At 46.0% G+C, this 115,343-nt stretch carries 97 protein-coding genes and 8 pseudogenes (1 of these 105 running past the window's edge); 48 read left to right on the forward strand and 57 right to left on the reverse strand.

Annotation, left to right across the window (positions count from 1 at the left end; all coding sequences use genetic code 11):
* Positions 1–230 precede the first annotated feature (230 nt).
* Together JCM23214_RS14585 and JCM23214_RS14590 are read left to right on the forward strand one after the other, a co-directional pair.
* The gene (locus tag JCM23214_RS14585; RefSeq protein WP_025899585.1) at positions 231–677 is read left to right on the forward strand and encodes a MarR family winged helix-turn-helix transcriptional regulator; all 447 of its coding nucleotides are present in this window, start codon (positions 231–233) and stop codon (positions 675–677) included.
* A complete protein-coding gene (locus tag JCM23214_RS14590; protein WP_025899586.1) occupies positions 674–1,294 on the forward strand; it encodes a cysteine hydrolase family protein in 621 nt (206 codons plus the stop codon). The genes JCM23214_RS14585 and JCM23214_RS14590 overlap by 4 nt, the downstream gene beginning before the upstream one ends.
* A 307-nt stretch (positions 1,295–1,601) precedes the next feature.
* On the opposite strand, the gene JCM23214_RS22740 is transcribed toward JCM23214_RS14590, so the two are convergent.
* Positions 1,602–2,267 carry a winged helix-turn-helix transcriptional regulator gene (locus JCM23214_RS22740; RefSeq protein ID WP_025899587.1) on the reverse strand — a complete coding sequence of 222 codons (666 nt, stop codon included), beginning with the start codon at positions 2,265–2,267 and terminating at the stop codon, positions 1,602–1,604.
* An 81-nt stretch (positions 2,268–2,348) separates the two neighbouring features.
* Here JCM23214_RS22740 and JCM23214_RS14600 point away from each other — a divergent pair, with 81 nt between their 5' ends.
* Together JCM23214_RS14600 and JCM23214_RS22745 are read left to right on the forward strand one after the other, a co-directional pair.
* Positions 2,349–3,455: an NmrA family NAD(P)-binding protein gene (locus JCM23214_RS14600; RefSeq protein WP_025899588.1), complete on the forward strand. Its 1,107-nt coding sequence runs from the start codon at positions 2,349–2,351 to the stop codon at positions 3,453–3,455.
* A 42-nt stretch (positions 3,456–3,497) separates the two neighbouring features.
* On the forward strand, positions 3,498–4,052 hold the full coding sequence (locus tag JCM23214_RS22745; RefSeq protein WP_025899589.1) for a carbonic anhydrase: 555 nt from the start codon (positions 3,498–3,500) through the stop codon (positions 4,050–4,052).
* A 263-nt stretch (positions 4,053–4,315) separates the two neighbouring features.
* Here the strand turns inward: JCM23214_RS22745 and JCM23214_RS22750 are convergent, their stop codons facing one another.
* Entirely contained in the window at positions 4,316–4,945 is a 630-nt protein-coding gene (locus tag JCM23214_RS22750; RefSeq protein WP_025899590.1) for a DJ-1/PfpI family protein, read from the reverse strand.
* 441 nt (positions 4,946–5,386) lie between these two features.
* Between JCM23214_RS22750 and JCM23214_RS14615 the strand changes: the two genes are divergently transcribed.
* Entirely contained in the window at positions 5,387–5,725 is a 339-nt protein-coding gene (locus JCM23214_RS14615; RefSeq protein ID WP_025899591.1) for a hypothetical protein, read from the forward strand.
* A gap of 75 nt (positions 5,726–5,800) precedes the next feature.
* On the opposite strand, the gene JCM23214_RS14620 is transcribed toward JCM23214_RS14615, so the two are convergent.
* Complete coding sequence (locus JCM23214_RS14620) at positions 5,801–6,967, reverse strand: winged helix-turn-helix domain-containing protein (RefSeq protein WP_025899592.1); 1,167 nt, start codon at positions 6,965–6,967, stop codon at positions 5,801–5,803.
* Between the two features lie 15 nt (positions 6,968–6,982).
* A complete protein-coding gene (locus tag JCM23214_RS21125) occupies positions 6,983–7,354 on the reverse strand; it encodes a winged helix-turn-helix transcriptional regulator (protein ID WP_037493710.1) in 372 nt (123 codons plus the stop codon).
* 141 nt (positions 7,355–7,495) lie between these two features.
* On the opposite strand from JCM23214_RS21125, the gene JCM23214_RS14630 reads away from it, so the two are divergent.
* Positions 7,496–8,407, forward strand: coding sequence for a PLP-dependent cysteine synthase family protein (locus JCM23214_RS14630; RefSeq protein ID WP_025899594.1), 912 nt, complete (start codon positions 7,496–7,498; stop codon positions 8,405–8,407).
* Between the two features lie 34 nt (positions 8,408–8,441).
* Here JCM23214_RS14630 and JCM23214_RS14635 read toward each other — a convergent pair whose 3' ends face one another.
* A complete protein-coding gene (locus JCM23214_RS14635) occupies positions 8,442–9,557 on the reverse strand; it encodes a THUMP domain-containing class I SAM-dependent RNA methyltransferase (RefSeq protein ID WP_025899595.1) in 1,116 nt (371 codons plus the stop codon).
* A 123-nt stretch (positions 9,558–9,680) separates the two neighbouring features.
* Between JCM23214_RS14635 and JCM23214_RS14640 the strand changes: the two genes are divergently transcribed.
* Together JCM23214_RS14640 and JCM23214_RS14645 are read left to right on the forward strand one after the other, a co-directional pair.
* On the forward strand, positions 9,681–9,890 hold the full coding sequence (locus JCM23214_RS14640) for a thioredoxin domain-containing protein (RefSeq protein ID WP_025899596.1): 210 nt from the start codon (positions 9,681–9,683) through the stop codon (positions 9,888–9,890).
* Between the two features lie 17 nt (positions 9,891–9,907).
* Entirely contained in the window at positions 9,908–10,225 is a 318-nt protein-coding gene (locus JCM23214_RS14645; RefSeq protein WP_148301912.1) for a CARDB domain-containing protein, read from the forward strand.
* 58 nt (positions 10,226–10,283) lie between these two features.
* On the opposite strand, the gene JCM23214_RS22755 is transcribed toward JCM23214_RS14645, so the two are convergent.
* From JCM23214_RS22755 to ectA, 5 genes are all read right to left on the reverse strand, one after another.
* On the reverse strand, positions 10,284–13,187 hold the full coding sequence (locus tag JCM23214_RS22755) for an ATP-binding protein (protein WP_025899598.1): 2,904 nt from the start codon (positions 13,185–13,187) through the stop codon (positions 10,284–10,286).
* A 92-nt stretch (positions 13,188–13,279) separates the two neighbouring features.
* Positions 13,280–14,764 carry an aspartate kinase gene (locus tag JCM23214_RS14655; protein ID WP_025899599.1) on the reverse strand — a complete coding sequence of 495 codons (1,485 nt, stop codon included), beginning with the start codon at positions 14,762–14,764 and terminating at the stop codon, positions 13,280–13,282.
* A 49-nt stretch (positions 14,765–14,813) separates the two neighbouring features.
* Complete coding sequence (locus tag JCM23214_RS14660) at positions 14,814–15,215, reverse strand: ectoine synthase (protein WP_025899600.1); 402 nt, start codon at positions 15,213–15,215, stop codon at positions 14,814–14,816.
* Positions 15,216–15,264: 49 nt separating this feature from the next.
* Positions 15,265–16,539, reverse strand: a complete 1,275-nt coding sequence (ectB, locus tag JCM23214_RS14665) for a diaminobutyrate--2-oxoglutarate transaminase (protein WP_025899601.1) — start codon at positions 16,537–16,539, stop codon at positions 15,265–15,267.
* A gap of 37 nt (positions 16,540–16,576) precedes the next feature.
* Positions 16,577–17,131, reverse strand: coding sequence for a diaminobutyrate acetyltransferase (gene ectA / locus JCM23214_RS14670; protein WP_025899602.1), 555 nt, complete (start codon positions 17,129–17,131; stop codon positions 16,577–16,579).
* Positions 17,132–17,448: 317 nt separating this feature from the next.
* On the opposite strand from ectA, the gene JCM23214_RS14675 reads away from it, so the two are divergent.
* Positions 17,449–17,931 carry a MarR family winged helix-turn-helix transcriptional regulator gene (locus tag JCM23214_RS14675; RefSeq protein ID WP_025899603.1) on the forward strand — a complete coding sequence of 161 codons (483 nt, stop codon included), beginning with the start codon at positions 17,449–17,451 and terminating at the stop codon, positions 17,929–17,931.
* 140 nt (positions 17,932–18,071) lie between these two features.
* On the forward strand, positions 18,072–18,869 hold the full coding sequence (locus tag JCM23214_RS14685; RefSeq protein WP_025899604.1) for a sulfotransferase domain-containing protein: 798 nt from the start codon (positions 18,072–18,074) through the stop codon (positions 18,867–18,869).
* A 12-nt stretch (positions 18,870–18,881) separates the two neighbouring features.
* Here the strand turns inward: JCM23214_RS14685 and JCM23214_RS14690 are convergent, their stop codons facing one another.
* Positions 18,882–19,226: an antibiotic biosynthesis monooxygenase family protein gene (locus JCM23214_RS14690; RefSeq protein ID WP_025899605.1), complete on the reverse strand. Its 345-nt coding sequence runs from the start codon at positions 19,224–19,226 to the stop codon at positions 18,882–18,884.
* A gap of 13 nt (positions 19,227–19,239) precedes the next feature.
* The gene (locus tag JCM23214_RS21135; RefSeq protein ID WP_037493711.1) at positions 19,240–19,545 is read right to left on the reverse strand and encodes an NIPSNAP family protein; all 306 of its coding nucleotides are present in this window, start codon (positions 19,543–19,545) and stop codon (positions 19,240–19,242) included.
* 71 nt (positions 19,546–19,616) lie between these two features.
* Here JCM23214_RS21135 and JCM23214_RS21140 point away from each other — a divergent pair.
* A pseudogene (locus JCM23214_RS21140) lies at positions 19,617–20,296 on the forward strand (ArsR/SmtB family transcription factor).
* Positions 20,297–20,350: 54 nt separating this feature from the next.
* On the opposite strand, the gene JCM23214_RS22760 reads toward JCM23214_RS21140, so the two are convergent.
* Both JCM23214_RS22760 and JCM23214_RS14710 read right to left on the reverse strand, forming a co-directional pair.
* On the reverse strand, positions 20,351–22,678 hold the full coding sequence (locus JCM23214_RS22760; RefSeq protein ID WP_025899606.1) for a methyl-accepting chemotaxis protein: 2,328 nt from the start codon (positions 22,676–22,678) through the stop codon (positions 20,351–20,353).
* Between the two features lie 165 nt (positions 22,679–22,843).
* A complete protein-coding gene (locus tag JCM23214_RS14710) occupies positions 22,844–23,704 on the reverse strand; it encodes an urea carboxylase-associated family protein (RefSeq protein WP_025899607.1) in 861 nt (286 codons plus the stop codon).
* Positions 23,705–23,791: 87 nt separating this feature from the next.
* Between JCM23214_RS14710 and JCM23214_RS14715 the strand changes: the two genes are divergently transcribed.
* Positions 23,792–24,079 (forward strand): DUF1330 domain-containing protein, encoded by a 288-nt coding sequence (locus JCM23214_RS14715; protein WP_025899608.1) that lies wholly within the window; start codon positions 23,792–23,794, stop codon positions 24,077–24,079.
* Between the two features lie 34 nt (positions 24,080–24,113).
* On the opposite strand, the gene JCM23214_RS14720 is transcribed toward JCM23214_RS14715, so the two are convergent.
* Complete coding sequence (locus JCM23214_RS14720; RefSeq protein WP_025899609.1) at positions 24,114–24,461, reverse strand: RidA family protein; 348 nt, start codon at positions 24,459–24,461, stop codon at positions 24,114–24,116.
* Positions 24,462–24,811: 350 nt separating this feature from the next.
* Between JCM23214_RS14720 and JCM23214_RS22765 the strand changes: the two genes are divergently transcribed.
* Positions 24,812–26,866 (forward strand): PAS domain S-box protein, encoded by a 2,055-nt coding sequence (locus tag JCM23214_RS22765; protein WP_025899610.1) that lies wholly within the window; start codon positions 24,812–24,814, stop codon positions 26,864–26,866.
* Between the two features lie 3 nt (positions 26,867–26,869).
* Positions 26,870–28,435 (forward strand): DUF3369 domain-containing protein, encoded by a 1,566-nt coding sequence (locus tag JCM23214_RS14730; protein ID WP_025899611.1) that lies wholly within the window; start codon positions 26,870–26,872, stop codon positions 28,433–28,435.
* 17 nt (positions 28,436–28,452) lie between these two features.
* Here the strand turns inward: JCM23214_RS14730 and JCM23214_RS14735 are convergent, their stop codons facing one another.
* Genes JCM23214_RS14735 through JCM23214_RS14745 form a run of 3 tightly spaced genes read right to left on the reverse strand, consistent with a single transcriptional unit; the run spans position 28,453 to position 33,732 of the window.
* A complete protein-coding gene (locus JCM23214_RS14735; protein WP_025899612.1) occupies positions 28,453–29,832 on the reverse strand; it encodes an HlyD family type I secretion periplasmic adaptor subunit in 1,380 nt (459 codons plus the stop codon).
* The gene (locus JCM23214_RS14740; protein WP_025899613.1) at positions 29,832–31,961 is read right to left on the reverse strand and encodes a peptidase domain-containing ABC transporter; all 2,130 of its coding nucleotides are present in this window, start codon (positions 31,959–31,961) and stop codon (positions 29,832–29,834) included. The genes JCM23214_RS14735 and JCM23214_RS14740 overlap by 1 nt, the downstream gene beginning before the upstream one ends.
* Position 31,962: 1 nt before the next feature.
* Positions 31,963–33,732, reverse strand: coding sequence for a peptidase domain-containing ABC transporter (locus JCM23214_RS14745; protein ID WP_148301913.1), 1,770 nt, complete (start codon positions 33,730–33,732; stop codon positions 31,963–31,965).
* A 306-nt stretch (positions 33,733–34,038) separates the two neighbouring features.
* On the opposite strand from JCM23214_RS14745, the gene JCM23214_RS14750 reads away from it, so the two are divergent.
* Together JCM23214_RS14750 and JCM23214_RS22770 are read left to right on the forward strand one after the other, a co-directional pair.
* Positions 34,039–38,196 carry a cadherin domain-containing protein gene (locus JCM23214_RS14750; protein WP_025899615.1) on the forward strand — a complete coding sequence of 1,386 codons (4,158 nt, stop codon included), beginning with the start codon at positions 34,039–34,041 and terminating at the stop codon, positions 38,194–38,196.
* Between the two features lie 165 nt (positions 38,197–38,361).
* The gene (locus JCM23214_RS22770; protein WP_025899616.1) at positions 38,362–40,299 is read left to right on the forward strand and encodes a hybrid sensor histidine kinase/response regulator; all 1,938 of its coding nucleotides are present in this window, start codon (positions 38,362–38,364) and stop codon (positions 40,297–40,299) included.
* Here the strand turns inward: JCM23214_RS22770 and JCM23214_RS14760 are convergent.
* Positions 40,278–41,129: a sulfotransferase family protein gene (locus JCM23214_RS14760; protein WP_025899617.1), complete on the reverse strand. Its 852-nt coding sequence runs from the start codon at positions 41,127–41,129 to the stop codon at positions 40,278–40,280. The two genes, JCM23214_RS22770 and JCM23214_RS14760, sit on opposite strands and share 22 nt — an antisense overlap.
* Positions 41,130–41,291: 162 nt before the next feature.
* Between JCM23214_RS14760 and JCM23214_RS14765 the strand changes: the two genes are divergently transcribed.
* Together JCM23214_RS14765 and JCM23214_RS26815 are read left to right on the forward strand one after the other, a co-directional pair.
* Entirely contained in the window at positions 41,292–41,720 is a 429-nt protein-coding gene (locus JCM23214_RS14765) for a SufE family protein (protein ID WP_025899618.1), read from the forward strand.
* Between the two features lie 92 nt (positions 41,721–41,812).
* Positions 41,813–45,074, forward strand: a pseudogene (locus tag JCM23214_RS26815) (acetyl-CoA carboxylase family protein).
* A gap of 2 nt (positions 45,075–45,076) precedes the next feature.
* Here the strand turns inward: JCM23214_RS26815 and JCM23214_RS21165 are convergent.
* Positions 45,077–45,904, reverse strand: a complete 828-nt coding sequence (locus tag JCM23214_RS21165; RefSeq protein ID WP_267879425.1) for a LysR substrate-binding domain-containing protein — start codon at positions 45,902–45,904, stop codon at positions 45,077–45,079.
* A gap of 325 nt (positions 45,905–46,229) precedes the next feature.
* Here JCM23214_RS21165 and ugpB point away from each other — a divergent pair, with 325 nt between their 5' ends.
* The 4 genes from ugpB to JCM23214_RS14795 all read left to right on the forward strand — a co-directional run bounded on the left by ugpB (position 46,230) and on the right by JCM23214_RS14795 (position 50,446).
* Positions 46,230–47,543, forward strand: a complete 1,314-nt coding sequence (gene ugpB, locus JCM23214_RS14780) for a sn-glycerol-3-phosphate ABC transporter substrate-binding protein UgpB (protein ID WP_025899619.1) — start codon at positions 46,230–46,232, stop codon at positions 47,541–47,543.
* A gap of 68 nt (positions 47,544–47,611) precedes the next feature.
* Entirely contained in the window at positions 47,612–48,496 is an 885-nt protein-coding gene (ugpA, locus tag JCM23214_RS14785; protein WP_025899620.1) for a sn-glycerol-3-phosphate ABC transporter permease UgpA, read from the forward strand.
* Complete coding sequence (ugpE, locus tag JCM23214_RS14790; RefSeq protein ID WP_025899621.1) at positions 48,493–49,341, forward strand: sn-glycerol-3-phosphate ABC transporter permease UgpE; 849 nt, start codon at positions 48,493–48,495, stop codon at positions 49,339–49,341. Before ugpA ends, ugpE begins: the two co-directional genes overlap by 4 nt.
* A gap of 16 nt (positions 49,342–49,357) precedes the next feature.
* Complete coding sequence (locus JCM23214_RS14795) at positions 49,358–50,446, forward strand: sn-glycerol-3-phosphate import ATP-binding protein UgpC (RefSeq protein ID WP_025899622.1); 1,089 nt, start codon at positions 49,358–49,360, stop codon at positions 50,444–50,446.
* 30 nt (positions 50,447–50,476) lie between these two features.
* Here the strand turns inward: JCM23214_RS14795 and JCM23214_RS21170 are convergent, their stop codons facing one another.
* The 4 genes from JCM23214_RS21170 to JCM23214_RS14810 all read right to left on the reverse strand — a co-directional run bounded on the left by JCM23214_RS21170 (position 50,477) and on the right by JCM23214_RS14810 (position 53,481).
* The gene (locus JCM23214_RS21170) at positions 50,477–50,902 is read right to left on the reverse strand and encodes a 2-hydroxychromene-2-carboxylate isomerase (RefSeq protein ID WP_051548205.1); all 426 of its coding nucleotides are present in this window, start codon (positions 50,900–50,902) and stop codon (positions 50,477–50,479) included.
* Positions 50,899–51,099: a thioredoxin domain-containing protein gene (locus JCM23214_RS22775; protein WP_051548206.1), complete on the reverse strand. Its 201-nt coding sequence runs from the start codon at positions 51,097–51,099 to the stop codon at positions 50,899–50,901. The genes JCM23214_RS21170 and JCM23214_RS22775 overlap by 4 nt, the downstream gene beginning before the upstream one ends.
* Before the next feature lie 2 nt (positions 51,100–51,101).
* Positions 51,102–52,598, reverse strand: coding sequence for a glycerol kinase GlpK (glpK, locus tag JCM23214_RS14805; protein ID WP_025899623.1), 1,497 nt, complete (start codon positions 52,596–52,598; stop codon positions 51,102–51,104).
* A gap of 91 nt (positions 52,599–52,689) precedes the next feature.
* Positions 52,690–53,481: a DeoR/GlpR family DNA-binding transcription regulator gene (locus tag JCM23214_RS14810; RefSeq protein ID WP_025899624.1), complete on the reverse strand. Its 792-nt coding sequence runs from the start codon at positions 53,479–53,481 to the stop codon at positions 52,690–52,692.
* Positions 53,482–53,686: 205 nt separating this feature from the next.
* Between JCM23214_RS14810 and JCM23214_RS14815 the strand changes: the two genes are divergently transcribed.
* Positions 53,687–54,679 carry an aldo/keto reductase gene (locus JCM23214_RS14815; protein WP_025899625.1) on the forward strand — a complete coding sequence of 331 codons (993 nt, stop codon included), beginning with the start codon at positions 53,687–53,689 and terminating at the stop codon, positions 54,677–54,679.
* A gap of 47 nt (positions 54,680–54,726) precedes the next feature.
* Here the strand turns inward: JCM23214_RS14815 and JCM23214_RS14820 are convergent, their stop codons facing one another.
* Positions 54,727–55,737 (reverse strand): LLM class flavin-dependent oxidoreductase, encoded by a 1,011-nt coding sequence (locus tag JCM23214_RS14820; RefSeq protein ID WP_025899626.1) that lies wholly within the window; start codon positions 55,735–55,737, stop codon positions 54,727–54,729.
* 167 nt (positions 55,738–55,904) lie between these two features.
* Between JCM23214_RS14820 and JCM23214_RS14825 the strand changes: the two genes are divergently transcribed.
* Both JCM23214_RS14825 and JCM23214_RS14830 read left to right on the forward strand, forming a co-directional pair.
* Entirely contained in the window at positions 55,905–56,705 is an 801-nt protein-coding gene (locus JCM23214_RS14825) for a GNAT family N-acetyltransferase (protein WP_025899627.1), read from the forward strand.
* 80 nt (positions 56,706–56,785) lie between these two features.
* Entirely contained in the window at positions 56,786–57,331 is a 546-nt protein-coding gene (locus JCM23214_RS14830; protein ID WP_025899628.1) for a hypothetical protein, read from the forward strand.
* 6 nt (positions 57,332–57,337) lie between these two features.
* Here the strand turns inward: JCM23214_RS14830 and JCM23214_RS14835 are convergent, their stop codons facing one another.
* Positions 57,338–58,945 (reverse strand): short-chain fatty acyl-CoA regulator family protein, encoded by a 1,608-nt coding sequence (locus JCM23214_RS14835; RefSeq protein ID WP_025899629.1) that lies wholly within the window; start codon positions 58,943–58,945, stop codon positions 57,338–57,340.
* A 192-nt stretch (positions 58,946–59,137) separates the two neighbouring features.
* On the opposite strand from JCM23214_RS14835, the pseudogene JCM23214_RS21175 reads away from it, so the two are divergent.
* From JCM23214_RS21175 to JCM23214_RS21180, 10 genes and pseudogenes are all read left to right on the forward strand, one after another.
* A pseudogene (locus JCM23214_RS21175) lies at positions 59,138–60,483 on the forward strand (substrate-binding protein).
* A gap of 102 nt (positions 60,484–60,585) precedes the next feature.
* On the forward strand, positions 60,586–61,602 hold the full coding sequence (locus tag JCM23214_RS14845) for a branched-chain amino acid ABC transporter permease (protein ID WP_025899630.1): 1,017 nt from the start codon (positions 60,586–60,588) through the stop codon (positions 61,600–61,602).
* Position 61,603: 1 nt separating this feature from the next.
* Positions 61,604–62,755 (forward strand): branched-chain amino acid ABC transporter permease, encoded by a 1,152-nt coding sequence (locus JCM23214_RS14850; RefSeq protein WP_037493741.1) that lies wholly within the window; start codon positions 61,604–61,606, stop codon positions 62,753–62,755.
* Between the two features lie 12 nt (positions 62,756–62,767).
* Positions 62,768–63,526: an ABC transporter ATP-binding protein gene (locus tag JCM23214_RS14855; RefSeq protein WP_025899632.1), complete on the forward strand. Its 759-nt coding sequence runs from the start codon at positions 62,768–62,770 to the stop codon at positions 63,524–63,526.
* Positions 63,526–64,242, forward strand: a complete 717-nt coding sequence (locus tag JCM23214_RS14860) for an ABC transporter ATP-binding protein (protein ID WP_025899633.1) — start codon at positions 63,526–63,528, stop codon at positions 64,240–64,242. The genes JCM23214_RS14855 and JCM23214_RS14860 overlap by 1 nt, the downstream gene beginning before the upstream one ends.
* 159 nt (positions 64,243–64,401) lie before the next feature.
* Positions 64,402–66,345 (forward strand): acetate--CoA ligase, encoded by a 1,944-nt coding sequence (acs, locus tag JCM23214_RS14865; protein ID WP_025899634.1) that lies wholly within the window; start codon positions 64,402–64,404, stop codon positions 66,343–66,345.
* A 175-nt stretch (positions 66,346–66,520) separates the two neighbouring features.
* Complete coding sequence (locus JCM23214_RS14870; RefSeq protein ID WP_025899635.1) at positions 66,521–66,898, forward strand: response regulator transcription factor; 378 nt, start codon at positions 66,521–66,523, stop codon at positions 66,896–66,898.
* A gap of 30 nt (positions 66,899–66,928) precedes the next feature.
* Positions 66,929–67,210 carry a hypothetical protein gene (locus JCM23214_RS14875; protein ID WP_025899636.1) on the forward strand — a complete coding sequence of 94 codons (282 nt, stop codon included), beginning with the start codon at positions 66,929–66,931 and terminating at the stop codon, positions 67,208–67,210.
* Positions 67,200–67,553, forward strand: coding sequence for a hypothetical protein (locus tag JCM23214_RS24855; RefSeq protein WP_199899643.1), 354 nt, complete (start codon positions 67,200–67,202; stop codon positions 67,551–67,553). The genes JCM23214_RS14875 and JCM23214_RS24855 overlap by 11 nt, the downstream gene beginning before the upstream one ends.
* Before the next feature lie 23 nt (positions 67,554–67,576).
* Entirely contained in the window at positions 67,577–69,958 is a 2,382-nt protein-coding gene (locus JCM23214_RS21180; protein WP_199899644.1) for an ATP-binding protein, read from the forward strand.
* Here the strand turns inward: JCM23214_RS21180 and JCM23214_RS14885 are convergent.
* Positions 69,955–70,734, reverse strand: a complete 780-nt coding sequence (locus JCM23214_RS14885; protein ID WP_084264862.1) for a sulfite exporter TauE/SafE family protein — start codon at positions 70,732–70,734, stop codon at positions 69,955–69,957. The genes JCM23214_RS21180 and JCM23214_RS14885 overlap by 4 nt on opposite strands.
* A gap of 199 nt (positions 70,735–70,933) precedes the next feature.
* On the opposite strand from JCM23214_RS14885, the gene JCM23214_RS14895 reads away from it, so the two are divergent.
* Both JCM23214_RS14895 and JCM23214_RS14900 read left to right on the forward strand, forming a co-directional pair.
* Positions 70,934–71,785, forward strand: coding sequence for a fumarylacetoacetate hydrolase family protein (locus JCM23214_RS14895; protein ID WP_025899639.1), 852 nt, complete (start codon positions 70,934–70,936; stop codon positions 71,783–71,785).
* Positions 71,786–71,807: 22 nt separating this feature from the next.
* A complete protein-coding gene (locus JCM23214_RS14900) occupies positions 71,808–73,025 on the forward strand; it encodes a serine hydrolase domain-containing protein (protein ID WP_025899640.1) in 1,218 nt (405 codons plus the stop codon).
* 5 nt (positions 73,026–73,030) lie between these two features.
* Here JCM23214_RS14900 and JCM23214_RS22780 read toward each other — a convergent pair whose 3' ends face one another.
* From JCM23214_RS22780 to JCM23214_RS14925, 6 genes and pseudogenes are all read right to left on the reverse strand, one after another.
* A complete protein-coding gene (locus tag JCM23214_RS22780; protein WP_267879426.1) occupies positions 73,031–74,929 on the reverse strand; it encodes a hybrid sensor histidine kinase/response regulator in 1,899 nt (632 codons plus the stop codon).
* Positions 74,930–75,073: 144 nt separating this feature from the next.
* Positions 75,074–75,346 (reverse strand): annotated as a pseudogene (locus JCM23214_RS26115) (PAS domain-containing protein); the annotation flags it as partial.
* Between the two features lie 13 nt (positions 75,347–75,359).
* Positions 75,360–76,175 (reverse strand): PAS domain-containing protein, encoded by an 816-nt coding sequence (locus JCM23214_RS14910; protein ID WP_025899642.1) that lies wholly within the window; start codon positions 76,173–76,175, stop codon positions 75,360–75,362.
* 19 nt (positions 76,176–76,194) lie between these two features.
* Positions 76,195–77,652 (reverse strand): ATP-binding protein, encoded by a 1,458-nt coding sequence (locus JCM23214_RS22785; RefSeq protein ID WP_159104374.1) that lies wholly within the window; start codon positions 77,650–77,652, stop codon positions 76,195–76,197.
* Positions 77,653–78,447: 795 nt separating this feature from the next.
* Positions 78,448–79,275, reverse strand: coding sequence for a glycosyltransferase (locus tag JCM23214_RS21195; RefSeq protein ID WP_051548207.1), 828 nt, complete (start codon positions 79,273–79,275; stop codon positions 78,448–78,450).
* A gap of 56 nt (positions 79,276–79,331) precedes the next feature.
* On the reverse strand, positions 79,332–80,534 hold the full coding sequence (locus JCM23214_RS14925) for a urate hydroxylase PuuD (RefSeq protein ID WP_037493713.1): 1,203 nt from the start codon (positions 80,532–80,534) through the stop codon (positions 79,332–79,334).
* Between the two features lie 149 nt (positions 80,535–80,683).
* Between JCM23214_RS14925 and JCM23214_RS14930 the strand changes: the two genes are divergently transcribed.
* Positions 80,684–81,565, forward strand: coding sequence for a LysR family transcriptional regulator (locus JCM23214_RS14930; RefSeq protein ID WP_159104375.1), 882 nt, complete (start codon positions 80,684–80,686; stop codon positions 81,563–81,565).
* Here JCM23214_RS14930 and JCM23214_RS14935 read toward each other — a convergent pair.
* The 13 genes and pseudogenes from JCM23214_RS14935 to uraH all read right to left on the reverse strand — a co-directional run bounded on the left by JCM23214_RS14935 (position 81,562) and on the right by uraH (position 94,707).
* A complete protein-coding gene (locus tag JCM23214_RS14935) occupies positions 81,562–81,999 on the reverse strand; it encodes a group III truncated hemoglobin (protein ID WP_025899646.1) in 438 nt (145 codons plus the stop codon). The two genes, JCM23214_RS14930 and JCM23214_RS14935, sit on opposite strands and share 4 nt — an antisense overlap.
* Before the next feature lie 81 nt (positions 82,000–82,080).
* Positions 82,081–83,097, reverse strand: a complete 1,017-nt coding sequence (locus tag JCM23214_RS14940; RefSeq protein ID WP_025899647.1) for an adenosine deaminase — start codon at positions 83,095–83,097, stop codon at positions 82,081–82,083.
* Between the two features lie 86 nt (positions 83,098–83,183).
* Positions 83,184–84,263 (reverse strand): BMP family ABC transporter substrate-binding protein, encoded by a 1,080-nt coding sequence (locus JCM23214_RS14945; protein ID WP_025899648.1) that lies wholly within the window; start codon positions 84,261–84,263, stop codon positions 83,184–83,186.
* 37 nt (positions 84,264–84,300) lie between these two features.
* Positions 84,301–85,230 (reverse strand): ABC transporter permease, encoded by a 930-nt coding sequence (locus JCM23214_RS14950; RefSeq protein WP_037493714.1) that lies wholly within the window; start codon positions 85,228–85,230, stop codon positions 84,301–84,303.
* Complete coding sequence (locus JCM23214_RS14955) at positions 85,227–86,261, reverse strand: ABC transporter permease (protein WP_051548213.1); 1,035 nt, start codon at positions 86,259–86,261, stop codon at positions 85,227–85,229. The genes JCM23214_RS14950 and JCM23214_RS14955 overlap by 4 nt, the downstream gene beginning before the upstream one ends.
* A gap of 31 nt (positions 86,262–86,292) precedes the next feature.
* Positions 86,293–87,204, reverse strand: coding sequence for an ATP-binding cassette domain-containing protein (locus tag JCM23214_RS24860; protein ID WP_199899646.1), 912 nt, complete (start codon positions 87,202–87,204; stop codon positions 86,293–86,295).
* Entirely contained in the window at positions 87,135–87,845 is a 711-nt protein-coding gene (locus JCM23214_RS24865; RefSeq protein ID WP_199899647.1) for an ATP-binding cassette domain-containing protein, read from the reverse strand. Before JCM23214_RS24865 ends, JCM23214_RS24860 begins: the two co-directional genes overlap by 70 nt.
* Positions 87,846–87,942: 97 nt before the next feature.
* The gene (xdhC, locus tag JCM23214_RS14965) at positions 87,943–89,013 is read right to left on the reverse strand and encodes a xanthine dehydrogenase accessory protein XdhC (protein WP_025899651.1); all 1,071 of its coding nucleotides are present in this window, start codon (positions 89,011–89,013) and stop codon (positions 87,943–87,945) included.
* A pseudogene (gene xdhB, locus JCM23214_RS21205) lies at positions 89,010–91,336 on the reverse strand (xanthine dehydrogenase molybdopterin binding subunit). Before xdhB ends, xdhC begins: the two are co-directional and overlap by 4 nt.
* Positions 91,329–91,577, reverse strand: a complete 249-nt coding sequence (locus JCM23214_RS24875; protein WP_199899650.1) for a hypothetical protein — start codon at positions 91,575–91,577, stop codon at positions 91,329–91,331. Before JCM23214_RS24875 ends, xdhB begins: the two are co-directional and overlap by 8 nt.
* Entirely contained in the window at positions 91,559–92,794 is a 1,236-nt protein-coding gene (gene xdhA / locus JCM23214_RS21210) for a xanthine dehydrogenase small subunit (protein WP_199899651.1), read from the reverse strand. Before xdhA ends, JCM23214_RS24875 begins: the two co-directional genes overlap by 19 nt.
* A 108-nt stretch (positions 92,795–92,902) precedes the next feature.
* Positions 92,903–94,287: pseudogene (locus tag JCM23214_RS21215) on the reverse strand (uracil-xanthine permease family protein).
* 66 nt (positions 94,288–94,353) lie between these two features.
* Complete coding sequence (gene uraH, locus JCM23214_RS14985) at positions 94,354–94,707, reverse strand: hydroxyisourate hydrolase (RefSeq protein WP_025899652.1); 354 nt, start codon at positions 94,705–94,707, stop codon at positions 94,354–94,356.
* Between the two features lie 354 nt (positions 94,708–95,061).
* Between uraH and JCM23214_RS14995 the strand changes: the two genes are divergently transcribed.
* The 5 genes and pseudogenes from JCM23214_RS14995 (at position 95,062) to JCM23214_RS21220 (ending at position 98,773) form a co-directional block, all read left to right on the forward strand.
* Entirely contained in the window at positions 95,062–95,793 is a 732-nt protein-coding gene (locus JCM23214_RS14995; protein WP_025899653.1) for a GntR family transcriptional regulator, read from the forward strand.
* Between the two features lie 17 nt (positions 95,794–95,810).
* Positions 95,811–96,728, forward strand: a complete 918-nt coding sequence (gene puuE, locus JCM23214_RS15000) for an allantoinase PuuE (protein ID WP_025899654.1) — start codon at positions 95,811–95,813, stop codon at positions 96,726–96,728.
* Positions 96,725–97,236 (forward strand): annotated as a pseudogene (gene uraD, locus JCM23214_RS15005) (2-oxo-4-hydroxy-4-carboxy-5-ureidoimidazoline decarboxylase). The gene puuE and the pseudogene uraD overlap by 4 nt, the downstream one beginning before the upstream one ends.
* Positions 97,237–97,265: 29 nt before the next feature.
* Positions 97,266–98,270 carry an allantoicase gene (alc, locus tag JCM23214_RS15010; RefSeq protein WP_025899656.1) on the forward strand — a complete coding sequence of 335 codons (1,005 nt, stop codon included), beginning with the start codon at positions 97,266–97,268 and terminating at the stop codon, positions 98,268–98,270.
* A 9-nt stretch (positions 98,271–98,279) separates the two neighbouring features.
* A pseudogene (locus JCM23214_RS21220) lies at positions 98,280–98,773 on the forward strand (ureidoglycolate lyase).
* A gap of 1 nt (position 98,774) precedes the next feature.
* Here the strand turns inward: JCM23214_RS21220 and JCM23214_RS15020 are convergent.
* Positions 98,775–99,533: a GNAT family N-acetyltransferase gene (locus JCM23214_RS15020; RefSeq protein WP_025899657.1), complete on the reverse strand. Its 759-nt coding sequence runs from the start codon at positions 99,531–99,533 to the stop codon at positions 98,775–98,777.
* A gap of 60 nt (positions 99,534–99,593) precedes the next feature.
* Here JCM23214_RS15020 and JCM23214_RS15025 point away from each other — a divergent pair, with 60 nt between their 5' ends.
* From JCM23214_RS15025 to JCM23214_RS24885, 3 genes are read left to right on the forward strand one after another with little or no spacing between them, the layout of a single operon-like run.
* Entirely contained in the window at positions 99,594–101,711 is a 2,118-nt protein-coding gene (locus JCM23214_RS15025; RefSeq protein ID WP_025899658.1) for an efflux RND transporter permease subunit, read from the forward strand.
* Positions 101,712–101,751: 40 nt separating this feature from the next.
* The gene (hrpB, locus tag JCM23214_RS21225) at positions 101,752–103,497 is read left to right on the forward strand and encodes an ATP-dependent helicase HrpB (protein ID WP_051548208.1); all 1,746 of its coding nucleotides are present in this window, start codon (positions 101,752–101,754) and stop codon (positions 103,495–103,497) included.
* Positions 103,494–104,312 carry an ATP-dependent helicase C-terminal domain-containing protein gene (locus JCM23214_RS24885; RefSeq protein ID WP_051548209.1) on the forward strand — a complete coding sequence of 273 codons (819 nt, stop codon included), beginning with the start codon at positions 103,494–103,496 and terminating at the stop codon, positions 104,310–104,312. The genes hrpB and JCM23214_RS24885 overlap by 4 nt, the downstream gene beginning before the upstream one ends.
* A 1-nt stretch (position 104,313) precedes the next feature.
* Here JCM23214_RS24885 and JCM23214_RS15035 read toward each other — a convergent pair whose 3' ends face one another.
* The 4 genes from JCM23214_RS15035 to cobA are packed head-to-tail and all read right to left on the reverse strand — an operon-like array spanning position 104,314 to position 107,738.
* Entirely contained in the window at positions 104,314–105,099 is a 786-nt protein-coding gene (locus JCM23214_RS15035) for an adenosylcobinamide-GDP ribazoletransferase (protein ID WP_025899659.1), read from the reverse strand.
* A 2-nt stretch (positions 105,100–105,101) separates the two neighbouring features.
* Positions 105,102–105,617 (reverse strand): bifunctional adenosylcobinamide kinase/adenosylcobinamide-phosphate guanylyltransferase, encoded by a 516-nt coding sequence (gene cobU, locus JCM23214_RS15040; protein ID WP_025899660.1) that lies wholly within the window; start codon positions 105,615–105,617, stop codon positions 105,102–105,104.
* 4 nt (positions 105,618–105,621) lie between these two features.
* Positions 105,622–106,944 carry a cobyrinic acid a,c-diamide synthase CobB gene (locus JCM23214_RS15045; protein WP_025899661.1) on the reverse strand — a complete coding sequence of 441 codons (1,323 nt, stop codon included), beginning with the start codon at positions 106,942–106,944 and terminating at the stop codon, positions 105,622–105,624.
* On the reverse strand, positions 106,941–107,738 hold the full coding sequence (cobA, locus tag JCM23214_RS15050; RefSeq protein WP_025899662.1) for a uroporphyrinogen-III C-methyltransferase: 798 nt from the start codon (positions 107,736–107,738) through the stop codon (positions 106,941–106,943). The genes JCM23214_RS15045 and cobA overlap by 4 nt, the downstream gene beginning before the upstream one ends.
* A gap of 68 nt (positions 107,739–107,806) precedes the next feature.
* Here cobA and JCM23214_RS15055 point away from each other — a divergent pair, with 68 nt between their 5' ends.
* Together JCM23214_RS15055 and JCM23214_RS15060 are read left to right on the forward strand one after the other, a co-directional pair.
* Positions 107,807–108,898, forward strand: coding sequence for a cobalt-precorrin-5B (C(1))-methyltransferase (locus tag JCM23214_RS15055; RefSeq protein ID WP_025899663.1), 1,092 nt, complete (start codon positions 107,807–107,809; stop codon positions 108,896–108,898).
* On the forward strand, positions 108,888–109,634 hold the full coding sequence (locus JCM23214_RS15060) for a cobalt-precorrin-6A reductase (protein ID WP_025899664.1): 747 nt from the start codon (positions 108,888–108,890) through the stop codon (positions 109,632–109,634). The genes JCM23214_RS15055 and JCM23214_RS15060 overlap by 11 nt, the downstream gene beginning before the upstream one ends.
* Here JCM23214_RS15060 and cobM read toward each other — a convergent pair.
* The 6 genes in view from cobM to JCM23214_RS15090 are tightly spaced (at most 52 nt apart) and all read right to left on the reverse strand, a layout consistent with a single transcriptional unit that may run on beyond the window.
* The gene (gene cobM, locus JCM23214_RS15065) at positions 109,618–110,382 is read right to left on the reverse strand and encodes a precorrin-4 C(11)-methyltransferase (protein WP_025899665.1); all 765 of its coding nucleotides are present in this window, start codon (positions 110,380–110,382) and stop codon (positions 109,618–109,620) included. The two genes, JCM23214_RS15060 and cobM, sit on opposite strands and share 17 nt — an antisense overlap.
* Before the next feature lies 1 nt (position 110,383).
* The gene (gene cobJ, locus JCM23214_RS15070) at positions 110,384–112,207 is read right to left on the reverse strand and encodes a precorrin-3B C(17)-methyltransferase (RefSeq protein WP_037493715.1); all 1,824 of its coding nucleotides are present in this window, start codon (positions 112,205–112,207) and stop codon (positions 110,384–110,386) included.
* Positions 112,198–112,845, reverse strand: coding sequence for a precorrin-2 C(20)-methyltransferase (gene cobI / locus JCM23214_RS21230; protein ID WP_199899654.1), 648 nt, complete (start codon positions 112,843–112,845; stop codon positions 112,198–112,200). Before cobI ends, cobJ begins: the two co-directional genes overlap by 10 nt.
* Positions 112,846–112,897: 52 nt before the next feature.
* On the reverse strand, positions 112,898–114,106 hold the full coding sequence (gene cbiE / locus JCM23214_RS15080; protein WP_025899667.1) for a precorrin-6y C5,15-methyltransferase (decarboxylating) subunit CbiE: 1,209 nt from the start codon (positions 114,104–114,106) through the stop codon (positions 112,898–112,900).
* A 1-nt stretch (position 114,107) separates the two neighbouring features.
* A complete protein-coding gene (locus JCM23214_RS15085; RefSeq protein WP_148301914.1) occupies positions 114,108–114,734 on the reverse strand; it encodes a precorrin-8X methylmutase in 627 nt (208 codons plus the stop codon).
* Positions 114,735–114,739: 5 nt separating this feature from the next.
* A protein-coding gene (locus tag JCM23214_RS15090; protein ID WP_025899669.1) for a sirohydrochlorin chelatase crosses the window boundary here: on the reverse strand, positions 114,740–115,343 show its 3' portion. Its footprint extends 416 nt past the window's final position; 604 of the gene's 1,020 nt are visible here — the last part of the coding sequence; the start codon falls outside the window, past its right edge; the stop codon is at positions 114,740–114,742.

A 115,343-nucleotide genomic window follows, 5' to 3' on the forward strand; every position in this document is an offset into this window, starting at 1 on the left:
TTTATCGCAACAATATCAATTGTTTACACGAAAAGCCCTGAACTCATCGTTCGGGGCTTGCGTCGTTCTGGAAGCAGTATGGAAGCATTTGTGAGCCGTTATCCGATGGTATGCACTTCCGGAAAACCGCTGCAGGCATCCTCATATGGCGTTCGATACGTCGATGGGGTGAAATAAGTACTTCAAAAAAAAGACATTGTACATGTCAAAATGACAAGTATAATGTCAAAATGAAAACTGAAAAACTTCACCGACTGATATGGATGTCCCGGCCTTTAATGCAAGCCGCTGAAGCCTGTGTTGAAGCTGGTCTGAAAGGAACAGGGCTTACGGTGCGAATGCGGGCCGTTCTGGAAATACTGCACAGATATGGAGAGCAGACCGTTCCAGACATTGCTGCTCGGCTCGAGATCAAAAGGCAATACGTCCAAATTATGTGCAATGAAACTTTGGCTTCTGGCTTTGTTGAACAACGTGCAAACCCCCGCCATAAACGTTCGCCTATACTCGCGTTGACGGGTCGAGGCCTCGACCTGATTGAGAAGATCATTTCGAGAGAATTGAAACTTATGGAGGAAGTAGGAGAAAATTTAAGTAACGAAGACATTTCAAAGGCACTGGATGTCGTTCTTGCAGTTACGGATAGCCTGAAGAAACGGGCGGGAGAGAAAATATGACATTTGCCTATATATCGGGGGGTGCTTGCCTTTTGCTTGTACTTTGGATCGGTTACGGTGTTAAGCGTATTGGATCTATAAGCCAAGGCGAAGTGATAGGTAACCGGACTAAATCCGCACTTCTGCTTATCGATCTTCAATCTGTCTTCTGGGATAATGGGGGCTACTCTGACGAAGCAAGACAATCGACTGAGAAAGTCATTCTCAAGGAGGTTGAAACTGCGCGGGCTCAGAGCCATCAAGTTATTGCCGTTCGCCAAGAATGGTCGATCCCATCAACAAAGGCGGTCGCACGGCTCACAATGAAAGGGCAGGCGATAGAAGGTAGTGCCGGGACCGAACTTGCAGAGGCTTTCTCGTCACTCCCTGACCATGTTATTGTCAAACGTGTGCAGGATGCGTTTGAAACTGGCGAACTTGACGCACTTCTAGGACAGCTCGACGTCGGTAAACTACGCATAGTCGGGTTGGACCTTAATTACTGTGTACAAAAGTCGGCATTGGCAGCCAGAAGCCGAGGTTATGAGGTCACGGTTGTGAAGGACGGAACCCTCTCAGTCTCATCATCGGAAACCGCAGAAAAGCGGATGGCGTCACAAGGGGTAGCTATTGCTTAGGCGGACAATGCTAATTCGGTCTTGAATGTTAGCTCTAGAAATTTCAAAGTTTTGCACAACTACAGAATATTTTCTCAAGGGCAATGCCTTTTGAGGAAATAGGTATCAGATGGGGCGTGTTTATGCATGTTATACTGGATTTTGACTGCGCGAGTTTTTTAATCGAATACGCCCCTGATAACTGTTTATTATGCTATATCTAAAATCCGCTTCTGGCTTCCAGTAGCCATAATTGGCAGCTTAATAAATTACCGTTCCTTACAATATGCTTTAAATTGCTCTAAGCCGTTCTATGGATCGCCTATGTCTAATTCGCTTTGAATACGGCAAGGATTGAGGAGAGCAAGTGAAACAAATCCTCTTCCGTTCCGGGCGAGTGAATCTCAAGCTGGCAAAAATCCTGTAAGAAATCCTGCTCAATCATTTCACCTTCTGACAGAGCCATCAATGCTTTGTAGCTCGTTTCCAAAACAACGTCGGGATTATTTGCGGGCCAATAGGACACAGCCGCTGTTCCTCCTTGGGCCTTCACTTCCATTTCTTCTCCATCAATAATTAAGCTGGCCACAACATTCAGAGCACTCGTGTCAACCATCTCGGCGGCGGCCCCCAATGTCACGGCGACAGTTCTGAGGTTGCCGGGATCGACAATTTCGCTATCCGGTTGAAATTTAGCGCCAAACATTGCCAATTCAAATATCAAGCTCCGCGTACTTCGTCCGAGTGCTGTCAATTCATAGAGCGTCGTAGCGTGGGGGCCTTGTGTCTTCTGCACAAGCTCATCCTCTACCAGTTTTGTCAGCCTTTCGGTCAAGAGATTGGCAGCAATGCCCGTTAAACCGCGTTGCAAGTCTGTGAAGCGCGCAGGGCCTGCGTGCAAATCCCGTAAGATCAGCAACGTCCATCGGTCACCAATTCGGTCTAGGCCCCGAGCAATTGGGCACAGTAATTTGTAGGAACGCTGTTTAGCCATTCTAACCTCACAAAAATGTTACTTTATTTTTTAAAGTGATCACTTTAATTAATTGCAGGAAATATAAACGGAGGTTCACTTATGTCAACGTACCCGAAAATTCTTGTAACAAGCGCTGCTGGAAAAACCGGTTTACCCGTCGCTGTTAAGTTATTGGAAAAGGGCGTTCCAGTGCGTGCATTTGTGCGCCGAAACGATCATCGCGCAGAAACACTGAAGCGTGCGGGTGCAGATGTATTTGTCAGCAATCAGTATGACATTTCTGCGCTTCGGGAAGCGATGCAAGGTGTACAGCGTGCGTATCAATGTGCTCCGACTGCGCCAAACGGTTTACATTTCAACGCGGCATTCACCGTGGCGGCAGCAGAGGCAAAACTTGAGCATGTGGTCACGCTTGGCCAATGGCTGTCCAGCGCTAATCATCCGTCGTTGTTTACCCGCGAAGTCTATCTGTCAGACGCATTGGCGCGCCTAAGGCCTGCTATGACGGTGACATCCGTTGATCCCGGTTGGTTCGCAGACAATTACCTGTTGATGATCGATTTCGCAGCGCATCTTGGCTTGTTCACCATGCCACTTGGACTGGGTGACGAGAAAAAGAATGCTCCTCCCAGCAACGAGGACATCGCTCAGGTTGTTGTCGGTGCGCTTCTTGATCCGAAAACCCATGCAGGCAAACGCTACCGTCCAACCGGGCCTGAGCTGTTGTCTCCAAATGAGATAGCGGAGGCCATGGGGCGGGCCCTGGGACGCAAGGTCAAATACTTGGATATATCCGAGAAGATGATGACCAAGGCGCTTCGGGCAATCCCTCCTAACAATTATTCTGAGGCGGCCGTATCTCAACTCGCGATTTACGCCAAGGAATATCGCCGCGGCGCTTTTGCCCTGAATGCACCGACCCAAGATGTGTCGTCTGTTGGCGGGCGTGAACCGGAAGCTTTTGAAGACATTGTGCGACGCCATGTTGCAGCTCATCCAAATCTAAAACAGAGCTTTGGGCGAAGACTGTCTGCACTGGCTGGCTTCTTAAAGATTTTGGGTACACCAGCCTTGGACTTGGCAAGGGTTGAGCGCAAGCGCGACTACGTGGAAATCAAACAGCCCCGTTTTTGCCAAGAATCCAAGGAATGGACTCAGACGCACACCCCACAACCCAGAATACTGAAAAATCTAGAATCCGCCTGAACGCGACACATAAATCCGCACTCACTAAAATAGGAGATACGCATGTCACACATTGACGCTTTAAAGACCCGCAACCAGAATTTCGCTGCGAGTTTCACCCAAAGAGATCTGGTTCCGTTACCAAAATTGGGCATGATTATTGTCGCCTGCATTGATGCGCGCGTTGACCCAACTACCATTTTTGACCTCGAACTTGGCGAGGCCGTTATCATGCGCAACAATGGTGGGCGTGTCACAGCTGCCCTCATCGAAGAAATCACAGCGCTAAGTTTTCTTGTTGGCCGCATCACAGGCCAAGACGCTCCCGGATTTCATATCATGCTGATGCAACACACTAAATGTGGCGCACAGCAATTCGCCGCTCCAGATTTTCAGGCCGATATCAAAGCGCGCACTGGTATTGACGTTACTCCGTCCGCAATTACTTATCCAGAACAGGATCTGTTGACTGACATTGCTCGCCTGCGCGATGAGCCAAATTTGCATGGAGGATTGACAGTCTCGGCGATGCTCTATGATGTTGAAACCGGACTGGCCCATGAAATCGCGTCAACCCAGTCGCTTGAGGTGCTGCGCAAAAAGGCGGCTGACCTCTGAGTGACAAAGTTTCGTCCAGGCAATGCTAATTCGGTCGTGAATGTTAGCTCTAGAAATTTCAAAGTTTTGCAAAACTACAGAATATTTTCTCAAGGGCAATGCCTTTTGAGGATATAGGTATCAGGTGGGGTATTTTTACTGGGTGTGGGCTCTGTGAAACTGACACCACAAGGAAAGGTCCTTAAGACCTTTCCGAGGTTCCAAGACACAGCGAAGCAGCAGAATGAAGTCGATCACTTTGATTTTGTAGTGGGAGCTAAATTTCAGCCCGCTTGGAGCGCAGCAGCAACTTCGTCGCGCGACCAAGGTTGTTCTGGAAAATATTCAAGAAATCCCTGACATTTTTTAGCGATAACCTCCCCATATTCTGAGGAAACCAGGCTGAGAGCCATGTCTACTCCTGCGGAGATACCAGCGGAGGACCATAGGTTTCCGTCCTGATTAAAACGTTTATCTTTCAATAAGCGAGTTGTAGGAAATTTAGACGTGAAAAGTTCGTGTAATAGCCAATGGGTTACGATGGACTTATTATTCGCTAAGCCTGCTCCTGCAACGAGGAATGCACCAGTGCAAACGCTGGCGATAATTCGACTTTGCGCTCCCAACTTTTCAACTCCTTTAATGAGGTCTGTATCATCTGCAAATTGGCGGGCATCTCCACCAGGCACTAACAGAAGGTCAAAATGGTGTTCCTCTGTGAAACTTGCATCTGCCTCCACAACTGTCGAGGATAGATGATCCTTAACAGCACGCCCATCTTTCGATATACGTTGAACATTAAATTGTTTATTGGATAGCATTCCTGCCCACCCAAGGACACCAAGCGGACCTTCAAAGTCCAATCGTTCAATTCCATTAAAAATCACAATGCCGACTGAACTAATTGTTGCCATGATATTAGAAACCTTAAATGGAGTGTATGGAAGGATGCCGATTGCTGAGTTTGAATTTCTACAGATTTATCCAAAGTTATACTCTTGAAAATTGAATATAAGTAGATATTAATTTAGTTGTGTGGGAGTATTATTGGAAGTTTAATACACCAATAGTGTGATTTTATAAGCTAACGCTGCCTAGGTGGAAAATTTTGATTGTGAATGCCAATTGTTCGATAGGGTGTCATTTAGCCGGGGAGTAAATTCTTATCTTGGTAAATTGTTCCTAATCTCAATTAAGCTTACAGTCGTAAAGCCTGATAAGCTAAATCCGGGGAATTAAATTGGAAAATAGTGACAAGAAAAAATACACGTATGATCGTGCAAAGAGTACAATTTATCTGCTTGAGGACCCCACAATTAGCTTGAAAGAATTTGGATTTCGTCCGGAGCAGGGATATGTCTGGGTCCTTGGATATGGGTATAAAAAAAATAGGCCTGACAACTTTGGATCGGGATGGGACGGAATATTATCCTGAAACGGCTAGCGATGGAAGGAAGATCCGGATTATCGCTGATATTGGAGTTTATGTAGACAATGGATCGCTTCGCCCACCTCACGCTTGGGAGTATCGGTTTAGAAGTCAGAAAGAGTTGGATGACGTTTTAAGCGTTATTAAAAAAGTTTTTTCCATTTTGCCAGGTGATGGGAAATTTGAACGGGGTACAGGTGATAGTTTGCTTCGTTTTTCGGATGGGATGCTGGAGAGGATCAAGAATGGGGAGTATCTCAAATGAGTCAATCAAAACCAGCTACAGGCACGTATGTGCCCCTGTCAATCTGGGCGGGTTGCTTGCAATTGTATGATGCACCTACACTGCCCAGACAACTTCATTGACGCCGATGAATTTTTTCATACGTTCCAATTCAGATGTTAGTTTCTGGTAACGGTTAGAGTTCCATTGGCACCCTTTTTCTGGCCAAAAGTTGATTACCTTTAAAAATGAGTTTTTACGATCTGCTTTTACTTCAATCCTACCAACAAACCGGTGGCCTTCGAGGATTGGATAGACATAGTAACCCCAAATACGTTTGGCAGCGGGCACGAACATTTCCACCCGGTACTCAAAACCAAACAAACGTGATAAGCGATCTCGATCGCGAATAACCGGGTCAAAAGGATTGAGAATGCGAAGTCGGCTCGTAGCAGACTTTAATCCACTTATTCTTTCTTCTATGTCCGCTAATGCAAATGCTGTCATTTTGCTTTTTTGCGCAGTTTCGAATTCAACAGATTTAAGTGCCGTTGCTGAACGAGCGAGCCAGTCGCGCACTTCTGCGGCGCTCAATGCATCCCAATATCTTTGAATTTCCCCGACGGTACCAAAACCCATTCTGTCCAAGGCGGTACGACATAACCAGTCAATCTGCTCTTCATCAGTGATTTTGGTGCGGTGCAATTCCTCGGGAAAGACACGTTCTGCGAGATCATAGAATTTGGTGAAATTCTCTCTGTGGCAAGTTGCAAGTTCACCGCTGTACCACAGATAGTCCAGTGCGAGTTTATGCGGTGGGCGTGACCACATCTTCTTTTGCCCAACAACTTTTGTATCAAAAGCTTGTGTCGATAATGGTCCCTCCTCGCGAATGCGCTCTAAAACGGTTTCGCGGATGGATTTATGAAGAGGGCTTTTTGACCATCCCAGGCGATCCAAATGCTCCTTTTTTCGTCGAAACTGGCGACGCCACATCGGGAGATAATCCATAGGAATTACCGATGCGTCATGGGTGAAATGCTCGAAAATAGACCGGTCTTGTCCAAGCAGTTGATCAAGCATGGGTTCACGGTAGTGCTGATTGCGACTCCAAAGAATATGGTGATGTGCTCGTGAAACGACTTGTATCGTATCAAGCTGTACGAAACCAAGTTTCTTTATCATCCCCAGCACATCCAGTGGACCTGTTGGAGCTTCCCCTAGCCCTTGTGATGAAAGCCATAGCTGGCGTGCTTGTTTATTTGAAATGGATATTTGTTTCACGTTGCCCCGCCTGTCTTAATTCGATGCGTTCGACACTGTTTTTGCTTCTTTTGGATCGTATAGGCCACCTTGCAGGTTCGTGTGTCCCCATGACATGATTTGCAGCAATACCGGTTCGAGCTCTCGACCCCGTTCAGTGAGGTGATAGCGATAGCGAACGGGTCTTTGCTGGTAGGCTTGCCGTTCAATGATGCCCCATTTCATGAGCCTTTTCAGGCGCTGAGATAACAGGTTAGGGGGCAGGTTTTCTTCGCTGTTCTGGAGTTGTTGAAAGGTATGTTTATCGTGCCACATAAGGTCCCGCACGATCAGCAGTGTCCATTTATCTCCTAAAATTTCAAGGCTCCGTGCGATCGAGCAGCGGGATCTGAATGTATGATCTGCCATTGGTGACTACCTTTTTTCATGTGTTTTCAGACTATAGATCAGTCACTATAAAAATGGAAGTTTGACATGCTTTGCCTAATGACTTAATGAGTTACTTAATTTTCGGAAGTGACTATTTGATTTTTTTGAAAGTATTCATTCATGCAGGCGATTGGTAATACACCCCTCATTAAATTGACCCAACTGGCAGGACCGGATGATGCGGACATTTATGTCAAATGGGAAGGAGCTAACCCTACTGGCAGCATGAAGGACCGGATGGCGTTATCGATGATTGAAGGCGCTGAGAGGAGAGGGGAGCTCAAAACCGGCGGCCGTGTGGTTGAATATACAGGCGGTAGTACTGGAAGTTCCCTCGCGATGGTTTGCGCAACAAGAGGATATAAAGCTTACTTCGTGTCTTCTAACGGATTTGCGGAGGAGAAGTTACAGACCATGCGTGCTTTTGGGGCAGAAGTGGAGCTCATACATGCTGTGGATGGCGTACTGAACGCAGATGTGATCAATCGCATGATTGCGCGAACCAAAGAGCTTACGGGGGATACAGGTACCTTTTGGCCTGATCAGGTTAATAATCTGGATAACAAGCTTGGATACCATGCCATGGCTCAAGAGATTTTAGATCAGGTAGGACGCCCTGTTGCTGCGTTTGTCATGGCGGCAGGCGGGGGAGGCTGTATTTCTGGAAATGCGGAAATCCTTAAGGAATATAATCGTGATACAGAGATTGTCGCGGTAGAGCCGTATTTTGTTCGCAATGTATCCGGCGGGGATACAAGTGGAACTCATAAACTGGAGGGGATCGGTCTTTCCTTTGTTCCCAGAATTTTACGGCGCGATCTGATTGATGAAATTACCCCTGTCAAGGATGAGGATGCTTATTGGGGCGCTCGCGCGTTAGCTCGTAAAGAGGGGGTGTTGAGCGGTATAACGTCGGGCGCAAATATCTGGGCGGCATTGAAAAAGGCGAAAGAACTGGGGCGAGGCAAGTGCGTCGTTACTGTGGCTATTGATACAGGGCTTCGATATTTAAACGCAGATTTATATAGGTGAAAGTTTAAGGTCACTCGATCTGAAAGACATGCTCTTAAATACTGGCGGTATATAATCTCACATTTATTCCCCCATGAGAGAACGTCGTGACAGTCGGATCAAACGTCAAGCCCGTTGCCTTCGCCAGTTTGTGAGAGTTGGTGACCAGAGCGAACCTCCAGCCTTTAAAGTTGGACTGAATTTGTCTGCCTAATGTCTGATATAATGGTAAAAGCTGTTTTTCTTCACCGATACGAATACCGTAGGGAGGATTGACAATCACCAGACCTGTTTCCGGCTCGTCTTCTGGACATATTAACTCACTGATTGTTTGTTGGCTGAAATGGGTGAGGTCTGCAACGCCTGCGCGCTTTGCATTTGCGTTTGCGATTTTGATCGCGCCTGCGTCTCGGTCGAAGCCATAAAATTGGGGGCGGGTCTCTTTTTCAAAAATAGAGGATTTTAATGTTTCCCACTCGGTGGCATCGAAGCTTTTTAACTGTTCGAAAGCGAAACGCCGATTGCGTCCAGCTTTAAGCCCTTTCGCAATTTCTGCGGCTTCAAGCACAAATGTGCCGGACCCACACATGGGATCAACCACAGGTTCCTTGCCCTTATAGCTACTTTTTCGAAGCAAAAGCGCGGCCATTGTCTCTCGCATTGGAGCCCGGTTCAGGGCCTCCTTATGATTGCGGATATGTAGACCTTCGCCAGAACTATCCACACTAATTGTGCACAGGTTTTCAAAAATACGAACTTTGATTGTCAGTTCAGCATCCTTTGATACGGGCGCGTTCAATTCTTCAGTGATTGCCCGTTCGATCCGCTCTCTTGCAGCTTTCTGATGATAGATTTTTGATTTCTTGCAACTAACGTCGACGCGCAGAGGAATGTCCTCATGGAAAAAATCTGACCAAGGAAATTTCCGGGCCTTTTTATCGAGTTCCGCCAAATGATTGACATGAAAGTCGCCAAGGCGAACCAGTATTCGGCTTGCTCCGCGCATTTCGAGATTTGCTCGCCAGATATCCTGCCAGCTTCCCTCAATCGTCACGCCGCCTTTGATTTGATGCGGCTTTTTAAACCCCAGTTCAATGGCTTCAGCCCTGAGAGGTTGTTCAAGGCCCGGTGGGGTCACAAGAAGAATTTCGAATTTTTGCGCGTTGTTCATGCCCCCTTACTACTCGTAAAGCTTTGGCGGGTCGATGGCAAATTAAAGAGGTAGAAGTTTTTTTGAACCTTACCGATAGGGTTGCCGACCAAAGAGTATCGTAACTCAATAAAGGAACTCGTTATGAAAAAATCACTCGTCTCTGCGGTTATGTCTTTCGCTACCCTTTCAATTGTTGCTTCGGCGGCACTGGCGGCAAACCCAAATGGCCCAAAACCAAAATGTCCGTTCGGGCAACTTCCGGTGCTCGAAAATGGTAGTTATCATTGTGAAGATGCCAAGCTGAAAGCCAACTCAAAACCATCTCGCAGGCAGCCTCTTCTGCCCAACTGAAAAAAGCAAAATTATTATTGCCTGATTATACGATCATGAGTGCGAAGCGTAAAATAGGGACGACCGCCACGTTTCATGTGAAGGTTCGAAATGCAGGCGCGGCAAATGCACCACAGGGCGTGCTATTTGGACAGCACTATTTACAGAACAATCAATCCTGGGGTGCAGATGCGATTATTCCGCCGCTTGCGGCAGGGCAGGCAAAAATCGTGACAATCACCATCCCGCCTGAAAATTATTCCCCTGGTGACCGCATGGTATTCACTGCCGACTATTTTAAGGCTCTGGTGGAGTCCAACGAGAATAACAACAAATATGCAATGAATTATAAGTGAGCCTCCACGTCACTGTTGCAGGTTCCCATCAAGAAGAGGGAGCCTGCAATAATTCCTTTTAGGCTGTGTATTTGTGGAGAACTTCTTCCAGCATATCCCAGTCGATTGGCTTGTTCAAAAAAGCGTCAAGGCCTGCCTGATGGTATCTTTCATTATGGGCTGCCTGTATATCCGCGGTGAGAGCAACTATAGGAGTGTTGCTATTGGTCCCGTTCTGGCTGCGGATGGCAATAGCTGCATCACATCCATCCATCTCTGGCATTTGCATGTCCATTAAGATGATATCGAACCGATCTCCAGAGCTTGCTCTGTTGACGGCTTCTTTTCCATTGACCACTTCTTCGACTGTGTGACCCCATTTTTTAAGGACTGTAGATACGATCACCCGGTTGATATCTACATCTTCAGCCAGCAGGATGTTCAGGCCTTCACCCTTATCAGTGAGCCGGCGGTTCAACAGATTTAGTGCTTTTTCTGTTTCGTCCACCAGTGCGGTCGGATCACCACGTTTTAATCGAAGGGTGAACGAAAAAATTGATCCCTTATTCAGCTCACTCTCGACCGATATGAGGCCGCCCATTGCTGAAACAAGCTTTTTACTAATTGAGAGGCCAAGACCTGTGCCGCCAAATTTTCGAGTTGTCGAACTATCAGCCTGTGTAAAGGGTTCAAACAAGGAATGGATTTGCTCATCACTAATGCCGATGCCTGTGTCTTTGACCGTAAAACAGACATCAACATAGTTATCAAAGCTCGACTCAGGCTTGATTGAAATGTGAACAGATCCCTTTTCTGTAAATTTCACAGCATTTGAAGCCAGATTGAGCAGAATTTGCCGAATTCTTGTGACGTCTCCTTTGAGGATATTATCTTCCGCAGGAACCTCGATTTCAGATGCCAGTGTAATTGATTTGGACGATGCAACAGGTTCCAAAAAGTCGACTACGGATTTACCTAACCGCATCAAATCAAAGTCCGTCTCCTCCAACTCCAACTTACCAGCTTCAAACTTGGAGAAGTCCAGTATGTCATTGAGCAGCTCTAGCAAATTGTTCGCGGAACTTTTGATCTGTTTCAAATGAGAGAGTTGTTCTGGTGTGGGGTTAGAAGCAAGCAGTATATCTGTAAGTCCCATTACGCCTGTCATAGGCGTGCGCAGTTCATGACTGATAATGGCCAAAAACTCGCTTTTTGCGCGCGTGGCGTTTTCGGCTTTCACTTTTTCATCAAGATATTCTCTTGCCAGTTCCCTAAGCTCAAGCGCCTGCACTTCTAGCAAATTCTTTTTTTCTCGAAGTTCGGCTTCTGTGGCTTTGATGTCGGTGACATCCGTTCGAATGCCGACAGTTAAGCCAGAAGGGGTTTTGCGTTCTGTAATCCTTAGCCAGCGATTATCAGACGTGTGCTGGACCAGTGCGTGATCATCAGGCTCCTGATGGGCCAATAGCCTTTTTTTCAGCCAGTCTCTTTTTTCCTCAATACTTTCTCCAGCCTGAGGGTACTGACCATTATCCAAACCATATTGAATAATATCTCGGAAAGGAGTGCCAATTTTTAGCGCAGCGGCAGAGGCTGCGTAGATTTTGGCGTAAGCTTCATTGAACAGATATAACCGATCATCGGCATCATATAAGGCAAACCCATCCGGTATTGTATTAATGGCTTCGCGGAGGATTTCTTCAGCCAGGTTTCGCTCATACTGCAGTTGCCGTTTTTCGGTTACATCCCGCAGGGTGACAATAATTTGCCGCGCTTCGTCTTCACCAGCAAAACCCATACTGATTTCTGCATCGAAAATATCTCCCTGACCGTTTCTGACTTTTGCTTCAAGCCCTTCGATGGATTGTTGAGTTTCCAATTCTGAACGCAGGTGTTCCCAGTTAGTATAGATCTGATCATTATTTCTCTGTGGGAGTAGCGCTTCGAAAGAACGTCCGATCAGACCTCCGTTTGTGAAGGCCAGAAGATCTTTTGCTTTGCGGTTTGCTTCTTCAACATTGCCGTTATTGTTTAAAAAAAGCATTGCGTCAGGTGCGTTCTCCAGAAGGCCAAGGTAGCGGGCCTGCCCTGCTTTGAATGCGTTTGAGAGTTGTCGCCTGTTGACTTCGTAGTAACCGCCATAGGCCGCAGCAAGAGATAAAGTAAGGACAATTCCGTATATGAGCAAATGCAGCCGTTCTTTCTCATCGGCAACCCTGCTTCCCCATTTCTGCTTGGGAACGACGGCCATTTGCCACGCCCCACCACGGTGGTAAAGGTTTGAAATTATAGGGTTTTGGTCATCTAGAAATAACGTTAAGTCACCCCAAAAGGTATCCTCTGGCGAACCGGAGACGTCTAACTTGCGAAAAGCAACTTCAAGATTGCTGTTCTGAACAGGTGTGAGTAAGGCATCCACGTTGATGACTACGCTAACAAGGCCAAGAAATTCACCAGGTATCCCGTTTGATTTTTTGAACACGGGCGTTCTTTGAATTAACCCTATTCCCCCCTGTATTAACTCTAATGGACCCGCAATCACAGGTTTACGTGTTCGGATCGCCTGATCTATCGCAGGCCATTGGGCTTTGATGTTCTTATAGTCAAGCCCAAGAATGCTTTCATTTCCCTGAAGCGGGAATACAAACTTTAAAACTGTCCCTTCGGTGATTGCCAGGTTCCTGACAAAATCCAGCTCAGATGTCAGCTCTTTTGCCAGTAGGTTAAATTCTGCCAGTGACAGGTTCCCCTTAATGGCGTAGGGGCCTTCTATTCCTCTCGTCAGGGATAGTGCTAAATTGAGGTCGCTCTCAATTTCACGCTGTAATTGCAATGCCTCGTCTTGAACTTCACGTCTTTCTTCTTCAAGTAAACTTGTAGTAAGTCTGAGGTCGATATAGTAGGCAATGGGGAAAAAAATAGCAAAGCTCGCCGCGACACCAAGTATCATACCGATAAATGGGGAAAGACGAGATTTGCTCATAAAATTCACCTGCGGAACTTTCACATTAAACTATAATTGGTCGAAAATTATAGTACTGCTAATGTTAATGTTTTCTGAAAGGTGAAGAATTGTTACGCAGCTTTTTGAACGGGTTTTGATTTTCCTTTTTCGTTAGCCTCTACAAGTTCCTTGTGAAGAGCTCTAATAGCAGTTTCATAATTTTTCTCAGCGATCACGAATTGCAGGTCCACGTTGCGGCTGGGTTTTTGTGTCGCAAGAATGCGAATATCTGCATTTGCAAGTGCAGCGATGGCTTTTTCAAAAAACTGACCGTTCTCCAGATTTGAACCTATGGCAGAAACAACTGCTACTTTCCGTGAACGGATTTCAGCGGATGGCAGGTTTTCCTGTATTTCATTTATACATCTTTTAATCTGCTTTAGCGGCGCTGACACATAGTGTGTCATTGTGTTTGCGTTGATATATCTGGCGAGGGTCCATAGTTTGTATCGTGCAAATGCTTCGTGCACCGGTTTGGAGGCCCCGGGGGTGCCAACCATATCCTGATTGAAAATCTCGATTTCATAAACACTAGGAAGCCCGGTAATGATTTCTACACGAGGCATCCTGGACTTGCCATCATCTGAAATTATTGTCCCATCATGATTTGGCTCGAAACAGTTCATGATCCGCAATGGAATGTTTTGTTGGCGCAACCCTTTTGCGGCTTTTGGATGAATTGCCTCCATACCCATATTTGCGAGCTGGTCCGCCACATCATAGTTGGTCTTGCCAATAGGTTTGATGTTTTCCTCAGGTACAATTTTTGGGTCTGCACTGCTTAAGTGGAATTCCTTGTGAATGATGGCTTCTTTCGATCCTGTTAAGCAGGCAATCCGTGAGAAGGTGACTTCACTGTATCCACGCCCATAGATACCTGTCAGACCTTCTTCACATTGCGCGTATCCTGTAACAATCGGCAATTGTTCCGTCAGATCGATCCCCGAGAAGGCTTGTTCAATGCGTTGATCCAGAGTTAAAGAGCTATTCTCCCTCCAGCCTGACAAATCAACAAATACAGCATTCACGCCCCTTCTTTTCAGGAGAAGCATTGTGTTAAAAGCGCTATGGGCTTCGCCTAGACTGCTAAGCATTTCGCGGACCGTTGCCAAATGTTCAGGGAGTTGAAAGTGCCCGAAAGAGCAAAGTCGATGGAGATCGATCAGGCAACTTCGAACCCCTTCAATTCTCTCCTCCACAAATCGATTGGCTAAGTCCAGGTCTGCGTTATCTTTGAGGCACTCACGGTTCTTTTCATGCATTGCACCGCTAACCCGGCTTAGGGCGTCCCCCCACGCCCATTCGTTGTCAGAATTCGCATACAGAGAGAACACACCGGGGTCAGTCGTCTTCTTGTGTTCAAGCAACAAATCCGTCATCCCACTATATGCAGAGACAACGAAAATTCTGTTGTAAAGCGCATCCCCTTCGCGGTCTCCAACCAGAATATTCTCAAACACGGTTTCCACTGCGTCCATGGAGGTGCCGCCAATCTTATGCACCGTATGAGTTGGATGTTGCTTCTTGTTATCTTGGTTTTGAGGCTTTAGAGACATTTATGTCCTCTTTTGGAGAAAATCTGTGAAAGTAAAACGTGATTCAAGATCAGGCGTTCTCTGTCATGTCTTCCATGGCCGGGTATGCGCCTGTTTCGTCATGTACTTCGCGGCCTGTCACAGGCGGATTGAAGACACAGGCTAATTTTAGCTCGGTGCGCGCACGTAAAATGTGCTTGTCATGCTTGTCGAGGGCGTAAATTGTACCGGGTGCAATTTGATACACTTTTCCGTCTGAGAGAGTTTCGATTTCACCTTCGCCTGTTATGCAATAAACAGATTCCAAGTGATTGCGATACCACATTTCAGTGGTCGTTCCGGCATAGATGGTAGTGATATGGAATGAAAATCCCATGCCATCATCTTTTAGCAATAAGCGGGTGCTTTCCCAAGTTTCGGAAGTAACGCGACGCTCCGATTTTTCGGCAGCCTGTAGGGTACGGACAATCATTTTAATCCTCTTTGTCGTTTGAAGTTTGGTTGAACGGATATTTAAAAAGTTATTCAGCCGCTTTTATATTCGGCGCTGGAATTTCGCGGGCGACTGCATCTTCCAGAATATCCAGTCCCTTGATTAGAAGTTCTGATGGTATATTCAGGGGAGCCAAGCATTTTACAACTTCATCATCGGCACCACTGGTTTCAATTATCAAGCCGTTTTCAAAGCAGGTTTTGCAGATGCGACCCGCAACCTCACCGTTTTCAACAGCAATCCCCTGCATCATACCCCGGCCGCGGCCTGTCACACTTCCGTTTCCGTACTTGAGTGTCATTTCCAGTAGGCGATGATGGAGTATTTTGGCGTTTTCATTCACGCCTACAAGAAACTCATCGTCTTTCCAAAATTCTTTCAGTGCTGCAGCGGCTGTAACAAAGGCATGGTTGTTTCCGCGGAATGTGCCGTTATGCTCACCCGGCTCCCACTGGTCCAAATCAGGACGGATAAGTGTGACCGCAAAAGGAAGGCCATAGCCTGAAAGTGACTTAGACAGAGTAATGATGTCTGGTTTGATGCCTGCGTCTTCGAAACTGAAGAAGGTGCCGCTTCTGCCGCAACCAGCTTGTATGTCATCAACAATCAGCAACAAGTCATATTTGCGACACACTGCTTCGAGATTTTGTAACCATTCGATACGGGCAGCATTCAATCCACCTTCTCCCTGAATGGTCTCAACTATGACGGCTGCGGGATGGTCGATGCCACTACTGCCATCACTTAGTAATTTGTCCAAATATTCAGTGGTGTCATAATCTTCACCCAGATAGCCATCGAAGGGTACACGGGTTGTGCCGCCGAGTGTCACTCCTGATGCTCCGCGATGATGTGTATTGCCGGTAACGGCAAGGGCGCCCAATGTGACACCATGGAAGCCATTGGTAAATGAGGCGACATTTGTGCGTCCCGTAGTTTTCCTAGCCAATTTAAGGGCTGCCTCAACAGCATTTGCACCGGTTGGCCCTGTGAACTGCACCATATATTCCATACTTCTGGGTTTTAAGATGAATTCATTGAAATGATGCAGAAAATCTTTTTTCGCGCTGGTATGCATATCAAGACCATGGGTAATACCATTTGACTTGATATAGTCGACCAGAGCTTCCTGGAGTACTGGATGATTATGGCCGTAATTTAAACTACCGGCACCGGCAAGGAAATCGATATAGGCTGTCTCGTCCCGGGTGATCAGATAAGAGCCCTCCGCACGGGCGAATTCGACTGGAAATGACCGAGCGTAGCTTTGGACTTCAGATTCAAGTGTATCAAAAATAGTCATGATAATTCCGTGTTTATGATGGGTGCTGGAGCCGTAATCAGGCTGCGGCTTTGAGAATTTCTTCAGCTTTGTTATCGAAGGGGCCGATAACCCAAAGGTGTTCGCTTTCATGCTCGTCCTTCAGATGTTGTTTGCGATCAAAGATCATGAAGGATTGAGCTTCAGTGTTGAGTGCTTCGGCAACTGAGCTGAACAACGCCTGAGATGCTGAATTGCTGGGAGTAACTGTGGTGTGTAATTCTTCGACCTGCTCACAATCGGGACGCGCCAAAATATCAAGTATCATTTTTTTTGCGAGACCGTGACCACGCGCGGCTTTGTCGACAGCTACTTGCCAGACGAAAAGGCGCGAAGGGTCCTCAGGAAGCTTGTAGCCAGATACAAAACCGAATACTTCTCCGTCCTTTTTTGCGATTGCGGAAGTTTTTGAAAAATGGGTGCATTGCAAAAGATTGCAATAGACTGAGTTTTCGTCCAACGGATCACATCGCGCAATGAGATCGTTTACATCTGATCCGTCTGTAGAATTTGGAATTTCAATTGAAAAGTCAGTTTTTGAATGTGGTTTTAGGTGCGTTCTTGTTGTCCGCATATTTTTAATGCCACATTTTCCTTCGTCAATCGAAGTTGTTGGGCATTTTCCCTCTTAGATTAATATCAATTCGAGCAAAACATATTGATCATCGAATTAATTTTCAAGAAGGTTATGGAGAAAAATTTTGTATTTTGGCCTATTTTTCCTGAAATAGACCAAAATCTCCACGCTTTTAAGGGATTTTGATTTTCTAAAATGTTCGAAATTAAAAATTTTTTACGTCAAAATATTTGATCAGTAAATTATATTGTCGATTAGTTTCGTAGAGGGTAAAAATGGGCTGATGAGCCACATAATCCTGAACTGGAACAGAAATGGATCGATTGGAAGAAACTCTGGTGGCGTTGCGGCAGATTATGCGGGCAACTGAACTCAATGGGCGCAAGCTGGCTCAGGAGACAGGCTTGTCCACGTCCCAACTGTTGGCGATGCAAGCCTTGAACGGTGCTGCAGACATGACGGCAGGCGCCGTCGCCAAAGAAATAAACTTGTCTCAAGCCACTGTGAGTACGCTACTGGATAAATTGGAGGCGAGAGGGCTGATTTTGCGAGAGCGTGGGCAAAGTGACAAACGAAAAGTCTTCGTCAAATTAACCGATTTGGGGCGTGAACTTGTGACCAGTGCGCCAACTGCTCTTCAGGATCGGTTCGCCAATAATTTTGCTCAGCTTGAGGCGTGGGAGCAAAGTATGATTGCTTCTGTTATGGGGCGGCTCGCATCTCTGATGGGAGCGTCAGAGCTCGACGCAGCGCCTGTATTGCATACAGGTGCTATTGATAAACTGCCTAGTGAATGAATTACCCGAGCGTCGCAGTAGATAACGCTTCGGAAGATAAAGATCATTTATTTTTCAAAACAGGTGTTCAAGCTTTCACGAACTGTGTAGAACAGGGCTTGTTTACTGTAAGGCTTGTTGTGGGCATGTGAGATACAGATATGGATACAGTTTTCCGATTTCACGCATTTAGGCGCGATATTTCAAATTTTTCTATATTGAAATATCGTGATTTTGAAGGATATCTGGTCACCGGTCAGCACTCTGGCACTCATTGGCTGAAATATATGCTCAGCTGTGCTATTGCTCATAAGCACGGGTATCCAACACCAAAGCATACAGACAACGCCAAGAGTAATGACTTTATTGGGCATCCCAAGCACAAACCGTTATACCCGGATACCCCTCGTATTGCCAGCACCCATCAAATTCCTCACAGATTATATGATAGCAGGCTGGTAAGAACTTTTGTTCAGGTTCCTCCAAGTGCCATTTTATTTCGTGATATTCGCCATGCATTAGTTTCATTTTATGAAAAATGGCATGGGAATACGCTGAATATGTCATTTAGCGAGTTTCTGCGTGGTGACAAAAATGGCCACCAACACTGGGCTGATATTTGGTGGCACATTCGGTTTTATAATCGATGGGGCCGCACGATTGAGCGTTTCCCTGAGCATAGCATTACATTGTATTACGAGGATCTGAAAGCGGACGCTCAAAATCAGATGAGCCGAATTTTTTCTCATTTTGGCATCGATATGCCACAAGATAGTCTAGCATTTGCTGTGTCGGAAAGTAGTCGAGAGAAAATGGCAGCAAAAGCAGACTCAGAAAAATTCGTTCGTTTTGATAAAAGAGATCCTTTGGAGTGGTATAGTCAGGATGATATGGATTTTTTCAAAAAAACCATATCGGAAAACTTAAAATATGCGCATGGGTACAACTATCTGGATTGATTGAGAGCACAATTAATCATGGAGTGCTTTGCTATCAGTCGGTGCCTCGCTCCGCTCATTTATTCCGTAGTCACGTAAGACATTAGCTACACGCAAACGGTAATTTTTAAAGAGGCCGGAGCGGCCCTTGGATTGCGCTTTGCGGTGAATTTCCAAGTTTCGCCATTCTTTCACGGCGGCTTCATTTTCAAAAAAGGAAAGGGAGAGCATTTTTTCCGGGTTGGTTATGCTCTGAAATCTTTCAACAGAAATAAAGCCGTCAATTTCCTCAAGGTGATCTCTCAAGGATGCGGCTATTTCAAGATAATTGTCACGCTTCCCCTCGGTTGGTTCAACTTCAAATATTACTGCAATCATTTAATCGCTCCTGCTAGATAGATATTTTTTTGAGGAAAGTTCGGTCTTCTCGTAAAATGAATTTTTCTCTTTGTGCAAATTGATAATTTTGCAGACCAAGCGGGTCTTTGGCCAATTGTTGTCTATATTGCTCGTACGCTGCAAGACTTTCTATATGATAAACTCCGTAGGCTAGCGTACTGGAACCTTCATGGGGAGCAAAATACCCCACTAAATCAGCGCCATTTCTGGGAATTGCTACGGACCAGTTCCGTGAATATTCCTCAAACAAGTCTTTCTTGGTTGGGGCAATGTGATATTTGATAAAGCAAGTCAGCATAATAATCTCCAAACTGTTTGTTGGAATATTATTCTGTTGTTTGTATTTAATGCTTCGGTTATGGTCGAACTATGAAAGAAGGGCCCGACATTGCTCTTGTGGCGTCTCTCATTGGGGATCCAGCGAGAGCTAACATGTTGTCAGCATTGCTGGCGGGAAAAGCGCTTACTGCAACGGAATTAGCGGCAGAAGCCGGAATTACTGCGCAAACTGCAAGCTCTCACCTCAAAAAACTGGAATTTGCACAATTGATTGCAGTCCGCAAACAAGGCCGCCATAAGTATTTTGTGCTAGCAGATGACGAAGTTGGGCACGCTTTGGAAGCGTTGATGGGGTTGGCAGCTCGCAGAGGGTTGCTCAGGACACGAACCGGGCCTAAAGACCCGAGCCTCAGAAAAGCACGGATTTGTTATAATCATCTCGCCGGCGATTTAGCAGTAAAGCTCTATGAGGGGTTGCTGGCTAAAAATTATTTGAGCGAAACCAGTAACGGTATAGAGCTGACTAACGCTGGACATTCAGAATTTGTTCAATTTGGCATAAACATGGAACACTGGTTCATTCAAAGCGGCCATTATGCTTGTCATGCTTGGATTGGAGTGAGAGACGTACTCATTTGGCCGGGGGTTTGGGCTCAGCTCTGCTTCAAAGATTTTATGAACTTGGTTGGGCGAAGCGAGTTGATGGCTCTCGAGCCATTCAATTCAGTAAAACAGGTGAGCAGCGTTTAAACAAGAGATTTAGTCTATAGAAAAACCCTGCCAAATTGACAGGGTTTTCCTTAGTCGGAATGACAAGGAGTAGGTTAGCCGGCTCGAACCTGCTTGAGGAAGCGATCCACTTCGCCCTGCAACGTTTCGGCTTCAGCAACCAGTCGTTGTGCAACATCTTGAACTTCTGTCGCGGAATTGCCAGTACGATTAGCGGTCTCATTCACGGTACTGATGTTTGCAGTTACATCATTGGCGCTCGTGGCGGCTTGCTGGACACTTCGGCTGATTTCGTTGGTCGCAGCTCCTTGTTCTTCAACAGCCGCAGAAATCGTTGTGTTAATTTCGTTAATGCGGCCAATTGTTGTACTGATACCGCCAATAGCCATAACAGCATTTCCAGTTTCTTGCTGAACCGCTTTGATCTGATTGGTAATTTCTTCAGTAGCCTTTGCCGTTTGCGTTGCTAGGTTTTTCACCTCACTGGCGACCACGGCAAAGCCTTTACCTGCATCTCCGGCGCGTGCCGCCTCAATCGTCGCATTGAGTGCAAGCAGGTTTGTCTGCTCAGCAATGTCACTGATTAATTCCACAACGTCACCGATTTTTGCAGCAGCTTCATTCAGGCTTGTAATCATGATGTTTGAGCGTTCTGCCTCGGATACAGCGTCACCCGCAATCGAAGCCGCTTGCCCAACCTGCTGACTTATTTCGGTAATGGAAGCTGAAAGTTGCTCGGCGGCAGAGGCAACAGAGTTGATGCTGTTACTTGAGAGTTGCGATGCTGATGCAACAGTTTGCGTAAGTGCGGTAGTCTCGCCCGCTGAATTGCTCATTGAGCCGGAGATTTCACTCATGTTGGAAGTGGCTTGTGAAAACCGTTCAACCAGATGTTTAACACTGCCTTCAAACTCATCAGCGAGACGGTTGAGTTCAGCACGTTTTTCTTGCTCAGCTTCAAGAGTTAAGCGTTCCTTTTCTTCAGCAGCTTTGCGATCATTTTCAATCTGCTGCTGACGCGCCTGTTCGCGTTCTTGCTCACGCTGGGCGCGCTCCTGTTCCTCTTTCTCACGCGCAGCTTTCGCTTCTCGAGCGGCATTTCTAAAGCCCATAATTGCGTAACCAAGTCGTGCAATTTCATCGTTGCCTTCGCGGTAGATGCTGGAGTTCAAATCCCCTTCGGATAGTTTGCGGGCGGAATCTACCATCATCAACAGGCGTTTTACGATATTGCGTGCAATATAGAACCAGGCGATTGCAATGGCGATCAGGACCGTAACGAGTGCAGCGATAGAAACTGTGAGTTTCAGTGTTTCTGCGAGCGCTTCGTTTTCTGCGCTAGCGGTGACTACAGATTGTTCGATTTCAGATACGAACTGATTGGCGTCACTTGAAAGCTTTTCGGCAATTTCACGGCTTTGTTTCAGGATATCCTGAGCTGATTCAATTGCTTCGAGTTCCTGAGTGCGAATGGTAAAGATTACATCGTTGGGTCCGCCTTTACTGCCGATAAAGAGGAGATCTTCAAAGAGTTTTTCCAGATTTTTGGCAAATTTCGTTTTATTTGTACTCGACAGTTTTGATAGCGGGGTCGCCATACTGGCAATAGAGGCCAGGAAATTTCCTGACAATTCCTCAACGGATTTTTTATTTTCCGCCAAAGCGCCTTCCGCAAGAAGGCTGATTAACAAAAATCCTGAACTTTGTACGCTGAATACAGCTTCCTGTCCGGACATTACGTTCAAATAGGCTTGCGAAAGGGGCCCCGTGTCATATTCTGGCTTTTCACCGCTGAGAGATTTTTCAATTGAGTTTTCGAGAAGTTCTTCCCACTCATCGTTGGTTTTAAAAAGCTGCATGCGAATAGGGATAAGTAGTGGGCTTGCGCTTTTTCTCAGAATACCCCGGAATTCTTGTAATTGCTGCAGACGCTCTTCTCTGAGTTTCGCCATTTGAAGTCGAGTGCTGACATTGCTGTCAAGTTGGGCAATGAGTGGCTCCAGTGCTTGCAAATTTGATGAAATGCTCGCAAGGGCCTGACTTTCATCCACAAAGCTATTCAATTCCTTCAGACGCGACATAGCCTGTTGAATTGAACTGTTTAGGTTTTGCATATTTTGCTGGCGTTCTTCGTTGGTAAGTGCTGAGCCGAGCTGCGGTGCGATTGCCGCTATTTCTGTGGTGTCGTTAGCAAGTTTAAGTGCGAGGGTTATTGAGGGTATATCGTGACTGGCTGTCTGTTTATTGGCGTCAGTTAGTTTATCGACACTGAACCAACTGACAGCGCTAATGACAACAGTCAACAGAGTTACAACAGAAAACGCTGATATCAGACGATAGCCAATTCCGAACCGGGTATATTGTGGTTCTTCATCTGCATGCTTGGTTTTACGTTTCAGAATACTTTTAAACTTGTCTAGCATATCAATTACACCTTATTCCCCCAAAGCCGCCTCCATTGATGAAGGCTCTTTTTCCACTGGAGCAAGGTAAGATAGCGACAGTTAAAATTTTCTTTAGCAAAATCCGATTAAGTTAATTTGCCTAAAAATTGATCACGTTCTCTTATAATTTGACTATCAAAATCATCATAAGCCGTGGTTTCCTGAATATTGAGTATGCTTAGTTTTCTGCCAATCAATTGGTAAATCGCACAGAGGGCGCAGGATATCAACTTGAAGAGGGTAACAGGCAGCTTCATCAGAAGAGTGCTCGCTTGAGCAGTCACCGCCTGGACAAGCTGACAGAGCCCCAAGAAGGTCAATTTCAGCAAAAAACTCAAGAAAGTCACCTTGCCGAACAGGGCTTGCTTTCATGAAGTATTGATGTGTGTCTTGCGTAAAGCCAGTACACATAAATACATTTAGAACATCATGGACCGCGAATTCAGCTTCTTCGATAGTGAGTTTCTTTTCTTTCACGAGGGCACGCGTCAGATTCGAGTGACAGCAGTAATGATATTCCGATTCTTTTAACAGCTGGTTAGTATAAGGGTCACAACGGGTTCCGATTACGTCATGGACGCTTCCGCCAAATTCGTCCCACCCATACCAGTCAAGAGTATCATACGTGATGGTTGCCATCGGCCTCATAAAAGGTAGAGAGCTCCATAGTTTGTCGCCCACACCGACATGAGTGCCGTGTAAAGCCCTTGTTTTGCCGCTAAAAAATTTTTCCTTCAGATTGTTTGCATTCCAGAGGTTGAGGTCACCAACTTGCGGCCCATCTGGACAAATTATTCTAAAATAGTGCCCAGCCGGTACATGAAAGCAACGCGCATCCCTAGCGGGAACCGTAACAGAGTCAATCAAGGTGAGATCATTCCTGTATAGTTGTCTAAAGTCGTTTTTTATCGGCTCTAGAACATCTGCCGGATAACAGATTACGGGTTCGACTTCTTTGCGTGCCTTTGCATCGGATGGGGCTGGGTTCTGTGGGGTCGGTTTCATGGTATCGCTTAAAACTGTGCTTGAGTTAATTCAGTATTGTTGGAATAAATAATGAAAACAGTTTGTTGATTGAGTAAAGGAAATTCTATGGCTAAAGCATACTGGATCGCCCATGTCACGGTCACTGATCCTGATAATTACAGTCTATATGCCAATGGAGCGCCAAAAGCATTTGAAAAATATGGTGCCAAAATTCTGGCTCGTGGTGGTGCTTTTGAACAGCTGGAGGGAAAGGGGCACACTCGTAATGTCGTTATCGAATTTGCATCGATGCAAGACGCTTTGAATTGTTATCACTCTAAAGAGTATCAGTCTGCAAAAGAGCACAGAGAAAACGCAGGGATTGCAGAGATTGTAATTGTAGAAGGTGTGTAACTAATTTGGCCCACCGCGCAGATGGGCCATTTATTTAGACAGCCGCGGTAATCAGAATTTCAACCTTGTAGTCAGGAGTGGCCAGCTTGGCTTCACCGCATGCACGTGCAGGTGCATTTCCTTTTGCTACCCATTTGTCCCAGACTTCATTCATTTCAGCAAAATACTCCATTGACGAGAGCCAGATCGTAGCTTGGAGGATTTTACTCTTGTCTGAGCCCGCTTCTGCAAGAAGAGAGTCGATTTTATCGAGAATATTTTGAGTTTGCTCCGCGACAGAACCTGAAGGTTCACCAACCTGACCTGCCAACCATATCATTCCGTTATAAATCACAGTTTGGCTCATCCGTTCACCAACGTGTAGGCGTTTAATGTCTGACATTTGTTTATTCCTAATTTATTTTTTTGTAAAAAATTCGATTTACCCTATTTGGAATCATCAAAAGCAAGCAATTTTGCTTAGAAGTCCAGATGAATTGTTAGATATACCAAAGATACGGGCAAAAGACATAAGGAAATATCACTTGGCCAGCGAGAAGCATGAGCCGAAACTGCGCAAAAGGTGTGCAATAGCAGCTTTAATTTTTTCTTAAGAAAAGCCTAAAACTTTACACTATATTAATATTAGGGAATATAAATTTTATGTCAGGATCAGCTTGCAAATATTAGCAAGTTCAGGTGCACAAATCAAAGAACCGTATTTACACTTTTCCAAGGGCTCCGGTGTAGATTGTGACCGTAAAAATAAACAAAATCGGCGCACGTCCTGATGCGAACAAATCGCTGGCTCGGTTGTTGTTGGGGCAGTTTGTCGGATTTTGGTCATCAGCGCAGAGGCGTAAATTGCTGGTCAGCGTTGTTGTTCTGCAAACTTGTGCAACTCTCCTCATTCTAATTGCCTTGATTTCCGGTCAACAAGGATTTCTGAAAGACAGTGTTAAATCTCAGGCCGAAAATCTGGGAAGGTCTTTGGAAGTGCTTTTGGAACAAACCCGGTCGGGTATAAGTCAGGGACTACTCGAAAAATTTCTGGTGGCACAAGCTACTTTGCCCGGGGTGCAAGGAATTGCTTTTTATAACAATTTAGGAAATCTAGAATTCTCCACAACCTCAACGCAAAACAGGTCAATAAAATTAATTATTGAAGCAAAAAAAGACGTGGGTTTTGACGGTGCGGTGTTTGTTGAAGAAAGCCTAAACGGTTTCGATGTACTGGTCCCGGTGTTGGTTGCGGATAAATTGTATGGCTGGGTGAGGATGCAGGTTGCAAGAGATGATAACGTGGCGCTGCTCTTACAGGAATTGTCAATTGGCGCTAGCTTGATCTTACTTTCCCTGCTTTTTGCTGTCGCGCTTGTTTATGTGAGTACCCGCCAGTTACAAAACAGCCTTGCGCATATGATTGATGTTGCAACACGTTTTAGGTCAGGAGAGCGAGGCTTGCGAATTGAATTGGCTGAAAATGACGAGCTGGCGCCACTTGGCGTAAAATTTAATGAACTGGCAGATACCGTTAATAATAGAGAAGCGGAATTGTTCGACCAAAGAGAACATCTTGAGGAGGTTGTTCTGGAAAGAACCAGAGATCTTGTTAAAGAAGTCAGGGAGCGACAGATCGCTGAAGATCAGGTGAATATGATTGTGCAAAGTGCGATGGAGGGGATTATCCTAGCAGGATCGAACGGTGAAATTCTGAACTTTAATCCGGCAGCCGCACAAATTTTTGGATATAGCCAAAAGGAAGTGATGGGCCAAAATCTGGCAAATCTCATTCCAATGGAATTTGATGATGGGAAGCCAACTTCATTCATTGAATACATGAACAAAGTTGAGCTAGGGCATGATGGAACGCGCGGAGCTGAGGTTATATCTAGAAGAAGTGACGGGGAAAAATTTGTAATGGAATTGGCAATCAGCCATTTCAAAGAGCAGAATCAGAATTTTTTTACTATTATTGTCCGTGATATTTCCGAGAGAAAAGAAGCTGAAAAGCGACTAAGGGAAACCTTAAGCACCCTGCAACTCACCCAAGCAGAACTAGTCCAGTCCGAAAAACTGGCGTCATTGGGAAGCCTGGTGGCTGGGGTGGCGCATGAAATTAATACTCCTATTGGAGTTGGGGTGACAGCCGCATCGCACTTGCACGAAAAGGTACAGAAATTACAGGTAGCTGTTGAAAATGGGACTCTAAAGAAAAGTGATTTTCTGTCATTTTTGAATACGGCGGAGAGATCCACAAAAATCACTGAAACCAATCTGATGAGGGCGTCCGACCTGATCAAAAGTTTCAAGCAGGTTGCTGTAGATCAGTCGAGTGAGGCAAGTCGTACGTTTGCTTTGGTTGATTATATTGAGGAGGTGTTGCTCAGTTTGCAGCCTCAACTTAAGAAATACAAGCATCAGGTCAAGGTTACCGGTGACAGAGATATCATAGTTGAAAGTTTGCCGGGGCCTATCGCACAGATTATTACAAACCTTGTAATGAATTCAATAATTCACGCCTTTCCAGACCAAGAAGTCGGGGAAATTACAATCAACGTGAAGCGCCGCGGTGAGATGCTCGATGTGACCTACAGGGACAATGGCTGCGGTATGGATGAGCAAACAGTTTCCAAGATTTTTGACCCGTTTTTTACAACAAGGCGAGGGGCCGGCGGAAGTGGGCTTGGACTGCATATTTTGTTTAATCAGGTAACGCAGTCTCTGGGGGGGACAATCAAGTGCAATAGTGTAGTCGGTGAAGGAACAGAATTTCACTTCTCTTTCCCTTACACCAGAGGAAAATAGTTAATGTCAGAAAATCGAGATATGATGTTTTGGGAGGAAGAGACAGAAAATGATCTTCCGGTAATTCAGTTGGATAGAGATGTGCCCGACCGATGGAAAGTGCTGCTAGTTGATGATGAAGAGGCAGTTCACAATGTGACAACGCTTGCGTTGGAGGATTTTGAGTTTGATGGACGAGGAGTAGAGTTCTTTCACGCTTATAACGGCGACGATGCAAAGGTTCTTATTCGAGAGCATCCTGACATGGCGGTTATTCTTTTAGATGTTGTTATGGAACGCGAACATGCTGGACTTGAAGTTGCTGATTATATTCGTGAAGAACTGAAAAATAAAACAGTTCGAATTATACTTCGAACAGGTCAGCCGGGTCAGGCACCAGAGCGTGATGTGATCGTCAGATATGACATAAATGATTATAAAGAGAAGACGGAGCTTACGTCTCAAAAGCTGTTCACCCTTATGTGTGCCTCTTTAAGATCCTTCCGCGACATTATGGCGTTGGAGAGAAATAAAGTTGGACTGGAAAGAGTGATTGAAAGTTCGGCAGACATTTTTGGATTAACAAATATCCGCCAGTTTACCGAAGGTGTTCTTAGTCAAATTACGTCATTGCTACACTTGGACAGTAGCGCCGCCTATATGAAAGCAGAGGGTCTTGCAGTGTCAGATACCGCAGAGGGGCTCAAAGTGCTGGCGGCAACAGGAGAATATCGAGAAGTTGTTGGCAAAGATGCACAGGGTGTACTGACGGAAGACATTCTGCAGGATATTTCGCAGGCTATCAAGAACGAGAAAAGTTATTATCGCGCAGATCGCTTTGTCGGCTATTTTAGCACTGCTATGGGGTCAACCAATATACTTTATTTGTCGGGTTTGAGACCACTTACCGAGATGGATCGTTCGCTGATGGAAGTGTTTGCCCGGAATATCAGCATCGCATATGAAAACATAGATTTGCATTATGAACTTGAGGATACCCAGCGTGAAATTGTGTATATGCTGGGTGAGGCCGTTGAAACACGCTCAAAGGAGACGGGTAATCATGTAAAGCGCGTGGCAGAAATTAGTAAATTTTTGGCCCTTAAATATGGTCTTGAAAAAGAGACTGCTGAGATCATTAAACTGGCATCCCCGCTTCACGATGTCGGGAAAATAGGAATTCCGGATGCTGTTTTGAACAAGCCCGGTAAATTGACTGCTGATGAATGGGTGATCATGCAAACCCATGCCCAACTTGGTCATGATATGTTGAAATCATCTAAAAAGAAGATTTTAAAAGCGTCGGCTATCATCGCACGCGACCATCACGAGAAATGGGACGGCAGTGGTTATCCCGCGAAAAAGAAGGGGGAACAAATTCATCTTTTTGGTCGTATTGCAGCGATCGCCGATGTGTATGACGCACTTGGAAATGAAAGATGTTATAAACAGGCTTGGCCCAGAGATAAGGTGATGACTCATATCCTGGGACAGAGCGGCAAGCATTTTGAACCCAGGCTTGTAGAGATACTTCTTTCAAATATCGATCAAGTTGATGCTATCTGCGCACAATATCAGGATGTCGTCTAAGTTTTGCTTATGGATTTTTATCTTTCTCTGAAAGCCTGTGTAATTGTCGTGTGAATGGGCTTTAAAAGGTAATCCATCAGCGACTTCTTGCCGCTATGTATGTCTGCAACAGCGGTCATTCCCGGTAAAATCAAATTCATCGAAGGATCATTGCCCACGTAAGGCTGGTCCAGTTTGATTTTTCCCTTGTAGAAATTTTCACCCTGCTCATCTTCAAAAGTGGTAGCGGAAATATGGATCAGTTTTCCAGATACCGAGCCATATCTGGAATAGTTGTAAGTTGTAAATTTGACAGTTGCATCCTGACCGATTTGAAGAAAACCAATATCTTCGGGGCGAATGCGAGCCTCAACAATCAACTCCTGATCAATTGGTACAATCGACAGAATAGGACTGCCCGGTTTGATCACGGTGCCGACAGAATTTACATCCATACCCTGCACTATTCCATCAACAGGCGAAGTGATGTTTAATCGTCCCAGCGCTCCTTCCAGTCGCTCAATCTCTTCTGCCAGTTTTAAAGCTTCGGAATTCGCGAGTGCCATTTCGTCCAAAGCCTCCCTCCGAATGCGACTATTGAGCTCTTGCAGTCGATTTTCAGCTTCACTAATTGCTTGCAAGGAGGATTGTTGTTTGGAAATCAATTCATCCAGATTTCCTTTTTCCTGCAGATATTGGCGCTGACTATCGAGAAAATCGAAACGGCTAAGGGTTTTATTTTTATAAAGCCCTTCGCGGATTTTCATTTGTTCTTCCAGAGGTTTGATCTGCTCTTTAAGAATTTCGATTTGGCTTTGCAGCACCTGAAGTTCGGATTTGCGCTGATCAATTTGTGTTTTTACCACTGATTGCTGGTTTTCAAGGTCCAGCCGTTGAATTTTCAGCAGCTCCTGTTGTTCATTGATTTGATCGATAAACCGAGGGTCAATGCCACTGGCATCCAATGGTGTGTCATTAATGAAGGCTTGCAAACGGCGTGATTTTAATCTCCAGATCAGCTCCTGTGTCCGTAATTGTTTCAGCTCGGCGACTGTATCAGTTGGGTCAAGCTGGATGAGAACTTGGTTTTGCTTGACGATTTCACCTTCTTCGATGGCTATATTGCTGATTGTTCCGCCATCGATATGCTGCAATGTCTGTACTGTTCCTGATGGAATAACTTCACCTGATGCAACAGCAACTTCGTCAATTACAGCATTTTGGGCCCAAACAATAAACGCAAGTAACCCCACAAAGCTGAACAAAATTGCGATACGCAGAAGGGAGGAGGGGCCGTTTTCTTCCAGCATAATTGATTGACCAAGGCGCTGGGTTTCCGGCTTCCCTTTTTCAAGCTTTTTGGAAACAGCCCTGTATTTGTCCTGATCAATAGCGAGAAATTTCAAAGATTTACCCATTATGCCCCTCCAAAGAGCAGTGGAATTACACTTGAAGCTGGACCGATTGTCTGAACCATACCGCGGTTCATCAGGACAACCCTGTCAGCCGCCCGCATATGGCTGGGCCGATGTGTGATTATAATAACAGTGGCTTTGCCGCGGATTTTCTCAACAGCTTCCAGAAACGCGAGATCACCATCTTCATCCAAGGTGTTCCCCGGCTCGTCAAAAATCATGATTTTGGCATTACATAATAAGGCGCGAGCCATGATCATACGTTGCTGAAAACCGGCAGGAAGTTGCAATAGTGTCTGATCGCCGATGCGAGTGTCCAGTTTGTCGGGAAGATTGTTGATGTCTTCAGTCAAGTTCGCCCATTCACACGCTTCAAGGATTTGCTCTTCACTCGCCGTGCTTTTTGCGAGTAGAAGGTTTTGTCTAATGGTTCCATGGAAGAGTTCGCTGTTTTGCGGCATATATCCCATGGATTTGCGAAGCTCCAATGGATCGATCTGACGAATATCTACTCCATCAAGTGAAATTCGCCCAACTTGCGGTTGGTAAAGGCCTGCCAGCAATTTGATAACAGTGGATTTTCCAGAACTGTTTGCGCCAGCGAAGGCCACAACCTCACCTGGCATGATTTGTAAATCCAACCCCATCACAGCAGGATCCTGTTCCGGTGAATATCTGAAGCTAACCCGGGAAAATGTAATTTGCCCTTTAAATTCTTTGAGTTTGGAAGAGGCGTATGGGTTGCTTTCACTTTGCAAGGTGAATAGTTGGTTCAGCCTTTTGATGCTGATACCAATCTGGTTGAGTTTGGTTAAAGCGAGGAACACAGTTTGCGTTGGAGACAACATCCTCCAGATCAGGGCCATGGTCGCAACCAACGCACCTACTGTCATGCTTTCTTCAAATACTCTGCTGATACCAAAGGTCAGGGTGAGTATCCCTGCTGTAATCATTACGACATGCGCGAAAGTCTGTGCGATAGCGGCTATCATATTATTGCGAATGCCTGCAATAGCATTGCCAGTGGAGATATCACGGTAACGTTCAAGCCAGATTTCCTCTGCCCCGAGTTGCTTGATCGTTCTCATATTGTTGAAGCATTCGGTTACAAAGGAGCCCTTGCTGGCAGAATGGGTTAGATCATCCGTTGTTCTTTTTTGAATGATCGGCAAAATAACGAGGGCTGCAATAATATACAGGACAATCATCAGAATTGGGATAATGACCAATGGGCCACCAATAAGCCCAACAGCAATCAGAAAAATGAAAACGAAAGGGATCTCCAGAAGAGCCATAGCCATTGGACCGATGAAAAACTCCCGGATCATGTCAAACTCGCGAAAACGCGCCAGTTTGGAGCCCAGTGAGCTTCTCTCTGTCTGGCTGACGGGAAGCGACAGAATTTTCTGCAAGACGGTACTGCCAATAATGTAATCCAGCCTCGCACTTATGTATGACAGCATCCTGCCGCGCATTAGACGAAGTACGATCTCACATATGAAGGCAATGACAATACCCAGGACGAGAAATTTCAACGTTTCTTTTGAGTTGGCGCCGATGACCATGTCATAGACAGCCATAATGAATAATGGGGTTGCAAGTGCCAGAATATTTAGGATGAACGTTATCATCAAAATCTGACGCGTGAGTGGGGCAAAGCGCCCAAATACAGCCCTGAACCAGTTTTTACTGGAATTCCACTGGCCTATTTTTTCTTTCGGGATTGGATTGAAAAAATAGGCGGTGCCTTTTGCTTTCTTAACATAAGGGTTACGTAGGGTTCTGTAATCCTGCTTTCCCGCATCGTACACATAGTAACCCTCATCTGTTTTAGAGAGTAGAATCTTTAGCGATCCTCTTTCAGGATTAAACAGGCATGGGTAAAGACGCGGATCAATGGATCCAATTGTTGTTTCCTTTGATGTACTTCCGTAATGAAGATTTGCCAGAGCGCTTCGGAAATCGAGCTCATCCATAGTCGTCTTGAAATGGGGCATGGCTTCGATGACCTGTTCTGGGTCACCGCGCCAACCCAAAGCTTCGAGCATGGGTGTCAGGCAAGCAGCAAATTGAGTGTTACGGCCCCAGTTATTATCAGCGGCGAAATTGGCCTTGGCTGTCAGAAATGTCATGTCACACAGTCCTTAGCCGCTCAACATTGGTTTTGGGTTTCCGATATTGCACCAGATTTTCCATGGGAGTCTGAACAAGTTTCTTATCCAAAATTCGGTGACCGTAATCCGCTGTCTTGAGTAAGGATGGACGCAGACTGACCATCAAAATTGTGCAATGCCCCTTTAGATCAAGCAGCGTATTTTTAAGGATTTCGTCTCCTGCTGCGTCTAGCGAAGTGTTTGCTTCGTCAAATAGGATGACATCTGGCTTGTTCACGAGCGCGCGTGCAATCGCAATTCGCTGGCGAATACCCCCCGGTAGGCTATCTGAGGCACCGTCACCAACAACTGTATCATAGCCCGAGGGAAGGCGTCTGATTACGTCATCCAATCCCAGCTTTTTGGATTGTTCGAGCGCTTCATCAATAAACCCACCTTTTCGAAAGGTCGTCAGGTTTTCAAGAACCGTGCCGTGAAATACGGTTCCATTTTGCGGCAGATATGCAATGCGTTCGTGCAGGTAATCCTGCGGTAGTTCACTAATATCTTGACCATCAAGCAGGATACGTCCTTCTGAGGGATGCAACAGGCCCATAGCCAGCCATAGAAGCGATGATTTACCTGTGCTGTTATGCCCGACAATGGCGTTCATCGTACCAGCTTCAAAATGACAGTTTAAATTTTTAAATAACACCGGATCTTCGTCGGAATATTGAAAGGTCACATTTTCGAATTTCAGACTTAAGCCTTTGCCAGCATTTTCCGGCATTCGGCTGGTGTCTATGTTCTGCGCATCACTGGTAATTTCTTTTTTTCCGCTTTGTGGTAGTTGCAACAGGGAGTTAACGCGATCTTTGGCAAGTTGAATGTTCTGGTAATGTGTCCACACTCCCATGGCCCGCATAAGTGGCTGTAATGCACGACCGGACAAGAGGGTACAGGCAGCCAAGCCACCAATAGTAAGGGCGCCATCAATAACAAAAATTGATCCTACAGCGGCAACGGCAACCAGTGTCATTTGGGAGAAAAGAGCTCCCAACCCTTGAGCGACACTGTTTTGAAAGGTAACTTTTTGAAGTACGCCTGCGGTTGTTTCCTGCAGTCGTTCATATCGGCGTACCATCTGCGCTTCTAGTGCGAGGCCTTTAACCGTGTGAATGCCTGTCAAAACCTCAATCAGGAAATTGTATCTGCGATCTTCCCAAACAGATTTTTCATTTAAGTATTTGCGCAGACTCCGTCCCACAAAAAGGGTGACGAGGCCAAACAACACTAGAAGAACAACAGGAACCGCTACGAGTGATCCACCTATATAGCCGACCATTGCAAGAAAGATTACGGCAAATGGCAAATCAATAAATACGAGGATATTGCTGCCAGACATAAATTCGCGCAAATTATCGATAGCGTTAAAGCGGTGTAAATACACCCCAGCGGCTTCGGTTTCATAGTGTGCGATGTCTGTTCCCAGCGTTCTGCCAAGCGCCCGACAGCCAGTTATATGTTCAAACTGCGCGCCGGAATATGCTGTAATATAGGCGCGTGCCAAACGGAAAAATGCTTCAAGTAAGAGAGCTATCCCGACACCAATAACCAGGAGCAGCAAGGTATCAGTAGCATTATTTGGAATGATGCGGTCATAGACTTGCAAAATCATAATAGGTAATGCCAAGGCGAGCAGGTTCAACGCTGTTGAACTAAGGATAATGTCAATGCGAGACTTCCTGGCTGTCGGCATGGCCGACTGCCTCAGCATTGGTTTGTCGTCAATCCTGTTGGTTTCTGTCACGTTTTGCTCACTTTAAAGGTTTAACTATTTCGCAGACTAAAGCGTTTACCTTTCCAAGGCGTTAACCATATTGAGAAGCAAGTGTTTAATTTTGGTAAAAATTTACGCGTTTTTGTCGCAATTTTTAGAGACCGCATTTTCTTATAAATATTTGTAAAATTTGCGATATTTTTCCCTAAATGCAGACAAATTTTAGGTAAATATTAAGGGTTCCTTAAGTGTTTTTTTCGCATCATACCTGTTGAATTTAAAGTATCTCCCGTTGTTCATGAGATGCTTGTCGACTTTTAGTAAGCGAGATGCGTGATGAGTGATGCAAAGAAACCAGTAAATCAATCTGCAGAACAGGATTTGCAGGATTTAACGAATTCGGTTGCGAAACAGCGTAATGCTTTTGGTGAAGAAAAGGACCGGAATAGTTCTTCTGTTCGTCCAGGTGAGGCAGATCAGTCACTTGCTGCCATCCATATGGGGGATCGCGACAGGTATGAAGAGGGTGATACTCAAAGTTTGCAAGGTGAGCAATCATTTGAGAGTGATGAAGTCGTCGATACTGGAGAAGGCGGTGTTGTCGATAGTAATGATAACTCTGCCGAGTTTGTGGGCTCTGCTCAGTCTTTTGACGATTTGGATGGAAACGGAATACCTGTTGCGTCAGATGCTGCTCCTGGTGCGCGCGCATCAGCAGAGAATGTATTTGACGATGGATCGTTGCTCGGCGCAACAAATCTGGAATTTGAACAAAGAGAAGTATTTGATGAGCCACAAGGCTTAGTAGAGACAGAGCAGCAAAATTCGGAAGGTGGAACTCCAATAGAAGAGTTCACCGATGCTGTTCCAGTATCCATGAGTCTTGATGACGGATTTATATTGGAAAACTCTGATATTGGTGAGGTCGTAGGAACTGTTTCGGCCTTTGATGCAGAAGGCGGGCAACTCACCTTTAGTCTTGATGACGATGCCGGTGGAATGTTTACCATTGACCCTGAGACAGGGGAAATCAAAGTAGCAGGCCCTTTGGACTATGAAACTCAAAACAATTACAGCGTTACTGTAAATGTGAGTGATGGCGTAAATACCACTCAGCAGACATATGCGATTGAAGTCGGTGATGTTAATGAAGCTCCTGAAGCTGGGAATGTGGATCTTGGCTCTGTATTGGAAGATAATACGCTTCAGTTTACATCTGCTGATTTGCTTGCCAACAGTTCTGACGTGGATGGGGATAGTCTGTCTGTCTCCAACGTAACTGTAGATCCTGCTTATGGCAGCGTTGTGGAAATTGCACCGGGGGAGTTTGAATTTACGCCCACGGAACATTTCAGCGGTGATGATATTCCCTTTAGCTTTACCATCACAGATGGAGAATTTTCAGATACAGCGGTTGCGACATTGGATGTGACGCCAGTATCTGATGCACCGGCGCTTACCGTCGAGCTTGGTGATATTACACGTTCTGCAATCAGTGGCGGCACGACTGAAACACTGTCGATTGACGCTTCGAATGTGCATGATACGGGATCTGGTTTTACTGTGTTGGGGCGCGTGATCAATGATGATGGAACGCTGAGTGATCCTAGTGCGGACTATGTGAGCAACAGCAGTGGCCGCATCGGAATTACTGGCCGCAATGATGGTCCTAATGGGCAAATTGGAGCTAGCGATATAAACGGGGGTGTGTCCGAAGAGCTAATCGTTCAAATTGATGGAAGCACTACCTCGGCTGAGGTTGGCTTCAGCATGCTTTATACAAATGAAGGAGGAGCAGGTCATCATGAACAGGGCTTTTACACACTCTATATGGATGGTGTAGAGGTTGGTTCCGGTAGTTTCACGGCCGATGATGGGCATCGTCACATTGGAACAGTTACTGTTGCCGCAGAAAATGGAAGCGCTTTTGATCAAATTGTATTCTCGGCAGACAATAGCCTGACTGGATATTCGGATGGTACCGGGCATGCAGACTATTATATTACATCAATTTCCGTAGAGCCGGAAGTTGAGGATATTCCAGTGAATGTATATGCGCTGGATATCACGGCTGAGCTGGTCGATACAGACGGATCAGAAGATCTGTCCGCGGTTACCGTATATAACATTCCAAGTGACGCAAGCTTGTCAGCAGGTGAGCGCAACGAAGATGGAAGCTGGACTGTCGGGGTTGCGGATCTTGACGGATTGACACTCACGGTTCCTGCAGACATGGAAGGTGATTTTGATATATCGGTGTCGGTTACAGCCACTGATGGTAGCGCAGATCCCGCCACCTCTGTTGCAAGCCTGAGCATTCCTAAAATAGAGCATGCACCGGAACAGGTTGCGCTGGATAATAATTCAATACTGGAAGATGCCGCTATTGGTGATGTTGTTGGTACGGTGACTGCCTTTGACCCCAACGGCGACGGACTCACCTACACGCTTGCTGATGATGCGGGCGGCATGTTCAGCATTAACGAAACTACCGGTGAGATTACTTTGGCCGGTGAACTGGATTTTGAGACAACTCCTGATTACAGCGTTACCGTAAATGTAAGCGATGGCGGCTTGGTAACTCAGCAGGTGTTCACTATCGCTGTCGGTGATGTCAATGAGGCGGTGCATAGTGTGTCGCTTGATAATAACTTTGTGATGGAAGATGCCGCAACTGGCACTGTTGTGGGCACTGTGTCTGGCGTAGATCCCGAAAATGACGCCATTAGCTTTAGTCTTTCAGATGACGCTGGAGGCATGTTTATCATCGACGAAGCAACTGGTGAAATTTCACTAGTTGGAGATCCTGATTATGAAACGGTGCAATCCTACAATGTGACAGTTGATGTTAGTGATGGCGTAAATGTTACCCAGGAAACATATGCGATCAACATTGGTGATGCAGAAGCTCCCGTGCTTACAGGTATTGGAAATGATGTTGAACTTGCCAATGTCGAAGACAATGTCGATTTGAGCAATATGGATGTGTTCCCTGATCTGCATACACGAGGAAATCTCGAAGAGCGTGTTGGAACCGAAGTCTTCGAAGATATGGTAAAAGACGCAGAAGATATTGTTATCAATTACCAATCAGAAGCGACAATTACCTTCCAGGGTGAATATGCCGGTTATCAAAACTCAATCGGTGCGTATCAGATTAACAGTGACGGCACTATCACTGGTGCTGAACTCCTCTGGGGGGATGCCTCAACAGGCAAATTGACCGCTGGCCAATCGACTGCGACATATGACGGAATTGAAAGCGGCTCCAAGCTTGGTTTCTTTGTCATTTCAGATGGCTTTGATCTTTTGCCACAGGCTTCTTATACCGGAGATGGAAACAGTTTCCCTACTACAGGTAGTTGGATGTTTGTAAATCCTGATTTTGATCCTGCGACCCAAAATCCACAAGATCATCTATATAATGTAAATACTGACACAGGCGCTCCTCAACTCATTTATGTTGAAGATGATGGGACTATTCATAGTCAATCAGGCAATGTATTTCACTCAACCAACCAGGAAGAGTTTAATCCAGATGCAGATGTATCTGTGAGGGAACATTTCATTGCGGGTGTTGATCAAGAAAACGGCATCCTCAATTTTGGCTTTGAAGACATTCTTGGTGGCGGAGATTTCGATTTCAATGACGGTATGTTCAGTGTTGAAATCGATGTTCGTGATTTGATGGAAGCGCCCAATCCGCTATTCACAAAAGATGCAAATGGCAATTCCTCGTTCCAGATCAGTGACGCAGATAGCACAGATCTGCAACAGCTTGTTGTGACAGTTAGTGATGTGCAGAACGGTGATACCCTGTCTTTAAGCGGCCCTTATAAAATTACCGGCGGAAATGTACTTACTTTCGATGGTCAGGATACTGGAATTGCAATTGACATTGTAGAGGAGGGGACTTCAATAACCTTGACCCTTTCCGGTGAGGGGGATCTGGATCATTATGAAGCGATCGTACAGAATATCAATTTTTCGAATACATCTGGAAGCCATGAAATTGCAGGGGTTCGCCCGATTACAGTTGTTGCAACTGACAGCAGCGGCGAAGTGTCAGAAACACTGGTGTCATCCTTCGAAATTGTTATGGAAAGCTCTACCTATGGGACGGATGGAAATGACAGCATAACTGCAGATGCAGGTGGGGATACAGTCTATGCGGGCTCCGGCGATGACAGTATTTTCGGCGGTGCGGGTGATGACGTCATTTATGGTCAAGATGGTGCGGATGCATACGAATTTGGTCTAAATGATGGAATGGATACATTCATAGGCGGTGATGGCGGTGGATGGTCTGACACAATTGTCTTATCGGACGGTATGCCAAACGGGAACATAGATAGTTGGCTCAATTTAACGAGTGGTACTGTTGAGAGCCGTGGTAATGGTGAGATTTTCTTATCCGAAGATGCGGCAGGAACGATTACCCTTAATGATAGTTCGGTCTTAACTTTCGAGGGGGTTGAAAAAATCGAAGGTTAAAATTTAACTGCGAACAAAATAGTTCAGATATGAGAAATGGTGCCGCAGGAGATGGCGCCATTTCCTTTTTGTTAAGGTAAATAAATTATAAAGCCTATTGACGGTTGAACAGTTCTGATAATTGAATTCAACTCTGAGATATTCGTACCACCTTGGCCAAGTTTTATGAGTAACCGCCTTGATATTGACAGCATCCTGTTGGATGCGCTGGAAAATGCATCAGATGCTTTTGTTGTTTATGACAAGGCAGGGAGGGTCTTGTCCTGTAATCGCCAATTCAAAGCTATCTACGATTATACGGAAAGTTTGATCAATTCGGAAACTACTATTCGCGATCTTGTACAGTATGACTTGGAGCATGGAAATGTCGTCGATATTTCTGATCGATTGCGAGTGACAAAAATTCTGAGCGAGGATCGCCCTTATGTGGATTATTCACGCCGAAATTTTATTTTGCGATTAAGTGGTAATCGCTACGTCAGTGTTCATGAGCACTTAAGTGATAAGGGCAGTATTGTAAGCATACAGCGCGAAGTCACAGACCTGATTGTCAAGCAAGAGGAAGCGAGCAGAAGCGCTGAGCTTTTTAAGGCGGTATTTGATTCCAGTTCCAATATATCTTCATTAACCGTCTTCGATACTGGTGTATTTCTAGATGTAAATCGCGCCTGGGTCGAAGCTGTGGGGTATTCACGAAGTGAAGCTGTTGGAAGGAGCGCACTGGAGCTTGGTATTTGGCCAACTCCATCCATTCGCAAGCAACTGATCAAAGAACTTCAGACAAACTCTCAGTTAAGAAATTTTTCTTCTACAATCAAAACGCGCGATGGAGAGGTTCGGAAAATTCTTCTTAACAGTGAAGTGTTGGATATATCGGGCACTAAAGTCCTTTATTTGTCTGCACGTGATATAACCGACAGATTGCAAACCGAATTTGCATTGAGTGAGAGCGAAAAACGGTTTTCCGACTTCAATAATGCAAGTTCTGACTGGTATTGGGAAACCGACCGGCAATTTAAATATACGTTCATTTCCTCCAAGGTGGAGGCTGCATTTGGTATTCCAGCAAGAGACTATATTGGAAGTACTACGGCTGAAATCGTTGGTCAAGGCGCGCGCAATCAGGCAAATATGCGCTTTATGTTCGAGCAGATGGCCGCGAAAAAGCCATTTCGGGATCTATTACTCTATAGGTTTAGAAAACCTGATGGCGCCAAAAAGTGGATCCGCACCAGTGGTCTACCATATTATGATGATAGCGGAGAGTTTTGTGGATATCGTGGTAGCACTGCTGATGTCACAGAACGCATTGAGTTGGAAGAACAGTTAGAAAATAGCAGGCGTATGGAAGCGGTGGGTCAGCTTTCCGGCGGAGTTGCACATGATTTCAACAATATTCTCGCAGTCATTCAAGGAAACGCCGAGTATGTAGCAGAAGTGCTGGGGGATAAGTTTCCAGAGCTGGAAGCAAGGCTTCAGGCGATGATGCGCGCTACTGATAAGGGGGCGGAACTAACGCAGAGCATGTTGGCTTTTTCCCGCTCACAGCGCCTTTCGCCAAGTGCGTTCAGGCTAGACGAGTTTGTAAAGCAGATCATGAAAGAAATAAACGGGGTGGTTGGTCCAAGCGTCTCCCTGAAAACGGATTTCGATCCAGATCTATGGAAGTGCAATGCGGATGTAACACAATTGGAATTTGCGTTACTTAATTTGTGTATGAATGCTCGCGATGCCATGAATTCGGTTGGAACGCTCACAATTGAAACCCGAAATAAAGTTGTGGATGACAGTTATGTGCTTATGGAAAGTAGCGCAAAACCGGGAAAATACGTATCCTTGATCGTTAGCGATACCGGCAGCGGTATACCGCCAGAAGTTATGCCTCATGTTATGGAGCCTTTCTATACGACCAAGGACGTTGGCAAGGGAAGCGGGCTTGGTCTAAGTATGGTATATGGGTTCGCGACCCAATCAGGAGGCACTTTGTCGATTTATTCTGAGGAAGGTATCGGAACGACAGTGCAGTTGTTGTTGCCTGCTCTTGCGGCAGATGAGAAGCAAAGCTCTGATCTAAATGTTAATCAATCTGAAGCATTGGATTGATCATTCATCGGATATTTGAAGTATTTCATGAAATCAGCAGCGGTCCGTTCTATGATTACAATTTCTTTACTATTCAATTCCTCTTTATAATTTCCGATTGATTGATCGCTTATACCTTTACCTCTAATTTTAGTGTCGAATGCCTTGTTTTCTTCTCTGGGCCGGGTGTATTGCCAATCCGCTTCTGGATCATAGGAAGAGAGGTCGAGACCGGTGAATGCTTCCAGCTTGGGAAGCAGGATATCACGCTTTAACACAAGATCTTCATATTTCAGAAATGCGTGTTGAGAGGGATCGGTTTTAGGCATTTTGTGGAGCGTTCCATAATAACTCAGGAACAGTTTGGTCAACGCCGCCATATCCCTGCCAAGGACTACCATGTTACTGCTTCTTCCAAGCCGGACCTGTTTTTCGGCGACTTTTAACATGGATGTAACTGCATCTTTTGGATCTCTGATGCTGGTTATGAATTTTGCCTGCGGTAAAACTTTGGCAAGAAATGGAAAATAGGGAGTTAATTCTGGTTGCTTCAGTACGAGGAAACGAGGTTTGTGCTGGTGGTGATGAGTACTCTTAAGGAAATTCAAGACGAGAGAAATCGTATATTCTTTCAGACCCTGTTGACTTCCAAAAAAATCAGCAGCCATTCTCTCGCCTTTTTGTGACCATTTCTGGTAAATGGTGAGCTGATCTGTGAGATAGTGGCATTCGAACGCCATATCGTTCGCTTCACTGGATGAACTTAACACATGCTGCAGCAGACTGGTTCCCGTCCGCATGGAACCGCCTACGAAAATCGGCGTAAAATCTAACTGTGTTTTGTTAGCCACTATAAAACTCCCCCCGCTCAGAGTAATGAATACTATAATTTTTACAACAAATCTTCAGGGCTGGCGTATTCTGATCTTAGCTTTCAGATGGGATAGGGGTTGAGAATTTCGGTAAAACTGTTATTTCAGGCTGATTGATATTTAGGATTGGGTGACGACCTTATGACCGAAACGGTTCCATCGACAGCAGATACAATTCAGGACTTTAAGGATGCCTTTCTCTTCCTTGAAGAATGGACTGACCGTTATGGGTATTTGATCGACCTTGGCAAAAAGCTGCCTGATTTCCCTAATGAACTTAAGACCGAAGAGAATTTGATGCAGGGCTGTCAGTCGCAGGTCTGGTTGATCTCTTATATGGAGGGGGATCGTCTGCGTTTTAAAGCCGCAAGTGACGCAATGATTGTAAGCGGGCTGATTGCGCTGATACTTGCTGTATATGATAATCACACACCGCAGGAAATCCTTGATACTGGATCAGATTTCATTGAAGAGTTGGGCCTAAGTAAACATTTATCTCCATCGAGAAGCAATGGACTTCATTCGTTGGTGAAGCATGTTATGGCCGCAGCCAATCGGCATGCAGGCTGACGGATACTATTCATAAACCCTTTTAAGTAGCACTTCGACGGTGTAGGCTGGCTTTCCAACTAACAAGAAGCGCTAAATGCGCATGGGGAGGCATGTCTGTGAAACGCTTGTTAATCGCTAATCGGGGCGAAATTGCTATTCGTGTGTTTAAAACAGCCCGTGATTTGGGCATTGAAACCTTCGGGATATATCCAGAAGACGACAGTGATGCGTTACACGTAAAGATGCTGCCTTCTCGCACTAAAATATCTGGTGAAGGAGCTGCAGCATATCTCGACATTGAAGAAATCCTATCCGTTGCAAAAGAACTAAAAGTGGATGCGATCCACCCTGGTTATGGATTTTTAAGCGAAAGCGCCGAGTTCGCCTCCAGATGTGAAGCGGAGGGAATTCTGTTTGTTGGCCCCACAGCTCAGACGCTTTCCGCTCTATCTGATAAAAGCGCTGCAAGGGCATTGGCTGTTTCAAATGATGTATCTGTGCTGAAGGGCATAAATAAACCGGTTACTGCTAATGAAGCGGAGCGGTTTTTTAGTGAGCTGAGTCCTGGATCTGCCATGTTTATCAAAGCGATTGCTGGTGGCGGCGGGCGTGGGATGCGACTTGTCACCGAAACAAGGTTAATACAGCAAGCATTCGAAAGTGCTGAACGAGAAGCCCGGGCATTTTTCGGGTGTGGAGATTTGTATGTAGAGCAGTTCATGCCAAACGCACGCCATATTGAAGTTCAAATCCTTGGTGATGGCGAGGATGCGGTACATTTCGCAGAGCGGGAATGCTCCTTGCAAAGACGAAATCAGAAAATTATTGAAATGGCGCCGGCGCAAGACTTGTCTGATTTGCTAAGAAAACAGCTTTATGAGGCGTCCATTCGAATGGCCCGATCGGTGGCTTATAAGGGGTTGGGTACTTTTGAATTTCTGGTTTCTAAAGATGGCAATCAATATGCTTTATGGAAGTAAATCCGCGGATACAGGTTGAGCACACAGTTACCGAAGAAATATTTGATCTGGACCTTGTGGAATTGCAGTTAAGGGTAGCAAGGGGTGAAAGCATTGCTGACCTTTCCATCGAAGCGGAGAGCCGTGGATCGGCAGTGCAGCTTAGAGTAAACGCAGAGTATTTTGGATCTGATGGTCAGCCACGACTTTCCGGCGGAACTATTACAAGGCATGAATTGCCGCAAGGTCGTGGGATCGCGCGGAAAGTTCGGCATATCTGGGGTGGCGCGCAAATCCGCGATACGATTCACTGCTGTCCAAAATTATTATTAGTGACAAGCAAAAAACCGTTAGACAGTTGTTGAGAAAGGCTCAATCGGTTTTGGACGATTATCAAATCGAAGGCGTTGAGACCACCATTCCCTTTCTGCAAACTGTTCTGAAACAGGAGGATGTGCTCGTATCTCCCGTTACCACAACTTACATTGATGACAATTTTGAGAGATTATTGTCGGCTATTTCACAGAAAAAGAGGATTTTTGATAATGAGGTGTCGCCTCAGCTCTCTTCTGATGACGCTGAAAAGGACGACTGTGCTGCCTTAGCCCCGCTTCCAGGAACATTGATCAAACTTTCGGTCGCCGTTGGTGATGCGGTGAAAAAGGGACAAGAAATCGCTGTATTTGAAGCGATGAAAATGGAGCATCTGGTTCTTGCTTCGCATGCTGGTACAGTAAGTCATGTCTATGTCAGCGAAGGCTCTACTTTGGATGAGGGAGCTGCTCTCTTGCGTATTGAACCTACGGCGACTGAAACTCAGGAGGAAATAGAAGAAACAGAAATAGATCGGGATTTTATCCGACCAGATCTGGCAGCCTTGTTAGACAAACGAAGCAGACTACTGGACGCTGCGCGACCGGAAGCTGTTGAAAAGCGGCGCAAAACAAATAAAAAAATGATCCGCGAAAATATTGAGAGACTGGTTGATCCGGGTAGTTTTTCTGAATATGGCGGTTTTAATCTGGCAGCACAAAGATCCAGACGATCTGTTGAAGAATTGGAAAAATTAAGCCCCGCTGATGGTATGGTAGCGGGAACCGCAAGCATCAACGCAGACCAGTTTGGGAGTGATAAATCTAACTGTATAGTGCTCGGGTATGATTATACCGTTTTTGCCGGTACACAAGGCGGTATGAATCACAAAAAAACGGATCGGTTATTTCATCTGGCGGAACAACGGCAACTACCAATTATTTTTTACGGTGAGGGGGGCGGTGGACGCCCGGGGGATGTCGACATATATGCTGCATCTACACTCGATGTGCCGACATTTCAAACCTATGCTCGTCTGTCAGGCCTTGTGCCACGAATAGGTATAGCTTCCGGAAGATGCTTTGCGGGGAACGCTGCGTTGATGGGAGTTAGCGATATACTTATTGCAACAAAAGACACGTCCCTTGGCATGGGCGGCCCGGCAATGATTGAAGGGGGCGGCCTCGGAGTGTTTGCGCCAGAGGAAGTGGGGCCGGTGTCTGTGCAAGCACCAAACGGGGTTATAGATATTGTTTGCGAAAACGAGAGTGACGCAACGGATATGGCTCGGAATGTATTGTCATATTTTCAGGGAGAGACAAGCGCTTTCACGAGTGCGGATCAACGGGATTTACGCTTTGCGATACCAGAAAATAGACTTCGGGTTTATGATATTCGAAAAGTGATAAATATTTTGGCGGACGTGGACAGCGTCGTGGAACTTAAAAGTGCTTTTGCACCCGGAATGTTAACCGGCTTTTTGCGGATCGCTGGGCGTCCACTTGGATATATTGCAAACAATCCAGCGCATCTGGGAGGTGCCATTGATGCAGACGGTGCCGAAAAAGCTGCCCGGCACATCCAGCTATGCGATGCTTTTGATATACCGATTTTAACACTATGTGATACGCCTGGATTTATGGTTGGGCCAGAAGCTGAAAAAACGGCTCTTGTGCGTAAGACGTCTCGTTTATTTGCGGCGGCCGGCAGCATAACAGTGCCGGTTTTCACGGTTATATTACGCAAAGGATACGGACTCGGCGCTCAGGCGATGGCGGGAGGGTCTATGCATGCACCGTTTGTCACACTTGCATGGCCTACCGGCGAAATGGGGCCAATGGGGCTGGAAGGTGCCGTAAGGTTGGGGTTTCGAAAAGAGCTGGCGGCCATAGAAAACAAAAAAGAGCGTCAGCGAATGTTTGAGGAAATGGTGGCGCAGGCTTATGAACGTGGTAAAGCAATTAACGCAGCCGCTTATATGGAAATTGATGATGTAATTGATCCCGCAACCACCCGGGACAGATTGCTGCAAGCCATCAACGCCGCAGGACCTGCTATGCCCCGTTTTGGCAAGAAGCGTACGTTTGTCGATACGTGGTAGTCTTACAGATCGTCTGAAGCTTGGTGTGCAAACGGTTTCAGGCGGGCTTTAAAGTGCTGGATGAAATCTTGAAGCAATAGCGACCTGGGATGAAATTTCGGGTAAAGGATATCAAGACGAAATAACATTTCTGGTTCAAAAGGTCTGGCAATCAAGCCCCGTCCTGTATATTCAGCAGCGTCAATTGAACTAACAACTGCCGCTCCCACTCCCTGCAACGCCAATAGACATGCGGTTGCAAATTGCCTGACTTCAACTTTTGCGTTAAGGGATGCACCGCTTCGGTCAAATGCGGATTTTAGTCTGTGATGGAAGCGGTTTTCACGATCTTGTACGATCATGGGCATATTATGAAGATCTTCGGGGCGAATGACACGAAGGCTGGCTAGTGGATGCTGCGGGGACATTACGCAAAAGGTGCGAATATCTACAGATTCGTGTTGTATTGCGCTATGCCCCTCAAACTCATCCGCCACGCCAATGTCATATTGTTGGGCGGCAATCCACTCTCGAACGCGTACTGCTGATCTTGTTTGGATGGACATTGTGACGTCGGTGCGATCTTTTAAAAAGTCTGCGATCACTGTTGGCATAAGAGACGTTGCAAAGCCTGACAGGCAGGCAATCCGTAAATGACCTGCTTTCTGGTTTCGAATATCTTCAGATAAACGGGAAATATGTTCCAGGTTCGAAACCGCCCGTTCCACTTCTTCAAGAAGGAAACGCGCTTCGTAAGTCGGGTATAGTCGGCCTTGCCGGCGTTCAAAAAGAGCCATTCCCATGGCGCTTTCAAGACTTGCAATTAGTCGACTAACTGCTGGTTGGGAAATGCCAAGTAGCTTGCAGCCGAAGTAACCCCGCCGGTCGACATCACTGCCCGAAAGGCTTCAAGTTGTCTAAGCCGAATCATGAGGCTTCTCCATCAAATATTCAGTAGTTCATAACTTAATGTTATGGACTTATTCTGGGTCTTTATCAAGAGTGAAGAAAAATGAAGGAGAAACGCAAATAATTTACTGTTGTCATGAAACGGTCATTGAACGATGTGTATTTCCCCGTATTGTGTCGGAGGGAGGAAAGATGCCTCCGTCGATCAAGAATTAACTGAAGCCTTTAAAAAGCTTCAAAATGGCATCAATCAATAGGGATACTATTATGTCAATTATGAAAAAACTCGTTGTGCCTGCGACACTTGCAGCACTGGCTTGCAGCACAGCAATTGCAAATGCTGCGACTGAAATTCACTGGTGGCACGCAATGGGCGGCACCAATGGTGACCGTGTGAACAAGATCGCTGATGATTTCAACAAGTCTCAGTCAGAATATAAAGTTATCCCAACTTTTAAAGGTAATTATACTGAAACGATGACATCTGCTATCGCCGCATTCCGCGCGAAGAAGCAGCCACATATCGTTCAGGTTTTCGAAGTTGGTACTGCGACCATGATGGCAGCAAAAGGTGCTGTATATCCGGTCGAACAAATGATGAATGACGCTGGTGAGAGCTTTGATAAGTCCGATTATCTTCCAGCCGTGATCAGCTACTATCAGACTTCTGGTGGTGAGTTGTTGTCCATGCCATTTAACAGCTCTACCCCTGTCCTGTGGTATAACAAGGATGCTTTCAAAAAAGCTGGTATCGAAAGTGCTCCTGCAACATGGGCGGAGATGAAAGAAGCGTCCGACAAGCTTCGGGCCGCTGGATATAAATGCGGTTTTTCATTTGGTTGGCAGTCATGGGTTATGGCTGAAAACTTTAGTGCCTGGCACAATATCCCAATGGGAACCAAAGAAAACGGCTTCGCGGGAATTGATACTGAATTTTCATTCAACAATGACGCTGTAAAAATGCATTGGTCCAACCTTGCTGCTTGGACAAAAGACGGAACCTTCGTCTATGGTGGTCGTCGCGGCGACAGTCTACCAATGTTCATTAATCAGGAATGCGGTATGTGGATGAATTCATCTGCATATTATGGCTCTATCAAATCTCAAGCCAAGTTTGAGTTTGGACAATCAATGCTGCCTTACTACAAGGACATCATCGAGAAGCCACAAAACTCAATCATTGGCGGTGCGACACTTTGGGTTCTGAAAGGTCAGGACAAAGGGGATTACAAAGGCGTTGCAAAATTCATGAGTTACATGGCTTCACCTGAAGTGCAGGCTTGGTGGCATCAGGAAACCGGTTATGTGCCGATTACAAAAGCTGCATATGAGCTTTCTAAGAAACAGGGTTTTTATGAAAGCAACCCAGGAACAGACACAGCGATTAAACAGCTGAGCCTGAATACTCCGACACCTGCCTCTCGCGGTATTCGCTTTGGTAACTTTGTACAAATCCGCGATGTGATTAACGAAGAAATGGAAGCAATCTGGTCTGGAGACAAAACCGCTGCTGAGGGCCTCGCGGCAGCTCAGGAACGGGGTAATGCATTGCTTCGCAAGTTCGAAAAAGCGAATAAATAACACCTCCCTGATCCCGCCGTATGAGCTAAACTCTGCGGCGGGTCTTTTTGAACAGGTTTAAATTTTAGATGTTAAAACGCGTTCATTTCGAACCATCGTTATTGCCTTATTTGCTGGTGTTGCCACAAATCGTAATAACGATAGTTTTTTTTGTTTGGCCAGCCAGTCAGGCCCTTTACCAGTCTCTTCTGGTTGAGGATGCCTTTGGTTTGTCTACCCAGTTTGTCTGGTTTGAGAATTTTGAAGAGTTGTTTGCAGATCCCCATTATTGGGACGCATTTCAACGGACTTTTCTGTTTTCATTTTTGGTCGCTGCTCTGTCCATGGCATCTGCCTTATTGCTCGCAGCGATGGCTGACCGAGTAATCAAAGGTTCTGGTTTTTATCGGACAATGCTGATTTGGCCATATGCTGTAGCGCCCGCTGCAGCAGGTGCCCTATGGTTCTTTATCTTTGATCCAACCTTAGGTGTAATGCCCTACATTCTTCAGTTTTTTGGCTATGAATGGAACCACAAAATTTATGGCAATGAAGCGATGGCGCTGGTGATTTTCTCTGCGGCCTGGAAGCAAATTGCCTATAATTTCCTCTTTTTCCTGGCCGGATTACAATCCATTCCCAAATCTCTGATCGAAGCTGCGGCAATTGATGGTGCGGGTCCAGGGCGCCGTTTCTGGACTATCATTTTCCCCTTGGTCTCACCAACCACGTTCTTCTTGTTGGTGGTGAATGTTGTTTACGCCTTTTTTGAAACGTTTGGAATAATTGACGCGTTGACATCAGGGGGACCTGCCAACGCCACACAAATTCTTGTCTACAAAGTTTACAATGATGGCTTTGTGGGACTTGATCTTGGGGGATCTGCCGCTCAGTCTGTTATTTTGATGGGGATTGTGATTGGTTTGACAGTAGTGCAATTCAGATTTGTCGAGAAGAAGGTGTCTTATCAATGATTGAAAACAGACCTTTTCTCAAATTTATTGAGCATTTGGTTCTTATACTAGGTGTTCTTGTTGTTGCCTTTCCATTATGGATGACCTTTGTCGCAGCCACACATGACGCAGCTCGAATGGGTCAGGTTCCACTGCCAGTTCTACCCGGGCCTCATTTCTTCAGGAACCTTGATGTGGTTTTGAATGAAGGGCTGTGGGGCGGCGATGGCTCAGGTGTTGGTTATATGCTGGTTAACAGCATGATCATGGCCCTGCTGATTGCGTTTGGTAAGATCGTTATTTCACTCACATCCGCATTTGCGATTGTGTATTTCCGCTTTCCATTTCGGATGGGCTTTTTCTGGTTGATATTCATTACGCTTATGCTGCCGGTCGAGGTCAGAATTCTGCCGACTTATGAAGTGGTCGCGAAACTTGGCATGCTGGACAATTACTGGGGGCTAACTGTTCCTTTGATCGCATCTGCGACAGCGACCTTTATGTTCAGGCAAGTGTTTTTAACTATCCCCGATGAATTGCTGGAGGCGGCGCGTATTGACGGTGCAGGACCATTCCGGTTTTTCAAGGATATTCTTGTGCCAATGTCCCGCACAAACATAGCGGCTTTGTTTGTGATCCTGTTTATCTACGGTTGGAACCAGTATTTGTGGCCACTTCTCGTAACAACCGATCAAAGCATGTATACGATCGTCATGCAGATAGGCCGCATGCTTGAGGGGGCAGAAGAGGCGCCGCAGTGGCATCTGATCATGATGACGGCTTTGCTGTCGGTGATTCCGCCAGTGCTGGTCGTACTGTTTATGCAAAAATTATTTGTTCAAGGTTTGACAGAAACCGAAAAGTAAGAACTGAAGGTATGAAATGGCGAGTGTAACGCTTGATAATATACAGAAAACCTATCCCAACGGATTTAAAGCCATTCATGGTGTCGACGTTGAGGTAAAGGACGGGGAGTTTTTGGTTCTGGTTGGACCTTCCGGTTGTGGCAAGTCGACACTGTTGCGTATGGTTGCAGGACTTGAAACAGTGACCGATGGCAGTCTTAAGATAGGCGAGAGGGAGGTGAATAATGTTGAACCTTCCAAGCGTGATATCGCAATGGTGTTTCAGAATTACGCCCTGTATCCGCACATGTCGGTATATGCCAACATGGCCTATGGACTAAAAATAATGGGTCTTGGAAAAGCGGAAATTGATGAGCGGGTAAAAAATGCAGCAAGTATTCTTGAACTTACAGAGGAACAGCTTGAACGCAAACCCCGCGAGTTAAGTGGTGGCCAACGCCAACGCGTGGCCATGGGCCGTGCAATTGTTCGCAAACCGAGCGTATTTTTGTTTGATGAACCTCTTTCCAATCTGGATGCGAAGTTGCGCGTACAGATGCGGGTAGAAATCAAACGCTTGCAGGAAAGTCTTGGCATTACAAGTATCTATGTGACGCATGATCAGGTGGAGGCCATGACATTGGGGCATCGGCTCATGGTGTTGAATGGCGGTAATGTGGAGCAGCTTGGCACGCCTCTAGAGCTATATGAAAAGCCGGCTTCTCTGTTTGTAGCCCAGTTTATCGGCTCACCTGCCATGAATATCGTTGATACAAAAATGCACGAAAACGGTAATGAGGTCACTATAGCGCAAAATGTGTCGCTAGCCCTCGGAGGGGGACGTCTTAAAGATCGAGCTGGACAGGCGTTGAAACTGGGAGTTCGGCCAGAGCACTTAGTGATATCAGAAGAAGGTGCAAATACACTGCCGCTCATTGTAACTCTAGTTGAGCATCTGGGGGCTGATACGCTTATCCACGGTCATTTTGGAGATGATAAGACCGATCTGACTGTGAGGTGTTCTGGCACCCAAAGTGTAAAGGTCGGGGAAAAATTGCCAATAACTGCCAGCCTGGATCATATTCATTTGTTTGACCCCGCGACAGAAAAGCGGATTGAATTTTAGATTCAGGAATTGCAGGTAAAGAGGCTCCGCTTAATTGCGGGGCCACTTTCCTTTGTAAGGTTTGAGCAAGGCGCGTTCAACCATATGCAATCTGTCTTGCCCATAAAACATGTCACCCCCGACGAAGTAAGTGGGTGATCCAAATACGTGGCGTTTTATTGCCTCGCTTGTGTTTGCCTTGTAAATCTCCTTGATTTCAGAAGTTTTCGCCAAGGCGAGAAGTTCATTCCCGTCCAGTCCTGCACGCTTGCATATATCTTTCAGGTCTGCCTCGTTGTCTAAGTTGGCATCTTGGACCCAATGAGCATACAGGATTGTGTTTGTGAGCAGTTCCATATCCGCACCTGCTTTGTCAGCAGCGATCAGCAGGCAATTTGACAGGGTAATGTCATTACCATGATGCGTGGGAATTCTGTCCATCATTTCAAGGCCGCGATGTTCTGCCCAACGGATCATTTCGCGTCCAAAGAATAATCTTTATGTGCCTGACTGCGTTCTGTAAAACTCTGTGAACCGGCGGCGGGCATTACTGCCCTTAAGTCCATCGGAATATATTTTATGGTTGCACCGGTTCGTCTTGCAACGGCATGCAGTTCAGCATTTCCCAAATATGCGTAAGCTGAATAAGACGCGTAATAGTATTCAATTTCCATTCTTATTTCCGGTCTTTGGTCAAGGTGCGTGAGACGGCATCTTTCCAGTTTTCATATAGAGTGTTACGTGCATCATCTGTCATGGATGGCGTAAAACGGCTTTCCTGTTGCCAGAGTTTGGAAAATTCATCCGGTTTTGGATAAAAGCCAACTTGCAAGCCTGCTACATAAGCTGCCCCCAGTGCTGTGGTTTCCAAAACGATCGGGCGATCAACAGGTGCACCTGTCAAATCGGCCAATCGCTGCATTGTCCAATCTGAGGCCACCATGCCTCCGTCAACACGTAGAATGGTATCAGCAGTTCCCTGCATATCGCCCATCATTGCCTCGAGCAAATCTCTTGATTGGAAGCAGACACTTTCAAGCGCTGCCTTGGAAATTTCTTCAGGACCAGTAGCGCGAGTTAGCCCAAAAATTGCGCCCCGACAATCCGCATCCCAATAGGGTGCCCCCAAGCCGACAAAAGCTGGAACCATGATGACATTTTGTTCAGAGTCGGCTTGTTGAGCCAGCTTTCCACTGTCGCTTGCTTTTTCAATGATACGCAATCCATCACGCAACCATTGCACAGCTGATCCTGCGACAAAAATTGACCCTTCGAGTGCATATGTGGGAGTGCCATCTAGTTGATAGGCAATTGTCGTAAGCAGTTTGTTGTTGGATTTTATTGGAGTTTCGCCCGTATTGATCAAGGCAAAACACCCTGTCCCGTATGTGGATTTCATCATCCCAGGTGTAAAGCAGGCCTGTCCTATTGTCGCTGCTTGCTGATCGCCGGCAATACCCGCAATTTGGACACTCTTTCCAAAAATTTCCGGTGCCGTCTGACCAAAATCAGCGGAGCAGTCTTTCACTTCGGGAAGCATCGCTGCAGGAATGTTCAAAATTTCCAACAACTCCTTATCCCATTCACCTGAATGAATATTGTAAATCAGTGTCCTGCTTGCATTTGTCGCATCAGTTGCATGGACCTTGCCGCCTGTAAGACGCCAGAGGAGAAAACAGTCAACAGTACCAAAGGCTAGTTTCCCAGCCTCAGCTTTTTCTCTTGTGCCATCTACATTGTTCAATATCCATGCGACTTTGGTGCCGGAAAAGTACGGATCAAGAAGGAGGCCGGTTTTTGAAGTGAAAGTTTCTTCCAGACCTTTGCCTTTAAGTTCCTGACAATAATCTGATGTGCGCCGATCCTGCCAGACAATGGCGTTATACAGAGGCTCTCCAGTCTCTCGATCCCATACAATTGTAGTCTCTCTTTGATTGGTAATACCAATAGCCACAATATCCGAGATATCTGCACCGGCATTTTCGATGGCTTCTTTACAGGTTGCAATCGTACTGGTCCAGATGTCTTCAGGATTATGTTCGACCCAGCCAGAAGCAGGAAAGTGTTGTGGAAACTCTTGCTGTCCACTTGCGACGACATTTGTTTGTTGATCAAACAGAATTGCGCGTGAGGATGTCGTGCCTTGATCAATCGCAAGAACATATCGAGACATAGCCGTTTTCCTTCCCTGTACCATTTTCTATATTTTCGAATTTATCAGCAAATAACCGACAAATGAAAAAAAATGAAGATTAATTTCAGCTTTATGGCTGACTGGAGGTAAAACCATCGGCTTCGGTAATTTTTACAATTACGTCATTTTCATCGCAGATTGATTGCAATCGTTTGGGAAGAGGTTTGTCGGTGACCATAAAATCCAGCTGTTCAAGATGTCCGATACGAACAGGGGCCGAACGTTCCAGTTTCATGCTGTCAGCTACCAGTATTGTATGGCGTGCGTTTTCAATAATCGCTTGCGCAACCTTGACTTCCCGGTAGTCATAATCCAGCAGCGAGCCATCTTCGTCTATTGCCGATGCACCGATAACGGCGTAATCGACTTTAAACTGTTTTATGAAATCCACCGTTGCTTCACCGATAACGCCGCCATCAGTTGGACGAACAACCCCACCAGCCACAATCACTTCAAACCCGGGCGTACCAGATAAGATGTTTACAACATTGATATTGTTCGTAATCGCCATCATGCCTTCTTTGCCTCTTAGCGCAATGGCGACCTGTTCCGTGGTCGTGCCGATATTAATAAGTAAGGTGCAATTATCCGGAATGAGGCTGGCAGCAAGAACCCCAATGTGACGTTTTTCTTCGACAGCAAGGAGTCTGCGGGCTTCATATTCAAAATTTTTAACACCCGATGAAAGGACTGCACCACCGTGAACTCGCTGAAGAAGGTCTTGTTCACCTAATTCGTTTAGATCTTTGCGAATGGTTTGCGGGGAGACATTAAAATGGGCCGACAATTCATCAACGCCGACACGTCCATCTTGCCGTAACATATTCATGATGTCCGTTTGCCGTGGGCTGATTACATCCATACTTCCCCCCAATTTGTAATTATCCTTTAGCTTAAGAAATTACCGCAAAGCGTCAAAAATCACAATATAAATCAGTACTTATGAGTTCCGTCCAGAGGTTGGAAAACGCCAAAACGCACAATCTTTGTACTTGGTAAATAGGGGATAGCTAATTATGCTTTTGCCTGTTTGGTTTCCAGGGTGCAGTAAATTTAAGGAAAATAATATGCGACAGCGCGAAATAGTGGGAAATAAGGTTTCGGCAATTGGATTTGGATGCATGAATTTGTCTTCAGGTTATGGGCCAGGCCCGGACGAAGCTTACGGTGCCAGGGTTCTAAATGAGGCTTTGGATGCCGGATATTCTTTTATGGATACAGCTACGGTTTATGGACTGGGCAAAAATGAACAACTGGTTGGAAAATCTATCGGGCATCGTCGGGATGAATTTTTTCTCGCCAGTAAATGCGGGCTTCGTGGTGACGCTAACGGAAATCGGGAAATTAATGGTCGCCCGGAAGTCATATTGGAATCTTGCGATGCATCTTTGAAACGCTTGGGGGTGGAGCAGATTGATTTGTACTATCTTCATCGCATGGACCCAAATGTTCCAATTGAGGATACCGTAGGCGCTTTTGCCCAATTGGTTGACGCGGGCAAAATTCGGTATGTTGGTCTTTCAGAAATTTCTGCTGACATCTTGCGACGGGCAAATGCGGTGCATCCTATTGCCGCGGTTCAGAATGAATACTCACTATGGACACGTAATCCGGAAATCGCATTGCTGGATACCTGTCGGGAGTTAGGAGTAACATTCGTCGCATTTAGTCCAGTGGCCCGACAATTTCTAACAGGGAAACTTCAGGATGTAACAAACTTTCACCCGCAGGATATTCGGGTAACCATGCCGCGTTTTCAGCCGGAGGCTTATAGTAAAAACTTGGAATTGCTGGAAGAGTACGCAAATCTTGCACAGGAAACTGGCTGTACTATGGCCCAATTGGCAATTGCCTGGTTGCTGGAGCGCGACGAGAATATCATACCTATTCCGGGAACGACAAAACTTGAGCACATGTATGAGAATGCCGGTGCGGATGGCGTTCGTATCAGTCCTGAAGTCATGCAGTGTCTGGATAAGCTAATTAATCAGAATACTGTTGTGGGCGGCCGGTACGATGATCGAGCCGAAGCAACAGTATTTACCGAGAATTTCACCTGATAGCATACTTCTTTCGCGTAAGGGTGGGAGGCGATGCTTTCCACCTCTTATTGAAGGTTGAATTCTTTTGCAAGGAGCTCGTATGATTTGAGCCGAGCTTTATGGGAGTGTGTGATTGTCACAACTACAGCTTCATTGACTTGGTATCGGTTCAAGGTATTGATCAGTTTTTCCTTCACTTGGGAAGGAGTGCCTACAATATTGCGTCTGGCGTGAAAGGCTCGGCGTTCTTCCTCTATCGGTGAATAGTTATAATTCAAAGCTTCTTCAACGGTTGGGACTGGTCCGATTTTTCCGCTGTCCAAGCGTGTGCGCCAAAGGTCTCTGCTACTTGAGAGTTCCAAGGCTTCCTCTTCAGTTTCGGCGCAGATAACAAAAATTCCGATATTACCAACAGGCTGTCGAGTGACGCCAGATGGTTGGAACTGTCGCTGGTAGAGGGACATTATTTCAGGCCCATTCTCGTCAGTAATGAAATGTGCAAATGAAAAAGGTGTGCCAAAATGTGCGGCTAGTTGCGCTGACTGATCGCTGCTACCAAGCATCCAAAGTCGAGCAAAACTATCAGGAATTGGGGTTGCTTTCACTCTCTTTAAAGGATGTTCGGGATCAAAACTACCCCCTAAAAAACTGATGAGGTCGCGAACTTGCGAAGGATATTCTCTCGGGCCGCGAGGATGGTTTCCATAAGCCAATGCATGGGCAGTGATTTGGTCACTGCCCGGTGCACGGCCGATGCCCAAATCCACTCGTTCTGGATATAGGGTTTCCAGAAGGTTGAAGACCTCCGCGACCTTGTAAGGCGAATAATGTGACAGCATCACGCCGCCCGAGCCAATCCGAATTCGATTGGTCTCCGCCCCAATTCGGGTCAGCAGAATTTCAGGAGCAGATCCAGTCAAGCCAGATGAATTATGATGCTCCGCAACCCAATATCGATGATACCCAAGCTGATCTGCTAGCTTTGCAAGTTCCAGCGTTTCTTCAATTGCCTGTTTTGCTGTAGTTCCGCTTCGGACGGGACTTTGGTCAAGTACGGATAGTTTGAAATTGGTCATTCTTTTTTTCTTTCTTCGCCCTTCGCTTAATTTGGAGGGTGACCCGTCTGGTGTCAATGTTCGTGTTGAAATCTGTCATGTGACAGTCATTTTCCTGCAACGAAGCTGTAGCTCAGATTTTGTAAGTATCACGCAAAGTTAGTTTAATAGTGCCGGAGACATCGTAAATGCGTGAAGAGAAGTTGGGGAAATTAACTGTTCGACTTGCGCGATCAGATATGGAAGTTATCGCTGCTCAAAAGTTGCGCTATAGGGTCTTCTACGAGGGGATGGGGGCCAGACCTACCGAATTGGTTGAGAAGTTGAGGATGGATATCGATCCGTATGACGCAATATGTGACCATTTACTGGTTATTGAAAATGAAGCTGACCCAAAGCGAGCCAAGATTGTCGGAACATATCGATTGTTGCGAAAATCTATCGCTAGAAAGCATGAAGGCTTCTATTCAGCAGATGAATTTGATTTAAGCGCACTTCAAAATTACCCTGGTGAGCATGTGGAGTTGGGGCGTTCGTGCGTTGATCCTTTGTATCGCGGAAAAGCAATCATGCAGCTACTTTGGCGTGGCATCGCTGACTATCTAAAGGCGTATGATATCAGTTTAATGTTTGGGTGTGCCAGCTTTCCCGGAACTGATGTGTGTGAGTTTTCATCCGCACTGACATATTTGAACCGTTTTCACAAAGCACCTAAGGAGTGGCGGCCGGTGGCTGTTGATAACCGCTATATTTCCATGAAGCGAATGACCCGCTATCAACTCGATGTGCGTCAGGCTATGCGAGAAATGCCAGCCTTAATCAAAGGGTATCTGAGGGTTGGTGGCGTTGTTGGCAAAGGGGCCGTGATCGATTATCAATTTAATACGATCGATATTTGCTTGATGGTGGAGACTACAAATATTACAGGGCGATATCAACGACATTTCATGCAAAGCCAACCGAATTTGTGTCACCAGCAGCATATATAGAAATTTTCAGGTAGAAAAATTTAACTCTGGCCGGTTCTATTTTCCTAATTTATGATTTTGTTAAATTAGGGGGGCTGGCAATGGTCACATTCGTTAAAGCAGGATTATTTGGAATTTTTATTATGTGTTGGTCAATGATTGCCAACGCGACAGATATTAGCTTGCGGGCGTTTGAGGGGGTTTGGGAAGGGAGTTCTGTTTCAGAATCCAGTAGCAGTACAGCATTTCCTGTCTCGGTTCGGGATCTGGATGTTGAAATTCGCAATGACACTGAAGGCGGCTTTCGCCTTGTTTGGAGCACATTGCAGCGTCAGAAAGGTAATCCCTCTAATCCGAATGAAGTTGTAAAGAAAACGGAGCGCTATTTTGTGCCAAAAGTCCCAGGGAAAGTTTGGCATATGAGCCCTCAGGAGAACCTGTATGAAGGTGGTGTTGTTTCGTGGGCATCTTTGCAAGAGCAGACATTAACGGTCTATAGCATGTCTTTGCGAGAGGCTGGTGGTTACGACATGCTAATATATTCCCGTAGTTTGACGGGCTTGAATATGAAGCTTGATTTTCGCGCAATGCGTAATGGCGAAGTCCGTCGGATCGCAAGCGGAACTTTGATCAAAAGCGCAGACTAAAACAGACTACCAGTCGCCTATCCCTGGAGAGATGTTGCGTGCTCGAGTGGCGTTATTGCTGTTGGTGGGTGGTGGGGCTGCTCTGTGGGTGCAGCCTGGTCGATCACAAAGACGGCAGGAAATTCCAACGGGCATAACAGTTTTGGGAGCTGCGAGGTTAATTCCATCCGCATATATCAATCTGTTCGCGTGGGAGATGTCGCACCCAATGCTGATCGCGTAATGCCGTTTGGGGTGTTTGAAGCCCAGACTTGGTTTAGTCACTGTTCGAGCAATGGAAAAGAATTGACCCCCGTCAGGCATCTCTGAGATTTGAGTGCAAATGACACCGGGTGTAAGGTAGGACGCATGAACAACCCATCTGGGGCACGCGCTTCCGTATCTAGGAATTCGTAGGCCGGACGCACTGAAACGTTTCGAAATGTTCCCAGCAACATCGGTGCGAATTAAATGGAAGGGAATACCGCTTTTTTCCGGTTTATGTAAGGTCGTTAATCGGTGACAGATCTGCTCATAGCTTGCTCCAAACTGTTGTTGCATTAACTCTATGTCATACCGCATGGTTTCAGCCGCTTCATGAAACAAGTCATACGGAAATAGGCAGGCGCCCGCAAAATAGTTTGCGAGAGCATCAAACCCTTTGGCTTCTGCGCCTTGAGCAAAAAGATTAGAGCTGCGGATAATTTTCCAGAACTGATCACCGAATTCGAGCTGACCTGCAAGAAGGGCCAGATGAAATTTAACGCTGCTTGGGGGCAGAGAGTTGGAAAGAATAAGGTGTTTTCTATTCTCGTCATAAAGGCTGATTTCCGTGTCATGGCGATCCTTGGTCGCATATTCTACTGAGACATTGAATTGTTTCAGTAGATAATCTGTCAGGCACTGGATGTTCGGCGGAGAAGCTCCCATTTTGGTATTGAGGTCACTAGCAGCCTGTTCGATATCTGGAAAATAGTTATTGTTCTGTTGAATGAAATCAGTGGCAGCATCAGCGGGAGACATAGTTGTTGCCTCTGAAGAATGACCGCGACCAGCAAAGCTGAGCATTTCGTTCACTGTGTCTGCAAGTGATTTACTGTCGTTAAATACTATATCCAGAAATTCCTGACGCTGTTCACTGTTCATGTCAGCGTTGTCTTTCATGATTTCCGCAAGCGAGAGAATGGATGTGACTAACGTGCGTAGACGAAAGGAGGAATCTGAAAGGAGGGTGTCTTGAGAGAGCCTCTCACTCATGTATTCCAAGTCGGCCACAACTGCTTTGTAGGATTGATAGAGTTTGATAAATGCTCGGCTGGGTGCGGGATGGTCGGCCACAAGGTTTGAAATTTCATCCTTGCTCAAATTTTCATCCTGTAAAACCGGGTCATGAAGGGCTTCTGTCAGATCCGCGAGCAGACGCCCATCTTGTTCGGATGCGAATACGAGCGGGTCTACTTTAAGTATTTGAGCCAATTTTAAAAGAATAGGTACTGTCAAGTCTCGTCGATCATGCTCAATTAAATTGAGATAGCTCGCTGAGATGCCAAGCTCAGCGGCCAGTTCGACCTGCGATAATTTTTTCTCGAGCCGCAGTCGACGAAGTTTCGCTCCCAAGAATGTTTGCTTTGCCATTTTACAATAGTTTACAAATTTACAATGATATATTTTCAAAATTAACATTAAAAATTGATTAAAATCAACGTTTTATTAGTAATGATCATAAAATTGTGAAATTTTTACATCTCCATAGCGATGTTATCATTGCCGTGTCTCCTCTTGTTGGAGTTGGCATCGGTCGCAGGAACCAAATGGGAGGAACATTTTATGACAGATAAAAGTAAATTTGATTTTTCACGTCGTGGATTATTGAAAGCTGGTGGTGCTGCTGGCCTGGTCGCCTCAACCCCCGCTTTCTTCATGCGTAATGCATGGGCTGCAAATTTCCGAAATGATCCAGGGGATGCGAGCTCAATTAAACTGGGCTTTAACGTTCCGCAAACTGGCCCCTATTCCGAAGAAGGCAAGGATGAGCTGCGTGCTTACAAGTTGGCGGTGAAGCATCTTAACGGTGAAGGTGATGGAGGTATGTTAAATACATTCAAGCCTTCTTCTCTTACAGGCAACGGTGTGCTCGGTAAAAAGGTTGAATATGCGACTGGTGATACTCAGACCAAGTCTGATGCCGCGCGTGCGTCTGCGAAACGTTTGATTGAGAAGGAAAAAGTTCTCATGATTACGGGTGGTTCGTCTTCGGGCGTGGCCGTTGCCGTTCAATCCCTTTGTCAGGAAGAGGGCGTTATCTTCATGGCGGGGCTAACGCATTCCAATGACACAACAGGCAAAGACAAACGGCGTTACGGTTTCCGTCACTTCTTTAATGCTTATATGTCTGGTCGTGCGCTCGGACCAGTTCTGGAAAAAGAATATGGCAAAGAACGTCGGGCTTATCACTTGACTGCTGATTACAACTGGGGTTGGACTCAGGAAGAATCCATTAAAAACACTACAGAAGAGCTGGGTTGGCAAACTGCCGCAACAGTTAAGACACCGGTTGGTGCAGGGGACTTCTCTCAATATATCACACCGGTTCTGAATTCAGGTGCAGATGTATTGATCCTGAACCACTATGGTAAGGATATGATCAACTCTCTTAGCCAAGCAGTTCAGTTTGGCCTGCGTGAAAAACAGGTGAATGGCAAAAACTTCGAAATCGTTGTGCCGCTGTTCTCTCGCTTGATGGCACAAGGTGCAGGCGATTCAATTAAAGGTATCCTGGGTACCACTAACTGGAACTGGTCACTGCAGGATGAGGCTCTCAAGCCTTCGTGAAATCCTTTGGTGCCGAATATGGTGCACCACCATCAATGGCAGCGCATACCTGTTACGTTCAAACTTTGCTTTACGCAAATGCTTGTGAAATGGCAGGAACATTCTATCCGCCCGAAGTAATCAAAGCGCTTGAAGGCTTCAAGTTCGATGGTATGGGCAACGGCCTCACAGAATACCGTGCAGAAGATCATCAGTGCTTTAAAGATGTTCTGGTTGTGCGTGGTAATGATAATCCAACCAGTCAGTTTGATTTGCTGAAAGTTGAGCAAATCGTACCTCGCAAGCAGGTTGAGTATGACTGGAAAATCTTTGGAGGCGAATTAGGCCCATATAAGGTCTAATTCCAGTATTGGCGGGCTGGTGAACTGCGGAAAGCCAGCCCGTTCTTTTTCCAAAGCTTGAAAATTGGCTGATAGGGCCTTTTCTTCTTCAGGATAGTTGTAATGGATGCTGTACTTCTTCAGATATTGAATGGTTTGGATAAAGGGGCGGCCTATGCGTTGATAGCGTTGGGCTTAACTCTGGTATTTGGAACCCTCGGTATCGTGAATTTTGCGCATGGCGCCCTGTTTATGCTGGGTGCGTTTTGTGCGGTTACTTTTAACAAACTGATGCTGATTTCTACAAAAGTAGAGGACACATCAGTTACACTCTTTAAGGCTTTTAAGGAAAAACCGTATCTCGAAATATGGTTCCCCGAGTGGGGACCTCTGCTGATACAGTATTCAGTGCCGCTATCCATTCTTCTAGCAATACCCTTCATGATATTGGTTGGATATGTCATGGAGCGAGGCTTAATCCGGCATTTTTATAAGCGTCCCCATGCAGAACAGATTTTGGTGACTTTCGGTCTGGCAATTGTCATTCAGGAAATTATCAAGGCTGTATTTGGCGCAAACCCAATCCCTCAAAATGCACCTGACCTGCTTTCTGGCAGTGCTGCTATTGGCACATGGCTTGGCTTAAGTGACGCGCTTGTCTATCCTTATTGGCGACTAGTGTATCTGGGATTTTCGGTTGTCATAATATTCGCCGTTTTTGCCTTCTTGCAATTCACAACCTACGGGATGGTGGTGCGCGCAGGAATGAGGGACCGGGAAACAGTAGGCCTCCTCGGGATCAATATCCAAAAGCGTTTCACGATTGTTTTCGCCATAGCGACTGTGGTTGCTGGACTCGCGGGCGTGATGTATACGCCAATTTTGCCGCCTGACTATCATATGGGTATGGATTTTCTTGTGTTGTCCTTTGTGGTTGTTGTCGTTGGAGGTATGGGATCCTTAGGAGGGGCAGTCTCTGCGGGTTTCTTGCTCGGGATTGTGCAGTCTTTTGCGTCCATGACGATCGTTAAGGAGTTTTTGCCAGGTATTGATCAGATCATAATATATCTGGTTGCGGTTGTTATTTTGTTGGTTCTACCCCGTGGTTTGATGGGGCGCGCCGGTGTGATGGATGATTAAAATGAAATTAGGTCCTTTAACTGATACCACCCGGTTCGTGTTATTCGCGGTTATTATCTTGGCGATGCCTTTGTGGCTCGAGCCTTTGGGTGGGAACTATCCGGATTTGCTGCAGCGTTTTGCCATTTACGGAATTTTCGCAATTGGATTTAATATCCTTTTTGGCCTGACAGGTTATCTTTCTTTTGGTCATGCTGCTTTTCTTGGCGTCGGTTCATACGCTGCGGTATGGTCATTTAAGCTACTGACCATGAATGCCTTACCTGCAATTGTATTCGGGGTATTTTTCGCTGGCATATTGGCTGCTGCAATCGGGTTCCTGAGCTTGCGTAGAACCGGAATTTATTTTTCAATTCTGACACTCGCGTTCGCACAAATGTCCTACAATCTTGCGTATTCAGTCCTGACGCCGATCACTAATGGTGAAACAGGGTTGCAATTGTCGCAGCAGGATCCTCGAATTATTGATAGCGTTTTTATTGAAGCTGGGTCAGGTTTGCCATCAACAAATCTATTTGGTCTCAAAATGAGCGGTTATCCCGGCTTTTACTTCTGTGCCGTTTTGTTGATCATCTGTTTTTATATTTCAATGCGGATTTTCAGGTCGCCTTTTGGATTGATGCTTCGCGGTATCAAATCAAACCAAAACCGAATGAGATATACTGGTTTGAACACGCGCCCCTACATGCTCACGGCTTTTGTAATCTCGGGTATGTATGCGGGTTTGGCTGGTTCTCTGTTGGCTATAACAGATCCTCTAGCTGGTGCAGAGCGGATGCAATGGACAGCATCTGGTGAAGTTGTGCTTATGACAATTTTGGGGGGTGTTGGTACCTTGGCGGGACCGATGCTTGGTGCAGGGCTCATTAAATATTTTGAAAATATTTTCTCTGCTTTCAATAACAATGTGCTGATGGAAATTTTTTCATTCTTACCCAACGCTGTCGCAGAAATAATTGTGCCTATTGTTGGTTTGTTTGTTGGAAGTGGCTGGCATTTGACCCTCGGTATTCTGTTTATGGTCATTGTAATTTATCTTCCTGGCGGAATTGTTGAGGGATTATCACGCCTTGCAAAATTCGCAGCTGGAGAGAGAAAAAGTTCAAAAATTGCTGGGGGGAATACTTCCCCTCAGGATCAACCGGGTGAATAGGGGGTAGTTGGTATGAGTGATTTGGTTCTTCACCTGGATAATATTCAGAAAAGCTTTGGTGGTTTGAGTGCTCTTTCCGATGTTAATTTACATGTGGAAGAAGGAACAACACATGCGATAATCGGTCCTAACGGGGCTGGAAAATCTACCTTGTTGAATGTCTGTATCGGTAGACTGAAGCCTGACTCGGGCCATGTCACTTTCAAGGGGCAGGAGCTGACTGGCCGTGAGCCGCATGAAATCGCACAGATGGGCGTGGCCCGGGTGTTTCAAACGCCAGAGATTTTCCCTGAAATGACTTTATTGGAAAACGTTATGTTACCGGCTTTTTCCAAACGTGATGGGGCTTTCAAGCTGAACGCTTATTCTGGATTGGCGCAACAGGGAGATATTCGGGATGAGGCAGAACATATTCTTGAAGATGTTGGGCTGGCTGATCAGATGTTGCAAGAAGCTGGGAGTTTATCCCGCGGTGATAAAAGGCGTTTAGAGCTTGGTATGTGCCTGATTTTGCGCCCTCGCCTATTGTTGCTGGATGAGCCCACTGCCGGTATGTCTCGTCATGATACAAACCGAACAATCGATTTGCTTAAGAAAATCAAAAGTCGTGGGATGACCAAGGTGATTATTGAGCATGATATGCATGTGGTTTTTAGCCTGGCTGACAAGGTTAGCGTGCTTGCGCGGGGTGAGATTATCGCAGGGGGTAAACCCGAAGATGTTCGCGAAAACCCCAAGGTAAAAGAGGCGTATCTGGGAGGAGCCCACTAATGTCAGAGCAAAATGCATTTTTTAGTGTTCGCGATATTCACGCCTATTACGGTGAGTCCTATATTGTGCAAGGGGTTTCTTTCGATGTAGAGGAAGGTGAAATAGTTGCCCTCCTTGGACGGAACGGAGCTGGCAAAACATCCACTTTACGAGCTTTGGCGCGGGTCGATGAGCCCGCTCTAACTCAAGGTGAAATTTATCTAAATGGGCAGGCCGTTCATGAAATGAAGAGCTATCAGGCGGCGCAAGCTGGGATCCAACTCGTGCCGGAAGATCGTCGAATAATAGGCGGGCTGACAGTTGAGGAAAACCTGATCCTCTCGCAAGTTGAAGAGCCAAAAGGCTGGGAGATTGAGAAAATTTATGATCATTTTCCTCGCTTGGGTGAGCGTCGTAATCAGGAAGCGACGACCATGTCTGGCGGTGAACAACAAATGCTTGCCGTGGCGCGGGCATTGGCACGGGATGTAAAAATTCTATTCCTTGATGAACCTTATGAAGGACTTGCTCCTGTCATCGTCGAAGAAATTGAACGTATTCTGATAGAGGTTCGTAAACTGGGCATCACGACGATAATTGTTGAACAGAATGCAGTCGCGGCGCTTCAATTGGCCGATAAAGCGCTCATACTCGATATGGGCAAAATCGCTTTTCGCGGAAGTGCACAAGAAGTGTTGGATAATCAGGAACTACGTCACGAATACTTAGCGATTTGATAATTTTAAAGTGGTTGAGATGTGTATTCAGTTAATGTGATTTAAGATCGCCAGCGTTTGACAAACGCCTCTGACTTGATACCAATAGGGGTTTCAGAAATATCGTTAGAGATACGCTATTCAGGAACATACTTGAAGGCGCGCAAAGGGAAGCAGGAAATGTCCGTAAATGAAGTTTATCCAGTGCCGGCAGAGACAGCGAATACGGCGTGGATTGATAACGCAAAATATGAAGCTATGTATAACGCCTCCATCGAAAACCCGGAAAAATTTTGGGCGGAACATGGAAAACGCGTGGACTGGATAAAGCCTTATACAAAAGTCAAAGACGTTTCCTATGAAGAGAAAGATCTTCACATCAAGTGGTTCGAGGATGGCACATTAAATGTCAGTGCCAATTGTCTGGATCGACATCTCGCTAAAAGGGCGGATCAGACTGCTATCATATGGGAAGGCGATGAACCCACTGATGATAAAACTCTGACCTACAGAGAGCTTCACGCGGAAGTTTGCAAGCTTGCTAACGCTATGAAGGGGCAAGGCATTAACAAGGGTGATCGGGTTACGATCTACATGCCAATGATTGTCGAGGCTGCTGTTGCAATGCTGGCTTGTGCTCGCATTGGTGCCATTCATTCTGTTGTGTTTGGCGGTTTCTCCCCCGATGCATTGGCCGGTAGAATTCAGGATTGCGAGTCCAACTGTATCATAACTGCCGATGAAGGCGTTCGCGGCGGACGTATAGTCCCATTGAAGGTGAACACAGACAAGGCGCTGGAGAGTTGCCCTGACTGCAAAACTTGTATCGTTGTTAAACGAACAGGTAATCCTATCAATTGGGTAGAGGGACGGGATCACTGGTACCATGAGATTACCGCCAACGTTCCAGCGGAATGCGAACCGGAAGAAATGAATGCAGAAGACCCGCTTTTCATTTTGTATACCTCTGGGTCCACTGGTAAGCCAAAAGGCGTGTTACACACTAGTGGCGGATATCTGGTATATGCCTCAATGACGCACCAGTATGTGTTTGATTATCATGATGGTGATATTTACTGGTGTACTGCGGATGTGGGGTGGGTGACCGGCCATAGCTATATACTTTACGGACCGCTTGCTAACGGTGCGACAACACTCATGTTTGAGGGGGTTCCCAATTATCCGAACATGTCCCGGTTCTGGGATGTGTGTGACAAGCATAACGTCAATATTTTCTATACTGCCCCGACTGCAATTCGGGCGCTTATGCAGGCCGGTGATGAACCCGTAAAAGCAACCTCCCGAAAATCACTGCGGTTACTTGGTTCTGTTGGAGAGCCGATTAATCCTGAAGCCTGGCGGTGGTATCACGAAGTCGTTGGTGATAAGCGTTGCCCCATCGTTGATACATGGTGGCAAACTGAAACAGGTGGCATTCTGATCACACCGCTACCCGGTGCAACCGACTTGAAACCCGGCTCGGCAACGCGTCCTTTTTTTGGTGTCGATCCGGTAATGGTTGACAATGATGGTAAGGAACTCGAAGGCGAGTGTGAAGGCGTACTATGCATTCGTGATAGTTGGCCGGGACAAATGAGAACTGTCTATGGTGACCATGAGCGTTTCTTCCAGACATACTTTGCAACCTTCCCCGGCAAATATTTTTCAGGTGATGGTGCTCGGCGGGATGCCGATGGATATTACTGGATTACGGGGCGCGTGGATGACGTGATAAATGTGTCTGGGCATCGTATGGGAACAGCGGAAGTAGAGAGTGCTCTTGTTGCCCATCCAAAAGTAACAGAGGCCGCAGTTGTTGGGTATCCGCATGATATTAAAGGACAGGGTATTTACGCCTATGTGACACTGGCCATGGGTGAAGAGCCAAGCGATGCATTGAGAAAAGAGCTTGTCACGTGGGTTCGACAGGAAATTGGTCCCATTGCTGCTCCTGACTTAATTCAGTGGGCGCCAGGTCTACCGAAGACGCGTTCAGGGAAAATTATGCGCCGGATATTACGGAAGGTTGCTGAAGACGATTTTGGCAGCCTTGGGGATACATCCACGCTAGCGGATCCATCAGTCGTGGACGAGTTGATTGAAAATAGAATGAATAGAAAATAAGACTATCTGCGCCAGTGTGTTACGTAGCAGCGTTTTGCAGCGTAGCCATACTGGCGCTTTTGAGCTACACTTCATATTAATTGAGTGTGGCTTTTATTGTGTTCGTGTCCAAAATATTAAATAATGAATGCGAATAGGGGCCATGTCGCTGTGTCTTGGGAGGGAACGCGACACTATGTCAAATACAGTGCTAGTCGTTGAAGATGAGCCAAATATAGTATTATCTCTGCAATTTGTTATGCGACAGGCAGGGTACACAGTGCGTGTTGCTTCAGATGGAGAGCAGGCGCTGAAGGCTGTCGCCGAGTATGTGCCTGATTTGGTGTTGTTGGATATTATGTTGCCCAAACGTGACGGTTTCGCTGTTTGCGAGGAAATTCGAAATAATCCAGCCTGCAAGAATGTTAAAATCATTATGTTGTCTGCCAAAAGTAGAGAGGCCGATCGGGAGCGAGCCTTGAAGCTGGGGGCTGACGAATTTATGACCAAGCCTTTTTCCACCCGAGAATTGGGTGACCTGGCGAAACGGTTACTCAAGATTGAAATTTCCTGAGTGAGCCTCTCGGTTATAAGGGGGCAATAAATGCAACGAACCGGACGAAAAAAAGAGTGGGCAATTTTTGTGTTTTGCCTTTTTTTTCTGGGCATCACGCCACCTGTTTTAATGGTATTTGATAAACCGACTCTGGTTTTCAGCTTTCCTCTTAGTTTTTTGTATTTATATGGGTTTTGGGCGTTAGTGATCGTTTTTATTGCGATCGGAGCCCGAAAAAGGCAAATGCATGATGCTGCGAAAATGCAAATGCCAACCCCCTCGAATGACACCATTTTAAATGAAAGTTTGGGGGCTGAGGATGCCAAGTAGCGTTGTCATCACGGCCTCTTTTTTATATTTGGGCTTATTGTTTGCAATTGCGCATTATGTGGACACACGCAGTAGCCTGAAGAACGTATTGTCGAGAAATCCGTATATTTATACGCTGTCAATTGCGGTGTTTTGTACTTCATGGACTTATTATGGAAGTGTTGGCCGAGCCGCTACATCAGGTTTGGATTTTCTTCCCATATATCTGGGGCCAACATTGGTTTTTGTTCTGTGGTCATTTATCTGGATAAAAATTATTCGGATATGCAAGCAGAACAGAATTACTTCAATAGCGGATTTTATAGCGTCGAGATATGGGAAACGATCAGTTGGTGGTTGGTAACTATAATTGCAGTGATTGGGACGATGCCATACATATCACTCCAATTAAAATCAATCGCGACCAGTTTTCGAATATTGATTACCTATTCGGGCGGTGGCAAAATTCCGGAAATTCCTATTGAACCTATATTTTTTATCGATACGACGTTCATCGTAGCGATTGCTCTTGCGCTTTTTGCGATATTGTTTGGTACCCGTCACATTGATGCAAGTGAACACCATGAAGGACTGGTTGCGGCGATTGCGTTTGAGTCTGTGGTGAAACTCGTAGCGTTCCTGTGTGTTGGAATTTTTGTGACCTATGGCATATTCGACGGCTTTGCAGACATATTTCAAAGGGCTTCTGTCGATCCCGAACTGGAGAGATTATTTACCGTAAATCAGGGAAATGATTACAGCCTGTGGATAACCATGATAATTCTATCGATGGCTGCTATCATATGTTTGCCGCGCCAGTTTTATATTACAGCCGTGGAAAATCCCGACGAAGGGTATGTGCGAAAAGCTACCTGGCTATTCCCTGCCTATCTTTTGGTGATCAATTTGTTTGTATTGCCGATCGCACTGGGAGGAAAACTTGCGTTCGCAAGCGCAGCTGTGGATGCTGATATGTTCGTGCTGACCGTACCCCTTTATTATGATCATGGGACCATTTCCCTAATCGCATTTTTAGGAGGTCTCTCTGCGGCGACCTCAATGGTGATTGTGGCAGCGATTGCACTTGCAACAATGGTGTGCAACGATCTGGTTATGCCAATACTTCTTCGGTGGAAATGGTTTAAAGCAGATAAAAATACCGATTTGACCGGGTTGCTGCTGGCGATACGCAGAGGCAGTATTCTGATTATCCTTATACTCGGGTATGGCTATTATCGTTTTGCAAGTGAGTCCTATTCGTTGGTGACAATTGGTCTAGTGTCTTTTGCCGCTGCCGCGCAATTCGCTCCTGCAATAATCGGGGGAATATTTTGGAAAAATGGAACCTTTAATGGTGCAATTGTTGGGTTATCTCTCGGATTTATTGTCTGGATGTATACTCTATTTTTACCCTCACTTGCGCAGTCAGGATGGTTGCCGATCAGTTTTATTGAGCAGGGGCCGTTCGGTCTTAGCTGGTTAAAACCTTACTCTTTGTTGGGACTTGAAGGTTTTGATCGCTTAACCCATGCCTTGATCTGGTCAATGATGTTCAATGTCGGTGGATATTGGGTAATTTCCTTATTGAGTCACCAAACAGCAATTGAGCGAATTCAGGCAAAATTATTTGTGGACGTGTTTAAGCTCACAGAACGTGGTAACGACAATACCTATTGGAAGGGGTCTGTAACCGTCGAAGAGCTTCAGCAGTTGGTAGGGAGATTTGTTGGGGTCGGCCGCGTCGCGGAAGCCTTCGATCAATTTGCCCAGGAACGCAGTATTACACTTCGAAAAAATCAGGTGGTAGACGCTCCTCTGCTGGAATATGCGGAGCGACTGCTGGCAGGGTCTATCGGATCAGCCACGGCAAGGGTATTGATCGGCTCTATCGTCAAGGGCGAAATTGTGAGTATTGATGAGGTTTATCGCATTCTGGATGAGACCAGCCAGGTGATTGAATATAGCCATCGGTTGGAGCAAAAATCAGCAGAACTGGAAGAGGCCACCCGGCAATTACAGTTGGCCAATGATCGTTTGAAGGAACTGGATTCACTAAAGGATGATTTTTTGTCCATGGTTAGCCACGAGTTACGTACGCCGTTGACTAGTTTGCGAGCTTTTGGAGAGATTTTGTCGGACAATCCGGATGTTCCAATTGAGGAGAGAGCTCGGTTTTTGGGAATAATTATTACCGAAAGTGAGAGATTAACTCGTTTGATTGATCAATTGCTGGACCTTGCCAAGATGGAGGCAGGAAGAATGGATTGGCAGCTGGCAGAGGTCGACTTGGTGTCAACAATCGATGAAGCGGTTACAGCGCTAAACGGCCTGATTAAGGAGAAGGAAATTATACTAACCACAGACATACCTGAGAGTCTCCCGTCGGTTCAGGCAGACAGGGATCAGTTAATTCAATTGGTCATTAATTTGGTCTCAAACGCGATAAAGTTTTGTAACCCACGGAATGGTAAAATCCATCTTTCAGTGTGCCGCGACAATGATTGGATCAAAATATCGGTTTTGGATAATGGAATGGGCGTTCCCGCTCCACTTAAAGAGAAGATCTTTGAGCGCTTTCATCAAAGCGTATCAGCAACAGGCAACAAGCCACAAGGTTCCGGTTTGGGATTGGCGATTTGCAGGCAGATCGTAACATATCTAGGAGGTGAAATCTGGGCTGAAAATAGCCAGCAAGGAGGCGCATGCTTCACTTTTACACTTCCGCTCCAAGCTGAAACCGTTGACAAAAAAATCAAGACTGACGCTTAGAAGCCGATAGTCGCTCGGTAGATCATTGACGCGCCGATTAATAAAATGAGGCTTAAAACCACCTTGCGGAATAATTCCTGATCGACTTTCTTGCGAAGTTGCGTTCCCAGCCATATGAAAAACATGATCGGTACCATTCCCAGAAGGCCGTATACTGCCTCAAGAAGGCCAAGGTGGTCTGTCCGCTGAAGGCAAATGGCAAGTAGGGTGCTGCCGCTAAATAAAAGTACGCTAACAGCGGAAACAAAACGCTCTTTTTCAAGTCCGACAGCTACCAGAAAGAATATTGGCATGATGGCAAACAAGGATGTCATGCCACCAATTATGCCTGAAAAAACTCCGATAACAGGTGCTATAAAGGCCTGCTTCGTTTTTACAAAATCAAAGGTCAGCCCCAGTAACTCCATCGAAGTGACTAAGATTAACACGATACCCAAAATAATGGACAAAGTATTGGTGTCTGCAACTGCGAGAAAATATACGCCAATTGGCAGGGTTACGAGAACCGTCAGATAGAGTGACCAGTGTCGCGCAACTGATCCTTTGACATCGCCAGCAATGAGCATTTGGTAGAGGTTGCTCAAGACTAAAGGGACCGCCAATACTGAAATGGCTGTTGGAAGAGGTAGTACCATGATTAAAATTGGTACTGATACAGTCGGCAATCCGAAAGAACTAATGCCCTTAACAAGAGCACCCAAGCTTAAGGCTAGGCAGATCACTGCAAAGTGGATGATGTTAAAATCGGTTATTAATTGATCTATCAATGGGGTCATAGGAGATAGGATTGTCTGGTTGTTCTTTTTTTCTACAGTAGCTCAATCTGGATACAGATGAACAGTTAATTGTTTGAAATGCACCGTTTTGGCTGAAAGTTTTCATTTGGTTGCCTATAGTGGTTTTCGGGATCATTATTAGTGATATAAATTTGCCTCGGCAATCTGCCACCATCGGGCGCAAGAAAAAGGAAAGATTATGAAGTTATTGCGTGTTGGCCCAAGAGGTCAGGAGAAACCAGCCATATTGGATCAGGACGGTGCCGTCCGGAGCCTGGAAGGTATTGTTTCAGATATTGATGGTGCTGTACTCGGCGATGAGGCGTTGAGTAAGCTGGCGGCAGTTGATATTGCAAGTTTGCCAAAAATTGCTGAAGGAACACGAATTGGCCCCTGTGTTGGGAGTGTGGGCAAATTCATTTGTATTGGATTGAATTACTCGGATCATGCGGAAGAAACCGGTAATCCCATTCCAAAAGAACCGATTGTTTTCATGAAAGCGACTTCAGCGATTTGTGGCCCAAATGATGATATTGAGATTCCACGGGGATCGCAGAAGACCGACTGGGAAGTTGAATTGGGCGTCGTAATTGGCAAGAGGGCGAAGTATGTTTCCGTTGATGATGCGCTTTCATATGTTGCGGGCTATTGCACCGTGAATGATGTATCTGAACGCGCATTTCAGACAGAGCGCTCTGGTCAGTGGGTAAAAGGAAAAAGTCACGATACTTTCGGCCCGATAGGTCCCTGGTTGGTTACTCGTGATGAAATTCCCGATACAGGTAATCTATCTATGTATCTGGAGGTAGACGGGCATCGCTATCAGTCCGGAACAACACAAACCATGATTTTTGATGTGCCAACAATCATATCTCATCTCACAGAATTTATGACGCTGGAACCAGGCGATATAATTTCCACAGGAACGCCGCCAGGTGTTGGAATGGGTGTGAAACCGGAACCTGTATATCTAAAAGAAGGTCAAACAATGATCTTGGAAGTCGAAGGTTTGGGGCGTCAAACTCAAAAAACAATCGCGGCAAAACCCTAATAACAACAAAAGGGAGGGTAAAATGGAGTTAACGGCAAAGCCTGAAAAAATGGGATTATCTGCTGCGCGTCTTGAAAATATCACTGAATGGATGCAGCGATATGTCGAAGAGGGAAAGTTGCCTGCAGCGCAGACTCTTTTAATGCGTGGAGGTGAAGTCGTTTACTCCAACTGGACAGGTTATGCGGATATTGACGCGCGGAAAAAATGGAATGTGGACACCATCGCGCGTTTTTATTCGATGACCAAACCTGTCACTTCACTGGCTTTGATGACTCTTTATGAGCAGGGGCTTTTCCATCTGGACGACCCTGTTGAAGAGTTTATTCCGGAATTTAAAGACATACGGGTTTTGCGTTCCAACGCTCAAACTATTGATGATACGGAACCGGCTAAAGTCAAGCTGACTATCAGGCACCTTTTAACGCATTGCTCAGGGTTGACCTATGACTTCAATTTGGGTGTACTGGAAAGCGAGTACGCTGCGCAGAAAATGAACTTTGGTCCGAAATCAGGGGCGCTGGAAAGTGAAATCCGTCGTCTGGCCAGCTTACCGTTGAAGTTTGAGCCAGGTAGTCGCTGGAATTATGGTGTGTCGACCGATGTCGTTGGGCGACTGGTGGAAATAATTTCAGGGCAGCCTCTGGATAAATTCCTCTCTGCTAAAATTCTTCAGCCACTAGGAATGAAAGATACTTCCTTTTCAATTTCGGATGGCAAGTTGGAGCGGCTTGCAAACAGCTACACACCGGATTCCGAAGGGAAGCTTAAATTGGTCGATAGTGCTGAAAATACGGTTTATGCATCTGAGAAGGTAAAATGCCTGTCTGGTGGAGGTGGCCTGTTGTCCACTGTCGCTGACTATCGGAAATTTGCTGAACTTGTCAGACGGCGTGGGGAATATAATGGGTATCGCCTGTTAGGTAGTCGAACGGTCGATTTTATTACAAGTAATCACATGCCGGGCGACTTGGCATCGATGGGACAACCCGTTTTTTCAGAAGTCTCATTTGAAGGGGTTGGATTTGGCCTTGGTGGTTGGGTTATGTTGGAGCCAGCAAAAGCTCAAATGATGGGATCTCCTGGTGACTTTGGATGGGGGGGCATGGCGAGTACTGTTTTTTGGGTGGACCCGATCGAAGATATGACCATTGTGTTTGCAACCCAGTTGTTACCATCCAGTTATTATCCGATCCGTAAGGAATTGAGGGCACTCGTTTATCAGTCCTTGATTGATTGACCGATTTATTCAGAAGTGTAACTAGGCAGGACAATTCGGGCACGCGTTCCATCGCCAGACTTACTGTCAATATCGACAGTACCATTTGACTGGTGAGCAAAACCATAGACCATACTCAGTCCAAGCCCGGTTCCCTTACCAACCTCCTTCGTTGTAAAGAAGGGCTCAAAGACGTGGGCGAGGGTTTGTGGATCCATTCCCTTACCCGTGTCAGTAACTTCAAGCCAGCTATAGCAACCCGGGGAAAGGTCAGGATATAGCTCTCTATTTGTATTGAGGTCCAGCATACCTGTGGAAATTCTTAGAATGCCGCCATTGGGCATTGCATCCCGTGAGTTAATACACAAATTCATCAAAGCGTTTTCCAGTTGGTTTGCATCTGCAAATACAGGTGGCGTCTCATCGTTAAACTCTGTTTCTATAACGATAGTTTCACCAAGCAGGCGATCAACCAGCGTCAATATTCCGCTAACCAGCTCGTTCAGGTTTACTGCGACCGGTCTTAACGATTGTTTACGTGAATAGGCCAGCAAGCGTTGCGTTAAAGTTGCTCCCTTTATAGCAGAAGCCTCAACTATTTTAAGATGGCTTTCCAGTTGCAGGTCTTTTTCAATTTTTTCTCTCGCCAGCTCTACATTGCCAAGAATTACCGCCAGTATGTTGTTGAAATCATGTGCGATGCCACCTGTCAGTTGGCCGAGTGCCTCCATTTTTTGTGACTGACGCAACTGTTCTTCCATCTGATGAGCCTGTTCATCAGCAATAATCTGATGAGTGATGTCGCGCCCGGCGCCTCTGTAGCCTTTAAACTCACCGTTATTGTCAAATATCGGCATCCCACTGATAGAAGCATATAAAACACTACCATCATTGCGGGTTGCGGCGTAGGTGAACTCCCTAAAAGGTTTATGATTTAAGATAATATCGTGATGCTCTCGCCAAACCTCTTCGTCTGCGTATTTCTCCAGTACTTCCATACGTGACTTGCCCATAAAGTCATCAGCAGATAAACCTGTCATTTCTTCAAAACGATCAGAGACATGATTGAAAATGTGATTTTCATCTGTTGCCCAAAACCAGTCGGATGCTGAACTAGCGAAGGCTTCGAATTGCTCTTCGCTTTTTCGAAGCGCATCTTCAATCTTTCGGCGCTCCTCTATTTCTGAACGTAATTCCTCTGTCCGTTGAGCGACATGCTGTTCGAGTGTTTCATGAGAAGCTTTTAAAACTTCTTCAGCTTCTTTGATTTGAGAAATGTCGTTTAGCCAAAAGACAATTTTGGGTTCATTTTCAATGATTATTGTTGTCCAGCTAATCAGCACCCAAACAGGCTCACCATTATGACGTTGAATTTGCATTTCTTTTGGTTTGACCCGACCGGTTCGTTTGAACTCCTCTACGAACGCTACTCTGTCTTCCGCTTTCCGCCAAAACTGGAAAGTCGTATCGCCCAACAGGTCTTCCGCTGGCATTTTTAACAGATTTGACAAGCTTTCATTCACGAATGAAATTTTGCCTGTTTTAATATCAGAAATTCCCAGCGCTACCGGGCTAGCAGCCAGCATATCACGTAACGAATTTTCGGATTCAATAATTTTTTTCTGCGCAGCTTTTTCTTCAGATTGATCGATAATCCAGAAAACTGAATAGGGAACACCATCGCGTTCCAAGTATCTTCCATAAATTTTTGCAGGAAAGGTTTCGCCGTTAAATTTTTTTAAGGACACGTCTGAAAGCGCGTAGCTTTTCTTTTCATCTAGTTGCGTTAGAATTTCCTGTCGGTTCTCAGGAACTTCCCAAAGAATTGTTGGCTCCAATCCAATTAATGTTCCGCCTGGGGGTTGAAAAAGATCAATAAGGCTCTTGTTTTCTAGGATGATTTTATCTGTCTGGAGGTTGGTCATACCAACGCTGATCGGACTAATGGAGAGGATTTCGTAAATGTCTTTTTCTGCCCGTTCACGATCTCTGATCTCTTCCGTGATTTGAGCAGTTCTTTGGCGTATCTGTTCTTCTAGATCTTGTGCTGCCAGTTTTAATTTGTTTTCGGCCTCCACCAATTCTGTGATTTCGGTTGCAATCCCAACTGTCGCAAAAACCTTTCCTTCTGAATCTTTCAAAGAAAACTTAACTGTAAGATGATCTTTAATTTCACCATTAACGTTTCTTTTGTCCTTAACAATGATCGGTAAATCCGAGTTGCGAACTTCTTGGTCGGCTTTCAAGTAGTCTTTCGCGATGTCTTCAGGAAAGATCTCTGTATCATGTTTGCCGATCATATATCCGTCTTCCCAGCCGAAAATATGGTTCAGCTTTCTACTGACGACTTGATATCTACTCTGCGTCCTTTACGAAAATATGCGCTGGGCTGTTCTCGACAATTCCCTGAAAAATCATTTTTGAGTATTCAAGCTCTTTTTCAGTTTTGCGCGTTTCAGTTACATCTAGTACAATCCCAATAATGCCCTGTACGTTTCCAATTTTGTCCTTAAGTGCAGTTTTTTGGAAAATTACATTTTTTATTTCACCGGAAGAACTCTCATTAATACTCTCCTCGATTTGGACTTCTCCAGTGTCAAAAATCTCATTGTCAAAATATTGAAACTGGTCAGCCAGTTCTTTTGACACAAGATCATGAGCCGTAAATCCTATAACGTCTTCGCGTTTACGGTCATAGAAATCAAGGAACGCTTGGTTACATGCGCGATATCTATGAGCCGTATCTTTGAAATAAGCGGGGGCTGGTATTGCATTTAAAATGAACTCGACGATTTCTGAACCGTTCAGCGTGACGAGATTGTCAGTAGGGTTAGTATTTCCGAATTCGAATTTACAAATTATATGATTATCAGAAAAGTTAAGCGTCAGTTTGCCTTTGTGAGAATACGAGCGCGTGTCAATGAGTTCTGCATTGTTCAGGACAAGAGGGGCGGGCGAAGGGTGCGCAAGAAAATTTTGTAGGGAATTGCATGTATTTTCGGAAACTAAATCAACTAACGCGTAGTCTGAATGTGAAGTGCCTTTCAGTATTGTGGTCTGAAAGGAGGCATTGGCATGCAGGATATCTCCTTCGCGTGTACAGATCGCAGCAGGGACATTAATTAGATCCAGTATCGTTTTGTCCAAGGTGGATATTTGGGTATCAGACACGTTACTCACTTACAGGTACCTAATTAATATTTGCAATTTTTCCGGGCACAAATTGAGAGTTCTCTGTTTTGCGGCGATCACTCGAACTATCGATGGTTGTTGGCCGGGGTAAATATAGTGTTACACAAGTTCCCTCACCTATATCACTTTCGATCTGAATATTTCCTAAAGATTGGGCGACAAATCCAAAAACCATAGCAAGCCCCATTCCACTTCCTTTACCAACATCCTTTGTAGTAAAAAATGGTTCCATGGATTTTTGCAACGTAAGTTTATCCATACCCGTGCCTGTATCTGCTACGGATACTCTGGCATATCCACCGGGTTGCATCATTCCTCCAACTCCATTTTGTGGCGTGTTGATTTCAAAATTCTCAGCGGTGATTGTTAAAGTACCACCTCCCGGCATTGCATCCCTGGCATTGATACACAGATTGATGATGGCGTTTTCAAACTGGGTGGAGTCTATAAATGCTTCGCAACCATTTTCATCCAAGTGGGTAACGACCTCAATGTCTCCACCTAACGTTCGCTTTAACATCCCGGACAAATTAGTGATGAGTTCATTTAAATTTACGACTTCAGGATGGAGCGCCTGTTTTCTGGAAAAGGCCAACAATTGCTGAGTAAGTACAGCTCCTTTTTCGCCGGACTTAATCGCAGACTCTACCATTTTTTTTAGGTGTGGGCTGTCTGTAAGTTCTTCTCCCAGAATTTCCAGGTTTCCGATTATGACTGCTAACAGGTTATTGAAGTCATGTGCAATCCCACCTGTGAGCTGACCAACGGCTTCCATCTTTTGCGACTGTCTCAATTTGTCCTGAGTTTCTTCAAAAGCCATGTTCTGTAGATAGCTTGCCGTTATATCTGCTGCAGAGCCTAAATACCCCTCAAATCGACCGTGAGAGTCGTACTTTGCGCTGCCAAAAAAGGATAATATGATGGGTTTTTCAAATTCTGAGAATTTAATCTGGATATCTCGAAAATCACGAGGATTCTCAACGATATCTCTTATAATAGTTGTAAGTTCCGGTGTGCTTCTGTCTAGAAACAACTTCGCTAAATTCTTGCCATTTAGACGGAGCTTGCTTTCTAACTTGATTGACTGCTGATCCGACGAAATCAATTCAATTTGAAAATTTTTGTCGGTCTTCCAAAAAATATCTGAGCTAATTTTAGCCAATGTTTCGAACATTAGCATGCTTTCTTCTTTTTGCTCTTCAGCTAGCCTGCGATGCTCAAGGTTACTTCCCAGTAATTTTAGGGCTTTATTGATACCTTTTGTGAGAGTACCCAGTTCATCCTGTTCATGTGATTTCGGTGTCTGCAATAAACCCCGCTCCGGATGCTCGATATCAATTTTACTAATGCGTTCAGCGATTTGAGCAATTGGTTTGGTGAGGGTGTGATAAAAAACAATAATTAAGGCCAAAGCCAGAATTAGGTTTCTTGCAAAACCGGCGGTCAAAACAAACACAGCTCTGTCCAGAAAGGTTTGCGTTAAATATGTCGCGTCCAAGCGAACTTGAATCAGGCCTGTAACGGTCCGTTTGTCGTCCAGTATGAGGGGGAGTTCGTATAGCTTTTGAACATCGAAAATCCACTCTGCGAGTCCTGTCAGGTTTTCATTTTGTTTTTCTCTGGTTTTTTGAGCGAGAAGCTCGTTTTGGCCTGAACCAAGAATTGCATATAAATATCCCTCGCTAATCTGAGGGTTTTCGAACAATCCGTTTAAGACTTTACTTGATAAGTCTGTACTTAGGTTATAGGCGGCTTTAGTCGCGGGATCCCGCATGCTTCCCAGAATATGTTCAATATTTTTTTGTGTCCCTTCATGTTGCTGGGCCAGATCATGTAAAAGCTGGGAAAAGCTAAAAACAAAACCCACCAAAACGGCTGCAATCAGAGCAGTTTTGGCCTGTTTCATCGCGATACTGTTTTTCAGCTTTTTCCGCATTTACGGTCACATGTCCAATCGTGGCCGCTTAAACCAAGCGAGCCAATTGATACAGTAGTATAACCATTATTTAATATAAGTTAAGAAGCGCACAATTGCGGAGCTATAAATTTTTGGCAGAACATCACAAAACAGAGTTAAACAGTTGCTCCCAATTATTTAAAGCCTGTTCTTTTGTAAAACTTTTCTGATAGGCGTTCAGACCATTTTGTTGGATGGATTTAAACAAGGATCTATCTTGAATTAAGGTATTAATATTTTCTGATAGCTGATCACTATCCTCTATATTACTTAACAAGCCTGTTGATCCGTGTTCTATATAGCCGATGGGCCTTGCGCGCGCGCGGCTGCGATTGGGGTTTTAGATGCCCAGCTTTCCAGAATTACATTGCCAAAACCCTCCTGACGAGAGGGGAAGACAATTATATCGGCGCTAGCCAGCAACGCTTCCTTGTCAGTTCGCCAACCCAAGAATTTAACCCGGCCGATTAGGCCTAATTCACTCGCAAGTGATTTAAGTTTCTGTTCCTCAGGGCCTTCACCAGCTATCCACATGTAAGCCTCTGGGATATTTTTCAGGGCTCTGATCGCTATATCAAAGCCTTTTATCGGATGCAGGCGTCCGAGCAGTAGTAATAATGGGACTTCCTCCGGTGTGGAATATTCGGCTCGACTTAGAGGTGGCTGCGGATGATAGTCCAGAAAATTAGGAACGTAGTGCACCTTGTTTTGGGGCCAACCCTGTTGGATGAGATATTCACACAGATGAGGTGTAATCCCGACAAGGTGATCACATTTTTTGAAATACTTTAGATTATAATAACCCCCTATTCGTGCAAATTTGGGAAAATTGCCCTTTGGCGTCATGGACGCCGCACGACTCATCCAGCTCAAATATATATCAGGTTTGTACCGATTAGCGATCTTTTGCAGCCTGAACGGTGTTAGTAGGTCCAATGCACCGCCAAATTTCAGCGGGTCAAATGCGATACCTGCTGCTTTGAGCTGTTGGTCGCGAGCAGGGTGAGACCTGCAAGCAACTTGCTGGTCCCAACCTGCTTGTTCAAATGCTGTGGCCAGATGCACAAAGAAATTTTCGGCGCCACCGTGCCCAGCACCGCCAATTGCCTGCATGAGTTTCATGTCGTTTCCCCTTACTTGGGTTATAGCAAGCTGGGCCGGTTTGTATAGCCAGTCTATTATTCGGTTTTACCTCCTTGGGCGATCCATCGCCCAAGCAGCAATCTTTCCTCTGGGGTCATTTCCGTAACATTGCCAAGCGGCATGGCATCGCTTTCCACCACTTGTTGCCGAATACGATTTATTTCGCGTTTGATCTGATCAACTGTTTCCAGCTTTACTGCCTTTGGTGCCACTTCAAAATCTGTATTGCTTGGTTTTTGGGCGTGGCAACTCACGCATCGTTCCTCGATGATGGCGTGAACAGTAGCAAAGGGGACGACAGGCCCTTCCGACAAGTCAATGGCTTTGGGTGCAGCAAAATATGCGACAAGAAAAAACAGAAGGAAAGAGAGGGGAAGCAAAAAGAAACCCTGCTTGGCCTTCCCTTGATTTTTCATGTTGAAAAAATGCCTGACAAGAATGCCAACAAGTGCCAGACCTGCTAGAACCAGCCAACTATATTCATGACCGAAAGTTCCGGGATAATGGTTGCTGATCATGATGAACAGCACTGGTAAAGTGAAATAGTTGTTATGCAAAGAACGTTGTTTTGCTTTTAATCCAGGTTCGGGGTCGGGAACTTCACCTTTTTCAGCTGCGGCTACCAAGGCACGTTGACCGGGCATAATAATCATCAACACATTGGCGGCCATTATGGTTCCTATAATGGCACCCACATGGATATATGCGCCTCTTCCGCTAAAGACTAACGAAAGCCCCCACGCTGCAGCAGTTAGCAATATAAAAAGGACCAGTCCAAAGACACCTTGATGTTGGATAAGTGGCGTCTTGCACAGGAAGTCATATATAACCCAGCCACCAACTAACGAGCCAAGACCAATTAGGATAGCTGCGTCCGTTGAAATATCGGCAACAGATTTATCAATGAGATAGATTTCAGCCCCAAAATAGTAAAGAACACAGAGAAGGGCGAAACCGCTTATCCAGGTAAAGTAGGCTTCGTATTTAAACCAATGAAGATGCGCAGGCAAAGTCGGGGGAGCTAGACGATATTTTTGAACTTCATAAAAACCACCACCATGGATCGCCCATAACTCACCGCCAACACCATCTTTGTCTTTGCGGCCATCTTTTTCCGGTGGCGTCAAGTTCATATCCAGCCAAATAAAGTAGAAAGAGGCACCAATCCACGCAATACCAGTTATGATGTGAATCCAGCGGATACCAAGATGGATCCACTCCATGACATCAAATCCCATTTTCCCACTCCCGAATAGGCAGCTCTTCAGCTGCATCCAACTCGTCACATATGTCTTGCAGTTTCGCGGATTTTCTGCATGATGAAAAGCCTGATAATGCACTATAACCTTTCAAAAATTATTTTAAAATAATGGCAAGCTTGTCTGATATGGCTGCCTTTGTGGCAGTGGTTGAAAAAGGGAGTTTCTCTCAGGCTGGAAGGGAATTGCGGCTCTCTACCGCCGTGATCAGTGCACGTGTTGCAAAGTTGGAGAGGGATTTAGGCATTCGGTTGTTGAACCGAACTACACGGCAAGTTGCCCCCACCGATGAGGCGTACGCCTATTTTGAGGATTGCAAAACTATTCTGGAGCAGGTCGAGCTTGCTGAAGCCAACTTATCAAGTCGACAGAATAATCCAAAGGGAACAATCAGAATATCTGCTCCAACTGTGTTCGGGCGCAAGTATGTGGCGCCAGCATTAGCAAAATTTCAGCAAAAATATGCGGATATCAACATTCATTTGCATTTGGCTGACAGTTTTGTCGATCCGCTCAAAGATGGTTTTGATCTTGTTATTCGAATTGGCAAGTTAGAAAACTCAAGTCTTATTGCGCGAAAACTTGCGGATAGTCCTCGTATTTTATGTGCGTCGCCATCCTATATTGAAAAACGGGGAATGCCTGAAAAAATTGAAGATCTTCTGGATCACAATTGCCTGCTACTGCGCTTTCCGGGATCCACGCAATTTCAGTGGGAATTTCGAAAGGGGGGCAGCACGGTTCGCTTGCCGATAACTGGTTCGCTAGAGAGTAATAATGGAGATGTCCTGCGAGAGTGGGCTCTTGAAGGGCTGGGGATAACACTCAAATCCCGCTGGGAGGTCATCACATTGTTGCGGGATAACAGGTTGATTGAAATACTTACCGATACGCCGCCAGCGCCGGTATCTATCAATGCTCTCTATCCTCTAGGAAAAATACTTCCGTTAAAGATGCAGCTTATTCTGGATTTCCTTTCGCAACAGTTTCAGGATTTTACAGGTGCCTAGGTTTGCCTGAGCTCAGGCATATGATGAGGACTTGCCGGGTTGAAGAACATGCCAAGCGAGAGGCTTTTCGCAATATTTTCTGCTTTCAAATAGATGAAATCGGCCTCATCTTTGGTAAAAAGTTCATCAAGGGTTGCACGAAACAGCTCCAGCCAATGAGAAAAGTCTGACGGCTCCACATGCTGCTGGAGGTTCATATGAACTGCCATGGGATTCCCACTGTAAACTCCACTTGTATTTAAAACCGACGACCAGAAACGATACATTTTTGGCAGATGGACGTGCCAGTTATCACCGATGCTGTTGTTAAAAATCGGGCCGAGGCGAGGATGTTTCTTTACACCCTCATAAAAACGATCAACCATTTCAACTATTTGCTCGTCACTGAAACGGACAGTTCTGTTCTTGCGGCGTTCGAAGTTCTGATCATGCATGGAAGGTTCCTTAAAAAGCTACGCCCGACTTTACTGCACTAAGGTACCATGTAAAATGTGACATTTAGTCCTATCTTGGTTTCATGGGTTAGCCGCAATGTAGGCATTAAGCTTCTCATGCATGACCTCTTTTTCTTTTTCGGTGCAGAAAGTCGCGTCAATACCATTTTGAGCCAGAGTAATGATTTCATCTCTCTCTAGTGGGAGAGCATTTGCTACAGCTAAATAGTTTTCCGTCATATACCCTCCAAAATAGGCAGGGTCATCAGAATTTATTGTAGCTTTGAGGCCTTTTTGCAGCATGGTTTTGATGGGGTGTTTACTCATGTCAGTGACACCCGCCAATTTATAATTGGAAAGTGGACAAACCGTGAGTGCAATTTGACTGTCCGCCAGGCGTTCAGTCAAGCTCGCATCTTCCAGGCTGCGGTTCCCGTGGTCTAGGCGGTCAATTTTCAATATATCCAGAGCTTCTTTAACATATTCTGGGGGCCCTTCTTCACCAGCGTGGGCTACGAGCTTAAATCCCTCGCGCCGTGCTCTTTCAAATACGTTTTTGAATTTGGAAGGAGGGTGGCCCAGTTCAGATGAGTCCAATCCCACACCATGGATTTTTGTTTTATGAAAAAGAGCGGCATCCAGCGTTTTTTCGGCCGATAATTCATCCAAATGGCGTAGGAAACACATGATTAGCTTGCTGCTGATACCAAACTCTTCTCGCCCTTTATCCAAAGCACTTGAAATACCGTTTATAACGGTATCAAAAGAGACACCGCGATCTGTATGTCCTTGTGGGTCGAAGAAGATTTCAACATGCATTACATTTTGCGAATGAACTTTTTCAAGGTAAGCCATTGTCAGATCATGGAAGTCCTGTTCGGTTTGTAAAACCCCCATTCCCTGATAATAAATATCCAGAAAGTCCTGTAACTGAGTAAATTGGTATGCTTTACGTACCTCTTCTACAGAAGCATAAGGCAGGTCAATTTCGTTGCGCTTTGCCAGTTCAAACATAAGCTCCGGCTCAAGACTACCTTCTATGTGCAAGTGCAGTTCAGTTTTCGGTAGACCTTCAATGAAGTCTCTAATATCAGCCATTTCCCTGTCCTCCATTCATTCAGATAACATAAAACCCCCGCCAGAAGCTTCAAGTCCAGCGGGGGTTTCTTTTTGTCGCTCAGGTATTATTTAGGCAATTTGCCTTGCACACCTTCAACATACCAGTCCATTCCAAGGAGAGTTCCATCGTCAAGGGTTTCACCCTCTTTGGCGGCAACAGTACCGTCCTGTTTTTTGATAGGGCCTGCAAACGGGTGAATAGTACCGTTGATAATCCCATCGCGAGTTTCTTCAGCCAGCTTGATTACGTCAGCAGGAATGGCTTCGTTAAATTTCGCCATTTCTACCATGCCGTCTTTCAGACCTGCCCATGTGTCTTGTGATTTCCAAGTACCATCAAGAGCTGCTTTTGCCCGTGCAACATAGTACCTGTCCCAATTGTCAATGATAGCGGTCAGCTGTGCTTTTGGTGCAAAGTGATGCATGTCAGAAGCCTGACCGACGCCCCAGACACCGCGTGCTTCAGCAACCTGCAATGGGGCAGGGCTGTCTGTGTGTTGCATGATAATGTCTGCACCCTGATCAATGAGAGCTTTTGCTGCATCTCCTTCTTTACCCGGGTCATACCAAGTATTAACCCAAGCAACTTTGATTTCTACATTTGGGTTTACGCTGCGTGCTGCCAGTGCTGTCGCATTGATGCCGCGCACAACTTCTGGGATTGGAAATGAACCAACATAGCCAATAACATTTGTTTTGGTCATTTTGCCGGCAATTTTACCAACAACATAACGGCCTTCATAAAAACGGCCGGAATATGTGCTAACGTTGGCTGAGCGTTTAAAACCTGTCGCATGCTCAAATTTCACGTTAGGAAATTGCTTCGCAACCTTGAGAGTCGGGTTCATGTAGCCGAAGGATGTGGTGAAGATGATTTTGTGACCATCTGCAGCCATTTGACGAATGACACGTTCTGAGTCGGGGCCTTCCTTGACGCTTTCTACGTAAGTTGTCTTGACCTTGTCACCGAGTTCTTTTTCAACCGCTTGGCGGCCAATGTCATGACGGTATGTCCAGCCATGATCTCCGATTGGCCCCACATAGACGAAGCCGACTTTATCTTGTGCAGATACGTTTGCAGATACCAGCATTGAGCCAGCGACCGCAACCGCACCTAACACGGATGCTATTGTTTTTGATGTCATAAGTTTCTCCTCTGTCTTATAGCGTTACTATGCCCAACTATGCCGCTGGATGAAAGATTTTTCCGATGCAGGCGGGGGCATGTTTTCTGATCCGGGACTGATCTTTCGAAATCAGCACCAGTACAATAACTGTGGCCAGATAAGGCAACATGGAAAGAGTTTGCGAAGGAAGATCCAGCCCAGCAGCCTGCGCATGAAGCTGCAGGATCGTAATACCGCCAAACATATATGCACCGATCAGAACAAGACCCGGCTTCCATGTCGCAAAGACGATCAGGGCCAGCGCGATCCAGCCGCGACCGGCAGTCATGTTTTCGGCCCACATTGGTGTATAGGCTAGTGATAGATATGCACCGCCCACTCCGGACATTGCACCGCCGAACATCACGGCAAGATATCGAATGCCGATGACCGAATATCCAATTGAATGGGCCGCAGTGTGTGAATCGCCCACAGCTCTCAGAATAAGTCCAGCTTTAGTCCGGTATAAAAACCAGCTTACGGCAGCGACTGAAACAAAAGACAGGTACACAAGCGCATCTTGACCAAACAGGATCGGTCCGATGAAAGGTATATCTGTTAATCCTGGAATATTCAGTTTCGCCAGTGCCGTGACAGGAGTTCCTACAAAATCCTGTCCAATCAGCGCGCTAAGACCAACTCCAAACAATGTGAGTGCGAGGCCAGTCGCAACCTGATTGGCCATGAGTGATAATGTCAGAATTCCAAATAGAAACGCCATAAACATTCCGGCAAGCGCACCTGCTGCTACCGCCAAAATGTAGTTTCCTGTGAGTGTCGCTGTGACAAAGGCAGATACCGCACCGACGAGCATCATTCCTTCAACGCCTAGATTGAGAACGCCTGATTTCTCAGTCACAAGTTCACCTATTGCCGCAAATACGAGCGGTGTTGCCGCAGTAATAACCGTCAGGATTACCGGAGCCAGCCATTCAATACCCATCATCCTGAAACCCTCCCGGTTCGATTAAGTGCAAAGCGGTAACTAATTAAAACGTCACAGGCCAAAAGGAAAAAGAGGACCATACCCTGAAACACACCGGTTACAGCTACGGGCAGTCCGAGATTGATTTGAGCCGTTTCTCCTCCCAGATAGGTAAGCGCCATCAGCAGGCCTGCAAAAATAATTCCTACTGGATGAAGGCGTCCCAGAAACGCTACGATAATGGCAGTAAATCCATAGCCCGGAGAAATGGAAGGCAGGAGTTGACCAACTGGCCCTGATACTTCGGACACTCCGGCAATACCTGCCATTGCTCCGCCGAATAGAAGGGTGAACCAAATGATCTTTTTCTGGCTAAACCCCGCATAACTACCAGCTTTAGGGGCTGCTCCAATCACTTTTATCTGAAACCCGACCAATGTTTTTGCAAGCATTAACCAGGTTCCCAGCACAGCGATAATGGCAAGAATTGTACCAAAATGCAGGCGCGTTCCTTCCAGAATTAACGGCATTGTCGCGCTTTCACTAAACATTCGGGATTCTGGAAAATTGAAGCCGTCTGGATCTCTCCATGGTCCATGTATTAAAAGGCTCAAAAGCAGCGTAGCCACGTAGACAAGCATAAGGCTGGTTAGAATTTCATTGGCATTAAACCGGGTTTTTAGAAACGCCGGAATACCTGCCCAAAGGGCCCCGCCAATCGCGCCAAGTAGGATCATGCCCGGTAAGAGGAAGACGCTGTCAACGTCATGCAGATAGACAAAGAGGCCTCCTCCGAATATGGCTCCCAAAGTCAATTGACCCTCAGCACCAATATTCCAGACATTAGCTCTAAATCCAACAGAAAGGCCAATTGCACACAAGATAAGAGGGGTCGCTTTTACCAATAATTCAGAAGCTCCGTATGCATTGTTAATTGGCACAATGAAAAAATTTCTAAGAGCCTCAACCGGGTCTACTCCCAAAAAAGTAAACACACCCATACTGCATACGACAGTCAGCACTAACGCCATCAAGGGGGTCAGGTAGACCATGGCCCGCGATGGTTCGGGCCTTTTTACTATTTTAAGCAACACTTTGAGCTTCCTTCTGCGATCCGCTTCCCTCTGTACCACCCATTAACAGGCCAATCTGCTCGATGGAAATTTCTTTGATGTCCCGACTGACTGACAGGCGTCCTTCTGCAATCACAGCAATGCGATTACTGATTGCAAATAGCTCGTCCAGATCTTGGCTAACCACCAGAACTGCAGCTCCATTTTCCGCAAGATCGATTATGGCTTGATGGATAGCAGCCGCTGCACCAGCATCCACTCCCCAAGTGGGGTGGGCAATAATGATCAGCTTAGGGTCTTGAAGCATTTCCCTGCCAACGATAAATTTTTGCAGGTTACCACCGGACAGGCTGCTGGCGGTATGTGTTACCCCTGCCGTTCTAACATCGAATTTAGCAACGATTTCCTCAGCATACTGAGTGCTTTTCTTGTGGTTGATCAGGCCGTTACTAATGAGTTTTTTCTGGCCATACGAACTCAGAAAAGCATTGTCAGTTAGGCTCATATCTGGAACAGAGCCATGCCCAAGTCTGTCTTCCGGAACAAATGCGATGCCTAATTCACGCCGCTCGGTGGGGTTTAGTTTGCCTATGGGCGTACCTTCAAGAAGCAGGTGTTCAGCCTCGTCACACAACATTTCTCCGCTAAGCACTTCCAGCAGTTCTACCTGTCCGTTACCTGCTACTCCTGCGATTCCCATAACCTCACCGCCTCGAACATCGAAATTAATCAAATTCAAGTCAATGCCGAACTGTTCGTGACTATCCAGCGACAGATTATGGACTTTGAGGCGAACAGGTCCTCGTTTTGATCCATCATCGTGGCGTGGTGTCGTCAAGTTGGTGCCGATCATCATTTCTGCCAGACTTTTGGATGTCTCTTGCGTGGGATCGCATTCCGCAATGTATTTTCCGCCTCGCAATATAGTGGCCTTATGACATAGAGCTTAATTTCATCCAATTTGTGGCTGATATATAAAATGGACACTCCTTCAGATGCTAATCTGCGCAGGGTTTCGAACATCTTATCTGCTTCTTGCGGGGTTAGAACCGAAGTTGGTTCATCCATGATTAGCAGCTTTGGATTTTGCAGCAGGCAACGCACGATCTCAATGCGCTGTTTTTCGCCGACGGACAACGTATGTACATAGCGCGCTGGGTTGAGCGGTAGGCCGTAATTTTCTGACACTTCTACGATCCGTTTGGACAGCTCTGCCATATTCTGGCGACCAGGCATTCCAAGAGCGATATTTTCAGCCACTGTCATCGCTTCAAATAACGAGAAATGTTGGAAGATCATACCAATGCCGAGTTTTCGGGCAGCTTGTGGATTAGCAACATTTATGGGCGTGCCGTTCCATTTGATACTGCCGCTATCAGCTTTTAAAACGCCATAGATGATCTTCACCAATGTGCTTTTGCCGGCGCCATTTTCACCAAGCAAGGCATGGATCTCTCCTGGCAGTATTTTCAAGTCAATACTGTCATTGGCAAGAACACCAGGATAGGCCTTGGTTATCCCGTTAAGCTCCAGTCGTGGCTCGCCGTTCCCTGCGGTACTCATTTATTGTCTCCCCGTCAGATGTCTGCTTTTACAGATCACCTTATAACTACTGCTGCCAGGCGGTATTTATAACACCGCCCTGACATTTGCGCATGACTTAATGGCCGCCAAACGCAACTTTATTCCCCTTGGCGTCTTGATCACTTGAAACCGCATGCTGACGCCGTGCATGAAGTTGCAATATTTCTGCTGCTACAGATATCGCAATTTCAGTAGGGTGTTTCCCACCGACTCCGGTGATACCTATTGGGCAAGTTACCTGCAACAGCTCCGCATCGGAAAAACCGGCGGTTTTCAATCGGTTGAAAAATCTGCTTTTCTTGGTCTTTGATCCAATTAGCCCCAAATAGGCACTGTCTTTTCTTTTGAGAATTTCTGCAACTAGCTCCTGATCCAGTTTGTGGCTGTGGGTCATCACCAGAAAATAGCTTCCCTTTGCAGCCTTTTGAACAAAGTTGGTTGGATTGATATCTGTATGTTTTTTAACGTTAAACGGTATGGTCTTTGGAAATTCGGCCGCTCTGCTATCGACCCAGTGAATTTTGCATGGTAGCGCTGCAAACGTATGAACAAGCGCGCGGCCAACATGTCCTGCCCCAAAAATTACCAGTTCAAATCGGTTTGTCTCCATTGGCTCAACCAACTTGAATTCTCCGGAATACCTGCTGGCTTCAAGTATACTGCAAGTTCCAAAATCCTGTGCTTCCTGAAGGGCTAAAGCAAAGTCCGCATCGGTATGCTGTGTCGCAGATGAATATGGAAACAGTTGGCGCTGGACTTTATCTTCGGTCCAGCTGGTGATCAGCGCATAATCTGAAAAGTCTGACTGTTCAACTCGCACGTCATTGAAACAGGTGAGGTCCGCTGAGTTCAATTTTTCCAACATGATTTCTGTATAACCACCGCAGCATTGGGTCAGTTCCGGTCCGAGTGGTAATTGCATCAATTCATGAGTGGAAGCGAGCTCATTTTCGAGCATTCTTCGTGATTTTTCGATGACTACATATTCCAGCTGGCCACCCCCTATAGTGCCTCGTATCTCTGTAGGACCAACCAGCATTTTAACACCACTGTCCCGCGGTGTAGAACCACGTGCGGCGCCTACTGTGACAAGTATCCAGTTTGGATCTGAAGATTGCTCTTCTAATATTTCAGTCCAAGAAATCATGTCACTTTTCCGTCAAGCTCGTGAATTGCTTTTAAAATGCATTCAGGTGTCGCTGGAGCATCAAGGTTGGGAAAGGACTTATAATCGGAAGCACTGTAAACAGCATCTGTTAAGGCATTAAATGCTGAAATGGCCAACATGAATGGGGGCTCACCAACTGCCTTTGATTTATGAATACTGTCTTCGACGTTTTCGCCGCTTTCATAAAGCTCCATATTAAAAATTTCCGGTCGATCACTGCATGCAGGGATTTTGTAAGTCGAGGGCGCATGTGTTCGAAGCAGTCCTTTTTCGTCGAAATAGAGCTCTTCTGTTGTCAGCCATCCCATGCCTTGTATGAAACCGCCTTCGACTTGTCCCAAATCAATGGAGGGGTTTAAGCTTTTACCCACATCATGGATGATGTCTACGCGTGTGATTTTGTTTTCACCTGTTAAGGTGTCGATTATAGCCTCGCTGACAGCAGCGCCATAAGCAAAGTAATAAAACGGGCGACCGCTGTAGTTTTCTGCATCATAATGGATTTTAGGGGTTCGGTAATACCCTGTGGCGCTTAATGACACCCTGTTAAAGTAGGCTTGTTGTACAAGTTCCGCGAAGCCTACTGTTTTTTCGCCAATATCAATCCGGTTAGGTTTGAAGATAATGTCAGCGCGATCGACGTTATAATGATCAGCGGCAAATTTAATCAGGCGCTCTTTTATTTTACGGGCGGCAGCCTGAGCTGCCTTTCCATTCATGTCAGACCCAGAAGAAGCCGCAGTTGCAGACGTGTTGGGAACTTTGTCTGTGCGTGTCGAGGTGATTTTGATCCGTTCAATATCAATTTGAAGCTCTTGTGCAACGACTTGGGCAACCTTGATAAAAAGACCTTGGCCCATTTCAGTGCCGCCGTGATTAAGCATTACGCTGCCATCGGTATAGACATGAAGCAGTGCGCCAGCCTGATTGAGGAATGTGGTCGTAAATGAAATGCCAAACTTGACTGGTGTCAGTGCAATTCCTTTTTTGAGGAAAGGGCTGGTTTCATTAAATTTTCTAATAGCGTCCCGCCGTTTGGCGTAATCGGATTTTTCTTCCAGTTCCCTGATGATTTCTGGAGCAACATTATCCTCAACAGTCATATGGTATGGAGTGACATTTCGGTCTGTTTTGCCATATAGATTGACTTTTCGAACATCAAGCGGGTCTTTCCCAAGCTTGTGCGCAATCTCATCCATGACACGTTCGATGGCTATCATTCCTTGAGGGCCACCAAATCCGCGGAAAGCAGTGTTGGAGACGGTGTGTGTTTTGCATCTGTGTGAAGTAATACGAACATCTTTTAAATAATAACAGTTGTCCGCATGGAAAATTGTCCGGTCATTTATGGCCGCTGACAAATCGGCGGACCGACCACAGCGTGATGCAAATGTAAAATCTATACCGTCAAGGCGTCCATCATTGTCATATCCGACGTTATATTCGATCACAAAATCATGCCGTTTTCCGGTCATGATCATATCATCATCCCTATCCAGTCGGAGTTTAGCTGGGCGCCCTGTATCTTTTGCAGCCAGTGCAGCCATTGCTGCAAACCAAGCGCCCTGCGTTTCCTTTCCGCCGAAACCACCTCCCATTCGACGAACTTCAACCGTGACGGAATGATCAGGAATATCCAGAAATTTGGCTACATTGTGCTGCACTTCTGTCGGATGCTGGGTTGAGGAAAAAACATGCACATCGCCATCTTCGCGCGGATAGGCAAGTGCAATCTGCCCTTCAAGATAAAAATGGTCTTGTCCTCCGATTTCAAATCGACCGTTAAGCCTGTTCGGAGCGGAGTTAATAGCTTGCTCAGGATTTCCGCGCAAAAGTGTTTTACTTGGCATCACAAACGAGCCAGCGGCTAAAGCCTGGTCAATGGTGACGAGGGCTTCAAGTTCCTCATATTCAATTTCAGCTCGCTTTGCAGCGGCCCGCGCCTCTTGGATACTGTTCGCAGCGACAACAAACAGAGCTTGACCAGCATATTCGACAATATCCTCAGCGAAAACTGGATCATCGCCTGCCACAGGTGATGCGTCATTTATACCGGGCACATCATTCGCATCATATACAGCAACTACCCCCGGAGATGATTTAACGGCCTGTAAGTCCATCTTCAGGATTTTCGCATGGGCATATGGCTTTGAGCCACATATAAATGGAGCAAGTCTTTCGGTTCCGGAATATCATCGATATACTCGGCTTCACCAGAAACCTGTTTGATTGCACTGTCATGGGGTAGCTTTTTGTTTACGGCACCGCGTATGACAGTTTCGCTTAGCGGTGGATTACGCATTTTCAAGTCTCCCGATTCCAACAAGGCGGGTATTCGCTTCGGGTGTCGTCGTCTCAATATAGAATTTCTTGAGCAAATTCTGTGCGGTTTTCATCCTGTATTCACTACTTGCACGCATGTCTGTCATTGGCGTGTAATCTCTGCTCATCGCAGCCATTGCTTTTAAAACAGTTTCCTCGGACCAGGCATTTCCAATCAAAGCTTGTTCAGTGTTCGTTGCCCTTAAAGGTGTTCCGGCCATTCCGCCATAGCAAATGCGTATGTCGCTACTGTATTACCCTCCAGTCGGAGACTGTATGCTGCACAAAGGGCCGAGATATCCTGATCAAAGCGTTTGGAAATTTTGTAAGTTCTGAACCGCTGTTGTGCTTGGATTTTGGGAATGTCAACGCTTGCCACAAATTCACCAGAGAGAAGATCCTGCTTTCCATATTCGATGAAGAAATCTTCTAGTGCAATAGAGCGAACACCCTTGGAGGATTGCAAATTCAGAGTCGCGTTCAGCGCAATTAACGCTGGTGGAGTGTCGCCAATTGGTGATCCATTGGCGATATTACCGCCGATGGTTCCCGAATTTCGGATTTGCGTAGATGCAATCCTGCGAATAAGTTCTCCAAGATCGGAGGACAGGCTTTGCAGTATTTCCCACGCCTCACTATAACTAACCCCGGCACCAACACGAATGAAATCGCCCTCGTCGGAAATCTGTTTTAGTTCCTTGATTTGGCCAATATATATAAGTGTTTGGAGGCGTTCATGTTTTTTGGTGACCCATAAACCGATATCTGTAGCACCCGCCAAAATGGTGGCTTCAGGGTGGGTGTCCAGTAATTGGACAAGTTCTGAGGTGGTGGTTGGTGCGAAGAATTGATTATTTGCCCCCGACGTTGCCAGCATTTCATCATTGGCAAGTTCTGATAACAATTCCGCCGTTAGTGTTTTTCTGGCCTGAAAATGACTGGATGTATCACTGGTGACGGCGTTTCTGGCGGCTTCAATAATTGTCCCGTAACCTGTGCAGCGGCAAAGGTTTCCCGCAAGGACATCGTTTATGCTTTGCAGGTCGCTTCTTGCTTTGCCCTGAGCTTCCGCAAAGATAGACATGACAAAACCTGGTGTGCAAAATCCACATTGTGTGGCATTTGCATCAACCATAGCTTGCTGTACAGGGTGTAAATGGCCATCATCGGATTTTAGATTTTCAACAGTAATCAGTTCTTTGCCGTCAATCATCGGTAAAAATTGGATGCAGGCATTTACAGCTTGATACTGAACTTCATCGCCTTTCAGCTCTCCCAGCACAACGGTGCAGGCACCACAATCTCCTTCAGCGCAGCCTTCTTTCGATCCTGTCTGAGCATCCTCATAACGCAGAAAGTTCAACACGGTCTGGTTGGGGTCTACGTTCTCCAGCTCACGGATCTGCCCATTTTGTACAAACCGAATTTTGTTTCTCATCTTTGCCTCTGATGTTTTCAGCAATGATTTACTCATAACTTACATAGGTCACTTAAATTAAATGTCGCCCCGACAGCAAACTGTCGGGGCGTTTGATAACAATTATCGTTATATGTGATCTTCTTGCGGCAGGATTGCGTTTAGAAGAATAGACAGGAATGCCACTGGTAGCAGTCCGGAAGTGAGCATCATTTCCGCCCAACTTGGAAAAATCTGCACTACATCTGGTTCTGCTTTCAAGCCTAAGCCGACCCCTAATGAAACAGCGATGATTACCATATTTCGGCGGTTCATCTTTACATCCCCCAGAAGGTTCAGGCCTGCACTCGCTATCATACCAAACATGACGACCGCACCACCGCCAAGTACCGCGTAAGGCATGGCTGAAATAACGGCTCCAATCTTGGGGACAAAAGCTGCCAGTATAAGCACCACAGCTCCGATCGTAACAACGTGGCGACTCATAATGCCAGTTAGTGAAATAACACCAACATTTTGACTGTATGAAGTATTAGGCATGGAGCCAGAAGACTGCCGAGTGCAGTGCCGAGGCCGTCTGCCATCGTGCCACCCGCGATCTCCTTGTCTGTGGCTTCTCGTCCAGCGCCGCCTTTTGTAATGCCAGAAATATCACCAACCGTTTCAATGGCGGAGACAATTGCCATAAGGCACATTCCGATAATCGCGGCTGTAATAATCCCCTGTGTGTCTACGTTGTCGCTGGTGAAGGTCAGGCCGTATTTCAAGGGTTCGGGAAACGCAAACCACGACGCGTTGGCAATGTTAGCCGTTTTCACCATACCCATAGGAAACGCGATGACATAGCCTGCAACCAGACCAATCAGGATGGCAGAAGCAGAAGTCATACCTTTGGTGAGAAATTTCACACCAAGGATAATAACAATAACAGCACTACCAAGAAGAATATGATACCAAGCGCCAAAATCTTTGGTTACAAATTTCGCAAATTTGCCGCCGCCGACATATTCAACGCCGATTGGCAGCAAGGACAAGCCGATGGTCGCAACCACTAGCCCCGTTATGAGTGGAGGGAGAGCCCTTCTGAAGCGACCGATAACCGTTCCGATCAGGAAATGGAAAATACCGCCTGCCAGTGACGCGGCAAATATAATCCCGAGCGCGTCTGTGCCTTTTATAGCAGCGGCAACCGGGATCATAACTGGAATAAAGGCGAAACTGGTTCCTTGCATGATAGGAAGCCTTGCGCCAATAGGGCCAGCTCCGATTGTTTGCAGAAGCGTCGCAATGCCCGCTGCTAACATGGCCATTTGAATCAAAAAGACCTTGTCTGCTCCATCTAATCCAGCCGCATTTGCAATGATAATGGGTACGGTTACGTTCCCCGCAAACATGGCAAGCGTATGCTGAATTCCCAGCGGTACTGCTTTCAGCATTGGTGGAGTGTAGTCCGGATCTTTCAGTCGTGCCGGATTCAGATCCGGATCACTTGTGCTTTGTGAAATCTCACTCATTTTATAGCCCCCTGCTATTAAAAGATAACTCGCGCCTGTCGCTCCCTCTTCAACAGGCGTCGAGACTCAGCTACCTCGATATGTGGAATAGCTGAAAGGTGACATGAGAAGAGGTACATGGTAATGCTCAGTCGCATCTGGAACCCCAAATCTCAGTACAATTTCGTCAAGGAATTTGGGTTCAGGCAGGTCAATTCCCGCCTGATCAAAATACTGCCCAGCGTGAAATACAAGCTCATACTGACCTGTTTTCAGCATGTCTCCTTCAAGTAATGGCTCGTTACATCGACCATCGTCATTAGAGACCGTCTCTTTTAAAAGTTCCCAACTGTCACCGTTCAGATAATACAGTTCAATACGAACATTTTTACCCGGCTTACCAGCACTGGTGTCTAGGATGTGTGTTGTGAGCTTTCCCATTGCTTCTCGCTGTTTTGCATTTTTACGCGATAATCAGTTCTCCGATTGTCAGTTCGGATTTTCTGATCATTTTGTCAAATATTGAAAATGAGGATGCATCAGTCTTTCATTATTGTCTACGGTTTTTGTATTTTTTGTATGAAATTTAAAATCTGAGCTTAACAAAAAATTGCACCAAATATTGAATTTTTTGGGCCTTGATCGGTATTTTAATGCCATAAATTTAAGCAAATGAACGAGTTTTGGGCAAAATCAAATAAAAAGAATTCTTGATTTATTGTATACAATAGAGATACTTTATTGTTGAAAATTGTTTGTCAAAGTTTCCATCAATCTTAGAGAGATTACGTATCGATGCAGTTTGCGTCCACAGTCAATAATGCGGAGAAGACAAGCCGCAAAGTTCATGATGACCAGATTTATGATCAGATGTTTGCAGCTATTTTGCAGCAGCGGCTTACTCCGGGTACGAAACTTTCCGAAGATACACTGGGTGAGATTTTTGGCGTTAGTCGAACTGTAATTCGCAAAATATTGCAACGCCTTGCATATGAAAAAGTGGTGCAGATATTACCAAATCGCGGCGCTTTCGTGGCTGAGCCTTCTGCAGAAGAAGCCAGAGAGGTTCTGTATGCAAGACGTGTAGTGGAGGCGGCTATAATGAGGCTTGCTGTGAAAAGCCACAGTAAGGAAGACTTGAAAACGCTTGAGCGGAATCTTGAGGCTGAAGCGAAAACAATTGAAGCCGGGCAGCATAGCGACTGGGTAGCGCTTTCCGGAAATTTCCACTTGCTACTGGCGGAAATAGCTTCCAACAGAACGCTTGCTGACTATTTAAGAGAGCTCGTTTCACGAACTTCCCTTATCCACATTCAGTATCAGAGTAATAAAATTGCGAACCAGTCCTGCTCTTGTGATGAACATGCTGACATTATCGAGGCAATTCGTGAACGAGATGAAGATAAAGCCGTCGCACTGATGGAACGGCATATTGAAGAAATTGAAAAATCTCTCAATTTGGATGGGCGTGGTGCAGCCAGTGATCTTTACGAAATATTTGGCGCTTCAGGTGGAGTGCAAGGATAAATAACAGGGATAAGAAAATGGATCGTGATTATCCAAGGGATATGATTGGATATGGTGAGAATCCACCAAATCCTAATTGGCCAGGGAATGCCCGCATCGCTGTTCAATTCGTCTTGAATTACGAAGAGGGGGGTGAAAATTGCATTCTGCACGGAGATGAAGCTTCAGAGGCATTTCTCTCGGAGATAATCGGAGCAGATATGCTTCCGGGCGTTCGCCATATCAGTATGGAAAGTATTTATGAATATGGTAGCCGAGCTGGCGTATGGCGCCTGCTTCGTTTGTTTAGGGAACAGGAAATTCCTCTAACCATATTTGCTGTTGCGATGGCGATGGAGAGGAATCCTGAAGTTGTCGAAGCTTTCCTTCGCGACGGCCATGAGATCTGCAGTCATGGATATCGTTGGATTAATTATCAATATGTGCCCGAAAATGTGGAACGGGAACATATGCAGAAGGCTGTTGAAATTATCAAGGCAATGACAGGGCAGAGGCCTTTGGGTTGGTACACTGGCCGCACGAGCCCCAATACCCGCCGTCTGGTGGTGGAAGAGGGCGGTTTCGTTTATGATGCGGATGCCTATGACGATGATCTGCCATATTGGACAGATGTCGCGGGAAAAAAACAGCTGATTGTTCCCTACACTCTTGACGTAAACGATATGCGTTTCGCCGCTTTGCAAGGTTTTAACAGTGGTGATCAGTATTTTTCCTATCTAAAGGACACGTTTGATACGCTCTATGAGGAAGGGGCTGCTGCTCCTAAAATGATGTCGGTTGGTTTGCACTGTCGCTTGGTGGGACGCCCTGGACGCATAGCGGCACTGAAACGGTTTATTGAGTACGTTAAAAATTATGATCAAGTGTGGTTCGCCCGCCGGATTGAAATTGCACGTCATTGGCAGAAAAAATTTCCAGTTGAGGATACCAAATGACTGACTTGAAATGTAAACCTTCAAAGATGAGCAGAGAAGAGTTCGTTGGAGTTTTTGGGGGTGTTTATGAGCATTCTCCCTGGGTCGCAGAACGGGTATGGGATGCGGGACTGAACGAGGATCATAATCGAGTTGAAAAACTTGCTGAAGCTATGGCGAAAGTTGTTGCATCTGCAACTTATGAAGAACAGCTGAAGCTAATCAAAGCTCATCCCGATTTGGCAGGAAAGGCTGCTGTGCGCGGAGAGTTAACAGCGGAGTCTACGTCTGAGCAAGCGGCTGCCGGACTTGGGCAATGTACAGAAGAAGAATTTGCCCGTTTCCAGGAATACAACGCTGCCTATAAATCAAAATTTGGTTTCCCTTTCATAAAGGCGGTTCGTAACAGCAACCGGTTTGAGATTTTAAAAGGCTTTAAAGAGCGTCTGACGAATGACGTGAATTCAGAATTTTCCACTGCGTTGGCGGAAATTGATAAAATTGCAGCTTCCGTTTACAGGATCTGTAAGACGGTGGCCCATTAAACTGGAGTATAAAATGACATTTCTTCTACCCGAAGAGGCAGATTTTTTAACAAATTGTGTGGATTTGGCTCAGCCCAGGTTAGGTGCTGAGGTAATATTCGCAACTGATGATTTTTTTGCTGACAAATCCCGCCTGATTGACCCTGCTGATCCAGTATTCATTGAAGGTAAATATGATGAAAACGGAAAGTGGATGGATGGCTGGGAAAGCCGCCGAAAAAGGGGGGAAGGGCATGACCATTGTATTGTGCGTCTCGGTTTGCCAGGTGTAATTGAAGGCGTCAATATTGATACCAGTCACTTTACAGGTAACTATCCGCCAGCGGCTTCCATAGAGGCGTGCAATGTGGACGGTGAACCTGACGAGAACACAGTTTGGACTGAAATTGTCTCCGCTGTTTCGCTAGGGCCCGATAGTCATCATCTGATACGTGTTACCAGTAATGAAACTTGGAGCCATTTACGCCTCAATATTTTTCCTGACGGAGGCGTAGCGCGGCTTCGTGTCTATGGTCGCGTGAATTGCAATTGGGATAACCGTGACCCTGAAGAATTGGTGGATCTGGCGTCCATGCTAAATGGTGGGCGCGCGGTTTGCGCCAATAATCAGCATTTTGGGGTGCCATCGAACCTCCTTGCTCCCGGACGTGGGGTTAATATGGGAGACGGTTGGGAAACAAGACGTCGGCGCGAGCCCGGTAACGACTGGGCAATTATCGAGCTCGGTCATGCGGGTGTTATATCCTCTGTTGAGATTGATACAGCACACTTTAAAGGAAATTTTCCAGATCGTTGTTCTCTACAAGCGGCATTCGTCACCGGCGGGACAGATCAGTCACTGGTCACGCAAAGCATGTTCTGGAAAACTTTGTTGCCGGAACAGAAACTCAGCATGGATGCCATTCATAAGTTCGAAAAAGAAATCGAAAACATTGGGCCGGTCACACATGTCAGGCTGAACATCTTTCCAGACGGTGGTGTGAGCCGCTTGCGGCTGTTTGGCAAGATCAGCAAATAGGAATTACTGATGAAACTGAAGGTCGAGCCGTTAACAAAAGAGGCATTTGAGCCATTTGGGGATGTAATCGAAACCAATGGTACAGATTATTTTCTGATCAATAATGGCTCCACTCGCCGTTATCATGATTTGGCAAAGGTTGAATTGCTTGATGGTGGGCATGCGCTCATTAACATATTTCAGGCGACACCACTTGACTATCCGCTAGAAGTGAAGCTGGTGGAGCGGCATCCGCGTGGAAGTCAGGCCTTCATACCGTTAAGCAAAAATCCATATTTGGTGCTAGTGGCGAAAGCGGGTGAAACTGTTGAACCTGCTGATCTTAAAGCATTTATTGCAAAGCCCGATCAAGGGTGAATTATCACGCGGGCACGTGGCATCATCCTGTTCTCGCACTTGATGGGATAAGCGATTTTTTGGTAGTTGATCGCGGTGGAGATGGCGATAATTGCGACGAGCTCTATTTTAGTAATGATGTAAAAATAGAGCTTGATCGGACATAGTTTACGTGGGTATTTCGGTTTTTATGTAATAGACATAGCTGTATAACTCTTCATTGAAGCCTGCCGCACGCCAGAATTTTTGCCCAATCAGGTTTTGCTGAACCACCTGCGCATAGGCTTTTGTCGCACCCTTCCGGTATCCGTCTTGCAAAAGCTTGAGGAGAACTTCCAGCGCATATCCTTTGCGCTGGAAAAGGGGATGTGTTGCAAATTCAAAAAGACCTAACAGATTTTCCGCGTAAGTCGCCATTCCTACCGAAACTATCTGTTGCTCAACTTCTTTGTAAGCAAATAATGTCGGGATTTTCGTATTTTTAAGCGAGTTGGCGAAATCACCTCTGTAGTGTTTTTGCTTGCCGGTTAATCTGCAAAAATCTTCAAATTCTCGCTCGTTTAGTCGATCTACAAGTTTACAGTCGCCTGACTGAGCCAGTGCATCCATATTCGCGATATTCATTAAAAGGACGTCAGTAGGATCCGCCTCAACATAGGAATTTTTTTTAAGTTCTGCTCTTAGATCCGATGGTAATGCTAGCGGCGTAATTCTGAAGATGCAGGCCTTGTTCAAGTTGAAATAGGCATTTTCGCAATATTGAATTTTATCAGCCAACGGTATGGCTTGCTTGTTGGTCGTTGGAAAATTTACTGAATTGGCTCGTTTAATAGGTGAGGCGCTAAAGCGTAAGAGCCAGCTATCATAAATTTCTTCTTTATCCGCAGGAGTTGAGAGAAAAGAATGAGCTTCTATAAGTTCGATCATGACGCTAACACTTTTCTGAGTTAGTTTTGAAAGTGGATGCGGATTTAGCAAGGTTTTCGCGTGAAATCAGATTCTGAATTTTTGAAAAAAACCTGGATGACATTAGCAGTGTCATTTCTATTTGTCATCGGCGTGATTTTCAGTCTGGTTGCCGATTTGACTCCAAAAATTTCACCTGATTTTTTTTTCGGCTCCCATGATCCCGAAATGGCGGATACCCAGAAAATTGCGGACCTCTTTCCGGCTGAAGAGTTTATTATTCTCAATGTCGCCGGACAGAACATCCGCTCACCCGAATACCTTAGATCTATTTCAAACCTGACTGATAAGCTCAAAGATTTGGGTGGTTTCCAGCGAATACTGAGTTTGACAAGTGGCCCACAGAGCCCTTCTTTAGCAATTGAAAGCCCTTTTTGGCGACCGTTACTTGTTGAACAGAACGAGCAGGCTTCTTTTATTCTAGCGTTTGTACAACGCCAATCGGATAGCACCCTTGTATCGGCAATTGAAGAAATTGTTGCCGGTGTACAAAAGAATGCTGGGTTGGGTGAAATTTCAATTTCCGGGATGCCTTACATAGCGGAGCATATGCGCCGAAATATTGCGCGTGATGCTGCTATATTCAGCCCAATAGTTGTACTGGTTTTCGCAGCAATGATTTTCGCTGTTTTTAGATCCCCGGTGATCACAATCGGCGCCATACTCTCGGGTGTAGTTGCAATTTTGTGCAGTTTCACTGGTCTTACACTATTACAGCAACCTGTTGGGATTCTGACAGCCAATCTTGCGATAATCATTTTTGTTTTAACGCAGTCGCAAATAATTTACCTGACAAACAATTTTCGCAGCTCTGCAAAGAGCGGAGTATCACGTACAGTTGTTGCGCTAAAAACTTCACTATTACCTGCACTACTTTGCTTTGGTACAACATTCCTAGGCTTCACCAGCTTGCTTTTAGTCTCGGCAGAACCACTCCGTCAGTTGGGTGTCGGTGGGATGATGGGAAGCGTATTTGCACTTTGTGCTGTGATTTTTATCTTTCCGGCTTTTCTAAATTTTGCTCACCTACTCAAGGTGACTGCTGAGAAACAACAAATTGCAACAGAAGACAATTTTAAGCGGCGACTTATATTAATTGGTGCAATCGTAATTTTGATAGTCTCTGCAATCGCTCTTCCTGGCTTGTTAAAATTGAATGCCGATCCGGGATTGCTGGGTTATTTTAAACCAGACAGTGAAATTGGAACGGGATTAAAGACTATCGATCAAAATGGGGGTAGCAGTCCTCTGCAGCTGGTTGTTCGTCTCAAAACTTCAGAGAAACTCGATACGGAACAGGCCTATCAGAAGCTTTGGGTACTGCATAATGCCTATCAGCAACATCCTGCGGTTGGAACAGTCTTGTCTTTGCCTGCATTACTAGCTGAAGCAAATAATCACCCATTAGCATTCATACTTCCATGGCGTGAGATTGTGACTCTATTGAAGATGGAAAGCAATCAACAGGTGGTCGATAACTTCTTAGGGCCAGACCGTAAAAACGCCCTGTTTTTGCTTCGAATGAAAGAGCAGTATTCTAACGGGAACAGACATCAAATATTGTCTGACCTTGAAAAGGTAACTTCCTCATCGGGTTTTGTTTTAGAGCTACAAGGCGGCATATATAGTTTGCAGGCCCATTTGACCCACTTGCTACGTGAAAGTGTATTTATTGGGGTATCTGTTTTTCTGCTCATATTTGCTGCGTTGTCCTATGCGATGACACAGCGGTTAACTCTCAGTTTTTCGATGGTCGCAACAGCGACGGTTATCCCGATTATAGTTTTGGGCATTAATGGCTGGCTTTCAAATCCGTTGGATATCATTTCAGCACCAGCGATCAACATTTCATTGGGACTTGGGGTGGATGCCTTGATCCACTTGGGAATGGCAGTGCAGCGTCATACGAAAATTCATAAGCGTGAAGTAGGTTGGCGATTGGCGATTTCAGAGCAAGTTTCAGGAATCGTGATTGGCAGCCTTATAATTGCGATCGGATTTGCAATTTTTGCAGTTTCGGAATTTCCACCGACCGTTCGATTTGGTCTGATTGTCACCACGGGAGCGCTGGTGACTGCTGTTACAAGTCTATGTGCATTTCCGGTTCTTGACAGACTTATGTGTAAACAAAGAAACTGAAAATATTTTAATTCTCGGAAATCTCTGATAACTCAGCCATATGCATGTAACTATTCCTAAAACGGGCCTTCCTGTAGAAGACGTGTTGCCAGAATTACTGGATCATCTCTCCAAACAGAATGTGGCGGTTCTGCAAGCCCCGCCGGGTGCAGGTAAAACAACAACTGTGCCTTTGTGGTTGTTGCAGTTGCAATCTTTGGAGAACCGGAAAATCATAATGCTTGAGCCTCGGCGCCTCGCGGCTCGTGCTGCGGCTGTTCGTATGGCGGGTCTGTTGGGCGAAGCTGTTGGTCAGACTGTCGGATATCGTATTCGATACGAGAATAAGGTCAGTTCACAAACCCGAATTGAAGTAGTGACTGAGGGGATTTTAACCCGAAAATTGCAAAGTGATCCTGAACTTTCTGATACGGCAGTTGTTATATTTGACGAATTTCACGAGCGCAGCCTGAACTCAGATTTGGGGCTGGCTTTGATGCGACAAACGCAGGAGTTCCTTAGAGAGGACCTAAAGGTGCTGGTCATGTCGGCAACTCTTGACGCTGAAGGTATTGCTAAGTTGTTGGGCAATGCACCAATCGTCACCAGTCAGGGTAAGCTTTTTCCTGTTGAGACCAGATATATTGAGCGAACACCAAAAGGCCGATATGAAGGGATTTTAAGCAACTGGATAACTGATATCCTTCATGAAGAGCCAAGTGGCGATATGCTTGTTTTCCTTCCGGGAGCAGGAGAAATAAACCGTGTGTCGTCGAATCTATCAGCCAAAAGTGAGCTAGCTGACTTTGCGATACATACTCTTTTTGGAAACTTATCACAAAAACAACAGGATAAAGCGTTGTCTCCTGACCCTAAAGGGCGAAGGAAGATCGTGTTGGCTACAGATATTGCTGAGACAAGCCTGACAATTGATGGGGTTCGTATCGTCGTTGATACGGGGCTTTCAAGGAAGCCATTTTTTGATCCAAATAGTGGTATGAGCAGGCTTGAGCTTAAGCGTATTTCACGGGCTTCAGCGGATCAACGTCGCGGGCGAGCGGGCAGACAGCAGGCAGGTGTTTGCTATCGCATGTGGAGCGCCGCTGAGGATCGAGGTTTAATTCCTTATTCAGAACCAGAAATTGCGGTCGCGGATCTTAGTTCTTTAGCGTTGGAACTGGCAAAATGGGGGGTAACAGACGTAAGTGAGCTTGCTTGGCTGACCGAACCGCCAGAGGGACTACTCTCACAAGGGAGGGAAGTATTGCGATCCTTGGGCGCATTGGATAAGACTGATAAAATTACAAAATTGGGTAGCCGAATTGTTAATTTGCCACTGCATCCTCGTCTTGCCAGTATGATTGTTAAGTGTGAGTTCAGTGATGATCTGGCGCTTGCCTGCGATATGGCGGCCCTATTGTCAGAAAGAGACATTCTCCCGAAAAATCGAGATGGCTCAAATGCTGACTTAAGAAAGCGACTGCAACTGTTGGAAAATGCGAGGTCACAATCGGCGCGAAACCCAGCGCTCGGCGCAGTCTTAAAGAACTCTGCGGACATACGGAAACGCTTTCGGGTTAATTCTGATCAATTGGTGAATTTATCAAATGCTGGTTTGGTACTGTCGTTAGCTTATCCTGATCGCATTGGTGAAAAACGCAAAGGGAAATCCGTCTCTTACCGCCTCTCTGGTGGACGAGGGGCGGCACTTGCGGAGCGGGATGAACTTGCAGGCGAGCCGTATCTGGTTGTTGCTGACCTGGATGGAAAAGGACGAGATGCGACGATCCGGTTGCTGCGCCCATGACATATCAACAGTTGATACATCAGTATCAGAACGCTATCGAGCACCGGGTCAATCTGTATTGGGATGCAGAAAAAGATCGAGTGATTGCAGATCAAGAGACTTGTATAGGGGCGCTTGTTCTCGACCGGAAACGAATGAAACAACCAGACACCAACGATGTTGCGAAAGTATTACTGGATGTGATCCGGAGCAAAGAGATGCGCCCGCTACCTTGGACTCCAGAGGCGCAGGCAGTAATTGACCGAGCCGCATTCGTGGTTAGGCATTGTTTTGGTTCTGAAGAAAATGTAACGAGCCAAAAAGGGGAAGTCCTTTCTGTTCAGCGATTTAGGAATTTGAGCAGAGATTGGCTTATGGAGCGTATGGAGGAATGGTTGCTTCCCCATCTATTGGGGCTGATTAGCCTCGCTCAGCTCGAAAAACTAAATTTGGAGCAGATTTTCGAAAACCTTCTGGACTGGCCAGAGCAACAGTATTTGAATGAAATTGCACCCGCCAGATTAAAAATGCCCACAGGTTCCCAGATCAGGTTAGATTACAGTGATGTCGATAATCCGGTACTTGCCGTTCGTTTGCAAGAGCTGTTTGGACAGGCAGATATCCCTAAACTTGTCGATGGTAAAGTACGCATATCCATACATCTATTAAGCCCAGCTTACAGGCCTGCACAAATAACCACTGACCTGGCTGGGTTTTGGGCAAATAGCTATGATGCGGTAAAGAAAGACCTGAAAGGGCAATACCCTAAACATTACTGGCCTGATGATCCAATGCAGGCCGAACCCACCACTCGTGCAAAACCCCGCAAGAAGTGAGCTAGCTGATGAAGGCTGCCATGCTGATAAAAAATGCACATTCGCTGATTTGTTGAATGCTTCCCAGTACATCTCCGGTTTGTCCACCGATCTGCCGGTAGGCAATAAAGCCGATAAATAAGGCGCCTGCAATAGCAGAAAATACAGCTATTGAACCCGCGTATGGGCCTAGCAATATCACTGGTATGATGATGGCAAAGGCTAAGGACGTTAAGGCTGCAGATACAGGAGGGCGGCCAGCGCTTGCACCAAGGCCATCCGCACGAGCAGCGGGCATAAAATACATCGCTGCGCCCATCAAGCCGCGACTGCAAGTTGCCGCTGAGAGGAGGATGCCAAAAGTAAACCAAGTGCCGGGATAGCTTGCAATTGCGGAGACTTTTATTCCAATAATTAATATTAGTGTAACGACAGCGTAGGTGCCAACGCGGCTGTCGCGCATGATTTCAAGCTTTTTGTCTTTATCAACACCACCGCCGAAACCATCGGCGACGTCACCGATTGCATCTTCGTGCAGTGCCCCCGTTAGTATAATTTGTGCGGAAACTGCCAGCATTGCCCCCAAAACAGGTGGAATGCCGACATTGAAAGCAAGCCAGTAGACGCCAGCGCTTAACCCTCCCACAATAATCCCGATCAATGCGAATACGCGACTGGCAAGACCAACATTTTTCATGGAAAACTGAATGTTAAGCCGAACTGGCAGGCGCGTTAAAAATACGAGTGCAATCAGGAAATCGTGAACCCAGCTACCGTTATATTTTTTCTGTAATTCTGAATTTGTCATTTTTATTTTAGTTGCTGAGGTAGACCGGCAGTAATCAGATATACACGGTCGGCAAGCGCGGCTATTTTCTGATGCAGGATACCGGCATGGTCCCGAAACCGTCTGGCCATTTCGTTTTCTGGAACGATCCCCAAGCCTACTTCATTAGATACAAGTATAACCGGACCGTTAGCCTGTTGCAGTGCATCGCATATCGAGTTTCCTGCGTCTTCAATATTCCGTTCGGCGAGCACGAGATTTGTCAACCAAAGGGTCAGACAATCAATCAATAGAATATTACCGCTACCAGTTTGCGTTTTTAAAATTTTTCCCAGATCAATCGGTTCTTCAATCGTGATCCAGTCACCACCGCGACTTTGTTGATGCAGATTAACCCTTTCCTGCATTTCAGCATCAAATATCTGACTCGTGGCCACATAAATTTTATTTAAACCGCTATCGATAGCTAATTGTTCTGCAAATCGGCTTTTACCTGATCTGGCACCACCAAGAACAAAAGTGATTTTTGAAGTGTTCATTTGCCTACTGTGCCCGATCGATAAGATGAATGAAAGACCCAAAGGCGGATCCGGCGATCAGTCCAAATTCACCCAAGTTATTTGAAAGTGCGTCAGTCGCTGTAAATAGTGGAGTGGCATAAGAGGATTTCTGAACTTCACTGGCATAGTGAAACTCATGGGCCCTAAATCTGCATCCGGCAGCCCCTAAAGAAGTAGAATGCCGTAATTTAGCCTGCCGGTAACCCAGATGCAGCTTTGGTGTTTCAAAAGATGTTTTTAAAGGGAGCACACCTGCCATAGGATAAGTCTTCCCATCCTTTCCAACAATTGCCTCACCCATAACCATATAGCCACCGCATTCGCCATAAATGGAAACGCTTTTATCCTTTGCATCACGGATGCCTTTTAAAAAGTTTTCTGCGCTGGATAGCTTGGGTAGATGCAATTCCGGATATCCTCCCGGCAAGTATATGAAATCTGCATTTGGGTGTGGTGCTTCATTTGCAAGTGGTGAAAAAGGGCTCACGTGAATTCCCGCTTCACGCCAGGCCTTTTTATAATGTGCATATGTGAAGCGAAACGCATTGTCTTCCGCTATAGCGATATGTTGCCCTGAAATTATTGGGGGTGTAGGTGCCTCCTGTAAAAGCTTCTGCGGTTTTTTCGCAAGCGTTGTAAGAGCAGTTAAATCGATGGATTGCGAAATGATTTGAGCGGCCTTGCTTAGAAACCTTTCAAGGGAGCTGTTCTCATCAGCCTGCACCAATCCTAAATGTCTACGAGGAATGTTTAGGTCCTCATGTTTTGAAATGAGGCCGACACATGGTATTCCAGCTACGCTTGAAGCTGTTCTTAAAATTTCACCGTGATTTGAGCTGCCGACACCATTAAAAATTACGCCAGCAATGGAGATATCATCTCTAAAATTCTGAAATCCTTGCAATAATGCCGCGGCGCTACTTGAAAGACCAGTGGCTGAAACGACCAGTATAATGGGGATATTAAACTCTGCTGCCAAATCAGCGGTCGATCCGCTTCCATCGCGTGCGCCGTCAAAGAGCCCCATAACACCTTCTCCAATTACGATGTCGGCGTCATTTTGGCAACTGCTGAGAAGGTGGTTTCGGGTATTTGTCTCCATTCCCCAAGGATCGATATTAACACATGGCTTACCACTCGCTTTATGGTGAAACACAGGATCAATATAGTCTGGGCCGGTTTTAAACGATTTGACGGATAAGCCTTTGTCTTTAAGGGCCCTCAGGAGTGCAAGTGTGAGTGTTGTTTTTCCTGAATTTGTTGCAGGGGCAGCGATAAGCAGAGTAGGGGCTGAGCCTCTACTCATGTGTTCTGTTCCGCAATTACTTTGGCAAACCATCCGAGTTTGTTGTGTAGTTCCACGACTTGTCCCACTACGATTAGCGCTGGAGGCTCCAGATCACTGTTAGAGAGATCAGCCACCGCATCTTGAAGCGTCGTTGTCACCATTTTTTGCGTAGGCAATGTGGCATTAGCAATAATTGCGACCGGTTCATTGGGATTGCGACCGTGTTTCATCAGCATGGAGGTGATTTCGGCAATATGTTTAACGCCCATGTAAATGACAATTACAGGCGAGCCTTTTGCTATATATTCCCAATTTACACTGGGAACTTTCCCATTGGCGTCATGTCCGGTGACAAAGGTCGCCGCAGAATTTGTGCTTCGGTGTGTCAATGGAATGCCAGCGTATGCTAGTCCTCCAACTCCGGAAGAGACCGCTGGAATTACGCGGAAGGGGATGTTGTTGTCGACAAGCTTCAAGGCTTCTTCACCGCCCCGCCCGAATATATATGGATCTCCCCCTTTTAGGCGAAGAACCCGCTTGCCTTCTTTTGCAAGCGCAACTAGGCGGTCACTGATATCTTTTTGCTTGGCAGACGGTTTTCCGCCCCGTTTGCCTGCATATTCCAGTACACAGTCAGGATTGGTGAGGTCTAGAATTTCCTGACTGACAAGTGCGTCATAAACCAGCACATCAGCCTGCCTGAGACCCTCAATGGCGTATAGTGTAAGCAGGCCCGGGTCACCGGGACCAGCTCCTAGTAGCCAGACGGAGCCCGGCTCAAAAGCCGGTATTTGTCGAAGGATATGTTCCATAATTTTCTTTTACACAGGAATAACTTGTGACGCTAGCCAACAGTACATTGTAGGCCTATAAATAATACATGAACACGAAGGTGCCCACGGAAAAATTACGTTATGGATGGACAACCGGCGCCTGTGCCACGGCGGCCTCCAAATCCGCCCTGTCTGCATTGCTGGGGCGCGGCTTTCTGGATCCTGTCACGATCACTTTACCAAAGGGGCAAAAACCAGCTTTTTCGCTGGCGACCGAAGACTTGGGAGACAATTACGCGACGGCAAGTGTTATCAAGGATGCGGGGGATGACCCCGACGTGACACATTTGGCGCGTATCATAGCAACTGTCCGACCTGTAACAGCGGGCGGTGGAATTCAATTTCGAGCTGGTGAGGGAGTGGGGACGGTAACCCGTGAAGGTTTACCATTGGCAGTTGGTGAACCAGCGATCAATCCTGTCCCGCGCCAGATGATCACTGATGAAATTTTAGAGCTTTGTAAACAATTTGATGTTGCACCCGATTTCGAAATCGAAATTGGAATTGAAAACGGCGCTGAGCTTGCGCGCTATACCATGAATGGGCGATTGGGAATTAAAGGCGGTCTCTCCGTTCTTGGGACAACAGGAATAGTTGTTCCGTATTCTTGCGCAGCATGGATTGCTTCCCTTCACAGAGGGATCGATGTGTCGATTGCAGCCGGTGCAGAACATTTAATCGCATCTACTGGTTCAACGTCGGAAAAAGCGACAAATGCAATATATGATCTGCCGGATTACGCATTGCTTGATATGGGGGATTTTGCTGGTGGAGTGCTGAAGTATTTGAAAAAGCACCCTGTTCCCAAACTGACCCTTGCTGGAGGGTTTGCAAAATTCACCAAACTTGCCGAAGGCCACATGGACCTTCATTCTGGTCGATCTTCTGTAAATTTTAACTGGCTGGCAGAACAACTTAAACTGCTGGGCGCATCGGATGAATTGATTGATCAGGTAAGAAAAGCCAACACAGCGATGCAGGTTCTGGGATCTTGCGAAGAGGCAGGTATTCCGATTGCAACGCATATAGCAAATTTAGCAGCAAATACTGCTCAAAAAATTGCGGGCAAAGAGATTAGTATAGAAGTTCTTATCTTCGATAGAAAAGGAGTTTTAGTGGGGCAAAATAATGACCGCTAGGAAGAATATTCTGCTCCTGGGAGGGACAGGTGAAGCAGTTGAACTCAATAGATATCTGAACTCCCTTCCATCTGTTAATCTGATAACCAGCCTCGCGGGGCGAACTAATAAACCCACCTCTTTGGAAGGGGAGGTGATTTGGACGGGCTTTGCCAAATTCGGTGGGTTGAGTGAGTATTTGAAAGATCGAAATGTTCATCTTGTCGTTGACATGACACACCCCTTCGCTAGCGTAATTAGTCCGAAAGCAGCAGATACCTGTTCCCGCTTATCAATCCCCTATTTGCGCTTCGAAAGGCCGGCTTGGAAGCCTTTGGTTGGAGATCGCTGGATCTCCGTGGAGGATTTGAAATCAGCCTGCAGAGCCTGTGAGCCTTATACAAGATTATTTCTTAGTATTGGTCGTCAGGAAATATCTTGTTTTTTATGTTTAACCGGTAAATTAATATTTATAAGGTCAATCGAGCCTATTGACGTTGAAGGCTCGGCAAATGAGATTCGAAATATTATTGGGAGAGGCCCTTTTTCACTTGAGGATGAGCTGGTCTTTTTGAAGGATCAAGGCATTAATGTATTGATCACCAAAAATAGTGGGGGAGATGCAACTTATGCAAAAATAGAGGCGGCGAGACAACTCCAGATTCCGGTTGTCATGATAGATCGCCCCTATAGTCCTCCCCAAAATGCGTTTACAGATATTGAAGACCTTAAACGCAGCCTCATGCTTTACGTTTAGGACGTAGAACATGCACATGCTCTGCATGATATAATGCGCTATCACGATAGTCTTTCGCATCCAGAACCCTACCTACAATGACAAGGGCAGTTCGGGTTATCTTTTCAGCTCTGACCAACTCCTGGATGGTATCAAGTGTTCCTCGTATTATTTTTTCATCAGGCCAGGATGCGCGATATACAACGGCAACGGGGCAGTCTGCACCGTAATGAGGTATAAGATCAGCGGTCACTTTGCGCAGGTTTCGAACACTTAAGTGAATGGCAAGCGTTGCTCCGGATTTACCCAGTGTATCCAGATCTTCGTTATTTGGCATTTCGGTTGCCTTCATGGCAGTCCGCGTCAGAATAATGCTTTGGCTGATGTCAGGTAGGGTGAGCTCCGTGTTGAGAGCAGCGGCAGCGGCCGCAAAAGCGGGGACACCCGGTGTGATGGTGTATTTTATGCCCAGTTCTTCAAGCCGCCGCATTTGCTCTCCGATCGCACCATATATACTGGGGTCACCTGAATGAACTCTGGCAACATCCTGTCCTTTTGCATCAGCTTTTTTGAATTCTTCCATGATTTCATCCAGATGCAGTGGAGCTGTGTCGATGATCAAGGCATCATCGGGGGCATGTTCCAGAATTTCTACGGGAACAAGTGAACCTGCATACAGGCAAACGGGGCAGGATGCGATTAGATCCCTGCCGCGAAGCGTAATCAGATCTGCAGCCCCCGGTCCGGCTCCAATAAAATGAACTGTCATATCAGAATTCCTTTTTGCTTAGGGTCATTTTGCCGGCGTACCCTCTAGGTGTGTATGCCCATGATTTCAGACCGGAGTTTGTGCTTGTAATCTTGCTTTCGCTTGAGCCCACCATTACCAAAGTGAGCATGTCCACCTTCTCAGGATCAAGATCGGCAAGAGGGAGTATTTTAACAGTTTCGTCTTCTCTGCCGAGATTTCGGGCGACTATCACTGGTGTAGTTGCTGGACGATGCTCGCTCAAGATTGCTTTGGCTGCATGCAGTTGCGTGCGACGTTTTTTTGAAACCGGATTATAAAAAGCAACCACGAAATCTCCGGCGGCTGCGGCTTTCAAGCGTTTTTCGATTGCTTCCCAAGGCGTCAGAAGGTCGGAGAGGGAAATCGTGCAGAAGTCATGCCCAAGTGGAGCGCCCGCCCGTGCTGCTGCAGCCTGCAATGCGGACATCCCGGGAGTGACCTGAATATCAAGTCTATCCCATTCAGGTTTTTCTTCTATCTGGATCAGCTCAAAAACGAGTGTGGCCATTGCGTAGATGCCGATATCCCCGGACGAGATGAGCGCAACATTTTTTCCTTCCGCTGCCAGATCAAGGGCATATCGCACCCGCTTTTCTTCTTCACCCAAATCAAAATCATGGCGAATTTTTCCAGTTGCGGCCTTGCCAAGTAAATCCGTATACAGCCCATAGGCTACGATATCGGTCGCTTCGTGGATTAGCTTGGATGCTTCCGGTGTCCGCCAAGGCTCCTGTCCCGGGCCAATACCAACAACCGATAGTTTTCCTTGCATTTTGCCGGTACGGCTGGGGTTTATAGGCAGTTCAGAAATTGCCGCAGCCATTGTCGCGCGCTTGGATTTAACTTTGGGAATGATCAGCATGCCAGTCCTACCTGCCGCTGCCAACGCAGCGCCTTCACTGACGCCATGGCAACCGACCTCACTAAACACGACTGAGGAAGGGTTGATTAATCTGTCTTTTTCCGCTTCTAAAGTCTTAGCATCAAAAAAGCGTGCGGTTACACCAAAGTAGCGAGCGACTTCATGTACTGCATGTTCGTCTGATTTCAGATCTATGGAAAAAATGCCGCCAACAGATAATGGTGACAGTTTGTTTTCTTTAAGAGTGCTTTTTACAAGTGAGATCAATTCCTCACTGTCGCAACTTCTCTCACAGCCCACACCAACTGATATCAGTCTGGGATGATAGACGAGTTTGCCTGCATCTCCCGGTATATCTCTGGTGGTAACTTCAATGGTGAGATCTGCTTCGGTTGAAAAAGGCAAATCAGATTGTTCAAGCCATTGATTGTCACCAAGAAGTTTGACTTTTTCACCTTGCAAAAGGCGAGCAGCAAACTCTTTCATATGTTCGGGATTAGCGAGGGTCAGACCTGGCGGCGGACTGTCCAGAGCTATGTTGAATTGTAGATCGCTTGCAGTTGTAATTGCAGGCACGGCCTTTAGATGTTTTGCAATTTCAGCGGCTTTTTCATTTGCGCCATGGTGCCCACCTAACAGAGGAACGACCACAGTACCAGTGTCCCCTAAACTGAGGACGGGCGGTTCCGTGTTTTTGTCCATGAGCACAGGTGCCAGACACCGAATTAAGATTGCAGATGCACATATTCCGATAATTGGTGTGCTACTTTGATACAATTCTTTCAAATGCTGAGCAGTTTGCTGAAAGGTAAGGTCTGCTCCCTCCACTCGACCGGCAAGACCATGTGTCAAACTTTCCGGGTACAGCTCCTGTAATTTGCGGGCGGTTTGCCACCCAGTGTTGCTGAGCAGGATAATCGCTATGGGAGGGGTTATTTCCATGCCTGTCCCCGCTTGTGAATCAGGATCATTGAAAAATAAGGGGCTGCATCGGCAGGTACTTCTCGTAGTGGTGTGATTTTCTGATTTTGCATGCTTGCTCGTTCGATATAATTGGCTTGGTCTGCGAGCCCCATGTCAATAATAAGACCCCGGATCCGATCAAAATGGCGGCCAAGTTTCATGAGAGCGACACTGTCCGCAGCTTCAATCCGCGCTTTCAGAATAGAGTTTTCAAGAGGGGCAGGAAGCACGGTCAGTATATCGTTCCGAGCGGAAAGAGGTGTCTCTAGGGCAGTTGCACACGCAGTTAAAGAGGACACACCGGGAATGACTTCAACAGGAAAGTTCAATGCCATTCGGCCGAAAAGATACATAAAAGATCCATAGAAAAAAGGATCGCCTTCACATAGGACAGCAACATCTCGGCCGGCTTTCAATTCTTCAGCTAGTTCGATGGCTGCCATGTCATAAGCTTTCTGTGCCGGCTCTCTTGCGACAGTCATAGGAATGCGAATGGTAATTTCGTGTTTCTTATCCGTTAAGTGAGGTGCGATGATAGATCGCGCCAGACTGTCACCGTCTTCTAACGTAGGGTAGGCCAACACAGGTGAAGCCTGTAAAATTTTTAAGGCTTTCAACGTAATTAGATCCGGATCACCGGGTCCAATTCCCAGCCAAACAGTTTGCCTGTCATTTTTTTATCAACCTTAACTGTGTAACCTGCCGATAGGGCTTCCAACTTGTAAAGCCACCAATTTTGTTGGCTCTTGAAACATTAAGACGCGAAAGTTCACCGTCATATTTGTCAAAAAGATCAAAAGCAATTTTTTCGCCTTCAATCGTCACCGTATTGGCAACAAGAATGCCCCCAGATTTGAGTGAACTCCAGCAGGCTTCAAATAAACCTTCAAGACTCAAACCTCCACCAATAAAAATACGGTCAGGGTGTTTCAGGCCATCAAGTGCTTGAGGCGCCATACCTTTCACAATTTGTAACGCTGGGACACCCAGAGTTCTCCTGTTTTTCTCAATATGTAGCAGCCTGCTTTCGTTATGCTCAACAGCAATTGCACGGTTTAGAGGGTTTTGGCGCATCCATTCAATCCCGATGGAGCCAGACCCTGCTCCAACATCCCAAAGCAATAATCCGGGAATGGGATTCAAGGCCGATAGCGTTATGCTGCGAATTTCTTTTTTCGTTAGCTGACCGTCATGAGAGAACGCTTCATCATTTAAACCGGGAGCTGTAGAATGTGTGAGTTCCTTCAATGATTTTTCGCAAGTAATTGCGATGGTGTTCAAGTCAGCTGCATTTTTGCCAATCCAGTCCTTAGCCGGTAACGTAATTTGGTTTTCGCTCACTCCGCCCATATGCTCCAAAACGCACAAGGAACTCGAGGCATATCCTAAATCTACCAATAGCTTTGCCAATTTAGAAGGGGTCTCGCCATTGTCTGAAAGGGCCAATATTTTTGCGCCTTCAAATAAATGTGGAATTATTAGCTCTAGCGGTCGTCCATGAAGGGTAAGTTTTGTAACTTGGGACAAATCCCAACCCAGGCGCGCAGCGGCCAGCGAGAAAGCTGATGGACTTGTATATATCTTATAATCTTCAGGCTTGAGTCGCTTTGCGAAAGTTACACCAATGCCAAAATGCATCGGATCGCCAGTCGCCAAAATGACGACTTGCTTGCCAGCCATGCCGATGACGTCTTCAACCAGTTTCATCAGTGGACTTGGCCAACTCATTGTTTTGGCGGAAATAGTTGCCGGAATCATTGACAGATGCCGATCTCCACCGATGATGAGTTCTGCACTTTGAATGACAGAGAGCAGCTCTGGTGAGAGATGCTCAAGGCCTTCATCGCCTACGCCAATTATGTGTAACCACGGCTTCATGTCAGGTTGCATCCCTAGCGGCGGCGTTTAATGCGGCCGCGGCCATAGCGCTGCCTCCTTTTCGGCCTTTTATTGTAATAAACGGAATGTCTAAATCCGCTTCAATCAGGGCTTGTTTGGATTCCGCTGCACCAACAAAACCAACCGGAAAACCTAGTATTGCCGCTGGTTTAGGGGCTCCGTTTTCGATCAGTTCGAGTAAATGAAAAAGGGCGGTGGGGGCGTTTCCAAAAACAGCAACAGCGCCACTCAAATATGGCAGCCATAATTCGACAGCAGCTGCCGAACGGGTTGTATTCAATTTCTGAGCCAGATCAGGAACGATTTCATTGTTTAGCGTACAAACAAGTTCATTTTGTCGAGGTAAAAATTTTTGGGTAATTCCATTTTTGACCATTTCGCAATCACAAAGAACTGGCGCACCAGATCCAAGAGCTATCGCTGCTTCTTTTGCGATGTCATTACTAAATTCCAGGTCTTTTCGTATTTCCGGCATGCCGCAGGCATGAATAATCCGGATCACCATATTGCGAAGCTCAGGGGATAAGCCGTCAAGATCTGTTTCAGCCTCTACCGTTGCAAACGATTGTGCATAGATTGCAGCAGGATCTTTCACGTAATCATACATTTGCATCAATCACTTTTTTTCATGCTTAATGGCCCCAAGGGGTGATCGGCATGGGGATAAGGATGATGGTGATGGTCGTGATCGTGGGAATGGCCATCACCGTGATGATGTTGATGGCTATGATCGTGTGAATGGCTATGGGCTTCGCCTGTTCCAATCCCTTCCACATGGTGATGATGGCTTTCCTGTATCATGCCGACTTCGTCTTCAAAGCCAAGCGCCTGCTCACGATACTTGCAAAGCCCGCAGTTCATGTTGTTGGTCCCCTCCAGAATTTCTCTGACGCGATCAGCAAAACAATCGAGTACGAGCGGATGATCATTCAGGTATGGGGCTTTTATGAATTCGATGTCAGGGTGCGCGGCTGCGACCTTGTCGGTGTAATCATAAATGCGATTGACGAGAACACCGGTAAACAGGAAATAAGGAAAAACGACGATGCGCTTATAACCAAGTCGGGCCGCATGCTCCAGACCGGGTTCAACAAGAGGGAAGGTGACGCCGGAATATACTGTCTCTCCCCAGCCAAATCCAAGTCCCTCCCATAACATGCGCATGACTTTGCTGACATTGGAATTCGCATCAGGGTCCGATGCTCCTCTGCCTACG

The sequence above is a fragment of the Sneathiella glossodoripedis JCM 23214 genome, from assembly GCF_000616095.1.
Lineage (GTDB): Bacteria > Pseudomonadota > Alphaproteobacteria > Sneathiellales > Sneathiellaceae > Sneathiella > Sneathiella glossodoripedis.

Coding starts and splice junctions, on each gene's coding strand:
- JCM23214_RS14735 (WP_025899612.1), bottom strand. CDS start 29,832: ATGGGTAAATCTTTGAAATTTCTCGCTATTGATCAGGACAAATACAGG.
- JCM23214_RS14940 (WP_025899647.1), bottom strand. CDS start 83,097: ATGGCTGATATTAGAGACTTCATTGAAGGTCTACCGAAAACTGAACTG.
- alc (WP_025899656.1), top strand. CDS start 97,266: ATGACATTTCTTCTACCCGAAGAGGCAGATTTTTTAACAAATTGTGTG.
- JCM23214_RS15060 (WP_025899664.1), top strand. CDS start 108,888: ATGACCGCTAGGAAGAATATTCTGCTCCTGGGAGGGACAGGTGAAGCA.
- JCM23214_RS14685 (WP_025899604.1), top strand. CDS start 18,072: ATGGATACAGTTTTCCGATTTCACGCATTTAGGCGCGATATTTCAAAT.
- cobJ (WP_037493715.1), bottom strand. CDS start 112,207: ATGGAAATAACCCCTCCCATAGCGATTATCCTGCTCAGCAACACTGGG.
- JCM23214_RS14710 (WP_025899607.1), bottom strand. CDS start 23,704: ATGAAACCGACCCCACAGAACCCAGCCCCATCCGATGCAAAGGCACGC.
- JCM23214_RS14895 (WP_025899639.1), top strand. CDS start 70,934: ATGAAGTTATTGCGTGTTGGCCCAAGAGGTCAGGAGAAACCAGCCATA.
- JCM23214_RS14730 (WP_025899611.1), top strand. CDS start 26,870: ATGTCAGAAAATCGAGATATGATGTTTTGGGAGGAAGAGACAGAAAAT.
- JCM23214_RS14835 (WP_025899629.1), bottom strand. CDS start 58,945: ATGGCAAAGCAAACATTCTTGGGAGCGAAACTTCGTCGACTGCGGCTC.
- JCM23214_RS14630 (WP_025899594.1), top strand. CDS start 7,496: ATGCAGGCGATTGGTAATACACCCCTCATTAAATTGACCCAACTGGCA.
- puuE (WP_025899654.1), top strand. CDS start 95,811: ATGGATCGTGATTATCCAAGGGATATGATTGGATATGGTGAGAATCCA.
- JCM23214_RS14935 (WP_025899646.1), bottom strand. CDS start 81,999: ATGCATGATCAGAACTTCGAACGCCGCAAGAACAGAACTGTCCGTTTC.
- JCM23214_RS14635 (WP_025899595.1), bottom strand. CDS start 9,557: ATGAACAACGCGCAAAAATTCGAAATTCTTCTTGTGACCCCACCGGGC.
- JCM23214_RS15045 (WP_025899661.1), bottom strand. CDS start 106,944: ATGAGTAGAGGCTCAGCCCCTACTCTGCTTATCGCTGCCCCTGCAACA.
- JCM23214_RS14660 (WP_025899600.1), bottom strand. CDS start 15,215: ATGATTGTCCGTACCCTACAGGCTGCCGAAAAATCGGAGCGTCGCGTT.
- JCM23214_RS14820 (WP_025899626.1), bottom strand. CDS start 55,737: ATGACCAATTTCAAACTATCCGTACTTGACCAAAGTCCCGTCCGAAGC.
- JCM23214_RS22780 (WP_267879426.1), bottom strand. CDS start 74,929: ATGACCAACCTCCAGACAGATAAAATCATCCTAGAAAACAAGAGCCTT.
- cobA (WP_025899662.1), bottom strand. CDS start 107,738: ATGGAACATATCCTTCGACAAATACCGGCTTTTGAGCCGGGCTCCGTC.
- JCM23214_RS22755 (WP_025899598.1), bottom strand. CDS start 13,187: ATGAGCAAATCTCGTCTTTCCCCATTTATCGGTATGATACTTGGTGTC.
- JCM23214_RS15035 (WP_025899659.1), bottom strand. CDS start 105,099: ATGACAAATTCAGAATTACAGAAAAAATATAACGGTAGCTGGGTTCAC.
- JCM23214_RS14675 (WP_025899603.1), top strand. CDS start 17,449: ATGGATCGATTGGAAGAAACTCTGGTGGCGTTGCGGCAGATTATGCGG.
- JCM23214_RS14715 (WP_025899608.1), top strand. CDS start 23,792: ATGGCTAAAGCATACTGGATCGCCCATGTCACGGTCACTGATCCTGAT.
- JCM23214_RS14955 (WP_051548213.1), bottom strand. CDS start 86,261: ATGGTCTACCTGACCCCCTTGATGGCGTTAGTGCTGACTGTCGTATGC.
- JCM23214_RS14925 (WP_037493713.1), bottom strand. CDS start 80,534: ATGGGATTTGATGTCATGGAGTGGATCCATCTTGGTATCCGCTGGATT.
- JCM23214_RS14995 (WP_025899653.1), top strand. CDS start 95,062: ATGCAGTTTGCGTCCACAGTCAATAATGCGGAGAAGACAAGCCGCAAA.
- JCM23214_RS22745 (WP_025899589.1), top strand. CDS start 3,498: ATGTCACACATTGACGCTTTAAAGACCCGCAACCAGAATTTCGCTGCG.
- JCM23214_RS22760 (WP_025899606.1), bottom strand. CDS start 22,678: ATGCTAGACAAGTTTAAAAGTATTCTGAAACGTAAAACCAAGCATGCA.
- JCM23214_RS24865 (WP_199899647.1), bottom strand. CDS start 87,845: ATGAGTACCGCAGGGAACGGCGAGCCACGACTGGAGCTTAACGGGATA.
- JCM23214_RS14950 (WP_037493714.1), bottom strand. CDS start 85,230: ATGATGGGTATTGAATGGCTGGCTCCGGTAATCCTGACGGTTATTACT.
- JCM23214_RS14830 (WP_025899628.1), top strand. CDS start 56,786: ATGGTCACATTCGTTAAAGCAGGATTATTTGGAATTTTTATTATGTGT.
- uraH (WP_025899652.1), bottom strand. CDS start 94,707: ATGGGAAAGCTCACAACACACATCCTAGACACCAGTGCTGGTAAGCCG.
- JCM23214_RS21195 (WP_051548207.1), bottom strand. CDS start 79,275: ATGAAACTCATGCAGGCAATTGGCGGTGCTGGGCACGGTGGCGCCGAA.
- JCM23214_RS14600 (WP_025899588.1), top strand. CDS start 2,349: ATGTCAACGTACCCGAAAATTCTTGTAACAAGCGCTGCTGGAAAAACC.
- ectB (WP_025899601.1), bottom strand. CDS start 16,539: ATGACTATTTTTGATACACTTGAATCTGAAGTCCAAAGCTACGCTCGG.
- JCM23214_RS14845 (WP_025899630.1), top strand. CDS start 60,586: ATGGATGCTGTACTTCTTCAGATATTGAATGGTTTGGATAAAGGGGCG.
- JCM23214_RS15055 (WP_025899663.1), top strand. CDS start 107,807: ATGAACACGAAGGTGCCCACGGAAAAATTACGTTATGGATGGACAACC.
- JCM23214_RS24885 (WP_051548209.1), top strand. CDS start 103,494: ATGACATATCAACAGTTGATACATCAGTATCAGAACGCTATCGAGCAC.
- JCM23214_RS21125 (WP_037493710.1), bottom strand. CDS start 7,354: ATGGCAGATCATACATTCAGATCCCGCTGCTCGATCGCACGGAGCCTT.
- JCM23214_RS14930 (WP_159104375.1), top strand. CDS start 80,684: ATGGCTGCCTTTGTGGCAGTGGTTGAAAAAGGGAGTTTCTCTCAGGCT.
- ectA (WP_025899602.1), bottom strand. CDS start 17,131: ATGCGGACAACAAGAACGCACCTAAAACCACATTCAAAAACTGACTTT.
- JCM23214_RS14885 (WP_084264862.1), bottom strand. CDS start 70,734: ATGACCCCATTGATAGATCAATTAATAACCGATTTTAACATCATCCAC.
- JCM23214_RS14810 (WP_025899624.1), bottom strand. CDS start 53,481: ATGGATGTAATCAGCCCACGGCAAACGGACATCATGAATATGTTACGG.
- ugpE (WP_025899621.1), top strand. CDS start 48,493: ATGATTGAAAACAGACCTTTTCTCAAATTTATTGAGCATTTGGTTCTT.
- JCM23214_RS14590 (WP_025899586.1), top strand. CDS start 674: ATGACATTTGCCTATATATCGGGGGGTGCTTGCCTTTTGCTTGTACTT.
- JCM23214_RS22775 (WP_051548206.1), bottom strand. CDS start 51,099: ATGGAAATTGAATACTATTACGCGTCTTATTCAGCTTACGCATATTTG.
- xdhC (WP_025899651.1), bottom strand. CDS start 89,013: ATGATTTCTTGGACTGAAATATTAGAAGAGCAATCTTCAGATCCAAAC.
- JCM23214_RS22770 (WP_025899616.1), top strand. CDS start 38,362: ATGAGTAACCGCCTTGATATTGACAGCATCCTGTTGGATGCGCTGGAA.
- JCM23214_RS14815 (WP_025899625.1), top strand. CDS start 53,687: ATGCGACAGCGCGAAATAGTGGGAAATAAGGTTTCGGCAATTGGATTT.
- JCM23214_RS14875 (WP_025899636.1), top strand. CDS start 66,929: ATGCAACGAACCGGACGAAAAAAAGAGTGGGCAATTTTTGTGTTTTGC.
- JCM23214_RS24875 (WP_199899650.1), bottom strand. CDS start 91,577: ATGGCCGGAACACCTTTAAGGGCAACGAACACTGAACAAGCTTTGATT.
- JCM23214_RS14750 (WP_025899615.1), top strand. CDS start 34,039: ATGAGTGATGCAAAGAAACCAGTAAATCAATCTGCAGAACAGGATTTG.
- acs (WP_025899634.1), top strand. CDS start 64,402: ATGTCCGTAAATGAAGTTTATCCAGTGCCGGCAGAGACAGCGAATACG.
- JCM23214_RS14900 (WP_025899640.1), top strand. CDS start 71,808: ATGGAGTTAACGGCAAAGCCTGAAAAAATGGGATTATCTGCTGCGCGT.
- glpK (WP_025899623.1), bottom strand. CDS start 52,598: ATGTCTCGATATGTTCTTGCGATTGATCAAGGCACGACATCCTCACGC.
- JCM23214_RS24855 (WP_199899643.1), top strand. CDS start 67,200: ATGCCAAGTAGCGTTGTCATCACGGCCTCTTTTTTATATTTGGGCTTA.
- JCM23214_RS21135 (WP_037493711.1), bottom strand. CDS start 19,545: ATGCTGACTTGCTTTATCAAATATCACATTGCCCCAACCAAGAAAGAC.
- JCM23214_RS15085 (WP_148301914.1), bottom strand. CDS start 114,734: ATGTATGATTACGTGAAAGATCCTGCTGCAATCTATGCACAATCGTTT.
- JCM23214_RS14795 (WP_025899622.1), top strand. CDS start 49,358: ATGGCGAGTGTAACGCTTGATAATATACAGAAAACCTATCCCAACGGA.
- ugpB (WP_025899619.1), top strand. CDS start 46,230: ATGTCAATTATGAAAAAACTCGTTGTGCCTGCGACACTTGCAGCACTG.
- JCM23214_RS22740 (WP_025899587.1), bottom strand. CDS start 2,267: ATGGCTAAACAGCGTTCCTACAAATTACTGTGCCCAATTGCTCGGGGC.
- JCM23214_RS14585 (WP_025899585.1), top strand. CDS start 231: ATGAAAACTGAAAAACTTCACCGACTGATATGGATGTCCCGGCCTTTA.
- JCM23214_RS14765 (WP_025899618.1), top strand. CDS start 41,292: ATGACCGAAACGGTTCCATCGACAGCAGATACAATTCAGGACTTTAAG.
- JCM23214_RS21180 (WP_199899644.1), top strand. CDS start 67,577: ATGCCATACATATCACTCCAATTAAAATCAATCGCGACCAGTTTTCGA.
- cobM (WP_025899665.1), bottom strand. CDS start 110,382: ATGACAGTTCATTTTATTGGAGCCGGACCGGGGGCTGCAGATCTGATT.
- JCM23214_RS14655 (WP_025899599.1), bottom strand. CDS start 14,764: ATGTCTCTAAAGCCTCAAAACCAAGATAACAAGAAGCAACATCCAACT.
- JCM23214_RS14615 (WP_025899591.1), top strand. CDS start 5,387: ATGTCTGGGTCCTTGGATATGGGTATAAAAAAAATAGGCCTGACAACT.
- JCM23214_RS14850 (WP_037493741.1), top strand. CDS start 61,604: ATGAAATTAGGTCCTTTAACTGATACCACCCGGTTCGTGTTATTCGCG.
- JCM23214_RS21170 (WP_051548205.1), bottom strand. CDS start 50,902: ATGATCCGTTGGGCAGAACATCGCGGCCTTGAAATGATGGACAGAATT.
- JCM23214_RS14690 (WP_025899605.1), bottom strand. CDS start 19,226: ATGATTGCAGTAATATTTGAAGTTGAACCAACCGAGGGGAAGCGTGAC.
- JCM23214_RS22750 (WP_025899590.1), bottom strand. CDS start 4,945: ATGGCAACAATTAGTTCAGTCGGCATTGTGATTTTTAATGGAATTGAA.
- JCM23214_RS14740 (WP_025899613.1), bottom strand. CDS start 31,961: ATGACATTTCTGACAGCCAAGGCCAATTTCGCCGCTGATAATAACTGG.
- xdhA (WP_199899651.1), bottom strand. CDS start 92,794: ATGAGAAACAAAATTCGGTTTGTACAAAATGGGCAGATCCGTGAGCTG.
- JCM23214_RS14945 (WP_025899648.1), bottom strand. CDS start 84,263: ATGACATCAAAAACAATAGCATCCGTGTTAGGTGCGGTTGCGGTCGCT.
- JCM23214_RS14825 (WP_025899627.1), top strand. CDS start 55,905: ATGCGTGAAGAGAAGTTGGGGAAATTAACTGTTCGACTTGCGCGATCA.
- cbiE (WP_025899667.1), bottom strand. CDS start 114,106: ATGAAGCCGTGGTTACACATAATTGGCGTAGGCGATGAAGGCCTTGAG.
- JCM23214_RS14860 (WP_025899633.1), top strand. CDS start 63,526: ATGTCAGAGCAAAATGCATTTTTTAGTGTTCGCGATATTCACGCCTAT.
- JCM23214_RS14855 (WP_025899632.1), top strand. CDS start 62,768: ATGAGTGATTTGGTTCTTCACCTGGATAATATTCAGAAAAGCTTTGGT.
- JCM23214_RS14720 (WP_025899609.1), bottom strand. CDS start 24,461: ATGTCAGACATTAAACGCCTACACGTTGGTGAACGGATGAGCCAAACT.
- hrpB (WP_051548208.1), top strand. CDS start 101,752: ATGCATGTAACTATTCCTAAAACGGGCCTTCCTGTAGAAGACGTGTTG.
- JCM23214_RS15020 (WP_025899657.1), bottom strand. CDS start 99,533: ATGATCGAACTTATAGAAGCTCATTCTTTTCTCTCAACTCCTGCGGAT.
- ugpA (WP_025899620.1), top strand. CDS start 47,612: ATGTTAAAACGCGTTCATTTCGAACCATCGTTATTGCCTTATTTGCTG.
- JCM23214_RS14870 (WP_025899635.1), top strand. CDS start 66,521: ATGTCAAATACAGTGCTAGTCGTTGAAGATGAGCCAAATATAGTATTA.
- cobU (WP_025899660.1), bottom strand. CDS start 105,617: ATGAACACTTCAAAAATCACTTTTGTTCTTGGTGGTGCCAGATCAGGT.
- JCM23214_RS14640 (WP_025899596.1), top strand. CDS start 9,681: ATGAAAAAATCACTCGTCTCTGCGGTTATGTCTTTCGCTACCCTTTCA.